Origin of the sequence: Planococcus antarcticus DSM 14505, from assembly GCF_001687565.2 — a bacterium.
GTDB classification, from domain to species: Bacteria; Bacillota; Bacilli; order Bacillales_A; family Planococcaceae; genus Planococcus; species Planococcus antarcticus.
This window is the reverse complement of sequence record NZ_CP016534.2, coordinates 1,427,572-1,542,914: the sequence shown is the minus strand read 5'-3', so window position 1 is coordinate 1,542,914 and position 115,343 is coordinate 1,427,572. Positions and strand designations below refer to the sequence as shown.

The window sequence follows — 115,343 nt, the reverse complement described above, 5'->3', positions numbered from 1 at the left end:
AGTGAAGTGATGTCCTTAAAACGGATTCCTGGTTTTGGCCAATCTTCAACAATAGTGATGTACTTCTTCAAATCCATATTTCTTCCTCCTTGGCAGACACTTTCGCATCGAACCACTCTTTTAAATCTTTATAAGATGCATACAAAAGCTTTTGCTCTAGGGCAATCTGCTGCTCGCGCTTCTTGTAAATCGGCGCTTCCGACAAATCCTGTTTGCTCGGCGATTGTGCAATCTCGGTAATGCCATTGTTAAGTGTAACAAAACCGAGTTCAAAAAACACCTGCAGCATGAAAAAGATTGATTCACGCCTCCAGCCTTTGTGTTTTGCCAGTTCGTCGCAATGTTTATTGAAATCGAAAGATCCACGTTTCTTGATGAAAGCGAACAACCATTTAAACTGTTCACGCGTCGGAATCTGCTCAAAATACTGCGAATCCTTGGCATGGAAATGGGCATAGATCCGCTTGGGCTTCAATTTCGCCAGCACGGCTGCTAATTGCTCTTCCGATTCCGGCAGGTCCAGCAGAACAAGATGATCTTTATTTCCTGGCACGTTATCCAACTGAGCAACTGTGCAGATCGACTGCGACAGGAATGACTGGAATAAAGCCGGTGTATCCTCGTTAAAAGCCAAGAAGACCTGGTTTTCTTGAGGAATCAGCTTCGACCAGCGCGACACTTGGCGAATGCCACGGATATCAAATAATTGCCATTGATCCGTACGGACATCCTCCACCATCAATTGCGGTTTTTTCCGACCGTTCCATTCATTGATCTGCAAATCTCCGATGACGTCGATTTTGACGTCCGGCGTCAACTCATCTCCGATTGGGCCGAGTCCGAAGCCAACAGCATCCAAAGATCCGACATGCTGCGTCAACTCCATTTTCAAGTGGTTTTGTGCTGCTCCGATTTTACGAATAGATGCCACTTTTACACCCTCAAGATAAAACTTTGGTTTGGCAAAACCCATACCAAAAGGCGCCAGCAACCGCATCGATTCGATGGCTGTGATATCAATTTCATCTAGACGGAGCGGGATGTCGATTTCAATGACCGGCAACAGGTCCTCTTCAGACAAGCTGGTTTCCGCTTGCTTATTGAGCCGTTCGCGTAAATCATCCACAACAGACGCCTCAAGCGTCATGCCGGCTGCCATTGGATGTCCGCCGAAATGAGGCAAAATGTCCCGGTTCTTGGCCAGCTCGTTATACAAATGAAATCCCTCAATGCTGCGGGCAGAGCCCTTCGCTTTGCCGGTTTCAGGGTTCAGCGACAGCACGATCGATGGACGATAAAATTTCTCTGTCAGTTTTGATGCGACGATGCCGACAACTCCAGGATTCCAGCCTTCCTGGGCCACCACAATCACGCGCGGCACACCGTTTGGATAGCGCTGCTCCACTTGCTGCATCGCTTCTTCTGAAATCTGCTTGACGATCGCTTGCCGCTCTTTATTTAAAACATCAAGTCCTGAAGCTAGTGAACGTGCTTCTGTTGGGTCTTCTGTTAAGAACATCTGGACAGCAGGATCGGCGTCTTGCAAACGGCCGATTGCATTAATACGTGGGCCAAACATAAAGCCGATGGTCTCTTCCGTAATGTCTTGCTGTTTGATACCTGCCACTTCGCATAATGCCGAGATTGCTGGACTCGGCGAATCGATTAGCGCAGCCAGACCTTCTTTAACAAACAGCCGGTTTTCGCCGTGGAGCGGGACGAGATCGGCAACAGTGCCGATCGCTGTCAGTTCAATCAAGTGATCCGGAATTTCTTCGTACAAAGCATGCGCCATTTTAAACGCTACACCCACTCCGGCAAGTTCACCGAAAGGATAATTCCCTTCTGGATGACGCGGATGAACAACCGCTAACGCATTTGGCAACTGATCACCGATATCGTGATGATCACTGATGATGACATCCATTCCTAAACTGTTGGCAAAATCGACTTGTTCCATGCCAGAAATGCCGTTATCAACAGTTACAATTAGTTTGGTTCCGTTATCGAATGCCTGCTGAAACAGTTCGCTATTCGGTCCGTATCCGTGCTTAAAGCGGTTCGGTATCATAAAGGACACATCGGCCCCTAAATCTTGCAATACAGTCATCATAACGGTGGTACTAGTGACACCGTATAGTGATAGGTAAGCTTTTGAAAGTCATCTCCAGCTTTTCCCCCACTTCACACCGTGCGTGAGATTTTCACCTCACACGGCGTTCCATCGAAAAATTTCAAAACTTTGTTCATCTACATAACTTAACAGAACTCACTTGTCGTTCGGATGTCTAATCGTCCAATTAGAGGTCGTTGTATTGGTCAGTACCACCTTGCAATCGCGGTACTTTATGATAACAATGAAGCGTCATCGGATTTAACAAATGCTCTGCATTTCTAAGATTGGACTTTTTAATATGTCTTACGATTTGTGAATTTGCCACAGACATCAACCCCTCTCTCAAGTGGTGATTCTTTTAGTCATAATCGAATCTGTGTCTGTTATGCATTTATAAGTCTTTGAAATTTCCGACTAGAGCCTGTCCCTCCACCACTTGTTATCATGGCTTCAAAGGTACTGCAGCTCCACTCTCACGAAAGGTAAATCAGTTTTAATAGGTGTTGCCCCTTTATATACCGAACTGTTTCATAGGTAGGTTAATACCTCCGCATCCTTCGCTTTCCACGTTCCGATTTCTTTATCCGTACATTTATCTTTAGGTTTCTCCTATGGTCCTGCATGCTTGAGCTTGCCTGTAACAAGCTATGGGTTTTCATAACGCCAGATTTTTACTCACCCACACATGCGATGGCATTGCCACCTGTCACATTTCTGTAACAACTACGTCTAGACCCGTACATTCAGAGATTCGTCAGTGCTTGTGCAGCACATTCTAACCATAGATACTTTATGGACTCCCGGCATATAGGACACACCATCCACCTCAGGACAGCTTTCGTATTAGGTACTTGCATAAGCTTTCTCTAATTTACGGTATCTCTCTGCCGACTTCACCGAGCTTCATACCTTCCTAAAATAACCTTAGAAGAGGCATGTCGGAGTATCAGAGTAGGCATTTCAAGGCGTTACCCCATCATTCCACCTATCAAGAAATCAGTTCTCCTGGGAATTCCCCTAGTGTCTAAGCTTTTTACTTAGAAACGTGTCGCACCCGCATCATAGTCGCCATAGACCACAATTTTTTCTTGCTTGTCGATAGCTTGGCGAATTCGCTCGACAGCCACATCCATATCTTTCATTAAATAAGGATCGTGTATGCCTTTGATATCCATTTCCATAAACGTACGAGCTGTTTCCGCAGTATCCAAACCACGTGTTACCAAAACTTTGGCTAATACAGATGAAATCTTTAATTCCTTCTGGATTTCTTCTACTGCCTGTTCATCCGGCGTCGTCAAATGCCATCTTTTTTTAGATTCAATCATCAGTATCACTTCCTCACCGATTCATTATACAGCAAAAAATCGCAGACAAAAACCTTTCGGCTGTTCTACCGAAAGGTTCATTTTTTCAGATTTCCTCTTTTGTTCGCTCTTCGCTGGTGACGATTTGAGCATCTGGCACCACACCGGCTTTCTGATACTCGCCGATTTCATTTTGCTGAGTTGCAATCAACGTTTCTTTGACTGCCATTTCTTTCTGTAAAGCTTTGATTTTACGCTGCATTTGGTAGTTGCGCATGATTGCTAGTACGCCGCTGAGTAAAAATCCGAGCAAAGCGGAAGCAAGGATAACCAGGATTAACGGCCATTCGGATTCACCGAATACGTAATTGACCGGCACTTCGTCAACATTAACAACGGCAAATACTGCAATAATTACTGCAAAGACAAGTCCAATTAAAAGTAGCCATTGTAATTTCATTGCGGATTCTCCTCTCAAAATAAAAAAATAGAACAAGGTCATTTTAACTATACCCTGTTCCATTTCAATTCTAAACTTATACGACAGGCTCGTCAGAACCCCATTTGTTTTCCTGTTCTTTTTTCTCGATGTCAATCGGGCCTTTCCTCTTCAGTTCGCCTTTTTTCAAGACCAGCCATACCTGGGCAGCGATAAAGATAGAAGAGTAAGTGCCGGCAATCAAACCGATCAATAAAGCGATAGAGAAGTTAGTGATCGATGGTGCGCCGAAGATCAATAGTGCAATGACCACCAGCAACACCGTCATCACTGTGTTAACAGAACGGCCGAGCGTTTGGCGAAGCGATATATTGACCACTTTTTCAAGCTGCTCTGTAGTGTCAATTTTCTTCATGCGCTTCATATTTTCACGAATTCGGTCAAATGTCACGATGGTGTCATTGATCGAATAACCAATAATGGTCAGTACAGCGGCGATAAAAGTAATATCTACTTCCAGCCGCAGCATGCTGAAAATGGCGACGATGAAGAATGCATCATGGACCAATGCAACAACTGAAGCCACACCCATTCGCCATTCAAAACGGAAAGCTACATAGATGATAATTCCAAGAGCGGCGATTGATAAGGCATACAACGCGTTTTTTGCCAATTCTTCACCTACCGTCGCAGACACTGTCGAAACGTTTGGTTCTGCACCAAACTCGTCGATAGTCACCGTTTTCAGGCTATTAATTTCTTCTTGACTAAATTCTTCATTAAAACGAGCTACTCCGATATTCGATTCGTCACCCGAGATGACAACATCATCTGTTTCAAAGCCTGCACCGTCAAGGAAGCTTTGTACTTCTTCTTTCGTCAAAGCTGCTTCTGAGGCAATTTCAACACGGGTACCACTCGAGAAGTCGATCCCTAAGTTCAAGCGGAATACGCCAAGAACGGCCATTCCTGTAACGATTAAAACAATCGAAGCCAAAAAGAATTTATTGCGGTTGCCCGCAAAATCAAAGCGGTCGAAGCGAGTCGTAAGATCTGTGATCTCCAAACCTTCTTCTTTTGTATGAATTGTTGATTTCTTTAATCCGAACAGTCCAGGTTTGTCGTCCAGTGCGCCACTATTGACCCATAGACCGAGTAACAGACGTGATCCCCAAACAGCTGTCAAGAAGCTGACCAGAATAGAGATAATCAGCAGTGTCGCAAATCCTTTTACTGAGCTTGTTCCGAAATAGAACAATACGATAGCTGCCAGCAATGTTGTGACGTTGGCGTCTATAATTGCCGAGAACGAAGAGCGTGCGCCCACTCGGAACGATTCTTTTATTGACTTGCCGACACGCATTTCTTCGCGAATCCGCTCATAAGTAATAATATTGGCATCTACTGCCATACCGACACCTAGCATAATTGCCGCGATTCCAGGCAATGTCAGAACGCCGCCGATCCATTGGAATACTAAAAGAATCAAGTAAACATAAGCCGATAAAGTTACGACCGCGACCATACCTGGTAAACGGTAATATACCAGCATGAATATAAGTACCAATGCAATACCCACCGCCGCTGCAACCATTGTTTGGTCGAGTGCTTGTTCACCAAATTGCGCACCGACAGAAGTCGAATAGATTTCTTCCAGGCTTACTGGCAATGCACCAGCATTCAAGATTCCGGCAAGATTCTGCGTTTCTTCCACAGTGAACGATCCAGAAATTTCAACAGACGGAGACGAAATACGCTGGCTGACACTTGGTGCCGAGACAAATTTCGGATCAGCCTTTAAGCGTTCTTCCGCAAATGAATCCACGCCTTCTTCAAAATCAAGCCAAATGACCAATACATTTTCAGGGACTGGCAATTGCGAAATAGTCTCTGTCACTTCTGCGAATTTCCCGGGATCATTTAATTCTAATGTAACAATTGGATTGCCGTTAGAATCGAATGTTCCAGTTGCGCCACCTTGCTTTAGATCATTTCCGGAAAGCAGCAGATTGTCCTCCGAATCACGGAATGTCAGATTTGCTTCGGTCGACAGCAATTCGCGCGCCGACGACTGATCTTCTACCCCTGCCAATTGAACACGGATGCGGTCTTCTCCTTCAATCTGGATGACCGGTTCGCTGACGCCGAGAACGTTAATTCGGTTCATCAACGCATCTGTCGTATCCGTTAACACATCTTCCGTAATTTCCTGGCCACCTTCAAGTGCTTCTACCTGATAAAGCACTTCAAAGCCGCCTTGCAAGTCTAATCCTAATTTAATGTCTTTTGCGATGGGTAAACTCGTAGTGCCAATGATTCCTATCAGTACAATGACCAGTAAGAAAAAGGCAACGATGCGACCTCTTGCTTTCATATGTAAATTTCCTCCTCGTAGTGTAAAACACAGCATTATCATTATGAAACAGCTGCTGAATACTGTCAAATTGGACTTGGTAAGTTGAAGAAAAATAGCTGTTTTTTTAGTTGACATGAGCTGAAGAAACCGCTTCAAGCGGACGCTTTCCTGCGGGCGAGCGCCAAGACTCCAAAGAGTGCCATGTAAACGATATGGAAAGAAATCCACTCGGGCTTCGTGCCTGAACTAGTTTGGCGCAAGTCCTTTGCAGTAAGTATACGCGACGTATTGTCACGCCAGGCTGCATCACTCACAGCCGGTAGACTAGAATGTAGAGTTGATTTGCCCCATATCTTCTATTTAGCTAGCAGAAAATGTATAGTTACTTCTTGCCTATCTAGTTTTTAGCACAGGAGCATTCAGTGGCTATGATACGGGCCTCTTTCCTGGCTCATAGCGTGAGCCAATGAGGGACCAGACATTCCTAGGACATCATTTGCGACGAGCTTGCGCAGGAGCAATCGTCTTTGCTCTACCCAAAGCGATTATAGAATTATGATTTTAATTGCTCTACTTAAATTATTTTTTCGGAGACGGCCGCAAGAGATGTTCGATATTCTCGAGTGTGCTGTCGGCGTTCCAGCGTGCTTTCTTTAACGCTTCTACTTGGTGGTAAGCTAGAAAATCGGAAGCGGTCATGTCCATAATGTCGTTGATCATTTCGTAAAGGTGCATCGTAGCTATATCTTTTTTCCGTCATTTTTTCTTGACACAAAATTCCCATAGATCCTCTTCTGTAAAGGTATCGTATTGAAAATGATGGAATTCGCTTTGTTTGCTTTGGAGCGCCGGCAAAACAAATTCGAATTGTTCTGGATAACTCGTCATGCGTGTACTCCTTTCCGCTACACTGTACCCATTGTACCTTGTAACTGAAAAATTTAGAATAAGGACATTATTTTTCATTAAAAAAACGCCTTCAAAATCGAAGGCGCGCTTTTACTTGGTTTAGATTGTCGCTTTTGCCGATTCCAATACACGTGCAATTGCCTGGCGTTCAAACTGCATACGAGTGCCATCAGCTACAGTGATGTAGATGGTTGCATCGTCAACTGCATCCACAAGGCCGTGCAATCCGCCGATTGTCACAATACGGTCGCCGCGTCTCAGTTCCGTCTGCATGTTCTTTGTTGCTTTTTGACGTTTTTGGGCAGGACGGATGATGAAAAACCACATTAGCAAGAACATTAATAGTAAAGGTGATAACGCAATTAAAGTTTCCATTATTCAATTTCCCCCTTTCACTTTCTCTATTCTCGTACAAACTCAGAAATTTTTAGCATTGGGTTTATTGAAACCGTAAGCTTCAAAAAATTCTTCGCGGAAATCTCCCAGGCGGTCTTCGCGAATCGCTTGTCGCACCTGTCCCATTAAGTTTAACAGAAATTGAAGGTTATGATAACTAGTAAGCCTAATTCCAAACGTTTCATCTGCGCGTATCAAGTGATGGACATAAGCACGCGAATAATTTGTGCATGTATAGCAGTCGCATTTGTCATCAATCGGACCGAAATCACGTTTGAAGGCAGCATTTTTGATATTCAATCGGCCGGTACTTGTCATTAACGTACCGTTGCGGGCAATGCGTGTCGGCAAGACACAATCGAACATATCAATGCCGCGAATTGCTCCGTCGATCAAGGAATCGGGTGAACCGACGCCCATCAAATAACGCGGTTTGTCGGCAGGCATCAGTGGCGTCGTGAATTCCAGCGCACGGTTCATGACGTCTTTTGGTTCGCCAACTGACAAACCGCCAATCGCGTAACCGGGGAAATCAAGCGACACAAGGTCCTGCGCACTTTGCTTTCGCAAGTCTTCAAACTCGCCGCCTTGGATAATGCCGAACAATCCTTGGTCCGCTTTGCGTTCGTGTGCTTCGAGGCAACGTTCCGCCCAGCGCGACGTGCGTTCCACACTCGATTTCATGTATTCATGTGTTGCAGGGAAAGGCGGGCATTCGTCAAAAGCCATCATGATATCAGAACCTAAGTCATTTTGGATGTGCATCGCTTTTTCCGGGCTCAAGAACAGTTTGTCGCCATTCATATGGTTGCGGAAATGGACGCCTTCTTCTTTGATGTTGCGGAATTCACTAAGTGAAAATACTTGAAATCCACCAGAATCCGTCAAAATCGGACGATCCCAGTTCATGAATTTATGAAGGCCGCCCGCTTCTTTAATCACGTCATTGCCGGGACGTAGCCATAAATGATAGGTATTGCTCAAGATAATACCAGCATTCATCGCTTTTAGTTCTTCAGGTGACATGGTCTTGACCGTCGCCTGTGTGCCGACGGGCATAAATGCCGGTGTTTCAAACGAACCGTGGGGTGTGTGGACGATGCCCAGGCGCGCACCGGTCTGCTTACAGGTCTTAATGTGCTCATACGTTACTGCTGGTGTCATTGGTGAGTCTCCTTTTTCTGTGGTTCAATGAACATCGCATCTCCAAAACTGAAAAAGCGGTAGCGTTCATCAACAGCTTGTTGATAGGCATTTAAAATATGATCGCGGTTTGACAACGCACTGACGAGCATGACCAAAGTCGATTTCGGCAAATGGAAATTGGTGATCAACCCATCGATGGCTTTGAATTTATAGCCCGGGAAAATGAAAATATCGGTCCAGCCGCTGTCTTCTTGCAGCTCGCCGTCAAATTTCTGGGCAACAGATTCCAAGGTGCGGGTCGACGTTGTCCCGACTGACACAATGCGGCCGCCCTGTTGTCTTGTTTGATTGATCAAATCGGCTGTTTCTTGGGTAATGCGGTAAAATTCCGAATGCATCTCATGGTCTTCAATCGAATCGACTGATACCGGACGGAATGTTCCCAGTCCGACGTGGAGCGTGATAAATGCAATATTAACACCTTTTTTACGGATTTCCTCCAATAGCTCATCGGTGAAATGAAGCCCAGCAGTCGGTGCCGCTGCACTTCCCCGCTCTTTAGCGAAAACGGTTTGATATCGATCTTGGTCTTCCAGCTTTTCGCGGATATAAGGCGGCAGGGGCATTTCACCCAATTGATCCAAAATCTCATAGAAAATGCCGTCGTAGATCATCTTGAAATGGCGTCCGCCGTGATCTAGGATGCCGGTGCATTCTGCACGCAACAAGCCTTCTCCAAAAGAAACGATTGTGCCAATTTTGACTTTCTTCGCCGGTTTGGCCAATGTCTCCCAAACACCGTCTTCAACTTGCTTTAGCAGCAACAATTCGATATTGGCGCCCGTGTCTTCTTTAACGCCCATTAAACGAGCAGGCAGCACGCGCGTATCGTTTAATACTAAAGTGTCGCCTTCGTGCAGATAATCCGTAATATCGCGGAAATGACGATGCGCGGTGTCTCCAGTCACTTTGTTCATGACCAATAGCCGGCTTGATGTACGATCAAGCAGTGGCGTTTGAGCAATCAATTCCTCAGGCAGTCTAAAATCATAATCTTGTATATTCAATGGTGTGTTTGATGTGTTTAATTTTGTCATTCAGGCATCTCCATTTTAAAGTGTTCGTAGGCAAGCTGCGTTACCGTGCGACCTCTTGGCGTGCGCTGGATAAAACCGATCTGCAGCAAATAAGGTTCATAGACGTCTTCAATCGTCGTCGACTCTTCCCCGATGCTTGCAGCGATCGTGTCCAGCCCAACCGGACCGCCTCGGAAACGTTCGATCATGCCCATCAATAGTTTATGGTCAATATGGTCAAGTCCAAGTGGATCGACTTGCAGCATCTCCAATGCCTGCTCTGCCATGTCCATTGTGATAGAGCCAGTTCCGCGCACTTGTGCATAATCACGAACGCGTTTCAGCAGACGATTGGCAATACGGGGGGTTCCACGAGAACGACGAGCAATTTCAACAGCGGCATTCGGATCGATGTCCGCTTCGAACAGTTTCGAACTGCGAACAACGATTTCCGTCAAAGCTTCTGTGTCGTAATAATCGAGCCGTGACAGGACGCCGAAACGGTCACGCAGCGGCGCAGATAGGGCGCCAGCACGCGTCGTTGCACCGATCAAAGTAAACGGCGGCAAATCAAGGCGGACAGATCGTGCTGTCGGTCCCTTGCCAACCACGATATCCAGACAGAAATCCTCCATTGCCGGATACAACACTTCTTCGATCGAGCGGTTCAAGCGGTGGATTTCATCAATGAACAACACATCACCAGGCTCTAATGACGACACGATGGCCGCCAAATCACCCGGGCGCTCGATGGCTGGCCCACTGGTCATTTTGACGTTGACTTCCATTTCATTGGCAATGACGGCAGCCAATGTCGTTTTCCCGAGTCCAGGAGGCCCATATAACAGCACATGGTCCAAACTTTCCTGGCGCATTTTTGCGGCTTGGATGAAAATCTGGAGATTATGCTTTACTTTTTGTTGGCCAATATACTGCGACAGCAATTGCGGACGCAGCGATTGCTCAAAGCGGTCATCAAACTCCGAAACCTCACCGTCTATGATGCGTTCTTCCATGCCATTCGCCTCCTTTCATCAATTTTGCTTAAGCAGCAGCTGCAAAGCTTTTTTCATAAATCCTTCTGTATCAAGATCCAGGTCTCGCAGTTGCGGTTTGACTTTGATGATTTCACGTTCTGAGTAACCCAATGCTCCAAGTGCCAGCATCGCTTCTTCCAGCTCTGACTGATCACTCGACAGCAGGGTATTGGTTTCTTCCGAACCGAAAGAATCGCCGAAAAACTCGGTCAGCTTGCCTTTCAAGTCTAAAATCATCTGGCGTGCCGTTTTCTTGCCGACTCCCGGGAATTTCACCAAATACGATTCATCTTCCCGCTCGATCGCTTCGATAACATGCTGCGGTTGTCCACTTGCTAAAATAGCTAATGCGCCTTTTGGACCGATGCCCGATACCGAAATTAGCTTGCGGAACAACTCCCGCTGCTCAAATGTAGGGAAACCGAACAGCAGCTGCGCATCTTCTCGGACATGGTGATGCAGGAATACCTGCAAATCCTCCGAACCGAATGAATACGGATTTGGCGCAAAAATTTGCCAGCCGATTCCTTGCTGTTCGATCACTAAATATTCCGGTGTTACGCGTGTAACCTTGCCTTTTATGTAATCGTACATGGACAGTCTCTCCTTTAATTCAACTTATTGATTATACCATATTTGGCTGCTTTAGACGAAATAAACCCGTTGTTGTGCGGCACATGATAAGATTAAGATAACGATCTGATAAGCGAGGGATCCACATGAAAAAACTACTCGGCGAACAGCGGCGCCAATTTCTGCTGGACAAAATAAAAACTTCTACACAGCCCTTAACCGGCAGCGAACTGGCTGCACTTGCGAATGTATCACGCCAAGTCATCGTCGGTGACATGACGCTGCTAAAAGCAAAAGGCGAGCCGATCATCGCCACGAGCCAAGGCTATTTGTTCCTAGCTGAGCGCATGACCGAACAAGCCAGCCGGCGCATTGCTTGCCGTCACCAGCCTGAAGACACCGAACGCGAATTAAAGCTGCTGGTGCAAGCTGGCGTTACCGTCAAAGACGTCTCGATTGAGCATCCCGTCTACGGGGAACTGACAGCCGGCATCCACGTCTCGAACGTCCAGGACGTCGAAGCCTTCATGAAGCGCGTCCGGGATACGGGAGCCAGCTACTTGTTGGAATTAACAGACGGCACGCATCTCCACACCATTACTGCTCCCGACAACACGACGCTTGAAAAAGCTGTCAACGTCATGCGGGACAATGGATTTTTATTGGAGGAAACTGAATAAGCTTTTGATCGAGTCCATGATTTCGCATTTTGTGGGATTGTGGGCTTTTTTATTGATTCAGGTGGATAGGTGTTGAGCTGAAGAGTTCGCTCCAGGCGGACGCTTTCCGGGGGGCACGGACTCTGCCGCTTCCTTCGTTTCACTCAGTCCAGTGGCTCCGTCTCGTGCTGATACCCCAGGAGTCGCCGCCTTCCGCTCTTTCTTTTAAAGGGCTTCGAACTACTTAAAGTTAATATAATGGAGAAAACCAATCGAGTTCTTAAAGAAGTAACATACCAATATACAGCTAGACTTAAAGAAACTAGCTTATACTCGCTGCTTCGGCCGCTTTGAGCATGGCTCACACCAGGAGCCATGCCCTTGGACGCGCTAGCGCTAAGATATTTAGTGAATTCGAAACGAGCCTATATTTTTTCGCCGCATTCATATAGGATATGGAACAAATCAGTGGAGACTCCCGCGGGATTTCGGCGCAAGCCCGCAGGAAAGCGGAACTGATTTGTGGAATATCAGCAGGCAAAGGTCATTAGCTCAACTTATATAACTAAATAATGATTTTTTGTCTACAAACATAAAAGCCCCGCAGCGTAATCGCTGCGGGGCTTCTTCATTTCTATTATTTATACGTATAATACGAACCAAGCGTTTTCACCGTGCAGCCCAGAGCCGCAAGTTCTTCAAACGCACCTCGCATCATGGCGTCTTTTTCATCTGCTAGCACATCGGCGATAAAAAAATAATCGCCGAGACCCGTCTTCAATGGACGCGACTCAATTTTGCTCAAGTTCAGCCGGCGCCATGCAAAAACGGACAGGATTTGGTGCAGAACACCCGAACGGTCATCGTCTGGCGGCGTGATCATCAACGTCGTTTTGATTTGATCGTCATGAGTCGGGTCTGTCAGCTTGTGATCGGATTTTGACAACACGAAAAAGCGTGTGTGGTTAAAATGAAAATCGTGGATATCGCGCTGCAGAATGTCCAGCCCGTATTTATGAGCAGAGAACTCATTGCCGATGGCCGCGATATTGCGCTCCGGCAATTCAGAGACCATTTTAGCCGCAGCAGCTGTTGAGCTGTATTGTTCTAAAGGTGTATTCTTATATGTATAAAAAAGGTATTTGTGGCATTGCGCCAATGCATGCGGATGCGAATAAATCGCTTCAAACGATTCCGCGTTGCGGTTATCAGGGTGTACCAACAAATGCTGTTCGATCGAAGATAACACTTCGGCCGTTACGTACAATTGCGCTTCGTGGAATAAATAATCCACTGTCAATGGAACAGATCCTTCCAACGCATTTTCCAGCGGCACGACAGCGTAGTCTACGCTGCCTTCTGCCACTGCTTCTATGCATTCAGGGATGGTTGTAAATGGCACCAAGGCACCTTCAGGGAAAACTTTTTTGGCCGCAAGGTGAGTAAATGACGCTTCCGGCCCTAAATATGAGATTCGTTTTTTATCAGCTTGTCCAGTCATTTACACATTCCTCCATTAAGATAATCCGCTTGATACCACATCAGCCGACTCGACGAAATCGAGCTTTTTCAGCTGTTGCAAAAATACGTCCAAATCCCCGTCCATCGCCGTTACATCCAGAGACAAAGTGACGTTCGCCCGTCCCTGTATTGGAATGGTCTGGTGGATGGTCAAAATATTGCAGCCGTTTTCGGCGACTGCCTGCAAAAGTGTCGCGAGCGTTCCAGAGCGGTCTTCTAATTGCAAGAAAACCGTCAAGATCCGTTCTTTGACAATCGAATGGAACGGAAATACAGCGTCTCGATATTTATAAAACGCAGAGCGCGAAAGACCTGTCTTATTGACCGCGTCCATGATGGAAATGCGATCATTCTGCAGCATTTTTTTCACTTCAAGCGTTTTTTGCATCGCTTCTGTCAACACGTCTTCACGCACTAAATAATACCGTTGTTCCGAAATATCCTTCATTCAAGCTACCTCCGCATCAATCCATAAATTCGAATTCGAATTCAAGCAAGCGAACTGTGTCGCCGTTTTCCGCTCCGCGTTCACGAAGAGCATCGTCAATTCCCATACCGCGCATTTGGCGGGCAAATCTGCGAATCGAATCTTCACGCGAGAAATCAGTCATCTTGAACATCCGTTCAATCGCATAACCGGTCAATACAAATGCTCCATCAGACTCACGCGTAATACTAAAGCCGTCGGCATCGGTTTCGTGTTTATACAAGACCGTGCTTTCTGAATCTTCTTCCGTATCATCAATCAATGGGAACTCTGAGGTCACTTCAATGACGTCGGCAATCGCGAACAATAAATTGTTCAAGCCTTTGCGCGACAATGCAGAGATTGGGAAAATACGGGCATCCTCAGGCAGCTTTTCACTGAATTTTGCTAGGTTCTCTTCAGAATCCGGCATATCCATTTTGTTCGCTACAATCAATTGCGGACGTTCTGTCAAACGCATATTGTATTGCTTTAATTCTTCGTTAATCGTGACATAATCTTCGTAAGGGTCGCGTCCTTCAAGACCGGACATATCAATGACGTGGATAATGACACGCGTCCGTTCAATGTGGCGCAGGAATTGATGGCCAAGGCCGATTCCTTCGTGTGCGCCTTCAATCAATCCTGGAAGATCGGCCATAACAAAGCTGCGCTGGTCTTCCGTTTCGACCATGCCGAGATTCGGAACGATCGTTGTGAAATGATATTCAGCGATTTTTGGTTTGGCAGCTGACACGACTGACAACAGCGTCGATTTCCCGACACTTGGGAATCCAACAAGTCCGGCATCTGCCAACACTTTCAATTCCAAGATGACATTGCGTTCAAAGCCTGGTTCGCCTTTTTCAGAAAGCTCCGGTGCAGGGTTTGCGGGTGTTGCGAAACGGGAATTCCCGCGTCCGCCGCGTCCGCCTTTAGCGATGACTGCAGTTTGGCCATGCTCTACCAAGTCGGCAATCGTTTCGCCTGAATCGACGTCTTTAACAACTGTGCCCGGTGGAACTTTGATCAATGTATCTTCGGCTTTGGCACCGTGTTTATTAGAACTCATGCCGTGTGTTCCGCGCTCTGCTTTAAAAATCCGCTTGTAACGGAAATCCATCAGCGTCCGCAATCCTTCTTCGACGATAAAGACGATATTTCCGCCTTTCCCGCCATCTCCGCCGGCAGGTCCGCCGTTCGGTACATATTTTTCGCGACGGAATGCAACCATGCCATCCCCGCCGTCGCCACCTCTAACATAAACTTTTACGTGATCGACAAACATATTATCCCTCCATCTGTGCACGAACAGCTATCATTGTGCTGTCTTCGCTGCACTCTTTTCGTACCGTAAATCCTGGTGCTTCCGATAGTTCCAAATTCAGCCAATTTCCCGGACATGTGATGTTCATTTCAAAAGATGCAGTAGTGGAAATCAACAAAATTGTGCCATGGAATGCCTGATATGAATCCAGGCGTTCTTTGGCCGTTTCCACAAAACTCTCCAGAAAACGCCGAAACGCCGCATCCAAATGCGAGGGCGCCTTAACCGCCAGACACTCTACATGAAAACAGCATTCAGGAAAGCGCCAATTTGCAGTCAACAGCCATTCCTCTGTCAGCGGCAGCCCAATGTCGGACAACCGGCTGGCATGCATAGCCGCTTCGGCATGCGAACGAATTATCACCTGTGCCTCTTGAAGACGGCCAAGATCCAAATTCAATTTGATCAATTGCAGTTCATTTAAATAATCATGGCGCGCATGCCGAAGCGATTGTGCCACTGTCATTGTTTTTTCCATAAGTCACGTCCCGATTCAACTTCTTATTCTAGTATACCAACAGTTTGCAGGAAATTCCTAAAATAATGTGTTCAGCTTGCCGCGCAGACTATCCCTATTATTTTCAAAAGAAAAAGGACTGCGAAAGCAGCCCTTTTCGTTTTGTATTAAGCTTCTTGTGCAACTGGATATACGCTAACTTTTTTCTTATCGCGTCCGTAACGTTCGAAACGTACAACTCCGTCGATTTTAGAGAAAAGTGTATCGTCTCCGCCGCGTCCAACGTTCTCACCCGGATAAATTTTAGTACCGCGTTGACGGTATAAAATCGAACCACCAGTAACTTCTTGGCCGTCTGCACGTTTTGCGCCAAGGCGTTTAGATTCTGAGTCACGTCCGTTTCTCGTTGAACCTACACCTTTTTTGGATGCAAAAAACTGAAGATCTAATCTTAACATTCTGTCCCACCTCCTAAGCTGTGAAGGTTATATTAATATATTCTTCATAGTCTTGTTCAATCGTTTTTAATGAAACAATCATTGCGCGTACCAGCAGTTGAACCTGCTCGTCCGTCTTATCATCCAGGTTCTGTGGAAAACTGACTTTTAAAAAGCCGCTGTTTGCCTGCTGAATGTCCGGTTCGATTCCCGTCAGCTCCATGATGGCGTTCACCGCTCCAAATGAGACAGCGGACGCTCCAGCACATACGAGGTCTTGCCCATGTTCAGCATAATCCGCATGGCCCGACATTTCAAAAGACGAAATGCGTTTTGACGTTTCTTTTACAGTTACTCGTATCATTCTTACAGGTTAATTGCATCGACAGTCAATTTTGTATATGGCTGACGGTGACCTTGTTTTTTATGGAAGTTCTTTTTAGCTTTGTATGTGAAGACTGTGATCTTTTTAGCGCGGCCGCTTTTTACAACTTTAGCCGTAACAGTAGCTCCTTTAACAAAAGGAACACCCACTTTAGTATCATCTCCGCCTACAAATAGAACTTTATCAAATGTAATAACATCACCAGCTTCTCCAGTCAATTTCTCAACATAGATTTCTTGGCCTGCTTCAACTTTGATTTGTTTTCCACCAGTTTCAATAATCGCGTACATATCCTTGCACCTCCTCTTAGATTAAGACTCGCCTATTCAGGTGACTCGCCGGAGCGAATTCTTAAAGCAACCTGATTCGAGCGGTTGTAGCACGGTGCGCTACAAACATAACATTAAAATAATACCACGGCAGAACTAGTCACGTCAATAGAGAATATCACGTTTCGAGAAATTGATCGGAGAGCTTGTTTGATTGTTTGTTGAGGTGCGGTTGTTTGGGTGTGAGGTGCGGTCTTTGGTGTTTGAGGTGCGGTTATCTGGGTGCGAGGTGCGGTCTTTGGTGTTTGAAGTGCGGTTACCGGCTCGTGAGGTGCGGTCAACGATATACTTGCCCGAAATAGTTCCGCAGCAGCTCCCGGTTCTCGACAATTTTCCGCTTGCCACGCACTTCGCTATGAAGAGCTGTCTTTTCCAGCAGCCGGTAGAGAATGTATTTATTTTTCACGCCGAGCAGTCGGTAAGCTACCCCCGTGTCGAGTTCATTTCCGAACAGTAGCGCATATTCCTGGAGCGTCACTTCGTGTGCATCCCGCGAATAAAATCCGCAAGCAGCACAGCTCCATTTGCGCTCTTGCCATTCCAACGAACAATTGCGGCAGGTCGGACAAGTCACGCCGAGGCGCAATGAATCCAAGGTGATGCGATGCCGCTCGAGCCAAGAACGGTTGGAATTGCGCGTCGGCAACCCCTGCAGTTTAAGAGTCAGTGCCGCTGCATCGAAAAGCTTCGAGCCCTGCGCCAAAAGTTCGAGATGAAAAGGCAGATAATCGAGCGACACGATAGGATAATGCTTGGGCGCTTCCACCACTTTCCCTGACCGGCTTGCAAGGACGATCACACCATGCACCGGGACGCCGAGAAATCCGCTGGCTGCACGCACTGCCCGGTGGAGCTGCGCTTCCGGATTGCGCATCCCTTCCCTGCGGCCCTCGATGATTCGGTGAAACTGGAAATTCACCGAATCAAAGTAAAACTCGCCGACCATATTTTTCACTTCCAACACACAAACAAATTCCGCATGAACCACTAACAGATCGATTTGTGCCGAGCCATCCTTATAAGGTATATGAACATCACTTAAGAAAATGGTTTGACCTGACAAATGCAGTTCTCTTTTCAATAAAGTAGCGGTCCGTTGCTCACCGCTCTCACCTGCTAACGAATTTTTCAGCTCAGACAAAACAGCTTGCTTTGATTCATGCGCTACAGGCAACCGTTCTGCTGCAACCATCCCTGCCAATAAAAAATCGTTCATTCTACACCTCCCCAAAGTTTTAAAAAAGCCCCCGCTTTAGAAGCGGAGGCTAGAATGATTTTATTTCGTGAAAACGGCTTTGATTTTTGTAAACAGGCTTGGTGGTGCTTTTTCCATACTCATCAATGGAACTGATTCCCCTAGCAGGCGGCGCGCAATATTGCGGTAGCCGAGTGCAGCAGGATTGGATGGGTCCATGACGATCGGTTCACCTTTGTTTGAGCTCGAGATGACGCGTTCATCGTCTGCAATAATGCCCAACAAGTCGATCGATAAATGAGTGGTGATTTCATTGATATCCAGCGCTTCTCCCGCTTTCATCAAATGCGGGCGGATGCGGTTGATAATTAGACGCGGTGCGTCGATGTTCTCTTCTAGCTCAAGCAAACCGATGATGCGGTCAGCGTCACGGACAGCCGAAATTTCCGGCGTCGTTACGACAATCGCATGATCAGCGCCAGCTACAGCATTTTTATAACCCTGCTCGATTCCGGCCGGGCAATCGATGATGACGAAATCATAGTCTTTCTTCAGTTCCGTCACCAATTCCTTCATCTGTTCCGGATTGACATCGTTTTTGTCGGCCGTTTGTGCAGCCGGCAACAAATACAGCATGTCTTCAAAACGCTTGTCTTTAACAAGTGCCTGGTGAACTTTACAGCGGCCTTCTAGCACGTCAATCAAATCATAGATGATGCGATTTTCCAGACCCAAGATGACGTCGAGGTTACGCAATCCGATGTCGGTGTCGATCAAGCATACTTTTTTCCCTTGAAGAGCCAATGCAGTGCCGAGGTTGGCGGTTGTCGTCGTTTTACCGACGCCTCCCTTGCCTGATGTAATTACGATAGCTTCTCCCACACTAGCTTCCTCCTTTAAACGTTGAAATTTGCGGACGGATAAACCGCAATTCCTGCAAACGGTCGATGATAATCGTGCCGTTTGTATGTAAATAAGCACATTCCATTTCCGGTTGCTCTGATAAACTGGACAATTCGTCCGTCATCGTTTCCAATTCGTCGTCGATCTTCAATTGCGTCGCTTCTAGCCACGATGCCGCGATGACTGCGTCGCGATTGCCTTTTGTTCCGGCATGCGCCGCGCCTTTTAGCCGGCCCAGCACGTAAACGCTGCCGCCTGCTTCTACGCGACCGTTGGGGTTGACATCACCGATGACGACCAGGTCGCCTTCAGCTTTGATGACCTGTCCGGACCTTACAATGCCGACGTAAGTTTCCGACTGGCGTTCGCGGATCATCTGATCGCTTTCTTCAACTGTCAGGATGTCGCTGGTGGTCGCTATGACATTCAAATGAGGATTGGTTGTGACCACTTCGCTCAGTTCTTGAATCTGGCTGTCGGTGCAATAGCGTTTATTCAGATGTACCGTCACTTCGGTATCACTGTCAAGCGCAGGATCCGACACCTTTTCTTTCAACTCGGCCAATAGATCCGTGTAAGCACATTGGTCATCGAGATACAGCACAAGTCCTTTATTTTTCCCTTTAATCGTAACGAGATTCTTCAAAAAATGTGTCACCTGCGCTTTCATTAATATAACCCTATTTTATTGTCACGTTCCGACAGCTGCGTAACCATCACCGACTTGAACACCCATCCGAGCATCACCAAAAAAATTGAATTGGCGACCATCGTCGGCCAAAGCCGGGTCAATAAAAATGTGCCAAGCGGCATTCCCGTCAATGAAATCAGCAGGAAAAACTGGTAAAGCAGAAATTCAAAAATTACCAATAAAGCGAGCGTCAACAGCGTCGCTGTCAACAAATTCCGAGGAATCCGTTTGAATACAAACGCTGCAGCCAGACAAATGGCTGGGTACAAAAAAGAATATAATCCAATAATATCAATGTAAAAGACATCATACAAGAGTCCGAAAAATAATCCATAGAACATGGCGTGTTTCACATCATAGTAAAGCGTTAGAAAAATCAGGAACATAATAAGGAAACGCGGCACGATGTAATTCAATTCTCCACCGATATTCAGCGGTGAAAAAAGACCGAAAACCGGTTCCATGAAAAACAGGACGAGGCAGATCAACGGAATGAGGAAACGGATCATGATTCATCGTCTCCTGTCATGCCATTGTCTTCACCGTCCACTTCTGGCATTACACGGTCAGCGATGATGACATGATCCAGTAAGGAAAAGTCGGCTGCTGGCTTGATATAGGCAAGTTTGGTTAACCCAAACTCATCAATGGTGATTTCCGTAATAGAGCCGATCAAAATGCCTTTTGGAAAAATGCCGCCGAGTCCACTTGACACGACCTGGTCGCCTTCCTTCAGCTCGATATCGGCGTCAATCCGCTTGAGCAAAAGCTCGCGACGCTCCGCATCATAGCCTTCGATTAGACCAAAAACGTCTTTATCTCCGCCAACGACCATCGCTGAGACGCGGTAATTCGGGTTCAGCGTGGAAATCAATTCGACAGTTGAAGTGGTCGGCGTTGTCAGTGTTACTTTGCCAATTAGGCCGCTGGCGGTCATGACGGCCATATTTGCTGCCACACCCTGGTTGGTACCGCGGTTCAAAATAATTTTTTCTTCCCATTGATCCGGATTCCGTGCGATAACGGTCGCTTGGATCGGGTTGTAATCGCGCAGGTCTTCTTCTTTTCCGACGATTGTTTTTAATTCCTCATTTTCAGAACGCAAGTCCTTGACTTCAGCCTGCACGCCTGCAAATTCTTCTAAGCGCGTTTTCAGATGTTGGTTTTCTTCAAATGTATTCAGCAATGAATCGACATTATCGAAAATTCCAGTGACAAAATGAGCAGGACGTGAAAATACCGACTGCCCGGCTCCGACAGCATCTTTTATGATTTGTTCCGGAAGCGATACATTGTCGCGATCGCGGAGCGAAAAAGAAATCAGTGCAACGAGCAGGATGACACCCAACAGCAGCAAAATCAGCCGCTTGTTTGTTAAAAGCTGTGGCATATCGCCATCCTCCTTATTTGATTGATAATTGGCGGCGGAATTGGTCCATATTCTCCAACGCTTTGCCTGTGCCGAGTGCCACACAGTCCAATGGATTGTCAGCAATGAACACGGGCATAGACGTTTCAGCTGAAATGACACGGTCGAGGTTCTTCAGCAAAGCGCCTCCACCAGTCAGAACGATTCCGTTTTCCATAACGTCTGCGCTTAACTCCGGCGGCGTCTGTTCGAGCGTCGCTTTGACGCCTGCTACAATCGCGGCGACCGATTCACTAAAGGCTTCTGCAATTTCCTCGGAAGTGATTTCCAGTGTTTTCGGGAACCCCGTCAACAAGTCGCGTCCGCGGATTTCCATGGTGATGCCCCGTTCAGACGGCTCCATGATGCGCGCAGAACCGATGCCGAGTTTCAGCGCTTCAGCTGTCCGTTCGCCAATCAACACATTATAGGTTTTTCGGATATACTGAGTAATTTCCATATCCAATGAGTCACCGGCAACACGGATCGATTCGCTTGAAACGATGCCGCCTAGTGAAATGACTGCTACTTCAGTCGTTCCGCCTCCAATATCGACGACCATACTGCCCATAGGTTCCCATACCGGCAAATCTGCTCCGATTGCTGCTGCGAAAGGCTCTTCGATCGTGAACGCTTCTCCCGCACCGGCTCCCCGAGCAGCATTCAAAACGGCACGCCGTTCGACCGAAGTGATGCCGTATGGGACACAGATCATGACCGTTCCACTTTTCCATTTACTGCCGACCGCTTTGGACGCCTCGACAAGATAATGCTTAATCATCGTCAAAGTCGTATCGTAATCGGCGATGACGCCGTCACGCATCGGACGAATAGCGATAATCGAGTTCGCTGTGCGCCCCATCATGTTTTTGGCCTGGCTGCCGACTGCTACGATATCGCCGGTCTTTTTATTTTTAACGACAACGGAAGGTTCGCGAAGAACAATTCCCTTGCCTTTAATATACACCAATGTATTTGCAGTACCTAAATCAATTCCAATATCTTTTAGACCAAATCCAAACACAGGTTTTCTTCCTTTCTGTAACAAGCCGGTATTCGGCAATTGCGTTGGCACAATACCACTCATTATAGACGAAAAGAAAAAAAATAAACAGTGCTACATGAACCCCTTTTCTTTCAGGGAAATGAATTGGTGGTCTCCAATGATGACGTGGTCGAGCAGTTCGATGCCGATGATACTGCCGGCTTCGACGAGCCTTTTTGTCACCTCGATGTCTTCCGGCGAAGGCGCTGGATTGCCCGAAGGATGATTATGGGCACAGACGATCGAAGCAGAGGAACGACGCACGGCTTCACGAAAAATTTCACGGGGATGAACGATAGAGGCGTTAAGGCTCCCGACAAAAATAGTTTGACGATGCATCACTTGGTTTTTGATATTGAGAAATAGCACAACAAAATGTTCTTGCTTAAGTGAAGTCATGTCAGCCATTAAATAGGAAGCAGCATCTTTCGGAGAACGGATGGTGAATTTCGTATCGGTTTGTTTCGAAGACAAACGGCGGCCCAGCTCAACGGCCGCAAGCAGCTGAACGGCTTTTGCCTGGCCGATGCCATTGATCGCCACCATCTCTTCGATGGTGGCGTTTTTCATTTCCTGAATTTGCTCGAAATGAGTCAGTACGCGGTTGGCTAAATGCAGCACCGACTCCTGTTTGCTTCCGGTGCGCAGCAAAATCGCAATCAACTCTTGATTGGACAAAGCTGCTGCCCCCTGATTCACTAAGCGTTCACGGGGACGGTCAGCGATATGGACGTCACGGATCATTAACGGTGCTTCCTTCAGCATCGCACACCGCTCCCTTCCAAGGAAATAAATCCAGCATTGTTGAGTTTCTGCGTCAATGCGGCAACTGGCAAGCCGACCACTGCGTTGTAATCACCTTGTATTTCTTTAACGAATAATCCAGAAAGTGTTTGAATGCCATAAGCTCCTGCTTTGTCATACGGATCTTCCGTATCGACATAAGCATCGATCCACGACTCTGGCAAATCAAAAAATGTTACTTTGACCGTTTCATAGAATGATAGCTCGCTGTCATCCTGCACAACCGTCACCGCAGTGACCACTTGATGCGTGCGGCCCGATAATTTTTGCAAATAGCTTTTTGCTTGTTCTTTATTTTTCGGTTTTAATAAAATCTCGTCGTCCAGTACAACGATTGTGTCAGAACCAATAACAACTGCCTCTTCGTGACCTATTGCTACTTCCTGTGCTTTTTGCGCAGCGCATGCTAGTACATAACCGAGTGCTGTTTGGAACTCCGCAGGATCGGGTTCGTCTTTGGTACTCGGGATAACGTCAAAATCTATACCGAGCATGCCAAGCAGTTCCTGGCGGCGCGGCGATTGCGAAGCTAAAATAATGGGGAAATCGGATGTGAATTTCATATATAGAATCTCTCCTTTTTTCAAGAATCATACCACTGCAAAAACACGTAAACAAATGGCAAGAAATGAATTTTGCTTAGTTAGAGAGGTTGAAAAATGAGATTTGGATGGGTTGATTTATATTAAACCCGGCGTATAGCTTTTTATAATTGTCATTTGCGATAAATGAGTTGATATTCTGCAAAATGGCTACGCTTTTGGGTCTTTAGGAAGTGGGTCATTCAACTGGTGCAACAGCACGTCGCGATTGCCAGTTGCCAAAAGCTCCTCAGCCGCTATGCTCCCTGCGGGGTCTCCCTCCGCCGAAAGAGTCGCAGCCATTTTGCTCCATATCTTTTGTTTAAACACACAGAACATATAGTAACATTCGATAGCAAGAAATGCCCGAGCGCCGCCGCGTCCGCGGGCTAAGCAAAGCAAGAAGACAGGTGCTCTTCCTGGCTTTTTGTGAAAGCTATGCCCAAAGGCCGAAGCGACATTCAGAAGAAGAACTACTTACTACAACACGCCCATTAACGATGACTTACATACAAAGCGCCTCGGCGATTTGCAAAAAACAAAAAAAGGATGAAGCCTTAGCTTCATCCCAGAAAATTCATATACCATGCGAGCAGCCCATCGCCCCAGAAATAAACGATGACGGCCGCGGCCGCAATCGATGGACCAAACGGAATTGGCGTTTTGCGTCCTTTTTTCGTGACACGCAGCTGAATAATGCCGACAATCGCTCCGATAAACGACGCGAAAAACAAAGTCATCAAGGTGCCTGCAGTACCGAGCACCAGCCCAATGACAAAGAACAGCTTGATATCGCCACCACCCATGCCGCCTTTGGAAACGACAGCGATTAAGAACAATAAGGAAAAGCCGACGACTGCGCCGAGCAAGCTATCCCACCACGGCTCAAGCGGAATCGCAATGCGCAAGCCGAGTAGCACCACTGCAAACGGCAAAAGCACTTTATCAGGAATCAACATATAGGCGATGTCTGACACCGTGATGATAACAAGCAGCGAAACAAACAGGATCGCCACGATGAGTTCCGGCGTAAAGCCGACTACCAAGTAAGACGTGACGAATAAAATCGCCGTAATCGCCTCCATCAATGGATAGACCCAATGAATCTTCGAGCCGCATGTCCGGCATTGGCCTCTTAGAAATAAATAAGAAAACACCGGTACTAAGTCAATTGCAGTTAGACGTCGTTCGCAGTTTGTGCAATGTGAAGGCGGATAAGCGATCGATTCTTTTTTCGGCACACGCAAGCCGACCACATTAAAGAACGACCCGAAGACGAGTCCGAACAACGAGAAGAAAATAGAATAAGTCAGTACCATAGAAACCCTCTTTGCTATAGTTTTTTTGTAAGTTTAATGAAATTCAAGAAATCACTCCAGATGGACGCTTTCCGCGGACGAAGCGCTGAGCCTCCTCGTCGCAAGCTCCTGCGGGGTCTCATCACTCCGTTCTTCCGCAGGAGTCGCCATCTTCCGTTCTTTCTTTAACCTGAATTATTCACCGATTTATTGATAAAGGCCCCAAAACCCGAGTTCATCGGCTTTTGGGGCCTTTGCTTATGCATGAAAAAAATGAAAAAAGAATCCGTTTCTGCTAAGGTTAAATCACCACAAAATAACCAACAGAAAGGATTCTTCTTATGGCTACATTACCGCAAATATCCCTTGATTTCAATCGTCAGATCAAATTATCAAATGATGGAGGTTCACTTTCCTCAGATACCGGCGCGTTCCTGTTCAAGGAATTCGACGTAAAGCTTGGCTTTTCGCAAACCGTGGCGAAGCATCTTCATTTGAAAGATACTCGTTCTCATTGGATCCATTCGAACGAAAAATTATTCGGCCAGAAAATCTACCAGATAATAGCGGGTTATGCGGAAGATGATGCTGCGGACCACCTGACGGACGATCCGATTTTCACTCAAGTTCTCGGACAAGGAGCGTTAGCTTCCCAACCCAGTCTATCTCGTTTTTGGCCACGTTTTAATCCGGAAGCGATGATTCAATTACAACAAGCCAACCAGGAACTGCTCGATAAAGTGCATCGGCACCGGAAAGCTGAAGCGATCATCTTCGATCTGGACTCGACACATGCCGATACCTACGGCAACCAGTGCGATGCGGCGTACAATGCCCATTACGGGACGGTCGGTTTCCATCCGTTGGTCGCTTTTGACGGGATCACCGGTGATTTCTTGAAAGCCCAGCTGCGCCCCGGCAATGTCTACACATCCAACGGAGTCGTGGATTTCATCCGGCCGCTGATTGAACATTATAATGAACAGTTTCCTGAGACGACGCCGTTCATCCGCGGGGACAGTGGGTTTGCCGTTCCGGCTTTGTATGAACTATGTGAAAAGGAATCGGTCTATTACGTCATCCGGCTCAAATCCAATGCCATCCTGCAATGTCTTGCGGAGGAATACCATCCATCTTCGACACCATCTGACAGCACAAAGACCGAATATCATGTTTCAGAAACAACCTATCAGGCGAAAAAATGGGATAAGCCCCGGAAAGTCGTCATCCAGTCCGCACGGCCTGCGGGTGAATTGTTCTTTACCCATACATTTTTTGTGACGAATTTCACGGACGTGTTCTCCCCGGAAGCCATTGTCCGCACCTATCAAAAAAGAGGAACCATGGAAAATTACATCAAAGAAGCTAAAAATGGGTTTGGATTTGATCGAATGAACAGCCATTCCTACCAAGTGAACGAAGCGAAAATGATGCTAAGCCTGTTGGCTTATAATTTAGTGAATTGGCTGCGCACATTAACGTTTCCGGAAGGGCAAAAGAAGATGCAGATCCAGACCATCCGGACACGACTGGTAAAAGTGGCCAGTAAGCTGGTGAAGTCAGGACGGTCTCTTTACTTCAAATTGTCTTCCAGTTTTGTCTACCAAGACTTCTTTTGGAAAATCCTCGCCCGGATTCAACAGCTGAAAATCGAATAGCTTCTCATTACTCCTTTTTTGAAATTTGGATCTCTGCCAAGGGAGTCGTCTGCCCAAAAACGCTCTTTTTAAATGAGTCGATGCAGAATTTCACGTAGATGAAATGAAAAAGAGGAAATATGCCTTAAAAAATTTCGACAATCAGTGAATTTCAGCTAAATTCCCGGATGAGCGACCAAGCGTGAATAATTCAGGTTTAAGATTATCAATTTAGAATTTTTTCACTCAACGCACCGAACACTTTGAATTGACTAATCAAAAACTCATTGGAGTCGAAGCGGTTCTACATCCCACACTTTTCATAAGAGATATGGAGCAAAACAACGGAGACTCCCGCAGGAAAGCGTAGTTGTTTTGCGGAATACTGGTTTTATTTGCGGAATAACCCAGCTTGTTTGCGGAATCCTGAGTTTGTTTGCGGGATATCATCGTTTGTTTGCGGAATAGATCTATTTGTTTGCAGAACGGTCTACAACTTGTGAAAAAAGAGCCGTTCAACCCAGCTCTACCAAAAAGAGAGAAATCACAATGATTTCTCTCTTTTGCTTATTCCTCGTCTAGAGCGGCGGCGTTTTCTTCGACATTGACTTCTACATCGATGTCGACATCTGGGTCCACTTCCAACTCTTCAGCCAAGTCCGTTCCGTCATTTTGCGGCAAAGGATTGATCTTGCCTGCCGGGGCAGGAGCGTCGATTTTCGGCAAGGTGTCTGCCAGTGCGATCAAGTCCGGGCGGAAATACGCCGAGAAGGTCAGGTTGACATCGATGGGTTCACCCACTTGGTCAGCTGAAGTGATTTCTTCGTTGGAACCGAAATCGACGGCTTCGACGATCATGATGCGTTCCATCGCTTCGACTTCTGTGATAAAAGTGGTGATTTCCTGGTAGTCGTCAGCTTTGATGGTGACGGTCGTCAGCACTTCCTGAAGGTTCTCAAGTCCTTCAACCGGCACCGGCATTTCAACCAGGCCTTCGGTAATGCCAATATTGTCGACCAGTGTATCCGAAATCAATTCTGCCTGTTCGATCTGCAGAACGATCTGCTCGGTCAAGGATTCAACAGAAACTTTCTGCTGCAAATCACTGGTGCTGATCTTTTCGCCTTCTGGCAATTCCTTCAGCTGCGCCTGCAGCGCAACCAATACATCGCGTTCAGAGCTCAAAGTTTGTTCTGCCTGTAGCCGCGATTCTTTTGCTGGTGCATACAGGGAGAAATAGGAATACGCAGCGAGCGCCAACAGGAAGATGACGGATAAGAAGATCAGGCCTTTTTCTTTTTGGCTTTTCGATAAGCTGCTCATTGGCCATCGCCCCCTGTTTCTGCTGGAGCGGTTTCAGCCGGTTCGACTGTGTCGGCAGGCGCTCTGGTTTCTGTATTGACTTCCACATCCACTTCTACGTCTTCCGCAGGTTCTTCCACAACTTCTTCTGCGGGTTCCTCGACGACAGCTTCGCCTTCTACGGGAACGGCGGTATCGTCTGTCGGAATGCGTTCGTCGATAAAGACTAACGTATAAGTTGCGATATAGCGTGGTGTCTCTTGAATAACCGTTTCTTGTTCGATAACCACGCCTTCTTCTGTTTCTACAGTCTCCATTTCATTTTGTGCCACACTGTCGAGCGTCGCCGACTCAATCAGTTCTGATGCTTTCAACTGTGCCAAATAATAAGCCGCTTCACGTGCCGTATCGAATTGGACCGACAAAATTGCCTGGTCCAGGCCGGTATAAGAAAAGCTGTCAAAAAAGCCGCGCGCCGGCAACATGGACACCAATCCTTCCAACAACGGAACGGTATCAAATTGATAACCCTCTGCCCAGTCGACAGTGGCTTTTAACTGCTGCTCTTCGTTCATGCCTTGCGCAGCTTCCAATTGTGCGCGGATACTAGCTTGTTCAGTGGCAACTTGCACGGATTGCGCTGCCAGAACCTGTTGTTCACTTTCATGCGATCCAGCTAGAAACGCCAAAACCGCCCAGACAATGACGGCTGCCAATAAAATCGAAATCGCCGCAATCAGAAAAGCGGGACGGTCCCGTTCTTTTTGCGGCAATAGGTTAATATCAACCAACATAAAACTTTACACCTCTTTCAGCGCGAGACCGATGGCCCGGTTAAAGCGTCTTGAAACATCTTTTCTGTCACCGCACGGAATAACATCGATGACGAGCGGCAGGACCGGAATTTGGAAGCGTGTTTCCAGGCTTTGCTGGAAGGTCTGCCAATCGTAAAACTCCCCATTGCAGATAATTTTCGTGATGCCGAGTTCCCCGCTGTTCATATTGTAGCGGTAGAAGTTCGCCAGTTTTTCGGCTTCGACTTCAATCGTCTCCATGACGGCGGAACGATCTGTCGAGAACGGATCTTCTACTTCCAAATCGACCGGTCGCATGAACATCGGAAAATGTTCATGAAAAATGGAAACGGTCATTTTTTCCGACTGCAAATCGAGAAGCATAATGTGCTCATCTTCTTGGAAATCGTGCTGCAAATGGGCTAAGCGGTATAGAGCGAGCGGTGTAATGTCCGCCACAACCGCTTTTAATTTCACTTGATCAAACACATCTTCATAAGACTGCATGACTGATTCTTTGGAAGCAATGATGATCGCTTCTGGCTGTTCTTCTTCCGGATGATACGGCACCACATCAAAGACGGGATCTTCAAAAGGCAAGTAAAGCGTCGAACCAATTTCAATAAAGAAATGACCTTTCAGTTCATCGGTTTCGACATCTTCGGGGTATGGTACTTTGCGGATAATAACGAATTCGTCAGGGGCGAGGAAGCGGACTGACTTCTTAGAGAGACCCCACTGATTGACAGCCTTATCGAGTACCGAGACCAGCGCTTCTGCATTGACGATTTTGCCTTCTTCGATGATGCCTGCCGGCAAAAGAATTTCTTCCGCACAGCTTAACTCAAGCGGCCAAGAAGATTTCAAATCAACATGACGAATCGCGTCTTCTTCTATTGTAATAGTAACGACGTGTGCTTTTCTCGATAAAAACGATAAGGCCATTTTTTCAGCTCCTAATAATATTTTAAGCTTTTGAATTAACCACCTGGGGTTTCAGGAATTGTTTTAGCAGCAGCATCCCCACTACCTTTTTGATCATCTGCATTAATAGTTTCTACAGTTGCATTTGAAAAAGCAATAGTTTTAGAACCTGAATACGTGATAGCAGCGTGCGTCAGTGCAACAGCCTCTCCACTAGCTTTGGTTACTTTATTTCCTCCAGCATCTTCTAATGTTCCTGCATTGTCTAAGTATCCAGCAGTTAAATCTTCAATACTGACCTCAATTTTATCAGGATTTTCTGCAAAATAAATATTTGCAGCACTTAAAGCATTCAAAGCATCCGACTTAACAGCACTATAACGACTGTTCTCAATAATATTCCCAATTGCTGGAATGGCAATCGCAGCAATAATCGCGATAATTACGATAACTGCCAAAAGCTCGATCAACGTCATACCTTTTTCGTTATTCAACTTCTTCTGTAAATATTTTTTCATTTCTTTTCCCCCTATTTTTTTACTTTTAAATACTACTTTGAGTACAGCTCAATTATAACAATAGGACCAGTTTTAGCAATAGCCTTTTCTTGTTTTTTTACAAAATATTTTAAATAAAAATTGCTGAACCACCTACAAATTATCTACATTTTGGAACATTTCAAACATCGGCATCATAATAGACAGAACTATAGTCCCAACTAATGCAGCAAGAAAGACGATCATCAATGGCTCAATCAACGCTTTCAACCGGTCGGTCTCGGCTTCGACTTCCTTTTCGTAAAATTCCGCTACTTTGCTGAGCATATGATCGAGTGAACCGGTTTGTTCTCCAATGGCGATCATGTGTGGAATGAGCGGCGGGAAGGCCCAGTGCTTGCGCATTGGTTCCGTCAACGAGCCGCCGCGTTCGAGTGAATCGCGTGACGCCAGGATGACTTTTGACATGACGGCGTTGCCGACGACTTTCTCGGTCATCGTCAAACATTGCAGGATCGGCACGGAACTGGAGAACAAGGAACTCAAAGTTCGGGTCAACCGGGCGAGTGCCGATTTCTGCAGGATCTTGCCGAAGATCGGAATCTTCAGCAGCATGGTGTCCAGGATCATATTGCCTCTTGGATCTTTGCGCATCAGCCAGATGACGGCGGCAATCGCAAATCCTCCGAGCAGCAGCAAATACCAATAGCCCATAACAAAGTCACTTGCGGCCATGACGATCTGCGTGATCATCGGCAGTTCGCCGCCAAAGCCTTCGAACATATCGGCAAACATCGGCACAATCGATGACAACAGGAAAATGACAACGCCGATTGCCAAAATACCGACGACAACCGGATAGGACATGGCCGATACCACTTTTTGTTTCGTCTGGTAGGCTTTATCGTAATGCGTCGCCAAGCTTTCCAGCGAGTCGTCGATGTTCCCGGACATCTCCCCCGCTTTTACCAGATTGATGGTCAAAGGCTCAAAAATTTTCGGGTATTTTGCCAGCGAATCGGACAAGGAATTTCCTTTTCGCAGTTCTTCGGCGATTTCCGACAAAGTTTTTCGCAGCGCTTTGGATTCCACTTGCTGAGACAAGATGTGGATCGAATCGACAATGGTCACCCCTGCTCTCATCAACGTCGAGAACTGGCGCAGGAACATGATAAACTGATCACGTTTGACCGGATTGCCGAAGGAAATGTCCTGTTGCAGCGCGGTGGTCGGTATTTCGCGGATGTCGATGACGCGGATGCCTTGATCGCGCAGCTTCTTCACCGCTTCCTGCCGGCTATTGGCGACAGCAATGCCGTTTCGAATCTTTTTGCGGTCGCGGCCTTCGTATTTGTAGCGGGCCACGTTATTCCGCTCCTTTCAAGTAAGGCTGCGCGATTTCACGCGTGATCTTGCCTTTTTTCAGCAGTTCTTGTACAGAGGTTTCCATCATATGCATGCCTGACGCCCGGTTGGTCAAAATAACGTTTGGGATTTGGTGGACTTTTTCGGAACGGATCAAGTTGGCGATGGCCGGATTGGAGATCATGATCTCGGTTGCGGCCACACGCCCCTTGCCGTCAGCGGTAGGTAGCAAGCGCTGGGAAATGACCGCTTTGATAATACCGCCAAGCTGTGTCCGGATCTGGGCGTGCTGTTCGTGCGGGAACACGTCGATGATCCGCTCGATGGTCGATGCGGCACTCGAAGTATGCAAGGTGCCCATAACCAAGTGACCGGTTTCAGCGGCAGTGATAGCGGTGGTGATCGTTTCCAGATCCCGCATCTCTCCGACCAGAATGACATCGGGATCTTGCCTGAGTGCGGCGCGCAGGCCGTTGGCGAACGAATTGGTATCAAAGCCGACTTCGCGCTGGTCGATGACCGAGGTGCCATGCTTATGCATATACTCGATCGGATCTTCGAGTGTGATAATGTGTTTGGTCATGTGTTCATTCATATAGCGGATCATGGCGGCAAGTGTTGTCGACTTACCAGAGCCGGTTGGACCGGTCACGAGGATCAGCCCTTGATGGGTATCGGCCAGCTTTTTCAAAGTATCTGGCATCTGCAGGTCGTCGATTGACGGGATTTTGGAAGGGATCGTCCGGAAGGCGTGCGAAATCGAGCCGCGCTGGTGGAATGAGTTGACCCGGTAACGCGCCACGCCTGCGATTGAGTAGGAATAATCCATCTCGCCTTTTTCAAGGAACGTGTCCCATAGCGATTCCGGCATCAACGCTTTGGCGATGGCCATGGTGTCTTCTGGCATCAGTTTTTTGTCGCCGAACTGGATCAAGGTGCCATTCATCCGGAAAATTGGCGGGATACCGGTGGTCATGTGGATATCGGAGACATTGCGTTCTTTGGCTTCGGTCAATACATGATCGATGAAAGTTGTAGTAGGCATAGGCTAATCTGTCATGGCAACGCGAAGTACTTCTTCCGTCGTTGTCATGCCCTCCTTTACTTTTATTAAACCGTCGTCGATGAGGAAGATGGTTTTATTCCGGACGGCGATTTCACGGATTTCCGCTGCGGTGCCGCCACGGTTGATGATGTCTTTAATGGCATCGTCGACGACCAGCACTTCATGGATCGCCATACGCCCTTTATAGCCGCTCATATTGCATTGCGGACAGCCTTTGCCGCGCGCGATGGTGCCGATCGAAATGCCGCGTTTGGCAAAAATCGCTTTTTCGCGCACAGTGGCTGGTTGAATTTCACGGCAGTCCCGGCAGACGCGGCGTATTAAACGCTGTGCCACAACGGCGTTCAGTGAAGCCGTCACCAGGAAAGGCTCGATGCCCATATCCATCAGGCGGGTGATCGAGGCGATTGAATCATTGGTGTGGATGGTGCTTAACACCAAATGACCAGTCAAGGAAGCCCGTATCGAAATATCAGCCGTTTCTTTGTCCCGGATTTCCCCGACCATGACGATGTCCGGATCCTGGCGCAAAATCGACCGGAGTCCAGCTGCAAACGTCAGTCCAACATTGGCATTTACCTGGATTTGATTGATGCCTTCTAGTTGGTACTCGACGGGGTCTTCAACGGTGATGATATTGACTTCTTCCGAGTTAAGTTTGTTCAGCGCCGCATACAGCGTCGATGATTTACCGGAACCGGTCGGACCGGATATAAGAATGATGCCATTCGGTTTGTCAATTTCGTGCAAAAATCGCTCCATGTTGATGTCATTAAAACCGAGTTTTGAAATATCGGTCAAGTTTTGGCTCAAGTCTAAAATCCGCATAACGATTTTTTCACCGAAAACCGTCGGTAAAGACGAGACGCGCAAATCGATCGCACGGAAGTCGACTGTGGTCTTAATCCGACCATCTTGCGGAATGCGGTTTTCGGTAATGTCCAAATTTGCCAGAATCTTGATGCGCGCCGTAATCATCTGCTGCATGGTCTTCGGCAAGACCCGCTCGGTACGCAGCGTTCCGTCAATCCGGTAACGCACAAGGATGCGATTTTCCTGTGGGTCAAAATGGACATCGCTGGCTTTTTGCGAAACGGCGTTTGACAGGATTTGATTGACGAGACGGACAATCGGCGCGTCCAGATCGTTCAATTCATTTTGCTGTTCTTCCGTAGCCTGCGGCAATTCCTCCAACAGCTCGTCATAGGATTCTTCGTCGTAGTATTTCGCAATGGTTTTGACGATATCTTCTTTGGAAGCGATGGTCGGCTCGATCTGGAAACCGGTCGTCAGCCGAAGGTCATCAATGGTGATGAAATCCGTCGGGTCGTTCATGGCAATAAACAGCCGGTCGCCTTCTGTCTTGAGTGGCACCACTAGTTTGCGCTTGGCAAATTCCTTGGGCACCACATTGAACAGCATCGGATCGAACGGATAACGGAACAGCGAAACATGAGGGATGCCGAGCTGGACTTCCAGCGTCTCGATCAATTGTTGCTCGGTGATGATGCCGCGCTGAAGCAAAGCGTCGCCCAGCTTTTGATCGGTCTCTTTGCCTTTTAGCGTTTCCTGCAATTCCGCTTGTGTCAATAATCCCTGTTCGACCAATATATCGCCTAACCTTCTTCTGACAATCGCCAATTCAACCTCTCCTCTCTTACACTTACTCGGTGATCCGTTTTCCGCCTTTATCGTAAACGGGTTTTTTATCTATATGCTCTTTACCTTCTGTTGGAGCTGTTGTTGCCGGTACATCGTGCACACCGTCTCCATCCTTATCGATAAAGCCAGGTTGGCCAACTGTCGGGACAGTAGTCGCCGGCATGCCGTCATGGATACCATCTCCATTAGCGTCAACAAATCCTGGCTGCCCGATTGTCGGGACTGTCGGCGTTACCGGTGCACCGTCATGGACACCATCGCCATTGGCATCGACAAATCCGGGTTGGCCGGATGTCGGCATTGTGGTTGGACCGTCGTGGATACCGTCGCCGTTCGTATCAACAAAGCCCGGTTGGCCAGCTATTGGCGTCGTAGTTGTCCCGTCATGGATGCCGTCGCCATTGGCATCGACAAATCCAGGTTCACCGGCAATCGGTACTGCGGCTTCTGTTGCCGCTGGCTGCGTCAGTGGATACACTTCAACGCGGTGGACGGGTGGATAGAAATCGTTCGATACCGTTTTGACTTCCACTGCCTCATCGCGATCTAAAATCGTCTGGATGACAGTGAGGCTTTTTCCGGACAATCCTTTTTCATCGACTTGATTGCCACTGGTCACAAACGCACTGTATTGTTTGATCAAACGTGGTTGGATATCCGTTTCTTCTGTAATGCCAGTCGCATAGGCATACAGGAATGGGTAGCCGCTTATAGATGCGTTCAGGTAATCGCTGCCGTTTGTCAGATTTAAAGTAAATGAACTGTCATTTGGATTCGTGAAAACAAGGTCGATCCCGAGCTGGCGGTTGATCGCCGCTTCCTGCCCCAGCGGAATCAAAGCCGGTACCTGTGAACCGATGCTACGCTCATCCACCAGGAAATTGGTCTGCAGCAATGCGCCGTAAATGGCTGAAGCAATTTGTGTCAGCTCGCCGTCGCTGATATCGGTCAGCGGAAGCTCCGTAATAAATTCAAGAAATGAAAACTGGGCTCCAGGTGCCAATTGAATGCCGTTCAAGGCATCAATGACCGTCGAACTGTCCAAGCTTGAAAAACTGGTCGGGAAGACCACATCCGCCACTTTTTCGCGGGTTAAGCTCAAGCTGTCGTCGCTGATTGCGACTTGCGTTTTTGTCTGCCCTTCCTGAAGCGCTGTTTCGAGCTTTGTATTGATGGCTTCGACATCCGCTTCAGCAAATGCGGCAACCGGGAAATTTTCGGCTAAAAACGATCGCGTCGTGTCGGCAGACAGCTGAAAGACAAAGCTGTTCTGCGAACCGTTCTCGGCATTTCTGACAGTTTCATCCAATAGGATTTTGGCGTTTTCCAGTGGATAGCTTTCTGTTGCATCCTGATAGGTAACATCGAGTTCAGCATCTGCACGCCACGTCTCCGACTGACCGGCAAACATCATTTTCGCCGATTCCACTTCCATATTGGAGACATCAGTCGTGCCGATATAGGTGTTATCGCCGAATTCCTCTGTCGGAAACAGCCAATTGTCAACTGCATAAGCGCCCGCATTGGCCGCTCCGAATACAAAAACCGCTATGCCGAATACGGCCGCAAAGGTCATTCCAAATAATTTGTTATCCACGGGTAATCTCCTCTTTCTCAGCATCAATCGACTGCATGCCGAACGGTTTTGGCTTATCAGTTGCTTCTGCAGCTACAGGCGTTTCTTCTTTTGTTGCCAAATAGGTTTTTGTTTTTTGCTGCTTGAGCTCGCGGCGTTCTTCCACCAGGCGCTGCTTTTCGTTTTGTTCTTTTTCAACCAGCTTCATGTAGATAACTGCTGCCAGAAATGACACACCGAGTAAAGCTAAAGCCACTAAATACCATGCGTAGCTCCCTTGCATCACAAGGGCGGTCGCCGCGGCGGCTAGTCCACCGCCGGCAATGGCCATCCGTTTAGCGAGCGGCACCGGTTTGAAAAGAAAATACGTAAGCGGCAAAACCACTGCCGCAAGAATAATGAAAATTAGTATGCGTATCATGTAAATCCTCCTGTTTTGTATCAGCCATCATTTAGTATTCAATCTCTAAATCGATTTCTGTGTCAATCGGATTCGGCACCGAAACGTCCAAGGGCAACGTGCTGGTGTTTTTCAGCACAACTCCGCAGTTTTCCAGGAATGTCGAGTAAGTGTCTTCCCGTTGAACGTAAAGATCGGTCATTTTATGTGTGACTCCGTTGATTTTAACGGTCCGATCCGCATTCGTGGAAGTCTTTAGTTCAAAGACCTTATTTGAATCAGTTGAAAAATAAGACAATGCCCCGCTTTCTGAAAACTCGATTTCCTGGGACAAGCGCTTTAGATCTGTGCTGTCAATCCGATCGATATCCAAGCAAAGTCTGGAATAATTGGAGATCTCGATGTGGTTTTTCCAGTCGATATTGGCGATTTTCGGATTTTCCATTGGCGTGTTATAGCCAAGAATAAGAAAATTGGTATAATACATGTTTTTAATATTGACGTTTACTGTCAGTTCTTTGACGATGATCGTTTGTTTGACCCCATTTTTCCCCAAGTTGATCAGGTTGTTGCCGGCATCCAATTTACCATTAATGATGAGATTAGCGTTGATGAGGTTGTTCATATTGTTGGATGCGGCAGCATCATTTTGCTGGACCACCAGGTTGATGCCTTCAAAGTTGAGATTGTTGCAGTTTTTATCGCAGACATAATCTTTAAAGTCATTGGTGTAAACGCGGAAATCAGCCGGATCGAGGCTTTTACTTTTTATCAGTTGAATAAAATCCTTTAAATCCTCTCCTGCTGCGGCCGCACATTCATAAGGGGCTATAGCCGTTTGATCAACGACGCTTTTCAATAAATCTGTGCAGGATCGGGTTGGCGGAACCAAAGTGAATATTTTTTCATAGGTCACATCTTCGTCTTGGGTGATGAGAATCGTGTCCACTTTGATTGATTCGTCCGTATTTAAGAAACTATGGGGTATGCTCACGAAAAAGGTGGCGACCAATTGTTTTAACATTTCTTCTGAAGTACCCTGGACCTCCATCTCGATTTCAATGGATGTCACTCTTTTATCCGATACAGATGGCAATGTTGTATCTTTTTGGTCTTTATTCAACTGGGTTGCGTTCATATCAAGAACCGAATAATCGATTTGTTCTGCAGAAAAAGGAACTGTTTTGACTCCTATCTGATCATTAAGCTCCTGGACTTTGGCCATGATGCGCTCAATATATAAAGCTTTCATGTCAGCGTCGATTTTTTCTTCCCACTGCAGCCGTTCAGCCTCGGTGTCACAAGCTGTCCCCAATGGATATTTGATGCAGTCTATCAGCGCGTTCAGTTTTAACTGCGTCTGATCGCTCATCTCCTGCTTCAGCATTTTCAGCTCCCGCTCGAAATCCGACGTAAAGTAGAGCGTCCCCATTTCCGCGGCTGCTACAGCATGGTTGGTGACATCGATGGTTTGTTCCTGTTTCGCATGGTTCATCGAGCCGGCAATAAAGGTTGCTGACATGCTTAAAAATAAAACTACGATCAGAAGTACAATGACCAACGCATAACCTTGCTGACTTTTGAGATACTTCATTTTCATGCCCCCTCTTGTATATGCCGGTAATGATTCGGGTCAGGACGGTATCTATGGAGATGGATGTTTTGCCCAGTGTCATTTTTAAATTGATCGGATTATGCTGCTCTTTCGGAAGGATGGTCAGTTCGGCAAAAACAGCACCGGTATACATCGTTCCGTTGATGGACGTGCCACTATAATCGTAGTTTTGGTCACTGACTCTTTCGTAAGAGCCGCAGCCTGTCTCAACAAAGCATGTTTTCAGCATAAGCTGTTCGTTTTCAAACTTGACCGAATAACTATCGCTTTGTCTATGGGCAGTTGATAACTTCGCGGTAATGAGATTGGCATTCTGTTGAATATGAGTTTTCGAGCTTTCCACCACGCTATGCTTAAAGCCGATCGACATGGCTGTCCAGGCAGCAGCAGCGATGACTGCCACCAAAACCAGTGCTGCAAGAAGTTCAATCATGGTGATTCCTTTTTCGCCGATTTCCATACTAATCAACTCTCTTTTCGACAAGGAACTTGATATATGAAAAAGTCTGACTGCTCACGCGGTTCCCGTCGTAAACCTTCAAATGGATCTTATGCAGCTGAGCCAAGCTCGGATCATTGCATTTCAAACTGGTTTCCTCTTCTTTCAGAAATGGCTGGCATTCCAAGTAAACATCTGCTTCGTAGCGGTAGCCGTCCACTTTTTCGTACCTGATATAATCAGCCGTTGGTGCAGTCTCAGCATAGCCCGATGCCGGCATCTTGAATGCCAGTACTGTTTTAAAATCTTCATAGATGGAAGGATCGATTATACTGCGCTTCCCGATCCATCCTGTCTGGCCTGAAATATTGACCATTTCCTGCCTGGCTAGGTTCATGGTGTCCAACTTCGTTTCTGTCTTGGCATTAAATACTGTCATTTGGGGGAAGATTGTCATGATTCCCACAAAAAAAATGCCAAGAATTACAATTGCAGCCAAAACTTCGACTAAGGTCAGACCCTCGTCATTTTTTTGCCTATACTTCTTCACATTATCCCACCTCTAAAACAATATTTATATTCCTATTTATTACTTATTTACATCTCTTTTTAATCAATTCTTATATAAGTACATTATTGCACTTATAATATCTTTCTGCACAGTCTTTTTTTGATGAATTTGTATTATTTTCAGAAAAATCCACAGGTATTTTATCAACCATAGGAAAAAAGACTACAGACGGGGGTTAACCCTTCTGTAGTCTTATTTTGAATAAGCCGCAACCTTATTCCGCCCAGCTTGCTTCGCACCAATAAACAATGCCCGGTCCGCATTGCGGATTAACGCCATGCCTTCATCACTGTCGTCAGGCGCGGTTGATACGCCGATGCTCATGGTGATGTGAACAGTCTGCTGTTGCCGCTCAGCAGCAAGATCGCTTTCAATCAGGAATTCATGTTTTTCGATGCGCTTGCGCAGATTTTCAGCCAGTAACATGGCCAGTTCCTTGCTGTAATCCGGCAACAGTATAACGAATTCTTCACCGCCATAGCGGGCGATTGTTCCTTCGTCGCCGATTTCTTCCTGGAGTATATCAGCCAGCTGAATGAGAATGTCATTGCCACTTTGGTGTCCGTAGCGGTCATTGATGCTTTTAAAATGATCAATGTCCATAATGACCAACGACAATTGATCTAATCTGCCTTCGTTCATTTCTTTAATGCAACTTTCCAAGCTTTCATCCAAGTAGCGGTAATTATACAATTTGGTTAACCCGCAGCGCTCGCTTTTGGCAATAATTTTTTGCATATAGCCGGCTTTTTCTATTGATACCGCAAAATAAGTACTGAGTATTTCTAAGATTTGCAGTTGATGCTTAGCGAAGGCGTATTTCTTTTTCGACGCTAATACCAGCACTCCTTCTGTTTTATTATTACGAGCAATTGGCGTGACCATAAGGCTTTGTGTGTCTGCTGGCAAATTTCCTGTTACTAAATCTTCCCAATCTGTTTTTTCATTGTAAATAAAAGACTCACCTGTCACAATCACTTTTCCTGCAACTCCCTTTGTATAAGAAACTGGTGAAATTTTATGAGACTCTAATTGATCGTTTTCATAGATACGCAAGAATTGCTGCAGTTCGTCACGGTAATCGATGACATAGGCATACTCGACTTTGAACATTTTTGCAACTTGAACGACAAATTGATCGAGCACTTCTTCAACTTCAAGACGGCTGGCAAGCTGGTGACCAATCACTCCCGCTTTTTTCAAATCGATATTGATTTGCTCCGAGTTGTTATACATCTTCATGACAGCGGTCATTGTTAAAAATGGAACTCCTAACAAAACTAGCGCTGCGATGCCAATATAGGCTTCGAACATATATAGTGCAATAGCATAAGGAAAAATTACCAGCATTAAAGCAAAATCCCAAATAGCATCGATCGAAAAGAACTTGCTGCGATTGCCTGTCGTATAATCATACAATTGATAAATAATCTGGTTACTGAAGACCAATACTACTTGGAAAATTAAGCCGAAGACGATCACATCGAACAGTTCCAAAGAGCCAATCTTCCCCCCAGCTGCCATATAGGCAAGTCCTGCAACTAATGATACCGAGAAAAACATGAGTGAATTAAAAGGAATACGAAGTGACTGTGCTTCATTCGTGCGGCTTCGGTAAAGCACAATTAGCATACTCAATTGAGAAACCAAGATTTCGATGAAAATGCCATACTTCAAGAACAGTGCCACCGTCACCCATTGTACCAAAAACGTCGAAGCACCATTGATATTCATCGGCATGAAGCTCATTAAAACAAAAAATAAGACATACGCCAATAAATTCCAGGGATCTGCTACAGATGGTGGGAAGAAATGATAGACAACTGCTAAGCCTGCTGGAACAATCAAGATCCACAAGCTCCAAAGAATCGTTTTGCGTGTAAATTTTTCGCCCATAACATCTTCCCTTTCTAAACAAACTAATTCCATTGCAAGGACATCACTATTTAGGATTGATAATGTTGAAAAAAAGAACGTCCAGAGTTTCGCAGGACTGCCAATAGATAAAGCGAACCCATGACTATAGTCTCTTCTTTCCCACCATATACAGGTAATATATCACACAAATTTGTAATTGTCTTTCTTTCGCTCCTGCTTTCGTCAAATAATTTTCGAGCTGGCAATGCGCGTTCATTGTCAAAGTCGATAAACGTGAAATGATCACTAACTGTTTCCAGTTGACGCAGGATGTACGCATAGTCCTTATCTCTAAAGATTCCCATGACAATATGGATTGGGCGTCCTGGAAATGTTGCCTTTATGGTTGCAACTAGTGCATCAACGCTTGCTTTGTTATGGGCACCGTCAAAGATGACACCCGGCAAGACTCTTTCAAAACGGTATGCTAGTGTAGCGGCTGACAGTCCATGCCGGGCTTTTTCTTCGTTAAACTCCAGTCCGAGTAGTTCTTTGGCAGCTTCAAGCGCCAAGCTGGCATTCTTTTGCTGATGGGCTCCCTTTAATTTCAAAGGTGCATCTGTAAGATAGTTTAGCTGGATCACTTCAGCGTGAAGCCGGTCTGCCGTTTCCTGGACAATGTCCATTGCCTCTTGCGGAAGTTCCCCAACGATGACCGGCTTCCATTTCTTAATGATTCCCGCTTTATGGTGCGTGATTTTGTCTATTGTATCTCCGAGGAAATGGGTATGATCAATGGAGATGGAAGGGATGATGGCAATTTTGGGATCGATGACATTGGTGCTATCAAGCGCTCCACCCATTCCCGCTTCAATAATGGCAAAATCGGGTGCTCGTTTTTGAAAAATGACAAATGCAGCTGCAGTTAATAGTTCGAAATCGGTTAATGGCGTTTTCACTAAGCTCAATTGTTGCATGGCCGACGCGAGCTCATCCGGACTAATTGGTTTTCCATCGATCTGGATTTGGTCATGGAGATCCTCTATGCAAGGTGAGTAGAAATTGCCGACACTGTGCTCATGCGCCTGAAGGATGGCTGATAAAAAAGCAGCCGTAGAGCCTTTGCCATTGGTTCCTGCCAGATGAATAAACTTACCGACGTGGTGCGGGTTTCCAAGCTCTTCTAGTGCCGCTTTGATGGCTCCTAGGCCAGGATGGATAGCTGAATCTGTATGTATATTCCATTTCGTTTTATATTGTTCAAGTCCGATTATCATATGAAGCCTCTTTTCCGCAGTAAACGTGATACACTTTTCTGAGTATGATTATAGCACGAAGGTGGAGTGGACATGACGAGTTGTTGGGTTATTTACAACGGAAGCTTAGTTTCCGATAAGTTTGCAGACCAAGCCAGGCTTGTCGCCGAAGCGGCAGAAAGAGCTGGCATTGCCGTAAAGATCTTGAAAAATTACGAAACAATGATGGATTTATCAGTCAATTTAAGTATACCCGATTTCGCAATATTATTGGATAAAGATATCTTACTTGGATATTTTTTGAAAAGTCGTGGTGTGCCGGTTTATAACGATCCTACTGTCATCGATTTATGCGACAACAAAGCCACACAATATGTCCAACTCGCCGCACAAGGCTTGCCGATGCCAAGGACCATTGTCGCGCCAAAAGTCTATCCGAATTTTTCTATTTTAGATTCCGGCTATTTTGAAAAAGTCATCGAGCGATTGGAGCTGCCGATGATCATCAAAGAAGGCCACGGTTCCTTCGGTATGAAAGTTTATTTGATCGAAACCGAAGAGCAGTTCTACGAAAAAGTCGACAGCCTGAGGGGCATCGATTTTGTGTTCCAGGAATTTATCGCTTCAAGCCGCGGCCGTGACATTCGCGTTAATATTGTGGGTGGCCAGATTGTTGCTGCCATGTACCGTTATTCCGAAACCGATTTCCGTGCCAACATCACCAATGGCGGCGTAGCTTCTCCTATAAAACTGACCCTCGCTCAAAAAGAAATGGCATTGGCTGCGGCTCATGCTGTGGATGCCACGTTTGCAGGAGTCGATTTGCTGTTCGGTGAAAACGATGAGCCGCTTGTTTGCGAAGTAAATGCTGCGGCTCATATCCGCAATATTTTAAACGTTACTGGCATCAATGTGGCTGACGCTATGATTGCTTATATATTGGAGGACTTACGATGAAACTTCTCTATGAAACAGTTGACGCAAGGCGCAATCTTGGATTTATAGGAGAACTGCAACATTTTGGAGATTTCGAGCTGATCGAGTGGGATGACTGGAGTGAAGGCGGACTCGGGTTGCTTGTGGATAAACTGGCCGGTGACACCGTTCTGTTCCGTGCACGACGCCCCGAAGTTGCCCGCCATTTGGAAGACCACGGCATTCGCCTAGTGAATCGTGCCGAAGTTAACCGCATTGCTAATGACAAATGGCAAAGCTATCAATTGTTTTTGCTGCTGGACGTTCCGACCCTCCCGACCTACCGGGAAGCAACGGAATTTCCGTGCATTGTCAAAACTACGAACGGCCACGGTGGATCTGAAGTCTGGCTTGTGGATGCCGCTGAAGAAATTCCAGATACCTCTTCCCCACTGATTTTTCAACCAGTCGTTCAGCACCAAGCGGACGTTCGCGCTTATGTGATTGGCACAGAAGTCGTTGGTGCTGTCAAACGCAGCTCTAGCGACTCTTTTAAAGCAAACTATTCTCTAGGCGGGAATATTGAAAAACTCATCCCCACTGCCGCCCAGGAAAAGGATATTATACGGATTGCCCGCGCCTTAACTAGCGACTATATCGGCATCGACTTCTTACTATTAGAAGACGGACGCCACCTTTTCAACGAAATCGAAGATCCTGTCGGTGCCCGGTCGTTTTACGAAACACACCAGGAAAATATCGCAAAATTGTTAGCGGAACATATGCGGAAACTAGAAAAACATGCACCTTTTCGACGAGAAGATCGGCCGAAGTGACAGTAAGCTTTCTATTCTTTCTTCAAGAAGAAATTTGGATACGATAGAAATGTAACGGCACCTCACGATGTAATTTACTTGTGATTATAAGAAGCCATATAAGTCGAACTATATAAGTTGAACGAATGATTCCGGCCAGTTAATGTTCCGCAAATCAGCTGCTGAGAGCTTGCGCCAAACGAACTCGGACTTACTACTCGAGTAGATTTCTTACTTTGTCGCTGTGCTGCTCCCGCGGAATTCTCTATTGGTTTGCTCCGTATCCTAGTGTTTAACCAGCACTACAGAATTTTTTTAGTAGCTGACAAATCCTTAGAAGAAAGAGCGGAAGGCGGCGACTTTCGCGGAATAGCGAGCCAGTCGAGACCCCGCAGGGAGCGCAGCGACTGAGGAGGCTTGGCACAATTTCTTCAGACTTGCTCCTCTTAAACAGTCCAAAAATGCTAATTCTTTACTTCAACTGATCTAATCTGTTTTTCTTCACCTTATCTAACCAAATTTTCTATACAGAAAAAGAGTTGTCCTTAGAAGTCAGGAATTAAGACTTCTTTAGACAACTCTTTTTTTCATCTTACAGATTCTGCAATTCTTCAATACGTTTTTCAACCGTTGCGTGTTTTTCTACGTAATCGGCTTGTTTCGCACGTTCTTCTGCAACAACAGCTTCCGGTGCTTTTGACACAAAACGCTCATTCGACAATTTGCCGCTGACGAGCTTGACTTCTTTTGCCCATTTTTCTAGTTCTTTGTTCAGGCGTGCAAGCTCTGCACCGATATCGATCAAGCCTTCAAGCGGCATGAACAGCTCTGCACCCGAGATAACCGCGGACATCGACTTTTCTGGAGCTTCGACGTTTTGGCCAATCGTCAAGGTTTCCGGGTTACAGAAACGTTCGATATACGCTGCGTTTGCATCTAACACCGCGTGAGTATTGGCGTCTTTTGCTGAAATAGTTAATGGCACTTTCTTGCTCATTGGAGACTGCACTTCTGAACGAATCGTTCGTACAGAACGGATAACGTCCATCAGCAGTTTCATGCTCGAAGACTGGCTTTGGTCCGTCAAAGATTCGTCTACTGTCGGCCACGCCGCAATGGTAATAGATTCGCCTTGATGCGGCAAGTTTTGCCAAATTTCTTCTGTGATAAACGGCATTAATGGATGCAACAGGCGCATCGTGTTGTCGAGTACATACGCAAGAACCGAACGCGTCATTTTCTTCGCGTCTTCATCTTCGCCATATAGTGGGAGTTTCGACATTTCGATATACCAGTCACAGAAATCATCCCAGATAAAGTTATAAAGCGAGCGTCCCACTTCACCAAATTCATAGCGTTCTGCCATTTCCGTTACCTGTTCGATGGTTTCATTCAAACGAGTCAAGATCCATGAATCGGCAACAGATTTCTTGCCAGTTAAATCGATTTGGTCATATGTCATGCCTTCCATATTCATCAATGCGAAACGGGAAGCATTCCAAATTTTGTTAGCAAAGTTCCAAACCGACTCGACTTTGTCGTTTGCGTAGCGAAGATCTTGCCCTGGAGACGATGCCGTTGCTAGGAAGTAGCGCAGTGAATCTGCTCCGTATTCAGAAATGACATCCATTGGATCGACGCCGTTGCCGAGTGATTTGGACATTTTGCGACCTTCTGCATCGCGTACAAGTCCGTGGATCAAGACGTCTTTGAACGGTTTTTCACCCGTGAATTCGAGTGCCTGGAAAATCATTCGTGAAACCCAGAAATTAATGATGTCGTAGCCTGTAACCAACACGTCAGTCGGGTAATAGCGGCTTAAATCATCGTTTTCTTCTGGCCAGCCAAGTGTCGAGAACGGCCATAAGGCAGATGAGAACCACGTATCTAATACGTCTTCGTCTTGCGTCCAGTTTTCAGCGTCAGCTGGTGCTTCGTGACCTACATAGATTTCATTTGTTTCGTTGTGGTACCAAGCTGGAATTTGATGCCCCCACCAAAGCTGGCGAGAAATACACCAGTCGCGGATGTTTTCCATCCAGTGCAAATAAGTTTTCTCGAAGCGATCCGGTACAAAATTAACACCCGCGTCGTTTTTTTGTGCTTCTACAGATGCTGCAGCAAGTGGCTTCATATCAACAAACCATTGTGTGGATAGATAAGGCTCAACCACTGCCCCGCTCCGCTCTGAGTGGCCTACTGAATGTAAATGCTCTTCGATTTTAAACAAAACATCCATGTCCTGCAGGTCTTTGACGATTTGCTTGCGGCATTCAAAACGATCAAGTCCTTCGTATTTGCCAGCGTTTTCGTTCATCGAACCGTTTTCATGCATAATCAGTACGCGTTCTAAGTTATGGCGATTGCCAATTTCAAAGTCATTCGGGTCGTGGGCAGGCGTAATTTTCACCGCGCCGCTTCCAAACTCCATGTCTACGTAATCGTCTGCCACAATTTCCATTTCACGGCCAATAATTGGCAAAATAACTTTTTTACCGATCAAATGCTGGTAACGCTCGTCTTTCGGGTGAACCGCTACTGCTGTATCGCCAAGCATTGTTTCGGGACGCGTTGTCGCGATTTCGATGTGGCCACTACCATCCGCAAGCGGGTAACGCATATGGTAAAACGCACCTTGTACGTCTTTGTAAATAACTTCAATATCAGAAATAGCTGTTTGGGTATTCGGATCCCAGTTGATAATGTATTTGCCGCGGTAAATCAGCTTTTTCTCATACAGTTTCACAAACACTTCACGCACCGCTTTTGACAAACCGTCATCCAATGTAAAACGCTCACGGGAATAATCTAGCCCAAGGCCCAGCTTCCCCCATTGCTCACGGATATGACCCGCGTATTGGTCTTTCCACTTCCATGATTCTTCAAGAAATGCCTCACGTCCCAAATCATATCGTGAACGCCCTTCTTCTTTCAGTTTACCTTCTACTTTCGCTTGCGTCGCGATGCCGGCGTGGTCCATTCCAGGAAGCCATAGCGCGTCAAAGCCTTGCATGCGTTTCATGCGTGTTAAAATGTCTTGCAATGTTGTGTCCCATGCATGCCCCAAATGAAGCTTGCCGGTAACGTTTGGCGGGGGAATCACAATAGTATAAGGTGTTTTACCGCTTTCTGGTTTGGCTTCAAAGAATTTGTTGTCGACCCACCAATCGTAACGCCCTTTTTCAATCGATTGCGGATCGTACTTAGTCGACATTTGTTCAGTCATTGGAATTCCTCCTTTAATTTCTGGCAGAACGCAAAAAACTCCCATCGTCTGTAAAGGACGAAGGAGTTTTTCGCGGTACCACCTTTATACACAGGTCCACTTGCACACCTGGCTCTCAAGTTTCATAACGGATGTTCAGTCCGGTTCCCGCTACTCGTTTCACGGCAACTGCTCCGAGGTGACATTCAATTATACGCTCATGAAAACCTCTCACCACTTGGTCTTCTCTCTGAAATGTACGCACAATCTACTATCCTCTTCAACGCATGAATATCTAATTACTCCCATTGTACTCAATATTCGGTTTTAGCGTCAAGTTTTTTTACAACGAACGCTACAATCGGCGATGCTACCAGCAGAATGAAAAAAAGCCGGAACAGCTGGAAGCCGGTAATAAGTGCCACGTCGCCTCCAACTGCCAGCGCTGTGATCGCCATTTCCGCAATGCCACCGGGCGCTGCGCTCAAGAAGAAGTCGAGGAATATGTATTCAGGCAGCCATTTTGCGAGTATAAACGCAATCAGCACGGTAAAGCTGATCAGCAGCACATTGTTCAGAACAATCGCAGCACCGAGTCGGAACGTCAGCTTATCGCCAATCCCTTCCATCTGCAAGCCGAGGTTCGCGCCGATAAAGACTTGCGCGATGGCAATGAGCCAGTATGGCATATCAATCAGGACATCGCCTGACACAGTTTGGAGAACGGCCATCGCCAAAATTGGCGCTAGCAGTTCAGCGGCCGGAAAGCCTATTCGTTTCATTCCGGCGTAAAGCGCCAATCCGATAATAAACGCCAGCAGGAATAGCATTGGTGAAAATGAAAAAATCCGTTGTTCCAGCTCTCCTACACCTCTGCCGTTCAGGAAAATCGTCAAGAACGGCACAATCGTCACGACCATGAAAATTCGAATGGTCTGCATCATCGTAACCACAGTGATGTTCGCAGAAGGAATCTCTTCGGCAATGACCACCATCTGCGCCAAGCCACCGGGAATTGAACCGATCAGGCTGGTCGCTAGGCTTTCATTGACCATGCGCTTAAACAGCAGCCCAAGTCCAATCGATAGCGCTACGACTGAAACTGTCATGAACGCCATATACGGCAAATCTACCACCATTAATAAAACCGCAGCTCGGGTAAATGATGAGCCTATCTGCACACCCAGCATCACCAGTCCTGCTGTCCGCAGAATTTTTGGCCAGTAAAGAGGCAGTTTTGTGAATTGATTGACCAACAGCAAGGCGAACATCGGCCCGAGCAGCCACGGCAGGAACATGCCAATTGCTTCAAAAACCGCTCCCGCTGCAGTCGCAATAATCGCAGTTACTATAAATGGCCTCACCAGTCATCCCCCCTTTTTCCAAGTGTTGTTATTTCTTTCTATGTTACACGAAATAACGAAGTGTGTTGGCAGTAGGATAGATTCTATAATCAGCCAAAGTCTCAAAAAACAAAAAAACTGAGGCACCTGGAAAATCCAGACGCCTCAGCGGTTATACTTCTTATTAACGTGCCAATTTAGCAAACACAGTATGGAATGCTTGCACGGTTTTTGCAATATGCTCTTCCGTATGGGCAGTCGATAGGAACATGCCTTCAAATTGGGACGGCGGCAAGTAGATGCCTTCTTCCGCCATCAAGCGGTAGTAATCCGCGAACAAATCTGTATCCGAAGTTTTCGCTGTTTCGAAATCGACGACGTCTTGGTTTGTAAAAAAGAAACCAATCATCGATCCTGCGCGGTTAACGGTATGCGGGATATTGTATTTCGTCGCGGCTTCACGGAATCCTTTTTCAAGCTGATCGCCGCGTTCAACGAACACATCATAGCTTTCTTCTGTCAAACGAGACAAAGTTTCAAAGCCTGCACGCATGGCAAGTGGATTTCCAGACAACGTACCTGCCTGGTAAATAGAACCGCTTGGCGCTACTTGCTGCATGATTTCACGCTTACCGCCGAATGCGCCAACTGGTAATCCCCCACCGATCACTTTGCCGAGGCAAGTCATGTCCGGTGTGACACCAAAATAGCCTTGCGCACAATTAAAGCCGACACGGAAACCGGTCATGACTTCATCAAAAATAAGAACTGTGCCGTTTTCATGCGTCAAATTGCGAAGCTCCATCAGGAAGCCTTCATTTGGTGGCACAACACCCATATTACCAGCAACAGGCTCTACAATGACTGCAGCCAACTCGTTTCCAAATTCTTGGAAAGCTAAACGAAGGCTTTCGAGGTCATTGAATGGGACAGTGATGGTGTTTTTAGCAACCGACTCTGGCACACCCGGTGAATCTGGTAATCCTAAAGTCGCGACGCCTGAACCCGCTTTGATCAGCAGACTGTCGCCATGACCGTGGTAACAGCCTGCGAATTTCAGGATCTTGTCGCGTCCCGTATAGCCACGCGCTACGCGCAATGCACTCATCGTTGCTTCTGTTCCGGATGAAACCATACGAACCATTTCAATTGATGGAACACGTTCCATGACCAATTTGGCCATCATGTTCTCAAGTTCAGTCGGTGCGCCGAATGAAGTTCCAAGCGCTGCTGTTTCCTGAATGGCTTTAACCACTTCCGGATGGGCATGGCCCAAAATCAGTGGTCCCCACGACAAGACATAATCAATATATGTATTGCCGTCAATGTCTGTGATCGTCGCTCCGCTGCCAGATTGCATGAAAATCGGCTCCATATTGACCGATTTAAAAGCGCGGACTGGGCTGTTGACACCGCCCGGCATTAATGTTTTTGCTTCAGTAAATGCTGTTAATGATTTTTCGTAGGTCATTTTTCCCCCTCCAACCAGCGTGCTGCATCTTTTGCGTGATAAGTCATGACGATATCCGCTCCAGCGCGCTTCATGCTCAATAAAGTTTCCAAAACGATTTTCTCTTCGTCGATCCAGCCGTTCGCTGCGGCTGCTTTGACCATGGCATATTCGCCTGACACATTATAAGCAACAATTGGAATATCAAAGTTATCGCGAACTTCACGAATAATATCCAAATAAGACAATGCCGGTTTAACAATCATGAAATCGGCGCCTTCTTGAACATCAGAAGTTGCTTCGCGCAACGCTTCCATACGGTTTGCTGGATCCATTTGATAAGTTTTACGGTCACCAAATTGCGGTGTGCTGTGTGCTGCTTCGCGGAAAGGCCCATAATAAGCGGATGAATACTTGACGCCATAAGACATGATCGGCGTATTTTCAAATCCAGCCTGGTCCAGTCCGTAGCGGATCGCAGCAACGAAACCATCCATCATATTTGATGGCGCGATAATGTCAGCGCCAGCTTTTGCCTGTGAAACAGCAGTGCGTGCCAATAGATCAAGTGATTCGTCGTTCAGGATGACGCCGTCCTCAATCACGCCGCAATGGCCATGATCGGTATATTGACATAGGCACGTATCAGCAATAACCACTAATTCAGGATGGCGTTTTTTTGCAAAACGAATCGCTTCCTGGGTAATGCCGTGGTCGTGATAGGCTTGCGTGCCAACTGCATCTTTTTCGTTTGGTACACCGAAAAGAATGACGGAAGGAATTCCAAGATCAACGACTTCATCTAGTTCTTCGCCCAATTTATCCATTGAAAAATGAAAAACGCCTGGCATTGAAGAAATTTCTGTTTTAATATTCTCGCCTTCGACAACAAAAATCGGATAAATAAAATCCTCTTTATGTAAGCTCGTTTCACGGACCATTGAACGGATATTGGCTGAACCGCGTAAACGTCGATGACGATTAAAATTTAATCTTTTCATTTCAACAAACTTCCTTTCGCTATTTCATTGATAACTTCTATATAAGTATATTTTTCAGGAGTAAAATCTACCGTTCCACCGCTTGCTAAAATGGCCTGTTTTGTAACGTGACCAATCGCAGCGGTGCGGATATTCGACCAGTCTCCTCCTGACTGCCGGTAAGCCGACACAGCAGAAGGACTGGCAAAAAGAATGATGATGTTTTCCAAAATTACCAGTTTTTCGGCATTTCCTTTATTCAGAATCGTATCGTAAACCGTCCATTCATCTACCTGCATTGGCATCGAGGCAATAGTGTTTTTCGCCAAGGAGCCTTTGATGAACAAGCATTTGGCTTTTCCGGCAATTGCCGGAAACTCTTGAATGAAATAATCGGCACTGAAAATCTGCGGAATAAAATCAAGCGTATAGCCATGCTGCTGCAGAACAGCAGCCGTCTGATCACCAACTGCCGCAATTTTTGCCTGAACGGTTTCATGAAACTGGCAAAACACCTGTGCACTGGTACGGCTCGTGAAAATCAGCCAGTCGTAGCCATTGAAATCAGGCTTTTCCGACTGGCGAATCGAAGTTGTGACGAGCGGCAGGTAAAGCGTCTCTGCTCCCAGTGATTGTGCATGGCGGACTGCTTCCACCGGTTCTCTAGAGCCTGTGAAAACGATGGTTTCGCCTTCAAGCAGTTGTTCCTTCTCAGACATTACTTTCAGCTTTGACGCGTTGAATCAGATCGTAGCCGCCTTGTGCGCTAATTTTCTCAGCTACTATGCGGCCAGCTTCGATTGGGTCGCGGCTAATGGATACTTCCTTGAACACTTGGTCTGCTTCTGGTGATGAAATCAGTCCCGTAAATGTAATCTCGCCATTGTTGACAGTTGCATAGCCTGCGATCGGCACTTGGCAGCTGCCATCCATGTCTTTGAGAAATTTACGTTCTGCGTTAACTGCCAATGCAGTGTTTTCATGGTCGAGTTTTGCTAACTCTGCTATAAGCTCTTTGTCGTCTTCACGGCATTCAATCCCTAATGCGCCTTGTCCGATAGCCGGCAAGCAATCATCAACTTCCATGAATTCCGTAACAAGATCATCTTTCCAGCCCATTCGTTTCAAACCGGCTGCAGCTAAAATGATAGCATCAAAATCACCCGCCTTTAATTTTGCAAGACGTGTATCGATATTGCCGCGGATCCACTGAATATCAAGGTCTGGACGTATTAATAGCAATTGTGAACTGCGGCGCAGGCTGCTTGTTCCGACAACCGCCCCAACTGGCAATTCCATCAATTTGACATGATCGTTCGCAATATACGCATCGCGCGGGTCTTCACGGTCAGGAATACAACCGATTGCAAGACCTTCAGGTAAGACAGACGGCATATCCTTCATGCTGTGAACAGCAAAATCGATTTCGCGGTCAAACAGAGCTTGTTCGATTTCTTTGACAAATAAGCCCTTGCCTCCCACTTTTGAAAGCATAACATCAACGATACGGTCACCTTTCGTAACAATTTCCTTGATTTCAAACTCAAATGGCGCTCCCGCCGCTTTTAATTTATCGATAAACTGGTTGGTTTGTGTCAACGCCAGCTTGCTTCTTCTAGATCCTACTACAATTTTTCTCAAATGAATCCTACCTTTCCTTAATACCAAAAATGAAATTCAGATAATCGGCTGCCTAAAAAGAAATTAATCAGCAGCAATAAAAATGCATACGTATGGGCCAGTGCATAATTCATGCCATTTAATGAGCCCTTGCGATGCCACCATAATATGAAGCTGTAAACCACCAGCAAGATAAACGATCCAACAATCTTCATGTCGAGTATTGAAAATTCTGCGAGCGAAATGTAAGCCCATTGCAGCCCCAGTACCAATGACACAAATAACAGCGAAATGCCGACGAGGATTGAAATCGTCATGAATTGCTGCGTTTGGCTAAGCGACGGCAGATTACTCCATTGCTTTGTCCATTTTTTCTGCTTCAGCAGCCTGTATAAAATCATGTGAAGCACTGAAAAAACCAACGACAGGGAAAAAGCAACATAGGACAAAATGGCGAAGCTGATATGGATGAACAACAATTCCGACACCAATGCTTCCCCGACGGGCGACCGTTCGATCTGGACCGGCGCAAACGTATGAATCGTCATAAAGATAAATCCGATGATATTAATAAAAAACACCGCAAAGTCAAAACGATAAAAAATCCTCAAGACAATCGACAGCGTCACCAGCAGCCAAGCATAGAAATAAATACCTTCAAACAAAGTCAATATCGGGAACCGCTGGGTCTCAAAAATATACAGCCCTAAAAATATGGTTTGCAATACCCAGACAATACCGAGTAAAGTCATAGCAATCCGGCTGGCTTTTTTCTCTTTATATAAGTAATCTATAAAATAAAAAACAAGGCTGACAGCATATAGAATAACCATAGCTTCGTGCAGCCTTGCCATTGTTATATCAGCCATTCTATTCCCCTTCGTTTCCATAGTTAAAAGCGTTCCGTCTCTACATTTTAACATATAGATTCGAAAACGCCTCTTTCAGAAAGCTTAAAATGAATATCCGGGAATTTCAGTTGGTGATTGCTGGGTTTGAAGAACGGCTTTATCCGTTTTCTGTTTTGGTGCTTTTGATTGTTTCTCGATTTCCTGTTCCACTTCATCTTCAATTCCGAAGATTTGCATGAACAATTCCAATTGCTCACGGGACTTAGGCGCTCCACCCATTTCCTTCGCCTGCAGAATTGGATCTCTCAGCAATTGATTGATGATTGACTTGGTGTGTTTGTTGAGAATTTTCTTTTCACGATCAGTCAAATCCGGCATTTTGTTTTCAATGCTTGCCATCGTCTCAGCCTGAATGCCAAGTGCTTTTTGGCGAAGCGCAGAAATCACCGGTACAACGCCAAGCGTCGTCAGCCAGTCGTTAAACTGAATAGCTTCCTGATCAATCATGGTCATGATTTCACCAGCTGCACGTTCACGCTCTGCCAAATTCGCCTCCACGATTCCCTGCATGTCATCGATGTCATACAAGAAGACATTCTGCAAATCACCGATACGCGGGTCCATATCACGCGGTACTGCAATGTCTACCATGAACAAAGGCTTGCCTTTGCGCAGCTTCTCTACAAACTGCATCAACTCAAGGTCGATGACGAAGTCTGCCGATCCCGTTGAAGAAATCAGGATATCCGCTTCGAGCAATGCGCATTGCAATTGATTTAGAGGTTTTGCATTGCCACCGAATTTATCTGCTAACAGTTCTGCTTTCTCAAATGTCCGGTTGATCACAGTTATACGGTTTGCTCCGCTGCCCTGCAAGTTTTTAATGGCCAGTTCGCCCATTTTACCGGCACCTAAAATTACGACGTGCTTGTTTTTAAGCGTGCCAAAAATCTTCTTGCCAAGTTCAACCGCTGCGTAAGAAACGGATACTGCATTCTCACCAATTGCTGTCTCGGAATGTGCTTTTTTCGCCAAGGTTACAGCTTGCTTGAATAATTGGTTAAAGACAGTACCTGTTGTGCCGTGCTGTTGGCCTGCAAGAAAACTGTTTTTCACTTGTCCCAAAATTTGCGTTTCGCCCAAAACCATCGAATCGATGCCGGCCGTTACACGGAATAAGTGTTCAATCGCTTCGTCCTGCTCATGGACAAATAAATACGGAGAAATCGCTTCTTGCGACAAACCGAAATAATCGGCGAGGAATTGCTTCACATAATACTTTCCTGTGTGAAGCTGGTCCACGACCGCATAAATTTCCGTTCGGTTACAAGTGGAAACGATGACGTTCTCCAATATGCTTTTTTGCTCTTTTAACGCCTGCATCGCCTGTGGCAAATCAGTTTCGATGAATGATAGCTTTTCACGTATCTCCACGGGTGCAGAGCGATAATTCACCCCAACTACTAGTGTGTGCATGGGTACAAAACACCTTTCACGTTCAATATTTCATATAAATTTAGTATACCACTTATCATCTTTAGTATGCCTTTAAAATTGTGAACAAGACATGAATATAACTCTTGTTTATAATTATTATAAACTAATATTAGCAAAGGCGTTTCGTGTCCACAAGTATAACGCTCTTAGTCGGAATTGCCTGTTAACTTAGGTGGTTTTTGAGGTGAAGAAATCGCTTTAGGCTTACAGGATGTGGGTCATGCAACTGTCGCGACAGTTACCGAGGACGTCGCTTGAGTCTCAAGGGAACAGTGCAGCGACACACAAGAAATCTACTCGGGTAAAAAGCCCGAGTTAGTTCAGCGCAAGCCCGCAAGAAAGCGTAGCTGGTTTGCGGAATATCCTATCAATCACAAAAATTTCTCTTCACAAAAAAACACAACCCGAAGGCTGCGCTTTGATTTTATTGCATTCTGCTTTCGATTTCTTGCCATGCTTCGTCTTTACCGAGTCCAGTTTCGGCTGAGAAGACGATCAGTGGATCGGTTTTATCCATATCCAATGTCGTGCGGACAATTTTCTTATGTTTGTCCCATTTGCCTTTTGGAATTTTATCCGCTTTCGTCGCGATGATGATGCACGGAATTTCAAAGTGCTTCATGAATTCATACATCGCGATATCGTCCTTGCTCGGCGGATGGCGCAAATCGACGATCTGGATGACTGCGCGAAGTGGCTCGCGGTCTGTAATGTACCGTTCAATCATCTTGCCCCATGCTTCACGTTCGCTCTTTGATACTTTGGCGTAACCATATCCAGGAACATCGACATAGAACAGTTTCTCTTCAATTTTGTAGAAGTTTAAAGTCTGTGTCTTGCCGGGTTTGGATGATATGCGGGCCATGCTTTTGCGGCCGATCATTTTATTGATGAAAGACGATTTGCCGACGTTTGACCGTCCAGCTAAAGCGAATTCCGGCAGGCCGTCTTCCGGATACTGATCCGGGCGGACGGCGCTGATTACGAGCTCTACATTATTAACTTTCATTCATTTTCTCCTTCCAAGGCAATTTCTAATGCCTCGTCTGCTTGAGAGACCAGTTTAAAGGTCAGCTCTTCGCGGATGGTTTCCGGGATATCTTCCAGGTCCCGCTCGTTATCAAGCGGCAGGATGATGGTCTTCAGGCCAGCTCGGTGGGCGCTCAAGGTTTTCTCTTTGATTCCACCAATTGGCAGCACACGGCCGCGAAGTGTAATTTCACCGGTCATCCCGACTTCACGGCGAATCGGGCGTTTGGTCAAAGCGGATACCAGTGCAGTTGCAATGGTAATCCCTGCTGAAGGGCCGTCTTTTGGAACAGCGCCTTCCGGAACATGGATGTGGATATCGTGCGACTCATGGAAATTCGGGTCGATTCCAAGAGACTCGGCACGCGCACGAACAAATGACAAAGCCGTCTGTGCGGATTCCTTCATGACGTCACCCAGTTTACCTGTCAATTGCAGTTTGCCTTTACCAGCAGACAAGGAAACTTCAATTTGAAGCGTGTCTCCCCCGACCGTCGTATAGGCAAGTCCTGTGGCAACACCGATCTGGTTTTCCGTCTCTGCCATACCGTAACGGAATTTGCGTTTTCCGAGATACGACTCGACTTCCACCGCTCCGACTGCCACCTCCTCTATTTCTTTCGAAATGATCTGTTTGGTCACTTTTCGGCAGATAGATGCGATTTGACGCTCCAGTCCACGGACACCAGCTTCACGCGTGTAGTAGCGGACGATATTGAGTAGCGCCTCGTCTTCGAACTTCAGCTGTTCTTTCGTTAATCCGTGTTCTTTCAGTTGTTTGGGCGCTAAATGATTTTTCGCGATCATCTGTTTTTCGACTTCTGTGTAACCAGCAATCGAAATGACTTCCATGCGGTCGCGTAATGGTCCAGGAATCGACCCCAGATCGTTAGCCGTCGCAATGAAAAGCACATTGGAAAGATTATAAGTTTCTTCAATATAATGATCACTGAACGAATTGTTCTGCTCCGGATCCAATACTTCCAGCATCGCAGAAGACGGATCGCCACGGAAATCATTCGACATCTTATCGATCTCATCCAATAGGAACACCGGATTCACAGTTCCTGCTTTTTTCATCCCTTGAATGATTCGGCCTGGCATCGCACCGACATAGGTCCGGCGATGGCCGCGAATTTCCGATTCGTCACGGACGCCGCCGAGTGAAACACGGACGAAATTACGGTCCAGTGATTCAGCAATCGATTTTGCCAGTGAAGTTTTTCCGACACCGGGAGGTCCTACCAAGCAAAGGATCGGGCCGCGCAAGGAGTTGGTCATCTGCTGAACAGCCAAATACTCCAAAACTCGCTCTTTGACACTTTCTAAGCCATCGTGATCGCGGTCCAATACTTCTTCAGCGTATTTGATATCCAAACGGTCATCTGTCGCTTCTGACCACGGAATCGTCACTAGCCACTCAATGTAATTGCGGATAATGCCACTTTCAGCAGCTGCAGAAGGTAGTTTTTCATAGCGATCAAGTTCTTTAAGCGCTACTTTTTGAGTGGATTCAGGCATCTTCGCATCTTCAATTCTTTTTTTCAAGTCGACCACTTCAGCCGATTTGCCATCTTTGTCGCCAAGTTCGGTTTGAATCGCTTTCATCTGCTCACGTAAGTAAAACTCTTTTTGTGTTTGCTCCATCGCTTTTTTCACACGAAGGTTGATCCGCTTTTCCAGATCCACTACTTCTTGTTCGCTATGCAAACGTGTGATCAGTAGCTCTAAACGCTTGCTGATGTCAAAGGTTTCCAGCACCTCCTGCTTAGCAGCCACTTTCATGGAAAGATGAGAAGCGACCATATCTGCCAATCGACCTGGCTCTTCAATATCCGCTACCGTATTAAATGTTTCTGTTGTAACTTTTTTAGAACTCTTGACATAATTCTCGAAATGCTCCAGCAACAAACGCATCAGTGCATCCTGTTCTGCATCTCTCTCCGTTTCATCCGGGAAAGATGTCACTTCGACAACAGTAAAATCATCAGCTTCTTCGTAATTCTTCAATTGCCCACGCTCTAAGCCTTCAACTAAGACTCGAATCGTGCCGTTCGGTAATTTGAGCATTTGTTTGACGTATGCTAAGGTACCAACCTTATGAAGATCGTCTTTCTCAGGCTGTTCGGTGCTCATATCTTTTTGAGTCGCCAAAAAGATGATTTTGTCCTCCAGCAATGCCTGTTCTAGCGCAGCCACTGATCGTTCGCGGCCGACGTCTATATGCAGCACCATCGTCGGGAATACAAGAAGTCCACGCAACGGTAATAATGGCACACGTTTTGTTGTTTTTTTCTTAGCCATTTGGGAAGTCACCTCCAGGAGTATTTTCAACATGAATCTGCAATACCTAGGCTCTTAGGGTCTTAAGTCAGCCCGATTTTGCGAAAAAAACGCCGCTTCGCCAGATCGTCTTATGCCTGTCGGAGCTACCGGTCGCTTTCGCTTTTCTAATAAAAAACAGGCTAACTCAGAACGTGCGGATGCGCACGATCAGAGTCAGCCCGTATCATCCTTTTTGATTGGTTCAACTATCACCCTGCGAGAATTTTCCGCCGGGTGAAGTTCCACTCATTATGCGGATGTTTTCTCATTTTTGTCTTTAACGTACTCTGAACCATCTTCCAGCATTAGTTTAGGCTGTACGCTATCGGCAACAGTTTCTTTTGTAATGATGCATTCAACAATATCTTCACGTGAAGGCAAGTCGAACATTACTTCAAGCATTGTGTTCTCGATAATTGAGCGTAATCCACGCGCGCCGGTTTTGCGTTCAATTGCTAATTTCGCAATTTCAACAAGTGCTTCAGGCTCAAATGTCAATTTGACGCCATCAAGTTCCATCATTTTTTGGTATTGCTTGATCAATGCATTTTTAGGCTCAGTTAAAATTTCAACCAACGCTTTTTCATCCAATTGTTCAAGGCTTGCCAATACAGGCAAACGACCGATAAATTCAGGAATCAAACCAAATTTCAATAGATCTTCAGGAATCAATTGGCTGAGCAATGACTTTTCGTCCAACTCTTCTTTGTTCGGATCTGCACCGAAACCAATGATTTTATTGCCAAGACGGCGTTTGATGATTTGATCCACTCCGTCAAAAGCGCCACCTACGATGAACAATACATTCGTCGTATCGATTTGGATAAATTCCTGATGAGGGTGCTTGCGTCCGCCTTGTGGGGGTACGCTTGCAGTTGTACCTTCCAAAATTTTCAAAAGGGCCTGCTGAACGCCTTCACCAGATACATCACGTGTAATCGATGCATTTTCGGATTTGCGTGCTACTTTATCGATTTCGTCGATATAGATGATGCCTTTTTCTGCACGGTCAACATCATAATCTGCAGCTTGGATTAACTTCAACAAGATGTTTTCTACGTCTTCACCGACATAACCAGCTTCCGTCAATGAAGTTGCGTCTGCAATGGCAAACGGCACATTCAGAATACGAGCCAAAGTTTGTGCGAGCAGAGTTTTCCCGCTTCCTGTTGGTCCAATCAAAACGATATTGGATTTCGATAGCTCAACATCATCAATTTTGCTGTTTGAATTAACGCGTTTGTAGTGATTATAAACTGCTACAGCCAATGATTTTTTCGCTTTTTCCTGGCCGATAACGTAACCATTTAGAATGTCTAAGATTTCTTTTGGCTTAGGCACTTCTTTGAATTCTACTGCTTCATCTGTACCAAGCTCTTCTTCTACGATTTCCGTACAAAGCTCAATACATTCGTCACAAATATACACACCTGGTCCTGCGACCAGTTTACGAACTTGCTCTTGTGGTTTGCCACAAAATGAACATTTTAAATGCTCTTTCTCGTCATTGAATTTGAACAATGTATTCACCCCTATTCAAGCCATTATCTTACAAGATTATCGTAATTGTAGCAACTAATTGGATTCACCGTCAATTTCTCGGATTCATCCTTACGAATTCGGTGTTCTATGTAGCGGAAAACAAGGTGCGTCTCCGCACCTTGTTTCGCCTATAACTTATGTCTTGCCTATGTGTTATTCAGAGATTTTAGCGTTGTCCACTAGAAACTCAACTGTGTTTTGCATACGGATATCATTTTCAAGCATTTCAGTGCCACCTAGAGCTGTTTTGATCTGCTCGATGTCCATGCTGAATTGACCAGCCATTTTTTCAAGCTCTTTGTCGATGTCTTCTGAAGTAACTTTCATATTTTCAGCTTCAGCAATTGCTTCGAGTGTCAATGAAACGCGTACGCGTGTTTCAGCATCACCGCGCATTTGCTCACGAAGTGCAGCTTCGTCTTGTCCTGAAAATTGGAAGTACAATTCAAGGTTCATGCCTTGTTGAGTCAAACGCTGTTCGAAATCACTCATCATACGGTCCATTTCTGAATCGATCATTGCACTAGGAATATCGATTTTTGCGTTTTCAGCAGCTTTTTGAACCAACTCATCGCGAAGTTTCGCGTCAGCAGCTGATTTTTTCTCAGCAACTAAGCTATCTTTCATCTTTGTACGAAGTGCGTCTAAGCTTTCAACTTCAGGATCGATTTCTTTAGCCAACTCATCGTTCAACTCTGGAAGTTCCTTGCCTTTAACTTCGCTTACTTTCACTTTAAATGTTGCAGCTTTTCCTGCAAGTTCAGCAGCGTGGTATTCTTCTGGGAAAGTGACTTCAACTTCTTTTTCTTCTCCAGTTTTTACGCCTACCAACTGCTCTTCAAAGCCTGGGATAAATGAGTTTGAACCGATTTCAAGGGAATATTCGTTTCCTTGTCCGCCTTCAAAAGCTTCTCCATCTACAAATCCTTCGAAATCGATAACTGCTGTATCGCCTTCAACGATTGCTTCGTCTTCTTTAACAGTCAACTCAGCCAAACGCTCTTGGTTTTCTTTCAACTGGTTTTCAATATCTTCGTCAGTTACTTCAGTATCAGGTTTTGATGCTTCAAGACCTTTGTATTCACCAAGCTCAGCAATCGGTTTTACAATAACTTTAGCTGTAAACACGAGCGGCTGGTTTTTTTCGATTGTTTCGATGTCGATTTCAGGGCGGTCAACTGGGTTGATCCCTGCTTCTTCAACTGCATTCGCGTAGGCATCAGGCAAGATGAAATCCAATGCGTCCTGATAAAGTGATTCAACGCCAAAACGTTTTTCGAACATTTGACGAGGCATTTTCCCTTTACGGAAACCTGGCACGTTAATTTCTTTTACCACTTTTTTAAACGCTTTATCAAGACCAGCGTTTACTTCTTCTGCAGGCACTTCAATTGTAAGAATCCCTGTGTTACCTTCTTCTTTTTCCCATTTTGCTGACATATTATAAGCCCTCCAAACATTTTCTAAAAAGTCATTTTACGTTTTCTACGATTTTTGACAACTACAATAGTATAGCACACATGCCGACAGGTTCAACTATTTCTACCCATTCCGCATTTCAAACCATAGTTCTGCCTGCTGAATCAGCTCCAACAGCTTTTCATCTTCATTGAAAGAGGAAAGTCCGGTGAACAGGCCCTCCGTATAATCCATGTACGCTTGGGCCACTTCTATTTCATCATAATCATCCCAGACGAACGGATATAATAAGTAGATATGGCGTTCGAACAGTTCTTTCACCAATTCAAGACGTGTCGGATCTTTCGCCAAGTCTTCTTCCATAATTGCCATGATCTTTTGAATCCGACTGTTGTTTACCGGGTCTGGCAGTTCACTAATATTGAATGTCCCTTTGTAATTGAATTTCTGGACATTTACTTCTGCTTCGATCTTTTCCTGATGCAGCATGAATAATATGTATGTCTTCGTCAACAAATCAGCTTCTTTGTGCTCAATGATCGCCAGCAACTTTTTTTTGAGAGCCTGGTAAGAAGTTGTCGGCAAATCTAAAATCAATTGCTCCTGCTCAGAAGGGTGCAGCGCCAGGAATGTATCGATCACATACATTGATGCATCGACTTTCTCGGTCGAGACGTTTGCTGCAATCCGTTCGTTCAAATCACGCAATTGCTGGAACTGTTCAAGCCGCTCTTCAGGCAAGACTTTTTCCTCTATTAAAAGCTCAATCATCTTTTCCGCTTCTTCAAATTCGCGGACCTGCATTAAAATACTTATGTATAGCTCCATCGTCTCCAAGTAATGGATCGGACCGATCTTCAATAGTTCTCGGCATACTTCCAGGGCTTCTTCAAACTCCCCTAGTTCATATAAACAATAAGTATAGCCACCCAAAGCAGCAGCGTGTTCTGGTTCGTAAGTCAGCACCTGGTACAAGCTGTCGCGTGCCTCATCGTTTTTCTCTTCTTTTAAAAAAGTCATTCCTTCTGAAAGCAAGCGGTCTACTGTCGTCGGAAAGACGATGACATTCCCCATGCGTTTCAAATCCCGGTATTTCTTTCGCATCCTACCACCTCTTTTGTGTTTCATCATCATATCATATTCCCTTTTAGCCGAAAATAAAAACCTTATGGCAGACTGAGCGACCTAAACTTACCATAAGGGTTTCTGTTCGTTGCTCAGCTCCATCATTTTTGGGATTAAAGACAAGCCGACGGCAAAGAGCACCAGTATCAGACTTATCGAATAAACCAAGGGCACATTATAGATTGCGGTAAACGGCAACGGCAATAAAACCAGCCAGTTGATGAGCGTCATGCGCTTCCGTAATGCGGACATCGCATCGATCCGCTGAATTTCCACGACGCCTTTATTGATTCTTTCCAGGTCCATTGGGTTACGCAGCATTCACATGTCGGCATAGAAACGCCTCCTTAGTTATATAGTACGTATTGAACGGATTATGGTTTCAGTGTTCTTTGAATCGTGTCGGGTTGAAGTTGAGTTAAAAGGTAGTAGATCGTGGGATCAGATGATTAGTTTTTTCGTTTCGCTCTGACCACTTTGGGCATGACTCCTGCGAGGAACCGGTGAATTGCGCCTGTTTCATTGCTCCGTCTAGCCAATGGACGCGCGAATTAATCGAAGTGAGAGCCTCAATGTAGAAACTATAAGTTGTTCTCAAAAATCTGTATATAGCTGAAACTTTTATAGATGGTTGAGATAGAAAATATTGTATTTATATAAGTTGAATTAAAGAAACAGCTTTTTCAACTCAATGAGGTAGGGAAACGAAGAAATCGCTCCAGACGGACGCTTTAGGCCCAAAGGATGTGGGTCATGCAACTGGCGCGACAGGACGTCGCGGTGCCAGTTGCCAAGGACGTCACCCCAGCCTCCTCATCGCAAGCTCCTGCGGGGTCTCTTGGATGTCGCTTCACTGCTCCAGCAGCAAAGTCATTGAACGAAGGGAGTTCGGGCAATGGCTTTGCGACGAAGCTAGCGCAGCGATGCAGGAGCACATCTTCGCCCTTCGCCGTCTTACACTCTTTCTTCTGAGCATCCTTGAGTAACTAATCATCCGGATACGGAGCAAACCAGCGGAGACTCCTATGAGAGTAGCGTAAGAATCCACTCGGACAGCCCGAGTTCGTTCGGCGCAAGCTCTTAGCAGCTGATTGGCAGAACATTAACAGCCCGGAATCATTCGTTCAACTTATATAAACGCAAAGAAACCTCTCCGCCGTTCAATGAACGGCGGAGAGGTTTCTTTTTGAATTATGTACATTCCTATAATGTCCCAGGAGGGATTCGAACCCCCGACCGACGCCTTAGAAGGGCGTTGCTCTATCCAGCTGAGCTACTGAGACCAAAGCTTTCTTAGAGTCCAGACAGTGGCACCTGCTGACGCGGGCAACTTCGCTTTTCTTTTGAAAGACAATTTTAATTATAGAAATGATTTATAGAAAAGTCAATGCTATTTTAAAAAAACAATAAAATTAATTGTTGGGTTTTATTTTTCTTCATTTAGCCATGCCGGCATGCTTTCGCTGAGCTTACGCAAAGCATTGCCGCGATGGGAAATTGATGCTTTTTCATGCGGTTCAAGTTCGGCCATCGCTTTTTCCTGTGCAGGCACGTAGAAGATTGGATCGTAGCCAAAACCGTTATCACCCCGGCGCTCGTGGAGAATGGCGCCTTCGCATGAACCCGAAAAGGTTTCAGTTTGCTGTCCAGGAGCTGAGATCGCCAATACGCATCTAAAACGGGCTGTACGCTCGCTGTCCGGCACGCTATTCAATTTTTCAAGCACTTTATCGATATTCGCGCTATCGCTCTTAGCAGCACCTGCATAGCGCGCTGAGTAGACACCCGGTTCGCCGTTCAATGCATCAATTTCCAATCCACTGTCGTCTGAAATTACCGGAATGCCGAGCGCTTTTGATACCGCTTCGGCTTTCAGGATGGCGTTCTCTTCAAACGTCACGCCTGTTTCTTCCACATCCATGTCCTGTGCTACGTCAAGTAGCGTCAGTACTTTATAGCCAAGAGGCGCTAACATCGTTTCAAAATCTTTGGCCTTGCCTTTGTTTTGAGTTGCAATTACTATTTTTTTCATCGTTCTGCTGGCACCTTTTCACCGACACGTGCAGACAGTTCGCCTAATGCGTCCCGTTGCATAGCAACCAGTTGGCTGATTCCAGCTTCTCCAAGGTCCATCAATTCATTGAGCTGAGCGCGCGTGAAGGTTGATTCTTCCCCAGTGCCCTGCAGCTCCACAAAATGTCCTGCGCCGGTCATAACAAGGTTCATGTCCACTTCTGCACTCGAATCCTCTACATAATTCAAATCAAGAATCGAGCCGTTTTCAGCGGTTACACCGACACTGGTTGCAGCAAGAAAATCCGTTACTGGAAATGCAGGCAACTCTAATTTACCAATGGCCATTGTCATGGCAATAAATGCGCCTGTGATCGATGCAGTACGCGTTCCACCATCTGCCTGGATAACATCGCAATCGATCCATAGCGTACGCTCACCCAACTTCTCTAGGTCAACCACAGCACGCAAGGCGCGGCCGATCAGTCGCTGGATTTCCATTGTGCGCCCGCCGATTTTTCCGGCTGAAGCCTCACGTCGGTTCCGGCTGTTAGTAGCACGCGGAAGCATCGAGTATTCTGCAGTGATCCAACCTTTGCCCTGTCCCCGCAGAAATCCTGGGACTCTGTCTTCAATGGTGGCGGTGCAGATCACTTTTGTCTGTCCGACTGTGATCAATACCGAGCCTTCCGGATGAATCAAGTAATCGACGTCCACAGTTACTGGACGTAGTTCATCGGTTTGTCTATTATCTATGCGTGTCATAAAAAATCCTCCTTGTATATGCTAAAATAGCTTACCATATTTCGCTGCTAACGACAAAAACCTGACAGCTATAAGCCATCAGGTTTTATGGAATCGAATAGAGTGGATAATCGGTTCATCAATCTCGAGCCATTTGCGAACGATAGAGCCGAAAATCTGCGTGGACCCCGACGTATAGAAATGATGCACCGGCGGCTGGCTCGATTCAGCGAACTGCTTTTTATAGCTCAGATAACGCTTGACGTCTTTAGCCGTTTCTTCTGCCGATGACAGTACGTTCACCGTGTCGCCAAGAACTTCTTCGATAAATCCCTGCAGCAAAGGGTAATGCGTGCAGCCCAAAATCGCCGTATCAAACCCTTCGTAAGCAATTGATGCTAATGTATCCTGGACGATCCGATGAGCAAACTCTCCCTCGTATTCATCACTCTCTACTAAAGGGACAAAACGTGGGCATGCCAACTGCACGACATGTGCAGAAGAAACAAGCGACAAAATTGCTTTTTCGTAGGCACCGCTTTGAACCGTTCCAAACGTTCCCAAAACGGCGATTTTTTTCGTTGTTGAAGATTTGATCGCGGCCCGTGCCCCTGGGAAAATAACTCCGATCACAGGAATCGGCAGCTTTTTCTGCAAAGAATACAGCGCAGCTGCTGTTGCGGTATTGCAGGCGATGACCAGCATTTTTATGTTTTTTTTCATCAGTGCTTTAGCCATTTGCCATGTATAAGTCCGAACTTCCGAAAGCGGACGCGGGCCATAAGGGCATCTGGCGTTATCACCGATATAGTAAATCTGCTCATTCGGCAATAGTTTCATGATTTCTTTTGCGACGGTAAGTCCACCGACTCCCGAATCAATTACTCCGATTGGCGCATTCAACGTCATCGCCTCTATCCTATTTCATGTTTGTGTGCAACTTCTCAAGCAAAGCTCCAAACTGCTCTGCTTCGTCTTTGGTAAAATCCGCTAGTACGGTCTTTAAATATTCCTGACGCTTCTGGATAACTTCTTCAATGACCCGTTCGCCTTCTTTCAACAATTTAATCCGCACGACACGACGATCCTGCTCTTCGCGGATGCGGACCACCAACTCGTTTTTCTCCATGCGGTCAACCAAATCGGTTGTGGTGCTGAACGCCAGATACATTTTGTTCGACAAATCGCCGATTGTCATGTCTCCATGTTCAAACAACCATTGCAACGCGACGAATTGAGGAGGTGTAATCGTGTAGGAATTTAAAATTTCCCGTCCCTTTTGCTTGATGATTCCGGAAATATAACGCAGTTCCTTCTCCATAAAGGCGATGCGTTCTAACTCATGGCTGATGCTTTGCTTGTCATCATTCATTACTAGTTACCACTCCTTGAAAACCTATCTTATTTCTATAGTGAAGGTTTTTTATTGATATAGCAAGAACTCACTTATTTTTTTGCAGTTGCCAATTGCTCTGAGCGTAGCATTTCGATATCTTGCTCTGTCCAAGGATAGCCTTTTCCAGTCTGTTTTGAAATCTGGACAATTGCCCCTCTGCCGGTAAAACAGGTTTCTGCTTTTTCGTTGACCGTCCAGTAATGGACATCGACGGAAGAAGTGCCGACCCGTGAAATTTTGACGTGAACGTCCAGTTTTTCATCAAAAAAGACTTGCTGGACAAAATCTACCTGCATATCGGCTACAACCGGAAACAGCTCACTGCCATCTTCTAGCCAGCGCTGCATCAGTCCCATCTCTTTCATAAACTCAATTCGTGCAAATTCAAAATAAGCAATCGGTACCGTATTATTGACATGACCAAACATATCGGTTTCAGAAAAACGGACTTGAACTGGGGCAGAAAAGAAAAATTCCTGCTTCCACTCCTCAAAATTTTCAATGTAATTTGCTTTCATGGTAACCTCCGATAAATTGATTTGATAAGGTGGATACTTTTTCTTTTCGCGTCGCTTTGGATAGAGCAAAGACCATTGCTCTTGCGCAAGTTCATCGTCAAGGAGATAGAAAAAATACAACTGTCTTCTAGCTTTACCTGGCCCTCGAGGACGACGACTCTAAAAAAAGTAACAGGTCATCGGGTTTCTGCATTTTCCCCGCTTATTTGATTTGCTTTCTAACAGCATGACAATTTAAAAGAAAGAGCGCAAGCCCACGGAAAGCGTCTGCCTGGAGCAATCCCTTCTTTAGTACCACTTACTTCAGTCAAACTCTACTTGTCTATTTCATTGTATTAGTATACCAAAAAAGATGCAGAAGAGCAGGCATTTTCAAAATTGGACAAATTAAAAACCCCGCCGCAACGGGGTTTTTTGTAAATACTAGTCAACCATTCTGTCGCTTCCGAAGAAGTTACGGAACATTTGAACAGTTGTATCGCGGTTCAATGCTGCGATCGAAGTTGTCAAAGGAATTCCTTTTGGACAAGATTCAACACAGTTTTGAGAGTTCCCGCAACCTGCTAATCCACCTTCATCCATGATTGCGTTCAAACGTGCATCGCGGTTCATAGCGCCCGTTGGATGAGCGTTCATCAAACGAACTTGTGAAAGTGCTGCAGGTCCGATGAAATCGGATTTATCGTTAACGTTCGGGCATGCTTCAAGACATACGCCGCAAGTCATGCATTTAGATAGTTCGTAAGCCCATTGGCGCTTGCGCTCAGGCATACGTGGTCCATCTCCAAGATCATGTGTACCATCGATTGGCACCCATGCTTTAACTTTCTTCAACGAGTCAAACATCCGGCTGCGGTCAATGACAAGGTCACGGACAACAGGGAATGTCTTCATCGGCTGAAGACGGATTGGCTGTTCTAATTGATCGACCAAAGCTGTACACGATTGACGCGCTTTGCCGTTGATAACCATTGAGCATGCGCCACAAACCTCTTCTAGACAGTTCATGTCCCAGTTTACAGGAGTGGTTTTTTTCCCTTCAATGTTGACAGGGTTACGTCGAATTTCCATCAATGCCGAAATGACATTCATGTTCATAACATATGGCAACTCGAACTTTTCCCAATACGAATCTTCATCCGTAGAGTTTCTGCGTTCGATTTCAAATATAACCGTTTTTGCTGCTTCACCCATGGTAAATTAGCTCCCTTCTATGATTATGCTTTTGCAGAATAATCACGTTTACGCGGTGGAATCAGCGATGTGTCGACTTCTTCATAATGGAAGATAGGTGCATCAAAGCCATTGAATTTCGCCATCGTCGTTTTCAGGTATTCCTCGTCATTACGTTCCGGGAAATCCGGTTTGTAATGCGCTCCGCGACTTTCGTTCCGGTTGAGTGCCCCGATCGTGATTGCTCGTGCTAAATGTAGCATATTTCGCAATTGACGTGTAAACATTGCGCCTTGGTTGCTCCAAAGCTGCGTATCGGTGATGCTGATATGGTTGAAACGTTCAAGAAGTTCTTGTATTTTTTTATCCGTCTTCTCTAAACGATCGTTATAGCGTACCACTGTAACATTGTCCGTCATCCATTCGCCCAATTCCTTATGGAGAACATAAGCGTTTTCTGTGCCGTCCAATGCCAAAATCTCTTCCCAAATGCGCTGTTCTTTTGCTTCATGCTGTTCGTAAATCGCTGAAGGAAGATCTTCCGCTAGTACATCAAGACCGTTTACGTATTCAAGAGCGTTAGGTCCTGCGACCATTCCGCCGTAAATTGCTGACAACAATGAGTTTGCACCCAGACGATTACCACCGTGCTGAGAATAATCACATTCACCCGCAGCCAAAACGCCAGGAATGCTTGTCATTTGATGATCATCAACCCATAGTCCACCCATTGAGTAATGGACAGCAGGGAAGATTTTCATTGGTACTTTACGGGGATCATCACCTGTGAATTTCTCATAGATCTCGATGATTCCACCGAGTTTGATGTCAAGTTCCTTAGGATCTTTATGTGAAAGATCAAGGTAGACCATGTTCTCGCCGTTAATACCGAGCTTCTGGTTAACGCAGACATCAAAGATTTCACGCGTTGCAATATCACGTGGAACCAGGTTTCCGTAAGCCGGATACTTTTCTTCAAGGAAATACCAAGGCTTGCCGTCTTTATACGTCCAAATGCGTCCGCCTTCTCCACGAGCCGACTCTGACATTAAGCGCAGTTTATCGTCTCCTGGAATCGCTGTCGGGTGAATTTGGATAAATTCGCCGTTCGCGTAGTATGCGCCTTGCTGATAGACGATAGAAGCCGCTGACCCTGTATTAATAACAGAGTTCGTCGATTTCCCGAAAATAATCCCTGGTCCGCCGGTTGCCATGATAACAGCATCTGCACGGAACGATTTAATTTCCATTGTCGTCATATTTTGAGCTGTAATTCCTTTGCTTACGCCCTGCTCGTCAAGAACAAGACCAAGGAATTCCCAACCTTCGTATTTTGTAATCAGTCCGCTTACTTCGTAGCGGCGGACTTGCTCATCCAATGCATATAATAATTGCTGCCCAGTTGTAGCTCCAGCAAATGCTGTTCTATGGTACATTGTTCCACCAAAACGACGGAAATCTAGAAGACCTTCCGGCGTACGGTTAAACATAACGCCCATACGATCGAACATACGGATAATTCCTGGTGCTGCATCCGCCATTGCTTTTACAGGGCGCTGATTCGCTAGAAAGTCGCCACCGTAAACCGTGTCGTCAAAGTGGATGTCCGGAGAATCCCCTTCACCCTTTGTATTAACCGCACCATTGATCCCACCTTGTGCACATACTGAGTGGGACCGTTTAACGGGAACGATTGAGAATAAATCGACCGGAGCGCCTGCCTCTGCAACTTTAATTGATGCCATTAAGCCGGCAAGGCCGCCACCGACGATAGAAATTTTGCCCTTTGCCATGTTAGTATTCACTCCTCTTTTAGTTCACCAATAATTGAGTCATTCTCAAACGAATGCAAACAATGCTCTGATACCAATAATCGATAATACAATAAATACTAGAAGTGTGAAATAAGTTGTATATCGCTGTGCTGTCGCGGATTGTGTAATTCCCCAAGTAACAAGGAAAGACCAAAGTCCATTTGCAAAGTGGAAAGTTGCTGCTAGAACACCAACGATGTAGAATGCCATCATCCAAGGATTATCCAGGATATTTGCCATCATGTTGAAATCAGCTTCAGCAGCTGCTCCGATTGCGACCTGGAATCTTGTTTCAAAGATGTGCCAAGCGATGAAGACTACCAGGAAGACTCCCGTATAGCGCTGTGCAACAAACAACATATTGCGCATATAGCTATAATGCCCAGGATTGTTCTTCGAAGTAAACGCTATGTATAGGCCATAGAACGCGTGGTACATAATCGGCAAGTAAATGACAAATATCTCCAGGAAAATAACGAATGGAAGATTCGCTAAAAAGTGAGATGCAGTATTAAATGCCTCTTCTCCTTGTGTAGCAAAATGGTTGACGATTAAGTGCTGTGTTAAGAATATGCCAATAGGAATAATTCCCAACAATGAGTGCAGCCTACGCATTAAAAATTCACGATTGTTATTCAAAATTTTACCCCCCTCAAAACATTAATTGGCAGCGTCCAGAGCAGGCAATATATTGCAAAAGCAACTGAAGCCGCACACCATCATGATACAATAATATGACATATTTATTGTACTCCCACCCTCTTGGAGCGTCAAGGCAACGAAACTCTTTTAAACAGATAGTTACCAAGCATTTAGAGGGTACGGGACGCCCTATCACTAGCAAAACACATTGGAATGTAACCGTTTTAATAGAATCTTACTAAAAAGCGATTCTCTAATTGAGAATCGCTTTTTATGTCTAAACTGTCCTATTCTACTGCCGCATGTATTATTGTAATATTGCCATTGAGAATTTGAACGTTTTGTGAATATTTTCACGAACCGTCATTTTAACTGTAGATGAGCATTCCTCAGCTTAGCTAAACTTCAGAAAGTCCGTACGCCTCGTGCAACGCATTTGCCGACTTGTTCATATCTACTTCCGGCACAACCACCGAAATTTTAATCTCTGAGGTACTGACCATTTTCACTTGAATCTCTTCACTTCTTAGTACATCGAACATCCGTGCCGCTACTCCAGGATTCGATACCATGCCAGAGCCGACAATCGACACTTTCGACAAACCTACTTCAACATTCAGCGACAAGAAGCCAATTTCTTCTTTGGCTTCTATCAAGACACGGCGTGTTTCTTCAAGGCTTTCCTGGCTGATGGAAAAAGACACGGATGGTGGAAATTCATCGCTAATGCTTTGGACGATAATGTCTACGTCTATCTGATGTTCAGCAAGCTTTGTAAAAATATTAGCCAAGGATCCGTTAAATGGCTTTTTATAGGTTACGGTTACACGTGCGATTCCTGTTTCAAACGCGACGCCTCTGACGATTAAGTTTTTCTCCACAGTGATCACCTCTTGTATGATTGTGCCAGGCTCATCTGAATAACTCGCTCTGACGGATAATGGAACATGATTGTTTTTTGCAAACTCGACCGCCCGTGGGTGCAAGACACCCGCACCCAAATTAGCGAGTTCCAGCATTTCATCATAAGAAATTTGTTGTAGCTTGCGAGCACCTGTGACATGTCGTGGATCGGATGTATAGACGCCGTTGACATCTGTGTAGATCTCACATTTCTCCGCTTTCAAAGCAGCGGCAAGCGCAACAGCCGTCGTATCGGATCCGCCCCTGCCAAGCGTTGTGATATTGCCAATTTTATCGACTCCTTGAAAGCCAGCAACAACGCAAAAATAGCCATTTTCTAGTACACGTTCAAGGCGCTCGGTATGGATCTTTTCGATACGGGCATTGCGCGGCACGGATTCAGTTTCAATTCCCGCCTGCCAGCCGGTAAAAGACAATGCTTCATGACCTAGCTTTTTAAAAGCCATTGCCAATAAAGAAATGGTGACTTGCTCCCCAGTTGCTAGTAACATATCCATTTCTCGCTTTGGTGGCTCTGAAGAAATTTCTCCTGCTAGTCCGAGCAGGGTGTCAGTCGTCTTGCCCATTGCCGAAACAACAATGACGACGCGTTTCCTCTGTTCTTTTTCACGAATGGCCCTCTTCGCTACACTAATGATTTTTTCTGGAGTCGCGACAGACGTCCCTCCAAACTTCATGACGATCGTTTTCATTCCATTCACTCCCACATTCAGTATGTGGCCCTCAAAATGGCTGACCATGATGCCTTAAAGACAACATAGCCAGACACAAAAAGAGGTGGTTTACCGCAACCGCGGCAAACCACCTCTTTTGTCATGCACGAAAAACGCCCATGTGAGATAGCCCTCCAGAGATTGACTCTGACAGCTCTGCACCTCTTAAATGCAGAACCAGCATGCGCTATAGCAGTTACAGGCACACTTCGGCGACCGCCCCTTTCACCATTCGTCTCAGATTCTGCAAATCTCCGAATGCTTACTATTGACGTTCGCACCTCTATCATCACTTTTCCAAGTGATCTAAATATTCTTTTACAATAACATGTTATGATTCGCTTGGCAATATATCCTCTGCAAAATATTGTTCAATGGTCAACGCCAGAGCTTTAGGCATGCCGGCCTGTTTGATTTCTTCTACTGAAGCTTCTTTGATTTTTTTGACAGATCCGAAATGCTTTAACAGCTGCTGTTTCCGCTTCGGCCCCACTCCTTCAAGTCCGTCAAGCGCCGATTGAATCGAGTTTTTGCCGCGCAGCTGACGATGGAAGGTTATAACAAAGCGGTGCACTTCATCCTGAATCCGCTGCAACAAGTAAAAAGCTTCACTGGTCCGCTTCAGCGGCACAATTTCAGCCGGAGACCCATATAGCAATTGAGAAGTTTGGTGTTTTGCGTCTTTTGCAAGACCGGCAATCGGAATTGATAATCCCAGTTCATCTTCAAGGATTTCACGCGCTGATTCCATCTGTCCTTTGCCGCCATCAATGACGATTAGGTCAGGCAAAGGCAAGCCATCTTTTAAGACACGCGAGTAACGCCGACGGATAACCTCACGCATTGCCGCATAATCATCAGGCTTGGAAGCATTCCGCGTTTTGTATTTACGGTAATCTTTTTTGGAAGGCTTGCCGTCAATGAACGTAATCATCGCAGACACTGCATCGGCTCCCTGAATGTGCGAGTTATCGAAAGCTTCGATGCGCAACGGTGTTTCGATGTTCATCGCTTCACCCAAGTCTGCACATGCTCCAATCGTCCGTTCTTCCTGCCGCTCCAATAACTGAAATTTTTCCTTAATGGCGATATCAGCATTTTTCTTTGCCAACGCCACCAGGTCCTTTTTCTTTCCGCGCTGTGGAACCAGCACACGCACCCCGAGCCACTCTTTCAGCATATCAGGGTCATCCGCTTCCGGTAGCAGAATTTCACTTGGTTTTACATGGTTGGCTTTTTCATAAAACTGACCGAGATAAGTTAAAAATTCCTCTTCCGGATCTCGGTACAGTGGAAACAGCGAGACGTCACGTTCTATTAATTTGCCTTGGCGCACAAAAAACACTTGCACGCACATCCAGCCTTTGTCGACTGCATAAGCAAAAACGTCACGGTTGGTAAAATCGTTCATCGCCATTTTCTGTTTTTCCATAACAGTCTCAATCATTGAGATTTGATCACGGTATTCCTTAGCCCGTTCAAATTCCAGGTTTTCGGATGCTTGCGACATCTTTTCGACCAATTGATGCTTTACTTCACGGAATCCGCCGTTAAGAAATTTTGTGATGCCGTCGATTAGTTCCTTATAAGTCTCTTTTTCAACCGGCTTAACACAAGGTGCCAGACATTGACCCAGGTGGTAATACAGGCAAACTCGGTCAGGCATCGTGTGACATTTTCGCAACGGATATAGACGGTCCAGTAATTTTTTTGTCTCTGCTGCAGCGTATGCATTCGGATAAGGGCCAAAATATTTTCCTTTATCTTTTTTGACCTGTCTGGTCGTAATCAGCTTCGGATGGCGCTCTCCTGTGATCTTCAGATATGGGTAGCTTTTATCATCCTTCAGCATAATGTTATATTTCGGATCGTATTTCTTGATCAAATTCAATTCGAGAATTAGCGCTTCTTTATCAGAAGACGTGACGATATACTCAAAATCCTCGATTTCATTGACCAAACGCTGTGTTTTTGTGTCGTGACTGCCCGTAAAATAAGAACGCACGCGGTTTTTGAGAACTTTCGCCTTTCCGACATAAATAACGGTATTTTGGCGATCTTTCATCAAATAACAACCTGGTTGATCAGGCAATATTGCCAGTTTGTGTTGAATCAATTCGTTAGCCATTTTTTATCTCACCCTATTAAAAAACCGGGTACCATCACTGGACCCGGTTAAGAATTATGCGTGTTTTTCAACCATTTCAGCTAATGCTTCTTTTGGTCTGAAACCAACCACTTTATCAACTGTCTCTCCGTCTTTTAGAAATAACAAAGTCGGAATTGACATAATGCCGTAATTTCCAGCAGTTTCCTGGTTTTGATCGACATCAACTTTTACGATTTTAACTTTATCGCTCATTTCAGCATCTAACTCTTCCAGCACTGGAGCGATCATTTTACATGGTCCGCACCAAGTTGCCCAAAAATCTACTAAAACGAGTCCTTCTGATACTTCTTGTGAAAAGTTCTGATCTGTACCGTGTACGATTGCCATGAATAATTCCTCCTTATGATTAAACCAAACTATATACAGAGTATAACATGCGTTAAAAACACTAGCCATTTTTTTGCCTACTCCCCAAGTACCCGTTAGGTAGTGGCGTTAAACGGATATTAGCATGCTTTTCGTTTCGGTGAACGCTCTCTCATCTTTAGTCAAGTAGCGTTTTTGTAGATGCTCAGGTGAAAAGAATAGGCAAGGAGCTTAAACTGGTGCTTTCCGTTTTGGCGCTCGCTTCCTGCGGGGTCTCAGTTGTTTCACTATTCCGCAGGAGTCGTCCTGCACTTCAAGCAACCGGCAAGATGAAAACAAAACGAGTCAAGACCTACTAAAAACTACAAATTAAAAACAGGCGAAGAAAATGTGTAATCTCTCTCCACCTGTTTAAGTTTAACAATTTAGCGATTAGACGTTTCTTACCATTACATTACTTTCTTAAATTCTTCTGTCAGCATTGGAATAACTTCGAACAAGTCTCCGACAATGCCGTAATCTGCTACTTTGAAGATGTTTGCCTCTGGATCTTTGTTGATCGCTACGATTACTTTCGAGTTGGACATACCAGCCATATGCTGGATTGCTCCAGAAATACCAGCTGCGATATACAGGTCAGGCGTTACGACTTTACCTGTCTGTCCGATTTGAAGAGAATAATCGCAATAATCCGCGTCACAAGCTCCACGGGATGCACCAACAGCACCGCCAAGAAGATTCGCCAATTCGTGCAATTGCTCGAATCCATCTGCACTCTTAACGCCACGTCCTCCGGCTACAATAACTTTCGCTTCAGAAAGATCGACGCCTTCAGCTGATTTGCGTACTACATTTTTGATGATCGTACGCAGATTCGTGATGTCTACCGACAACGAGCTAACATCGCCGGAACGTTCCTGTTTTTCGAGAGGCGCAATATTGTTCGCGCGCACAGTAATAAAATCGATGCCTTCTTTAAGTTTCACTTTTTCAAATGCTTTACCAGAGAAAATCGGACGGATGAAAACTGCATCAGCGCCTTCGCCTTCAATATCCGTTACATCCGAAATCAGTCCAGCCTGTAATTTAGAAGCGATTTTCGGTGCTAAGTCTTTACCAACTGCTGTATGGCCAAAGACAAGGCCTTCTGGGCTTTCCTGCTCAACAACTGCCATAAATGCCTGGCCATAGCCATCAGATGTGTATGATTTCAAGTGCGGATGCTCAACCGTTATAACACGGTCTGCACCATATGCGATCAATTCAGCGCCAAAATCAGCAACCGAATCCCCGAGTAAAACTCCTACTACTTCTCCGCCGCCAGAAATTTTCTTGGCAGCCGCAATTGCTTCAAATGAGACATTACGCAAAGAGCCTTCACGTGTTTCGCCTAAAACTAATACTTTTTTCGCCATGGTCTGCTTACCCCCTAAGTAGATGTGAAAAATATATGGTATGTTTATTCTCGTTTAGTTAATTGGAAGTGCCCAGCTCTTCGGGTCATAAGTCAACCCAGCTTTGCGGCAAAAATTGACCGCTTTGCTGATCTGTCTTATGCCTGTCAGAGCTGAACGGGCACCTTCGCTTTTCTTTGTCCAGGCTCCGGTGCCCAGCTCTTCGGGTCATAAGTCAACCCAGCTTTGCGGCAAAAATTGACCGCTTTGCTGGTCTGTCTTATGCCTGTCAGAGCTGAACGGGCACCTTCGCTTTTCTTTTTTAATCAGATAACTTTTGCTTCGTTGCGCAGTAGGCCAACCAGTTCTGTTACCTGGTTAGAGATGTCGCCTTCAAGAATACGACCAGCTGCTTTTTTCGGCGGCAGGTAAATTTCGATTGTTTCTGTTTTCGCCTCTACATCGTCTTCTTCGATATCCAAATCGTCCAATTCCAATTCTTCAAGCGGCTTTTTCTTCGCTTTCATGATTCCTGGAAGTGATGGGTAACGCGGCTCGTTTAAGCCCTGCTGAGCCGTTACAAGTAGCGGCAATGACGTTTCCAATTCTTCCGCATCTCCTTCGATATCACGGATGATTGTTACTTTTTCGCCTTCAATGCTCAAGCTAGTGATGGTCGTCACATAGTTGATGCCAAGTAAATCAGCAACTCGGGGTCCGACTTGTCCAGATCCACCGTCAATTGCAACGTTACCAGCTAAAATCAAATCAGCTTCTTTGTCTTTCAAATATTCAGCCAGTATGTACGCAGAAGTAAACTGGTCCATTTCTTCAATATCGTCTTCTGTATTAATCAATACAGCTTTGTCAGCACCCATTGCAAGCGCTGTGCGCAGCTGTTTCTCTGCTTCATCACTACCAATTGTGACGACTGTCACTTCGCCGCCGTGTGCATCACGAACAGTGATTGCTTCTTCAATTGCGTATTCATCGTAAGGATTGATGATGAATTCCGCTCCGTCCTCCTGGATTTGTCCTCCTGAAACGACGATTTTCTCTTCTGTGTCAAACGTACGTTTTACCAATACATAAATGTTCATGAACGTAAACCTCCCAAGTATTATTTCCCTTTAAATTGCGCTTCGCGTTTTTCCAAAAAAGCCTGGATTCCTTCTTTTGCATCTTCTGAAACAAAAACGGTTCCAAAAGATTGAGCTTCTGCATTTACGCCTTCATGATACGACGCATGCTTTGTGTACTGCAACATCTGAATCGCTGCTTTCACAGAAACTGGACTTTTTTTCGCAATCTTGCGGGCGATTGTAAGCGTTTCCGAAAGAAGGTCTTCTTCTGCATAGGCACGGTTAGCCAGGCCATAGTGCGCTGCTTCTGTACCGGAGATTGGATCACTCGTCAACAGCATTTCTGCCGCTTTCGCTGCGCCAACATATCTTGGTAAACGCTGCGTCCCAGCAAATCCGGGGATCAACCCTAATTGAAGCTCCGGTAACCCCAGTTTAGCATTTTCAGTGACAAATCGCATATGGCAACTCATTGCCAATTCCAATCCGCCGCCTAAAGCCGCTCCGTGAATCGCCGCGATAACAGGCTTGTGAAAGGTTTCCACTCGTTCAAAAACTTCCTGGCCGCTCGCTGACAATTTCGAAAATTCTTCTCCGGAAGATACTTTTGTGAATTCCTTGATGTCAGCTCCAGCAGAAAAGAACCTGCCTTCTCCATGCAAGACAATGACACGAACTTCTTCATCATTCTCTACCTGGTCCAACAATTCATCGACTTCTAAAATGAGTGAACGGGACAACGCATTTGCCGGTGGACGATTAATCGTCGCGACTGCTACCCCATCTTCTTTTTTCCAACTGATAAATTCCATCCAATGAGCCCCTCCTTTTAAGCCTGCATGCCTTTTAGCAGCAGACGCTGAACTTGTGGTGCAAGTTCGACCAAATCGTATTTATGGTCGTTCATGACCCACGTGGTTATGGTCTCATCCATTGTACCAAAAACCATCTGTCTGGCTAAACGAATATCCATTGTTCTATCAAATTCTCCATCTTCTATGCCTTTAACCAAAATCTCATCCATCAGCTTTAAATATTCTCGAAGCACATTATTGATCTTTAGCCGGATTTCATGATTTGACTGTCGCAATTCCAGTTGTGTGACAATAGCCAAGTGGGTGTCGCCGGCCAATAGCTCGAAATGACTTTCGATCATTAGCCCCATTTTGGTTGGCGCACTCAAATCACGCGAGATAATTTCTTCCAGCTTGCTAACGAAAACACCCATCTTTTCCTGGAACACAGAAATCAGAATGTCTTCCTTATTTTTGAAATACAAATAAATCGTTCCGTCTGCTACACCTGCCTGTTTGGCGATTTTTGAAACCTGCGCTTGATGATAGCCATTTTCGGCGATGACAATAACTGCCGCATCAATAATTTGCTTATACTTCGGTTTATCTTTTTTTACCACAATGTCACCACCCAAAAAAATACGAAAATATGAATGGCAATTCATTCATATTTTCATATTATAGTTTATTTTATAGAGTGTCAAGTTTTTATCCCACTTACGATGGAACCGCCTTGCTCTGCTTAGCAACCTCTTCATCTACCAGTGAACGGCGCAAAATTTTACCGACTGCTGTTTTTGGCAGTTCTTTCCGAAATTCATAAATGCGTGGTACTTTGAATGAAGCTAACTGTTCCCGGCAATGCGTATTGAGTTCTTCTTCTGTTACAGTATAGCCTTCTTTTAACACAATGTATGCTTTTACCGTTTCTCCGCGATACGGATCGGGTATACCGGCTACCACACATTCCTGAATGGCTTCATGTTCATAAAGCACTTCTTCGATTTCACGCGGGTAAATATTAAAGCCTCCTGCAATAATCATGTCTTTTTTGCGGTCTACGATAAAGAAATGACCTTCGTCATCCATATAGCCTAGGTCTCCAGTCAATAACCAGCCATCAACAATTGTTGCAGCGGTCTCTTCCGGCTTCTTCCAATAGCCTTTCATGACTTGTGGTCCTTTGACGGCAATTTCACCAATCTCACCGTTTGGAACTGTATCCATTGTGCCTGTCTGGAAAATCTTACAATCGGTGTCCGGATACGGCAAGCCGATCGATCCTTTGGTCCGTTCTCCCCATACCAGATTTGAATGAGTTACCGGTGAAGTTTCCGTCAATCCATAACCCTCGACCAATTTCCCGCCGGTTAGCTCTTCGAATTTCTCCTGAACTTCCGCCGGTAGCGGAGCTGAACCGCTCAGGCAAGCTTCAATAGAGGAAAGATCGTATTTTGCGATATTCGGATGATTCATCAAACCGATATACAAGGTTGGTGCACCTGGGAACAAAGTGGGCTTTTGCTTATTGATGGTCTTCAATGCCGTTTCTGGATCGAATTTCGGCAGCAGAACCATTTTATTTCCAAGCATCACGGATAAGATCAATACTGTCGTCAAGCCGTATACGTGGAATAATGGAATGATGCCCATAATCGTCTCTTCGCCTTTTTTACATTTGTACAGCCAGCTGTCACACATCGTGGCATTGGAGATGATGTTTTTATGCGTCAGCATAACGCCTTTCGGAGACCCTGTGGTGCCGCCTGTATATTGCAGCAAAGCCAAATCTTCCTCGAAATTGAAAGGTGTTTCCACAATGGTCGGTTGTGCCGATTTCATGATTTCGGTAAATAGGTGATTGATTCCTCTGTGCTCGACTTTGACAGTCATGCCGTATTGTTTTTTCTGGATAAACGGATAAACCAGATTTTTTGGGAAAGCTAGATAGTCTTTAATGCCAGTCACGATGACATTTTCTAAATCGGTTTCTTTTATTACTTTCGAAATCCTTGGGAACAGAATGTCCAGCGCAATAATGGCTCGTGCACCTGAATCCTTCATCTGATAGGAAATTTCACGCTCCGTATAAAGCGGATTGGTCATGACAACAACGCCGCCAGCATAGAGGATGCCGTAGAAACTGATAACTGCTTGAGGACAATTGGGCAGCATAATTGAAACCCTGTCACCTTTTTTGATGCCTAATTTTTGAAGATAATTAGCGAACTTCATGGACGATTGATACAATTCCTCATAAGAAAGTTCCTTCCCCATGAAATGGATCGCCACTTTTTGTGGGTACTTTTCATAGGCTTTTGTTAAATAATCCTGTACCGGCATGCTTGGATAAGTCAGCGTATGTGGTATTTCCGGTGGATAATGCGCAAGCCAGGGCTTTTCAGTCATTCTTTGTACCTCCTAATTTTTATTAGAATCGTGCGAATATTCCTATTTTTCATTATAGAGAAGAATGTGAACGCTTTCAAACTTTATTTACACAAGTTGCAGTTATTGTTTGAACTATGTACGTAGACCTTAAAAATCCCCCTGTTCCAAGCCGCTTCGGGCGTAGTTCTCGCAAGAGCATGGACGCGCCGGCATTGAGAAATTACTCAATTAACATGAACCTTCATTTCTTCACTACTAAACTAACAGATACGGAGCACAACAGTGGAGCGATATTAAGAAGATCCCGCGGAGAGCGACACAAGAACTGAACGCTTCCCCGTTTGGGTTCCTTGCTTCTTCTGTTTCTCTGTCACCCCATTAGAAAGAGTCCGCCTGCAGCGATTAGGTCAATCCCTGCTAGGTTTAAAAAGATGAGAGTAGCAATCCAAGCGAGTTCACCCTAGTTATTGAATTTACTCAAATAAAAAAAGCCAGCACATAGGCTGGCCGGCTCACTAGAAAATAAACAGGAAAATGATTCCCACAATCACGAAAAGCGCACAAAAAACAAATAAGATTTTAATTAAGTTTTCCACTACATCCAACTCCTATTGAATACTGGCTCCAATGACAAACGACAAACCGACAGAGATGACCATCGAAATTAGGCCGACCGAGCGGTTATCCTGTTCGATTTCGTCATCCACTTTAAACTTAGGCGTCAGGAACTCAAACAGAATATAAGCAAAAATTAGCAAGGTAAAACCGAATAATCCCCACCCAATCATTTCGAATAAGGAATTATGCTGTTCGATGGAAAAGCGAAAAATATTGGTGACGCCAAAAATCTTTCCGCCTGTTGCCATCGCTACCGATAGATTGCCTTTTTTGATTTGTTCCCAGTTATTATATGTCGTCACCATTTCGAAAATGACCATGGCGACGATTAAACACAATACTACCACACTAAAATAGCCGGCCGCCTCAACCAGTGGGTGTGTCCAAAATCCTGTTTCTGTCATGTCTTATACTCCTCTTCGGAAAATCACTTTAATTCGGCGACGGTAACACCAGAACCGCCTTCGCCTGCTTCACCAAAACGGTAGCTTTTCACACGCGGATGTTTTTTAAGGTATTGCTGGACGCCTTGGCGCAATGCGCCGGTACCTTTTCCATGAATGATCGACACTTGATGGTAATTTGATAATAACGCATCGTCCAGGTATTTTTCAACACGGGCAAGTGCATCTTCATACCGTTCACCACGCAAATCAAGCTCCATTTTCACATGACTATCTCGATCTTTCAACGTAGCCATCGTTCGAGTTTCTTTTTGCTTTTCCGGTTTTGTGTAGGACAGATCCGATTCAGGAAGCTTCATCTTCAAAATGCCAATTTGAACAATCCATTCATTTTTGGAGACTTTCTCGACCAATGTCCCTTTCTGTCCGAAGGAAATGACTTTGACTTCGTCGTTCGCCTTCAAGGGTTTTTCTGCATTGTCTTTTGCCGCTTTTTTCAGGATGCGATTTTGAGGCAAGGCATTTTCCAGGCGTTTTTTTGCATCGATCAACTCATGTTCTTTTACTGATGAACTTTGATTGAGCTGCATTTTGCGCAGATCTGATATGACGGCTTCTGCTTCCACCCGTGCCTGACCAACAATTTTCCGCGCCTTTTCTTTCGCTTTTTCTTCCAGTCGTTCTTTTTGCTGCTCGTATTCTTCCAGCTGTTTCGCCAACTCTTTTTTCAGCTGCTCCGATTCGGAAAGAATCTTTTTAGTTTGCTCCGCATCCTGTTCTGCTTCACGACGGCTCTTCTCGAGAGACGCAATCATCGAATCAACCGCTTTGCTATCGGTTCCGGTAAAGCTCTTAGCATGATTGATAATATGCTCCGGCAAACCAAGACGTTTGGAAATCTCGAAAGCATTGCTTCGGCCAGGCACGCCAATCAATAGGCGATACGTTGGACTCAATGTTTCCACATCAAATTCAACGCTGGCATTCGCCACGCCTGGACGGTTATAGCCATATGCTTTTAGTTCGGGATAATGCGTCGTTGCAATAACGCGCGCTCCTCTGCCATGGACTTCATCCAATAGCGAGATGGCCAGTGCTGCCCCTTCCTGAGGATCTGTACCCGCTCCCAATTCATCAAAAATCACCAATGAATTTTCATCGAATTTAGTCAGAATATCAACAATATTGACCATATGAGAAGAAAACGTACTGAGACTTTGCTCAATCGACTGTTCATCACCGATATCCGCAAAAATCTGATCGAATACCGACAATTCCGAGCCGTCGAGTGCAGGCACTGGCAAACCGGATTGAGCCATCAATGTCGATAATCCGACGGTCTTCAAGGTTACTGTCTTCCCGCCGGTATTGGGACCCGTGATGACGATGGCAGTAATGTCTCCACCAAACTCGATATCGTTCGGTACCACTTCATCTTTTGGAATCAACGGATGGCGTGCTTTCTGCAAATTGATATAACCCTCAGTATTCATTGTCGGCTTGGTTCCCTTATGGGCTGCACCGTATTTGGCCTTTGCCAAGATCAAATCAATTTCACCAAGCACTTCAACCAACAGGAAAAGTTCATGAGCCACTTCCTGTACTTGCGCTGACAGCATAAGCAGAATACGATCGATTTCCTCTTTTTCCTTCATTTTCAGACGGCGCACTTCATTGTTAGCCTGAACAACCACATCCGGTTCAATGAAAAGCGTCTGTCCTGAAGAGGACTGATCGTGCACAATACCGCCGTAATGGTTGCGGTATTCCTGTTTGACTGGGATCACAAAACGGTCATTTCGAATAGTCACAATCGAATCCGACAACATTTTTGAAGCATTTTTGCCGCGTACCAGGCTTTCGAGGCGCTCACGGACACGACTTTCCTGAGTCCGTAATTGCTGACGGATAGAACGCAATTCAGAGCTCGCGCTGTCCAACACGCCGCCATTATCATCAATACAAATATTGATGGCATGTTCAAGGACCGTCAGAATTGGCATCGATTCTTTTTTCTCCAAAAAATGCGGAATCTGAATCACCGCTTCTTCTTTGATGGTTTCAAAAAACTGGCGCAAAATGCGGCTCGCTCGGATGGTCGATGAGACCTCCATCAGCTCCATCGGGCTCAGGCTACCACCAATTTGCGCACGTCGTGCGTGGAGGCGGATGTCGAAAATACCACCCATCGGCACATTATTTTTGACACGCAAAACCTGTGCGCCTTCGTCCATCTGTTCCAATAGTCGATTAACTTCGTTAATATCCGTAGATGGCAAAAGCTTGTCTACATGTGCTTTTCCGAGTGATGAAGTGCAATACCGTGCCACTTCATCGCGGATTTTATAAAATTCAAGTGTCCTTAATGCGCGTTCTGCGATCATTTAAGAACCTCCTAACTTTGGATATGTGGTGAATTTTCTATACGTCGATATTCCGCAGAACAACTTTGCTTTCCACGGGCTCGCGCCCAAGCCTCATCAGTCGCTTTGCTCCTTGCGGGGTCTCGGCCGTCTCGCTATTTTGCAGGAGTCTCTGTTGTTCTGCTCCATATCTTAAAGTGTCTTGATCATTTGTTATTTCGACTTCTTAATAAACTCTTTGAATTTTTCAAGTGGCCATGTATTGACGACGGTGTCTTTTTTTAGCCATGCTTTTTGGGCATGCTTAACACCGGTTTCCATAACTTCTAAACCTTCAATAGCATGGGCGTCTGTGTTGATTGCAACCGGAACGCCTTTTTCTTGAGCCATAACGAGGTAAGGGACAGCTAGATCTAGGCGGTACGGACTGGCATTCAATTCAACAATTTTGCCGTATTCTTTCGCCCAATCCAGGATTTGCTCAACATTTGGATCATAACCGTCACGCTGACCGACGATTCTTCCAGTCGGATGCGCAATCATATGGACATTTGGATTTTTCATAGCTGTCAAAATACGTTCCATGATCTGTTCCTGCGGTTGCTGGAAACTTGAATGGATACTGGCAATGACAAAGTCCAGCTGACTCAGCATTTCATCGTCGAAATCCAAGCTAGCATCCGGCAAAATATCCATTTCCGTTCCAGAAAATACTTCAATCGCCGAGTATTGTTCGTTGGTTTCTCGGATCAAGGCATGCTGCTCCCTAAGCCGCTCAGGCGTCAAGCCGTTGGCAACTTTTAAATACTGTGAATGATCGGTGATGACCATGTATTGATAGGATTTCGCTACACAAGCGTCAATCATTTCCTTTAATGAATTGGCACCATCCGACCAAGTGGTGTGCATATGCAAGTCGCCTTTGATATCTTCGATTGTTACCAACTTAGGTAATTCTTCCAGGCGATCGAGTTCGCGTCCGTCTTCACGCACTGATGGAGGAATAAAAGGCAGGCCGAAATGAGCGAAAAAATCCGTTTCAGACGCAAAGGTTGTGACGGTTCCATCTTCTTGTTCTACACCATATTCACTAATTTTCTTGTGTTGTGATTTTGCTAGCTGGCGCATTTTGACATTATGGTCTTTTGATCCGGTAAAATGGTGCAACGCCGTAACAAACTCTTCAGGTGCCACCAAACGGAAATCCACATCAATGGGTTCCAGCACTTCAATAGTCACTGAAACTTTCGTGTCTCCTGATGCTATCGTTTCTTTCACGGGTAATGCTGCCAGCAATTGCTCTTTTACGAGCGCCGGTTCAGCCGTCGCGATGATAAAGTCTAAATCCTTGCTAGTTTCTTTGGTGCGCCGGAAACTTCCTGCTACAGAAAACTCAGTTACTTCAGCGATCGTAATCAAGACGTCTTCGATGAACGCTACGGTTTCTTCCGTTTTCCAGATTGGCTGGCGATCTGGTTTAGTTTCAAAGTCATTCAACTCTTTCAAGATTTTTTCCTCGGATTTCGGACCGAAGCCCGGAAGCTTCTGAATCTCCTGGTTTAAGCAGGCGGTCTTCAAGGCTTCCATCGAGTCAATGCCCAATTCCTTGTACAGCTTGGCGATTTTCTTGCCGCCCATTCCTTGAAGTTTCATCATTGGAACAAGACCTTTCGGCACTTCTTCCTGAAGCTCTTCTAGAACTGTGGACTTGCCGTCGTTGATCAGCTCAAGGATGACTTCGCCTGTCCCTTTGCCGATGCCTTTAAGCTTAGTGACATCCTCAATTTCAGCTAGGCTGCGCTGATCAAGCTCGAGTGCTTGTGCAGCTTTTCGAAATGCCGATACTTTAAAAGGGTTTTCCCCTTTGAGTTCCATATATAACGCAATTTTTTCAAGTGTTCTGATGATAATTTTCTTATTCATCAAAAGCCCTCCTCGTTTCGACTAAAAAAACTTCCCTCGTAAGAGAGAAGTTCCTACTAAATATAAATATACCACCATTCTTTTACTTTCTCAGAGAAATAAGGCGTATGCTCAAGCATAGTCTGGGCTATTCCTGAATTCTCCAACTGGTTCTGCACAACTTCCACAGGGAGCAGGGCGAACACATAGATAAAAATAAACAGTAATATGTAGGCTTCGACAAACCCTAAAACCGCTCCAAAAATTTTGCTGAAAAATCCAAGTACCGGCAAATATTTCAAAAAATCAAACATAGAAGCAATCAATTGCAAAGCAAACTTCACTACGAAGAAAATAAGGGCAAATGCCAATAATTGATAAAAAGTCTGATCTAGATCTAACTGGTCTACGACAAGCGTAAACTGGGAATTTTCGTTTATAGCCGGATAAGGAATCCATAGCACGAAGTATTCAGATAAGGGTTTAAAGTATTTATAGGCCACGACTAGTGCAATAACAAACCCGATCATATGAATCAACTGGACAACAAAGCCTCTTTTGGCGCCCACAATGATACCACCGATCAGTAAGATGATTAAAAGTATATCAAGCATTCACGTCAACCCTTCAGTTTTTTCAATTCATTTTCTAATTGTTCAACTTGCTCTTTCAGTTTAAGATAGTCATGTACCGCATTTGATGCAGTCAAAACGGCAAGCTTCGCCTGATCCAGTGATGGATTCAATGCATTGATCTCTCTCATCTTGCTGTCGACAATCGATGCAACGAGACGCATGTGGCCGGAAGTTTCGGTACCGACCATTTTATAGGTGTTGCCATAGATGTCAACGACCGTGTGAATTTTATGTTGCTCTGACAATGCAATATCCCCCTTTGGAATTCTATAGACCATCATACCATGAACACAAGCCGATTGTGAATCAAAGAAAGGTGACTTACTTATGTCTAACACAGTTCTAAAACTAACGGAAGAACATCTTCTCCAAGTAATTTCACATTACCAAAAAAACAAAATCCAAACCAAAAATCCCTACGCACGATTTAGTGCCAAACTGACCGATACGGTCGTCACCGTCTATACTTCTGGCAAAGTCATGTTTCAAGGCAACGGAGCAGACCGAGAAGCGGCAAAATGGGGAGTTGTCTCGGCTACTGAAAAGACGATCGCTACAAAAGGCGATAAACTGCCCGACGGATTCACCAAGCTCTCGGTCCTTGGATCTGACGAAACTGGCACCGGCGATTTTTTCGGTCCAATTACAGTAGCAGCGTGTTACGTACCAGCCGACAAAGTTGAACTTGCGCGTGAACTCGGCGTTAAAGATTCGAAACAATTGACCGATGACTGGATGCGCCAAGTTGCGCCCGACTTAAGAGCAGCATTCGCGCATAAAGTGCTCACCTTAAAAAACGATAAATATAATAAAGTCCAAGGCCAAGGCTGGTCACAAGGAAAAATCAAAGCCTTGTTGCATAACCAAGCACTTAAACACGTATTAGCGAACATCGCACCTAATAAACCAGACTTTATCTTGATCGACCAATTTGCTGAACGCGGCATCTACTATAAGCACATTAAAGACGAACCCGAAATCATTCGCGAAAACGTTTTGTTTTCTACGAAAGCGGAAGGCCTCCACGTTTCAGTTGCCTGCGCTTCTATCATCGCACGCGTTGCGTTTCTTGAGGAAATGGACCGGATGAGCTTGGAAGCTGGTGTTACTTTGCCTAAGGGTGCTGGGAAGATTGTTGATGAATCGGCTGCGAAAATTATATTGAAGCATGGTGAAGAGTATTTGAAAGGTTTGACGAAGGTGCATTTTGCGAATACGGAGAAGGCGAAAGGATTGGCTGAGAAACGTCAAAGATAAAAAACTGAAAGCCGTGGGCAAATTTGTTCACGGCTTTCTATTTTATCATTTCTTATGAACATATTATTTATAATTGATTAAAGGATCGTCCTCTAATTCCCAAAGTGTCGTTCCAGGATCGGTCGATGTTGTTGGTGTTGTTGGTGTTGTTGGTGTTGTTGGTGGTTGCTCGAATCCCCGGGTAGCACATGGTAAGTTATTTGCAATTGTAGCCCGGTTACCACTCATGGGTTCGAAAGGATTCGTTATTTTTGTAATTGCATTATTAGCTGACACTTTATATACGTCACCTCGAACATAAATATTCATCATTTTATTAGTTTTTGCTGGAATTTGAAAATCATTTGACAAAAAAATATTACCAAAAACATACATATCGTTATTTGAACTTGTACCTTCCAGTTTTTTCGGTAAATATGCATCTTTATATATAACCATATATAATTTATTCTTTGAACTTATGGCATTTTTGACGATCAGATTTTGTCCTACTGCTACACAAGCATGGTTTTGAACATCAATTTCGTCATTGACATACATGTTTTTATCCACTTTCAAAGTTGCACCATTACCTCCACCAACAATTAATTTATTTACAACTAAATTATCTAAAAAATGTAGACCATTTTGTTTCATAGTTATTGTGTTAACATCTGTAAATTTTGTTATGGTTTCATTTATATCTTTACACTTATTTTTCCCGCTGTCTTCACAGTTCTTATGCCAAACAGTTATTTTATCTCCATTTGTTACTGGTTTTGTAGGTACTGTCGGAGTTGGAGTTGAAGGGGGAGTTGTACCATTACCCGGTATTATAGAACCTTTGTTTTTAATAAAATAAGTTGCTGTAACAACTTTTTCAATCCCCAGTCCACCTTTACTTTTACTCGCCACCTTTACTTCCATGTTACCTATTAATTCAATGCATGAAATTCCTGATAAATTCTCCCCTCTCAAATCATATTTCGAAGTATTTTTGCTATCGGTGTTGATAGTTTGTAATAAAAGTTCTATTTTATTGCATTTTAAATTACTTTTATTAGTTAAAACACTTTTTTCTAACACGTTTTGATAATGTAGAAGTCCCATTTCAGCGAGATGACGTGCTTGTACTTGTTCTTCTTTTAAATTAAATTGTTTTGAAGCATTCATATTCATTGTAAGTAAACCTATTCCTAGAATAGTAAATAGAACTACGAGTAGCATAACTAGTAATAATGCGTACCCTCTTTGATTTTTTAAAACCCCCATATTACCCCTCCTTACCTGAGTTTACTAAACGTGGTATCGATCACATAAAACTGACCACTATCATCTGTGATAGTCATTTTAAAATTAGTATCGAATTTCGGATCAATTGTATATGGAGCATAATTATACGTGTACCCTTGTGAAATAGATTCTTCATCTAAAAACAGCGACTTAACACCATCTTCTTCTTTTACTATTAAATTAAATTGATGATTGTCTGACTTTAAATATTCATTCCGTATAACTTCAACTATTAAATTTGCCTCTTGTTGTAATTGTTGTTTTGTAGCGGTTTTAGTTGATGCCGTAGTTCCTGTAGATAAGACATTTACAATGACTGCAACGATAATTCCCACTATGGCTAGTGCAGCAAGTAACTCCACCAAAGTAATTCCGCTTTCATTCCTCATGGCTTTGCCTCAAAATACATTTCCGTTGTAAACTCTGGTTCATTTATTCCGGCACCAGCCGGGGACTTTACGGTAATCGTCGCTAATTTTAAACTTTCTGGACCAGCTTTGACGTTAATAACAATATCGTAGCCATCTTTTTTTAAAGTCGTGTTGCTTTGATAATTGCCAATCCTAACATCGGCTATAACATCCTCGGCTACTTGTACATTCGTCAGTTTCTCATAATTGTGAGCTGTAAACTTTGCCGACTGCGTAAAGAAACTCATCACACTGACGAGCACAATCGCCAAAATCACTACCGCTGCTAGTATCTCCACTAGCGACAATCCTTTTTCATTTTGAATGAGTCTCTTCATAAGAGTACCTCCCGCTATTCATATTAGATAAATACTATCATATTTCAGTTGTTTTGAATTAATAAAGTCCTATAATAAGTAATTTAATTGTATCTTCATACTTAACTAATCAAAAAAGGATGAATCCAATGGATTCATCCTTTTTTAGCATTACGATCAAATTTCTTTAACTTCTTAACTCTGCTCCAGCTTCTGTTAAAGCTGCTAATACTTTTTCATGTGTACGAATAACTTCTTCATCCGTTAATGTTTTTTCCGGATCAAAGTAAGTTAACGAGAAAGCCACTGATTTCTTGCCTGCTTCCATTTTATCGCCTTCGTAAAGGTCGAACACGCGGACGTCTTTCAACAGTTTGCCACCTGCATTGCGGATGACGTTTTCAATCGTTGCCGCTTCCACCACTTTAGAAAGAACTAACGCCACATCACGTGACATGGATGGGTAACGTGGTACTGGCGTGTAAACTAGTGCCTTCGTTGCTTTAGCCAACAATGCAGCCAAGTTCAACTCCATCACAACTGTAGTTTTTAAGTCGCGCGCTTTTTGTTCAGACGGATGCAACTGGCCGATCACGCCAATACGTTGACCGCCATGTATGATAAATGCCGTTCTTCCTGGGTGCAGATCATCCATTTGACCACGTTCGAAAGTCAATTCGACGCCAAGTTTATCGCTAAGACTTTCTACAATACCTTTCAAGACGAAAAAGTCGACTGGCTTTTTCTCACCTTGCCAGCTATGATCGAGCCAAAGACCCGTAATGGCAACAGCTAAATGTTCCTGCTCGTTCAATAGCTCGTCTTGACCTTTAAGAAAAACTGAACCCGTTTCATACAAAGCGACCGAATCCATTCTTCTCGCTGTGTTATACGTAACAGATTCCAATAAATGCGGCAACAAGCTTTGACGCAACAAACTACGCTCTTCGCTCATTGGCATTAAGAGACGAGTTGTTTCGGTTTCTTCTAAAGCAAATTGCTTTACTGATTTTGCAGAAGTTAATGAATACGTCGTCGCTTGCAATAATCCGGCACCTTCCATAAGTGAACGAACAATGCGACGTTTTGCCTGGTAAGGCGTCAAGCCACCTGGAGTCGTTTCAGCTTCTGGTAATGTCGCTGGAATTTCGTCGTAGCCATAAAGACGGGCGATTTCTTCGATCACATCTTCAGGAATTTGAATATCCTGGCGGCGCGTAGGCACTGATATGACCAGTTGGCCATTCGCTGCTTCTGTATTGAATTTCAAGCGGTTCAGAATGTCCCACATGTCTTCAAAGGAGATCTTCATACCGAGACGGCTATTGATAAAATCAGGAGAAACCTTAACAATTTTCTCTTCTTTATCCAATTCATCAAATATTACGGATCCTGCAAGCACTTCTCCTCCAGCAAGCTCGGACAATAATTGTGCCGCTCGTTCTGCCGCTGGAATGACGCGATTTGGATCTACGCCTTTTTCAAAACGCGAACTTGCATCACTGCGAAGACCGTGATCTTTTGAAGTTTGACGAACAGAACTCGATTCAAAATAAGCAGATTCGATGACAACAGTCGTCGTCGTTTCGCTTACTTCCGAGTTGGCTCCGCCCATAACCCCTGCAATCGCCACTGGTTTTTCACCATTGGTGATCAATAAATGACGGCCAGATAATTTACGCTCAGCTTCATCTAAAGTGGTAATCATTTCGCCTTCTTTGGCGTGGCGAACCGTAATATTCCCCGTTTCCAATAAATCATAGTCAAATGCGTGAAGCGGCTGGCCATATTCCATTAATACATAGTTCGTAATATCAACTACGTTATTATGTGGACGGACACCAGATGCCATTAGGCGTTGTTGCAACCACATAGGGGACTCTCGAACTTTAATGTTGCGAACAACTTTTGCGACATATAAAGGGTTGGCTTCAGGAGCATCGACTGACAACGTCAGCATCGAAGCTGCTGTTTCAGATGCTTCTGTATAGTTAATTTCTGGCAGTTTGACTTCTTCCGATAGAATAGCCCCTACTTCGTAAGCAACGCCAAGCATGCTCATCGCGTCTGCGCGGTTTGGTGTCAGTCCTAGTTCTAATACGGTGTCATCTAAATCGAAATTTGTAATGACGTCAGAACCGGTTTCTGCATCTTCTGGTAGCACATAAATGCCTTCAGCATATGCTTTTGGCACAAGCTTGCCTTCTATTCCGAGTTCTTGCAACGAACAAATCATGCCATGCGATTCTTCTCCACGAAGTTTCGCTTTTTTGATTTTGATGTCACCTGGAAGTTTAGCTTCAGGGCGTGCCACGATTACTTTTTGGCCTGCTGCTATATTCGGTGCGCCGCAAATGATTTGTGCCATTTCGTCACCAACATCCACTTGGCAAATGGATAGTTTATCGGCTTCTGGATGCTTAATGCAAGATTCAACAAACCCTACGACGACGTTTGTCATGCCTTGTGTGCGGTCGATGACTGCGTCTACTTCAATACCTGACCGCGTTATTTTTTCACCCAATTCAGCGGGTGGCAGTTGTTGTATATTTACATAGTCTTTTAACCATTTTATGGATACGAACATATTTTATTTCCTCCTTAAAGTTCTGTACGTTGGAATTGAGCTAAAAAGCGGACATCATTTGTATAAAAATGACGGATATCTTCGACGCCGTATTTTAACATGGCGATCCGTTCAGGACCCATACCGAAAGCGAATCCAGTCAAGCGTTTCGAGTCATAACCGGCCATTTCAAGAACATTCGGATGCACCATTCCAGCGCCTAGAATTTCAATCCAGCCTGTTTTTTTGCAGACATTGCACCCGCTGCCGCCGCATTTAAAGCACGAAATGTCCATTTCCACAGACGGTTCCGTAAACGGGAAAAAACTTGGACGAAGGCGAATTTCACGGTCATCCCCGAACATTTTCTTAGCAAATACAGAAAGTGTCCCCTTTAAGTCACTCATGCGAATGTCTTCTCCGATAACCAATCCTTCAATTTGCGTAAATTGATGCGAATGTGTCGCGTCGTCACTATCCCGGCGATACACTTTACCGGGACAAATAATTTTAATCGGCTCGCCGCCTTTTGCTTCCATTGTCCGCGCTTGAACCGGTGAAGTATGAGTGCGCAGCAAAATGTCTTCTGTTATATAGAAGGAATCTTGCATATCGCGAGCTGGATGACCTTTCGGCAAGTTCAACGCTTCAAAATTATAATAATCCTTTTCTACTTCCGGGCCTTCTACTACTTCGTAACCCATCGAAATGAACAAGTCTTCGATTTCTTCTACAACACGTGTTAATGGGTGCGCATTGCCTGTTTTGACAGGACGTCCCGGCAACGTGATGTCAATTGTCTCGCTTTGCAGCTTCGCATTGATCGCTTCTTCTTCTAAGATGACCATACGGCCTTCGAGTCGCGTTGTTACTTCTTCGCGTACTACGTTGACCAATGCTCCCATTTTCGGACGTTCTTCAGCCGGGAGTTTCCCCATGCCTTTCAATAAATCTGTAATGGGTCCTTTTTTACCTAAATAAGCGACACGAACGTCGTTTAGTTCTTTAACGGTCAACGCTGCGGCAATTTTTTCAAGAGCTTGTGTTTTCAATTCCTGTAATTGTGCTTCCATTTTTTCTCCTCCTTAGACAGTAAAAAGCCCCGTCCCTGAAAAGGGACGAGGCATTATTCGCGGTACCACCCTGGTTATTGCAAAATAGCAATCACTCATTTACATAACGGCTCTTCACCGGCCCATCTTTACAGCATTCCTGCTGGTCCCGTTAGGCAGCTCGCGGGGTGAACTTCTGAGGCGTTTACATATCCACACTTCCAGTCAAGGTGCAGAATCTCTGTGATGTAAGGGCGCAACATACTTTTCCCGTTCTTCGCTTTTACTTATTTACTTCCCTATTATACGAAAGTTCAAGGTTTTTATCAAACTTAGTTTTTCGGAACGAGGCTATACAAAAGAATGCCCGTAGCGACTGCGACATTCAGTGATTCTGCACTGCCATAAAGCGGGACCATCAAATTCTGATCTGTTTGCTGCAGCAGTACAGGGTCAACGCCGCTGCCTTCATTGCCGACAATCAAAGCAAATTGTTCATGTGTCTTTGCTTCATGAACTGGAGTTGAATCTTGAAGTGCCGTGCCGAAGATTTGGATGTCATTTGCTTTAGCCTGCTCGGTCCATTCGATCAATTCCCCTTTAACAACTGGAATCTGGAAATGCGAGCCTTGAGCCGATCGGATGGTTTTCGGATTGTATGGATCCGCACAGCCTTTGCCCAAAATAACCGCATCGATGCCGCTTGCGGATGCTGTACGAATCATCGTCCCGATGTTGCCAGGATCTTGAACAGCGTCGATCAGCAATAGCTTAGTCCATGTTTTTTGCTCATCTTCCGTAAACTCCGGTTGTGCACAATGCGCAAAAATCCCTTGCGTGTGTTCCGTTTCCGAAATTTCTTTTGCCACTCCTGCAGTAACAGAATAATGAGGAACGCCTTCAATATCCCAGTCTGCCGGAATATCTACGCCTTCGCGGACGATCAATGATTTGACGAGTTCTTTTTTACGTAAGGCCTCTTCCGTCAAATGAAAGCCTTCCACTAGGAATTCGACAAATTTATCGCGTTCTTTTCGTGTCGTTCCAAGCTTTTTCCAATGCTTGACGAGCGAGTTTTGATTGGATTCAATTCTTTTCATTACAGCTTCACGCCTTTATTTCAGAATAGCTCCAGTATAGCACACCGAAAAGCGCAGACGCCTAAAAGCAGAAGCTAACATAATGTCACGCCTTCTTGTCACAACGGTTAGCTGACCCGCATCCTGCAGGCTCTCGACAGGCATAAGACGCTCTGGCGAAGCGGCGTTCTTTACCGTATAGACTGAGTGGCTTGTAACCTTAGAAACTTGGCACTGGAGTTTAGGCAGGTTCAGGAGAATCAAACGAACTCCAACAAGATAGACATCACTTAACTACTTAAGCTGTAAAAAAATCAAAGCCCAGCGCCGTCAACACACCGAACGCAAGTGACCATAAAGCGATGCTGATGGTCAGCCAAACGGTCGTATTTTTTTTCGTTGCCCCTAGCGTCATTCCAATAAAGGCAGCGATATGCGTTCCAATTAAAATCGGTCCTAGTAATGCAAGTCCAGGCAAGCCGTATTTATTCCAGATCCGTTTGGCACGTTCGCTTTTTTTCGAAACAGTTTTGCCTTTCTCTTCTTGGCGTTTGTTGTACCAGATTTGGAAACGGTCAAAACCGACAATCAGTGCAAGCACAGTCAGCATATTGCCAACGAAAGCCACTACGATCACCCACAACGGTGACAAGCCCCAAACAATGCCAAGCGGAATCACTAATGCAATTTCGAACCACGGAATGGCAGCTCCCAGAAAAACTAAAAAGTATTCATAGATCATTCCTTTTCCTCCTTAAAATGTTTTCGTATTTCCAAATAGTAGATCACGTATTGGATAAACGCGACCAGTAGAATTGCTAGTACCGTGTAAATACGCGATAACGGTGAAAACATTGCAAATACAGCTAACATTGGCAAACTCCAAATCATAAAACTGTAAACTTTTTGAGATGCTTTTCGTGTAATATGCGTCATCCCTTCATCCTGCTCTAAGTATTCTGGTGGGCGGACTGCAAAGGGCGAGATTTTTTGTGTTGGATTCTTTTCGTTATGACGTCTCAATTGGACATAAAAAATAATCAGCATTAGGAAGTAAAGAAGGAGTGAACCGATAATAACAAACCCTGCGATTAGACCATATTCAACCGACATGCTTTGCTCAGTTTCTGTGTTGACAATATCTGTTACTGGTGAACTAACTCCGAATAAGAACATCCCCAGTACTAATATAAACCCCATCATCCACAACGGATATTTCATACGAAAATCATTCTTCATTGCCATCATCCTCCTCTAACCAAAATAGTTCGTTGACGTTAGTTTGTAGCACCTTTGCTAGCTTTAACGACAATGTAATTGAAGGTGAAAACTCTCCTTTTTCAATAAAAGCGATTGTTTGACGTGTGACATTCACTTGTTTTCCAAGATCACTTTGCGTAAAACCGTACCGAGCTCTTAGTTCTTTCACTCGATTCTTGAGCATCTGCTTCATCCTTCCTTATTTAATGTTCGGTTTATATAACATAATGTACACTTTACTTAACATTTAGTCAACTAAAGTTAACATTTATTTTTGTGAGTTGTGGTTGAATTCTTCGTTATTTTGCGGGAAATTGGAGTTCTTTTGTGCGCTAAGGCTCGTTTTTTGCGGGTTGTTGGAGTTTGTTTGCAGGAAAACGAAGGTTGTTTACGCAATCTGACCCTTTGTTTGCAAAACGCAAAAAAAGCTTCTCATCGGAGTGAAAAGCTAGCCTTTATTCTTCAATTGATAGGTCCGATTGCGCAAGTCGCCTTCAATTTCAAAATCGAAAGTCGTTAACAAGCGAGACACAACATACGGTGATTCGAGATTGCAAAATTGTCGAAGTTTCTTATTACTCAGCCGCTTGTGGACGAGTGAAAAATATTCTCGAATAGTATTTTCGAGCGCGAGTGGATCTATCGTTTCACACAACTCGCACATCCAACCGTATTTATACTTTCGTATCACACGATGGTTTTTGCAGTTATAACAAAAAATTCCCACTCGCAACTCGTTCGGTTCAATGGCGTATAACTGGCATAGAGGAAATCTTATATAAGGAGTTTGAGCTTTTTGAAAAAGTTTATCGATTTCCGATAAATTGGGGCGGGTGTTCTTTTCGGGGAAGTCCTGAAGTATATGGAATAAGTAATCGATCAGTTGGTAGGTTTTACAAACATGGATATTTTTCGGGTTGGTCATAAACTCACAATGTTTTGACGTAAATACAACTAGACCCTCGATCGGTAAATTGATTTTATGCTGTTTAAAGAATTTTGTTAAAAAGCGAATGTTTTTGTTTAATTGACTTGCAGGGTTTTCCATTACAGTTCGTGCGCCTTCTAAATCAGTTCTTGAGAATTCGCTTGTTTGATTATCAAAATAAAGCTGACCACTACTATTTTTTGATTCAATGAAAATGACTCCACGTTCTGTTAGCAATAAGACGTCCATTTGCACTTTCCAATCATCCGGTGACAAGCAAACATTCCGCAAAAAACGATAATTTTCTTCCGGACTAAATTCAATCAATTTCCGTTCGAGCCTGTCTTCTCCTCGCTTTCCAGCAGCGGTTCGATACAACTCGATTTGAAGGAATGGGCGTTTTGGATGAATCTCAGGTAACCGGTACAACAACCTTTCTAACAAATCAGTTTGTGACAGCAAAACGATTTCTTTTTTGCTCATAAAGCACTTTCAATCAGAATAAGTAGAGTATAGCATTTTACTTGTTCTTCTTAAAAGAGGAAAAACCATTAAGTGGATGCTTTTCGCTCGCGAAAAACGAAAAATCTTTTTTGTTTGCGGGACAAATAGGGTTGTTTGCGCAATTGGTCTTCTGTCAAGAAAGTGGACACAGAAAAACTGTTCTTTTTCTTCAAAAACCCTATCGCGCTCCGCTTGATCGGACAGCCATGAGAAGCGGTTCAAAAGCGAACCGCTTCTCATGGCTGTCAAACTGTCACGAAACCAATCGTTCTGATATCAGGGATGCGTATTTTTTTTCATAGTTTTCGGGTGACAAATAACCGAGTGTGGAGTGCCGTCTACGCAAATTATAGAAGTCATCGATGTAATGGCCGATTGCCTTTCGAGCGTCTTCCCGTGTTCGGAACCGGTGGCGGTAAATCAGCTCTTTCTTAATGGTGGCGTGAAACGATTCGATGCAGGCGTTATCGTACGGATCTCCCTTGCGGCTCATGCTGATTTGGAATTCGGCTTTTTTCAAGCACTTAATGTACTCATCGGAACAGTATTGAGAGCCGCGGTCAGAGTGATGGATTGGCTCACCAGTGGGATTTCGCAAGAGCAGCGCCTCTTGCAGCGCCCCAAGTGGCAGTTCGGTCTTCATCGTGACATCCAGACTCCACCCGATAATCTTGCGCGAGAATAGATCCATTACACTCGCCAGATACAACCATCCCTCTAGCGTCCAGATATACGTGATATCGGATACCCAGACCGTATTGGGCTTGTCGACATTAAAACGGCGCTCGAGAAGATTTGGGTAAACGAATTGGTGATGGTTGGAATCCGTCGTTGTCACGAATTGTTTTACTGGCAATGCACAGAGTCCTAGCTCTTTCATGTAACGACCCACGGTTCGTTCGCATATGGAATATCCCTGCGCCTTGAGATCTTCAAGAATGCGCGGGCTACCATAGGTGCCATAGCTCTCATGATACGATTGAGCAATTTTTTGGAGAAGTTCTTCCCGCAGAATCTGCCGTTCAGTCCGAGTATCTACGACCAGCTGAGTCCGCCATTTATAGTAGCCGCCTCTGGATACGCCAAGTAAATTACACATCATCAACACGTCGTATTCGTTCCGATGCTCCTGGATGAACGAAAAGATTACGTGCGGCTTTTCATGAAGACATGCATGGCCTTTTTTAAGATTTCTACTTCATCGTCACGCTCTTTCAGCCGGTTTTCTGTATCCCGCAGCTTCTTCTCCATCTCTGAGAAGGTGACCAGCGGCTCACCCGTTGGATTCGCTAAACGCTCTTGCTTTTCCCGATACTCTCTTGCCCATTGCCGCACCGTTGTGGCACTCACGCCGACTTCATAAGCCAGGTCCGTGGCTTTCCGTCCTTCTTTGATATGGAGCTTGGCGATATATTCCTTGTATTCGGTCGTTTTGTGTTTACCCATGTTTGACACGTCCTTTTTCTTGGTGGTTTCAGTATGTCGAAAACCGTTTGGTCGTGTCCACTTTTAAGTCTAAACCCACAATCTCGTGGTTTGTTTGCGCGAACGCTGTCTTTGTTTGCGCAATACACCACTTTATTTGCAAAATACAAAAAATCCCTTCGCCAAGGCGAAGGGATTCTCGATCTTATTCGAATGTGATGCGGGCTACTGTATCTTTGTCCAATTTTTTGATCACTTCGATGATTAATTTTACTGCATTTTCGTAATCGTCACGGTGCAAAATGCCCGCGTGCGAATGGATATAGCGCGTTGCTACTCCGATAGCAAGGGCAGGAACGCCATTTGCCGTCAAGTGGATAGATCCAGCATCTGTTCCTCCGCCAGCAATGGTTTCAAATTGGTACGGAATGCCTGCTTCTTCAGCAGTATCCACTACCAGTTCGCGCAAGCCGCGATGAGAAATCATCGATGCGTCGAACAATAGCAATTGCGGACCTTCACCCATTTTGCTGTTGGATTCCTTGCTGGTGACTCCTGGTGTATCGCCGGCAATTCCAACGTCCACTGCGAATCCGATATCAGGTTGGATTTGAGCGGTCGCTGTTTTCGCGCCGCGCAGTCCAATTTCTTCTTGAACTGTTCCGACTCCATAAACAACATTCGGATGGTCAACGCCTTTCAATCCTTTCAAGACGTCAATTGCAATGGCACAGCCGATTCGGTTATCCCAGGCTTTCGCCATCAGCAATTTTTCATTGTTCATCACGGTAAATTCAAAATATGGTGTGACCATGTCACCTGGAGTGACTCCCCATTCTTTTACTTCTTCAGGCGACGAGGCACCAATATCGATAAACATATCTTTGATTTCAACGGGCTTTTTGCGTGCTTCGGGTGATAAAATATGTGGTGGCTTTGAGCCAATCACGCCTGTGATTTCTTTGCCGCTGCGTGTAGTAATCGTCACACGCTGCGCCAGCATCACCTGTGACCACCAGCCGCCTACCGTTTGGAATTTCAAAAATCCTTTATCGTCGATTTGGGAAATCATGAATCCGACTTCATCCAAATGGCCTGCTACCATAATTTTAGGTCCGTCAGCCAGTCCTTCTTTTCGCGCGATTAAGCTACCCAGACCGTCTGTTTCAATCGAGTCGGCAAATGGTGCTATGTATTTTTTCATGACTTCACGCGATTGGCGCTCATTTCCTGGAATGCCATTAGCGTCCGTCAATTCTTTTAACATTAATTGTGTTTCATCCAACTTAGTCATTATTTCGACCCCCTAAATAATTTATTACTCACTTAGTATAATAGAAACCCGCCAAATTATCAAAACATTCTTTTATCAATACCCATCGTGCTGGCGGTCATAATTGGTTTTATTCTTTTGGATATAGGCTTCAAGCACTTCATCATAACTGAATTCCAATGCTGTAGCCAACCCGCCGTAGCAACTCCAAATCTCCATGAAGTTGGACATCGAATAGTTCTCAAGAAATTCCTGTATGGCTTTTTGCGTCGACAGAAATAGCTCTGTCATGCCTTTTCCTACAACGGGATCTGGCCAAACTTCTAGCGTATTCAAATCTTTCTCAATACCGAGCGACAATAGGAAGTGAATAGAGTCGACATACTCTTCCAGAATAACAGATCGTTCCGATGGGCCTTTCGTGCTCCAAAACTTGAAACAACGTGTTTCATTTGCTAGTTCTGCCAACTCCACTAATAGAGCCAATCCTTTTTTGCGGAAAACATCTTCAGTAATTTCCTGATTAGATTGGATAAAACGATCCAGTTCTGCCTGCATTTTGAACAATTCCTGCAATTTCATAATCATCTCTCCTTTAGTTAAAATAAATCTTGAAACTAAACGACTTCTCACTCGTATAGTTATTAGTAGGACTATGTAAATTAGGAGGTAATTCAAATGGCTTTTCTTATACGCCTCATTGTACTGATATTGATCATTTACTTGTTTTACCGATTGATCCGCTATATTGTAGATCCTAAAAGGAAATTGGATACCGCCCTTGAATCAGGAACTTACTATTTTTTGGATGATGTAAAAAATGTACAAAAAAACTTTTTTATCGCGCTTCGTGGCGTGCTTTTCGAAGGTGAGAAATACCTCGGAACAACTGGGAATTCTTTCGAAGTCGTCTCCATTTTCGTATGGGTAGAAAACCCCGATCAGTTGCAAGGCTTCACCAAGGAAGATTTCTACTTTCTTGAAAAGGAAATTTTGATGAATTATCCAGAAGCCCGCATCAACTGGAAAAATCCGATAGAACGCTTAATGAAGCAGGAAGAATGAGCTCAGCGCTCATCCATTAAAGTAATTTTGGAAGCTCCAAATAAGAAAAGCAAAATCGAGCATCGCTAATACTAGGAAGCCAATTCGGAAATTGGTATGTTTTGTTTTGTGGCGGAATGCCATCATGCCAAGATAAGCGCCAATGCCACCGCCAAAAATCGCCACTGTCCACAGGTTCTTTTCAGGAATCCGCTGTCCACGATGCTGCGCCTGGTGTTTGTCGACTTTCATCATAACAAAAGCCATTACGGTCAGAATTGCAAAATAACCAAAGATAATCAAAAACATAGGGTTTTCCTCCATAAAAAAAGACTGACGAATTCTCGTCAGTCTTTTTTATTGTTTCGCTAAACGCCTGAGCATTGCAGCTTTCTAGTTGTGTGATGTCTATGGCCTGCAATGAACGGTCACTTCCGCTTTTACTATCTAGCTGCAATGACCTGCTCCTCGGGTCATAAGCTGTTCTTCCTGTGCGGCAAAAGCGCCGCTTCGGAAGTTCATCTTATGCCTGTCGGAGCAAACCGGTCACTTCCGCTTTTATTACTATCTAGCTGCAGTGTCTAGACCCTCGGGACTTAAGTCAGCCCACCTGTGCGGCAAAAAGCGCCGCTTGTTGGTCCGTCTTAAGCCTGTCAGGTCTGAACAGACACTTCCGCTTTTATTACTTAGTTACTGCCTTTTTTGCTTGGTCAACCAATGCTGTGAATGCAGCTGCATCAGATACAGCGATTTCAGCTAGCATTTTGCGGTTGATGTCGATGCCTGCAACTTTTAATCCGTGCATAAGACGGCTGTATGAAATTTCGTTCATACGAGCTGCTGCGTTGATACGTGTGATCCAAAGTCTACGGAAATCACGTTTTTTGTTGCGGCGGTCACGGTAAGCATAGTTACCTGACTTCATCACCTGTTGATTTGCTACTTTGAAAAGGATGTGCTTTGCACCATAATAACCTTTTGCTAATTTAATGACCTTTTTACGACGCTGGCGCGTCACTGTTCCACCTTTTACGCGTGGCATATCACATTACCTCCTGCTGAATATATAAAATTCGATTTTTGTTCTTTTCTAGACTTTAGCGCTAAAATCCTCGGGGTCATAAACCAAAGTGGCTTTACGGCAGAAAGCGTCGCCTCACCTATTCGTCCTGTGCCCATCGAATTTACTCGAGCCTTTGTCATTTTCTTATTTCATGTTATAGATTAGTGATTTGATGCGCTTCAAGTCGCCTGAAGAAACAAGTTTCCCTTTGCGAAGTTTACGCTTTTGCTTAGTTGATTTGTTTGCAAATAAGTGGCTAGTGTGTGAGCTGTTACGTCTTACTTTACCAGTACCCGTTTTTTTGAAACGTTTTGACGCACCGCTATGGCTTTTCATTTTCGGCATTTCGAATTCCTCCTAAACAATGATCTCTTATTCTTTTTCGTTGACTGGTGCGAGCATCAAGAACATGCTGCGGCCATCCATTTTAGGGCGTTGTTCAACCGTAGCAACTTCTTTGCACGCTTCTGCGAAACGTTCAAGAACACGTTGTCCGATTTCTTTATGCGTAATCGCACGGCCTTTGAAACGAATAGAAGCTTTCACTTTGTCGCCTTTTTCAAGGAACTTGATTGCATTGCGAAGTTTCGTGTTGAAATCGTGATCGTCAATTGAAGGGCTTAAACGTACTTCTTTGACGACAATCACTTTCTGATTTTTACGGATTTCACGATCTTTCTTCTGTTGCTCAAACTTGAACTTACCGTGGTCCATGATACGAGCAACCGGCGGCTTAGCTTGAGGAGCCACAAGAACAAGATCCAAGTTGACACGAGCTGCAATTTCAAGTGCTTCGTTACGTGTTTTGATGCCAAGTTGTTCACCGTTTTGATCAATAACTCGCAACTCACGTGCACGAATACCTTCATTTACATTAATGTCTTTGCTAATAGTAATCCACCTCCGGATAGTGTCGCGAATAGCTTAAATGTGTGAACCGGCCGAACCGGTTTACAGGGTTCCGATCAAAACAAAAGCGGATGGACCACAGAGGTCCACCCGCAAATATGACAACACGCTTCTTTCTGCGTGTAAAAGTCAATCGTGTATACCTGCCAACAATCGGTCGATCAGGTGAGAAGCGGGTGCTCCTGCTTGCACATATAAGTATTCTATAACCTTATTCATAATATCACGTGCCTTTGGACCTGTCAAGACGTTTACCGAAGTTCGCTTTGAACCAGTTTCACAAAGTCTTCGAATGGCATGCTTTCCGATTTCTGTTCGCCGTATTTCCGGACATTGACAGAACCGTCTTCTAGTTCCCTATCACCGATGACGAGCATATATGGTACTTTTTGCATTTGCGCTTCACGAATCTTATAACCGAGCTTTTCATCGCGTTCATCGATATCCACACGGATCTTATAAGACTGCAATGTTTCCTGCAACTCTTTTGTGTAAATACTGTGGGCATCAAGTGATACCGGAATCAATTCCACTTGTACTGGTGCAAGCCATGTTGGGAAAGCCCCTTTGTATTCTTCAATCAGGAATGCAACAAAGCGCTCCATTGTCGAAACGACTCCCCGGTGAATGACGACCGGACGATGCTGTTTGCCGTCTTCGCCGATATACGACAAGTCAAAACGTTCCGGCAGAAGGAAGTCAAGCTGGACAGTCGACAAAGTCTCTTCTTTGCCGAGAGCTGTTTTTACTTGGACGTCTACTTTAGGTCCGTAAAATGCCGCTTCGCCTTCTACTTCTTCATAGTCAATTTCCATTTCATCCATCGCTTCTTTTAGCATGGCTTGTGCACGATTCCACATGGCGTCATCGTCAAAGTATTTTTCTTTGTCTGCTGGATCACGATAAGACAGACGGAATGAATAATTCTTGATGTCAAAATCTTTATAAACTTCAACAACCAGGTTGACGACACGTTTGAATTCTTCTTTAATCTGGTCTGGACGTACAAAGATGTGGGCGTCATTCAAAGTCATTCCGCGGACACGCTGCAGTCCGGATAAAGCACCTGACATTTCATAACGATGCATCAATCCAAGTTCTGCGATACGAATCGGCAATTGACGATAGGAATGAATGCCTTGTTTGAAAATCATCATGTGATGCGGACAGTTCATTGGACGCAATACCAATTCCTCGTTGTCCATTTTCATGACCGGGAACATATCATCTTGGTAATGGTCCCAGTGCCCGCTAGTCTTGTACAATTCCACGCTTCCCATAACAGGCGTATAAACGTGGTCATAGCCCAGACGCTCTTCTTTGTCGACAATATAACGTTCAATAATACGACGAATTGTAGCACCTTTCGGAAGCCACATCGGTAAACCTTGACCAACTTTCTGAGAATTCATGAATAAATTCAATTCTTTTCCGATTTTACGATGATCGCGTTCTTTCGCTTCTTCTAGCATTTCAAGATGCGCTTTCAAATCTTCTTTTTTGAAGAAAGCTGTTCCGTAGATGCGCTGAAGCATCTTGTTGTCGCTGTTGCCTCTCCAATACGCACCTGCAACACTTAATAATTTAAACTCTTTCAACTTTCCTGTTGACGGTACATGAACGCCTCTGCAAAGGTCAAAAAAATCACCTTGTTCATAAATGGAAACTTGGTCATCTTCAGGAATTGCTTCAAGAAGTTCCAGTTTATACGGATCTTCAATCGCCGCGAATCGTTTCTGTGCTTCTGCACGTGTGACGTCGTGGCGGATAATTTCTACGTTTTCATTGATGATTTTTTTCATTTCTTTTTCAATCAATGGCAAGTCTTCTGACGTAATTGCAGACTCTGTATCAATATCGTAATAAAAACCGTTTTCAATAACTGGACCAACCCCAAGCTTAGCGTCCGGATACATGCGTTTGATCGCTTGTGCCAACAAATGCGCAGTGCTGTGACGTAACACTTCTAGACCTTCATTGGATTCAGGTGTGACAATGGCGATATCTCCATCTTCTTGCAAAGGCGCACGTAAATCGACCAACTTGTCGCCTACTTTGCCAGCTAATGCTTTTTTTCTCAATCCTGGGCTAATTGATTGTGCAATTTCCTCAGTAGTTACGCCTTGTTCAAACTCTTTTACTGCTCCATCAGGGAATTTCAGTTGAATCATGTCTGCCATGCCAATCTCTCCTTTTAATTAGATCTGGTCAAAATGTCCATGCCACAGGGTCTGGATAGACATTCAATATTTTTCTTGTTTATACATGTATAGCAGAAACGATTCGGCCGGTGATACTCCACAAACCAACTCCGTTTTCCTGCGGGAGTCTCCGTTGGTTTGTTCCATATCTTAGCGATTAGTCATGAAAAGAACGGTCGGAACAAACGGCCGCTTCCGCTTTTCTTTGTCCAGCTTCAGCGGCCAGGTTCTCGGGTCATAAGCCAACCCGAATCCAGTTACAGCGCCTAGCTCTTCGGGATATAAGCCACTCTGGCTGTGCGGCTGAAATAACGCCACTTCGCCAGAGCGTCTTATACCTGTCAGAGCTGGACAGGCACTTTCACTTTTTATCCTGTGCGGCTGAAAAAACGCCGCTTCGCCAGTCTGTCTTATGCCTGTCGAACCTTGACGGCCGCTTCCGCTTTTCTTTTTTTCACAGAAAAAAGCCCCATCCCAAAAGGGACGAAGCTTTAGTTCGTGGTTCCACCCTTCTTCTATTCTAAACAGACAGGTCCGTTTAGAATGAAGCTCTGCATCGGCTAACGGGCCGGTACCGTCAGTTGCTACTAAGAAAACTGTTCACAGCTGCTGCTCGAAGGGGGTAAACGGAAAAGCGTTACTTAAGAAGCTCACAGCCTAGGCCTCTCTCTCTGAAAGTCGTAATTTCCGCTCATGTCCTTGTCAAGGCATGTAAAATCTTGGTTCGATTGTTATTACTATAAACCGAATTGTTCCAAAACGCAATAGTTCCAGCGTTTAATTTCGTCGGTTGCGTCCGTCGAGCTTGACCGAATTCGTTAACGCGCGGATTCGTTCCATAATTCGCGCAGCTTTCAAATCTTCTTTTTCGCCGCGCTGTGAGTAGGTCAAATGATATTCCAGTTCAGAGTAACTGAAGTTTGACGACATGAAGGTCGGCAGTTTTTCAGACATCCGGTAATGGAGAATCGTCCCCAGCACCTCGTCACGTGTCCAGCTCGACATCGCTTCTGCTCCAATGTCATCGAGCATTAAGACATCTGCTTTTTTGACGTAATCGACTTTTTCCTGCAGCGTTTGGTCACCGATGGCTTGTTTCATTTCTCGCATGAATTCAGGAACAAATACCAACACCGATTTGACATTTATTTCAGCCAGTTCGTTGGCTACAGCGCTCAGCAAATAGGACTTTCCGATGCCGAATTGTCCGTAGAGGTATAACCCTTTTTCCGGCAAGTTGTCAGGACCAGTCGCCTGATCCAGGAAGTCGCCAACAGCTCGGAACGCTTCCATGCGGCTGTCATCCAAATCAAATCCGTCTAGCGTCGCTTGCATTACTTCTTTTGGCATGTACATGCTGTGTATCAAAGACGAAGCATGTCGCTTATTGTCACTCGCTTCTTTTAAACGGCATTTGGTGTAGGAAATACCAACGGTTCCCCTCTCTAACACGAGGTTTGGTTCAAAGCCTTTCAAATGATTGATACAGACGTCTAAGCTAGGACACTTATTACAATCATGAGATTGATCGATATATTCGTATAACTTCCCGAGTCCTCTATCAATGGTAGCTGCATCGATTTCCTCTGCATGATCTTCCAAGAATTTTTGGACGCCTGCATGTGCCAGCACTTCTTTACGCATTTCTTTATAGCGCTCAGAAAAAGCAGGCGCATTGACTACACGTTTTAAGGTTTCGCTAATCGGTTCCATTTAACCACCTTTTCCTTTCTTCAGCGCAAGTTTCGCAAGAAGTTTTTGTTTTTCTACTTCCAAGCTTTCGTTTCTCGGCTCTGCTTTTGCGACAGGCATGTCGTCTTTTTTATGGAACCATTCCGGCAACTTTTCTTCACGCACCGGCTTCCGGTTTCCATTGCCTGTAAACGGCTTGGCCACTGCAGTTGGTGAGCCTTCCGACTTCCATTTCATATACTGGGTATGCTCGACACGCGCAATTTCCATTGCTTCTTTTGCAGTAGTGACGTTTTTACGCAGCCAATGCGAAGCGATTTTTTCCACGTAGGCTTTAGTTAGCTTCATATCGGTGCGCAGCAGGACATATTGAAGCAAGACGTTGACGACTGGCGGCTTCATCCCATGGGTAATGACCAATTGGTTGGCCAGTTCGACATCAGCAGGCAATGGTTCACTGCCGTTCGCAATATCCCGTAACACTTGAATAGGCGGAGCTGTTTCCAAATAGACAAGCAACTCATCTTGCTTCGTTTTTGGTGCTTCTTCTGTGAGCTTCGGAGTTTCTTTATGCACTTGAACAAGTTGGGGTGCTGTGGTGGAAACCGTGAACTTATAATATTCAGATGCTGATTTTTTCAAACCTTCAACTGTCAATTTATAATCGTCTTCGATTGCCAACAAGATGACTTTCTGCATTTCTAAAGGTCCCCAACCATAGAGGTAACCAAGTTTGGAGATAAAATCTTTGATGGTTGCAGTCAGCACTCGTTTCGGTACTAGCTGCTCAGAGAGCCCTTGGCGAAGCAACGCGAAATCGAATTCTGCATCGGCTTCGTAGGCTCCTTTTTTCCGTTCCTGCAGGTCCTCCTGTATTGGTGGGTATCCAGCCTTCGCATGGACCGGCTGAAAAATGTCGGTGAATGTCCGAGACACTTCTTCAAAATCTCTTGGAATTTCTGAGTGAATCAAAAAACGATTCCGGACTCTGCGATAGGACGGTTCACCGATTTTACTAAACAGAAACATCGACAATAAAGGGTCCATAAAAAAAGTTTTGGGATCCAGTGGTGGACATAATTCATAAATGAAGCAGCGGTTGCCATCGTCTTTCCGATAAGTTTTCAGCAAACCAATCGCTTCCAATTGAATCCTCGCTTCAAAAATTTTCGAAATAGGATTTCCCAATGTGTTCATCAATGTATAATGGGTCGCCTCATCACCAGATGCTTCCCCTTCAGCCCATAGCGTCAAGTAAAACGCGATAGCTTCTGCGCCGATCATCGGCTGGTAAAGCAACGTCAACAGCTGGCGATCGTAATTCGAAAATGGGTAAGGCAGACGGATTCGATAGGGATCAGCTGGCTGCAATTCTTTATAATACGCAGTCATAAGTCACCGCCTTAGTCGATTTTCTTGTCTTCCGGACTTTTGTTCAGCAAATCCTTTAGTTCGTCGATAAAAACAGTAATATCTTTAAATTGGCGATATACCGAAGCAAAGCGAACATAGGCCACTTCATCAATTGCTGCTAGACGGTTCATGACCAATTCTCCGACTTCTTCGGATTTCACTTCGGGGTTTCCTGCCCGGCGAAGGTCTTTCTCGATCGTAAAGACGACTTCTTCCAACGCTTCTAAAGATACCGGCCGCTTTTCACACGCACGAATCAAACCGCGCAGAACTTTTTCACGACTAAACTCTTCACGTGAGCCATCTTTTTTGACGACAATCAACGGCATCTCTTCCACTTTCTCAAAAGTGGTAAAGCGATATCCGCATGATTCACATTCTCTGCGCCTTCTAATTGATTTCATTTCATCTATTGGCCGTGAATCGACAACACGTGTGCCGTTATGTTGGCAAGCTGGACATTTCATTTTGACATCTCCCTAACTTCTCTATCTAGTGTATCTAGTATAACAAAAATTCTTTCGGAAAATAGAAAAAGCAGAGGATTTTATCCTCTGCTTACGTGTTTTTTGTTAAATGGATTATACTGTTACTGAAACTTTGGATTTCCCAGCACTGACTGGACCCATGCCGCGCGGCAATTCTACAAGCTCGCGTGACGTTGAACCTAGTGCTTCTGCGATATACTCCGCTGCAATTGTCGGATCTAAATCGCCACAAGTGTAAACATCTACACTCGCATAGCCGTGTTCCGGAAAACTGTGAATCGTTAAGTGAGATTCAGAAATGATCACAACTCCGCTGACACCTTGTGGGGCAAACTTGTGAAAAGCTACCTCTCTTACTTCAGCTCCGGATTTGAGTGCTGCATCAACAAAAGTTTGCTCGATAAAATCCATATCGTTTAATTTGTCAAAATCACACTGCCAAAGTTCTGCAATTACGTGACGTCCCATTGTTTCCAAGGTTCGTTTTCCCCCTTTGATATCATTTTGGTTTTTGCGCAAAATATTCAAAGTTGACTACCACGGGGGAAAGTTAGTCCAAAGAGGTCCTAACCCTTTAAGCAGTCATGTGAATAAAAAATCTTACGCTCCTAATTCCGAGATGCATGATGGAAATTCAGAAGTGGTAGCCATTTTTAACTACGATTCATAGTATAAAACGGATTTATTGTAAAAGCAATAATAATATCTTAATAATCTTGATTTTTTTAGTAAATTTCCCATAAAAAAACCGTCTTTCCATCTAAAAACGGAAAAACGGGATGATTCATTTTATTTGGATACCAATATTAGAGCGTTTGCGACTTTCTTCGTCAAATCGATAACACGTGCCGAATAGCCCCATTCATTGTCGTACCACGCGAGAACTTTCACTTTGCGCCCGCCAATTACCATTGTCGATAAGCCATCAACTATCGCAGATTGGGGATTACTATTGAAATCGACAGACACTAGAGGCTCCATCGTCAAGCTCAAGATCCCCTCAAGGCCATTTTCTGATGCTTCCTCGAATGCTTGATTAACTTCTGCTATCGTCACGTCTGACTTTAAATCGACAACTAGATCGACCAAGGAGACATTTGGTGTCGGAACCCGTAACGCCATGCCATGCAGCTTGCCTTGTAATTCCGGCATTACCGATGATAGCGCTTTCGCAGCACCCGTAGAAGTTGGGATGATGGATTGTGCACATGCACGTGCACGCCGAAGATCTTTGTGCGGATTATCCAAATTTTGCTGATCGTTCGTGTAGGAATGAATTGTCGTCATCAAACCATTTTCAATACCGAATTTATCATGCAGGACTTTTACGACAGGTGCCAAGCAATTCGTTGTACAGCTTGCGTTGGAAATGATGTCGTGCTTATCAATATCTAGTTTGTCATCGTTGACACCCATAACAATTGTAATATCTTCTTTTTTTCCAGGCGCCGTCAAAATTACTTTTTTAGCTCCAGCTTCCAGGTGCAGAGCGGCTTTTTCGCGAGAATTAAACTTTCCAGTTGCTTCGATGACAATATCAATGCCCATTTCTTTCCACGGCAGATTCAGTGGGTCTCGTTCACTTACCAATTGTACACGTTTCCCGTTAACAATTAAGGCATCTTCTTCTGAAGATACGTCACCAGCGAAGGTGCCGTGATTTGTGTCATACTTAATTAAATGCGCAAGGGTTTCAGCCGGATAAGTAGCATTGACTGCCGTAATTGTAACGTCATCCATCATTATCGCTTGTCTGAAAACCATACGGCCAATACGGCCAAATCCGTTAATTGCAATAGAAACTGTCATGTAAGAGTCCTCCGTTTATAATTAAGTTATACTCATATTTTTAATTTCTCATATAGTATAACACAATTAACTATTCAGAGAACCTTAAAAACAGCATATCTCTTTATTCTTTTTCAGGACTGGCATGCCAGTTGTCTAAGATCCGGTTTAACTGCCATTTCGTTTCATCTAGTGTTCCGTTGTTGTAGATGACGGCATCTGCACCATCTTCTTTTACAGACATCGGCAATTGGGAGGCGATACGTGCCTTGGCCTCTTTTTCGGTAAAACCATTCCGTTCTACAAGTCGAGCAAATTGGTTTTCTTCTGTAACACTGACGACTAAAATGTTATCCACCAAATGTTGAAGGCGGCTCTCGAATAATAACGGGATATCCATGATGATCGTCTTGAATCCCTGCGCCAGAAGCTCCTGCCGCTGCCGCAGCATTTCCTGGCGTATTGCAGGGTGGATAATGTCGTTTAGGATTTTCCTACTTGCTGGATCATTAAAAATGATTTCTCCTACTTTTGCACGATCCATTGTCCCGTCTTCTTTTATCACATCAGATCCAAATGCCTCCGTAATTTGCTCTAAGGTCTCTGAACTCGGTTCTACTACTAAGCGCGCCACTAGATCTGCATCAACGATCGGATAGCCCCAACTTTTCAGCATGCCGGATACCGTACTTTTCCCACTGGCAATACTGCCTGTTAATCCAATGATCATCATCCAACCTCATTTCTGGCAGCTCGGGCAATACATTGAAGCCCTTCCGCCGATTTTCAGGGTTTTTGTTGCAGTGCCGCAATCTGCACATTGTTTTTTTCCATACATGCCGAAACGGTTTTGCATGCTACCCGATTCACCGTTAATATTGCGGTAATCCGATATCGTACTGCCTCCTGCTTCTATGCTTTCCAGAAGAATGGCAACGACCGTCTCGAATAATTCCACTTTGCGCTTTTTACTGATGCGGCTAGCCGACCGCTTTGGATGAATCTTCATTTTAAAAAGTGCTTCGGTTGCATAAATATTGCCACAGCCAGAAATGACTTGGCCATCCATAATGACTTCTTTGATTGCCTTGTTCTTGTATTTGGAACTTTCCGCCCTCAATAGAAAATGTTCAAGTGCCACTGCCTCGAAAGGCTCTGGTGCCATCAGCAGCAAAGGCGGGAAATCCGCTTCTTCCTGCAAAACCCGCATCTCCCCGAATCTTCGGATATCAGAAAATGCCAATAGCTTACCATCGCTCAATGTCAATACGACATGTACGTGGCGTCGGAATTTGTCCTCTGGAATCGACTGAAGCTGGTCGATATAAAACCAAGCTCCAGACATCCCTAAATGATTGACCAATAAGAATTCATTGTCTTTTCGCAATGTAAAATAAATGTATTTACTGCGCCGCTCGACACGGATGATTTGTGCACCGACCAAGCTTTCGATAAACCGGTCAGCTTCCATCCGTTTGATGATCGCTTCCTTGCCATTTGTTTTCGACACGCGGATCGTATCTGAAACCGCTACTGCCTCAATCTTTTTTCCAACGGACACGGGGCGGATCTGTCGAACGACACCTTCCACTTCCGGAAGTTCAGGCATATTGTTGCCCTCCTGTCATTTCGTATCGTACCAGGTAGCGCCATGCGCGATGTCCACTTTTAATGGAACGATTAGCTTCACTGCGTTTTCCATCACTTCGGGAACCAATTCCATCAACTTATCCAATTCCTCTGGTGGCGCCTCGAAAATCAATTCATCGTGCACCTGCAGCAGCATTCTCGTCTGCATCTCTTCACGCTCTAGAGCTGCATCCATATCGATCATTGCTTTTTTTATGATGTCTGCTGCACTGCCTTGAATCGGTGTATTCATCGCTGTACGTTCTGCAAAGCTACGCAAATTAAAGTTAGAGCTCGTAATATCCGGTAAATAGCGTCTCCGGTTCATCAACGTCGTAACAAACCCATCACGCTTTGCATCTGAAACAATAGTCGTCATATAGCTTTTGACGCCAGGAAAGCTGGCAAAATAACGTTCAATAAAGTCCGCCGCTTCTTTACGAGGAATGTTCAGGTTTTGAGACAAACCATAATCACTGATGCCATAAACTACCCCAAAGTTAACAGCTTTAGCAGCTCGGCGCATGTCCCCAGTCACTTGTTTTTCAGGAACATGAAAAACATCACTGGCCGTTGTTGTATGAATATCACGGTCATCTTTAAAAGCTTGAACCAAACGCTCATCTTCTGACATATCTGCCAAAACACGCAATTCAATTTGTGAATAATCGGCAGCAACCATCACCCAGCCAGGTTCTGAAGGAACAAAGGCTTTACGGATTTTCCGTCCCTCTTCAAGACGCACCGGGATGTTTTGCAAGTTCGGATTGGTTGAACTAAGCCGGCCTGTTGTTGTCAGAGCCTGTTGGAAACGGGTATGGACTTTGCCATCCTCGTGAATTTCTTTTAATAAACCTTCTATATAAGTAGACAAAAGTTTGCCGAGCTGACGATACATTAGAATGTGAGAAATGATTTCGTGCTGCCCTTCCAATTTTTCAAGTACATCCGCTGCTGTCGAGTAGCCGGTTTTGGTTTTCTTTAAAGCTGGCAATCCTAGTTTTTCAAACAAGATGACACCTAATTGTTTAGGTGAATTGATATTAAACTCTTGTCCGGCAAGCCCATAAATATCCGATTCGATTTTCTCCAGTTTATGAGACAATTCCTTGCCCATTTCAGATAATTGATCACGGTCGACTTTGACGCCTAGTGACTCCATTTGCCCCAAAACGCTTGCCAATGGCAGCTCCAATTTATCGTATAAATCAAATTGCTCATTGTCTTCAAGTTTTTCCATGACCAACGGACGGACTTTCCAGATGGTGCGTGCTTTTCTGGCAATATGCTCGTTGAGGATCGACTCTTCCGGCACTTTCTTTTTAGCGCCTTTGCCGTAAATTTGCTCGTTTGTCGACACGTCCTTATAGCCGTATTCCTGGACGATGCTCGCCATATCCGTGTAAGTCAAAGATGGATTGACAATATAAGCACCCAACATCAAGTCGAAGTCGACACCTTTTAGTTCAATGCCGACGCGCAGAAATGCCGCAGTCGCCGCTTTGGAATCTGCCATGAATTTCTTTCTTGATGGATCTTTAAACCAAGTACGGAATTCCTCCGATTGCTCAGCGACTGCCATTGGAATTACATAGGTTGCCGTTTCAGTTGCTAAAGAAACCCCAAGCAAATCGCAACTATGATAATGTTCGTCGTACAGCTCCAGATGAACCGCCATCTCGTCTTTCAATATCGAGGGATTGATGCTTGTCAGCACTTCGAACGTCAATTCTTCTTTGACCGTTTCTTCTGCTGTATACTCCATTTTCTCTAATAAGGATTTAAACGCCAATTCATTCCATATTTTCACTAATTCGTCCTGGTCTGGACCTGCATAGCTCAATTCTTCAATCTTGATGTCGATCGGCGCATTGCGTTCGATCGTCGCCAGCTGCTTGCTGATGTAGGCGAGATTTTCATTGGCGACCAGTTTTTCTTTCATTTTGCCTTTTTGTTGCTCAATCGCTTCATAGACACCTTCGACAGAGCCGTGTGCTGCCAACAGCTTCAGCGCCGTTTTTTCACCGACTCCTGGCACGCCAGGAATGTTGTCGGAAGCATCGCCCATGAGACCTTTCATATCAATGATCTGATTGGGCGTCAAGCCGTATTTCTCCTTGATGTGCTCAACCGTATACTTCTCGATATCGGTGATGCCTTTCCGCGTGATATAAACCGTTGTTGAAGGCGAAGCCAGTTGCGTCAAATCTTTGTCTCCTGAAATGACCACGACTTCGTCACCTTCTCGCTCTGCTTCGAGACTCAAGGTTCCGATAATATCATCCGCCTCGTAATTGTCCAATTCGTAGCGTTTGATCCGGTAGGCATCGAGCAATTTTCTTAGGTAAGGAAATTGTTCCGACAACTCAGGCGGCGTCTTTTGCCGTCCACCTTTGTATTCACTGAAAGTTTCATGGCGGAAAGTTGTTTTTCCCGCATCAAAAGCCACAATCATATGCGTTGGCTTTTCTTCGTCCAGTATTTTTTGAAGCATCATGGTAAATCCGTATACAGCATTGGTGTGGATGCCGTTTTCATTGGTCAACAGTGGCAAGGCGAAAAACGCACGATACGCCAAGCTGTTGCCATCTAATAAAAGTATTTTCTTTGCCACAAAATTACCCCTTCCATAAAAAAGCCGTCATTCCTTTTATTTTACCACGTGGGCAAATAGAAGAGAAATGACGGCCATAGCCTTATTCGTAATTACCGGATAAGATATCCGCATAGGGTGAATCCGACGGTAGAATAATCACCGTGTCCTCGCCAATCGTTTTCTTATAGGATTCAAGCGAACGGTAGAGTTCATAGAATTCCGCATCTTTCGAGAACGACTCGTTATAAATTTTAGCAGCTTCCGATTCCCCTTCCGCCTGGATCAATGCAGCTTCCTTGCGGGCAGTGGCAATTACTTCCTGTGCTTCACGGTCAGCCTGCGCTTCCATTTCACGTTTTTTTGCATCTCCCTGGGACAGGTAATCCTGAGCCGTGGATTCACGTTCGGAAATCATCCGCGTATAGACGGATTGTTCATTTTCCTCCGGCAAATCCGTGCGCTTTATGCGGACATCCAGCACCTGGATGCCGTATTGGTCTTTCTCCAGTAATTCATTGACTTTCGCCGTGACATTATCGTTCAAGCTGCCGCGGGATGAATTTTCATCATTGATGATTTCATCGTAATTCAATTGTCCCAGCTCTGTCCGAACGACGGAATAAATGAACTCTTCCATCCGTGATTCAGCATTGACGATGGTCCCTGCATTCGAAATGAGATTTAACGGATTTACTACATGCCAGACGGCGTAATTGTCAATGATGATGCGTTTCTTATCTTTTGTGTTGATTTCCGCTTCTGAAACATCGTAGGTCATTTGGTAATTTGGCAAAGTCATGACACTTTGGATGAACGGAATCTTCATCTTAATGCCCGGCTCTTCCTGGATTTTTACCACTTCGCCGAATTGGCGGACGACGCGGTATTCATTTTCTTTTACAACATACACATTCGTCAGGACGATAAGCAAAAGAACAAATGCCACAACTAGACCCACAATCAGTTTCCAGTATTTCTTGAAATCGATGGGATCTCTCGGTTCTTTGTTCTTTTTTGGTCTTTCGTAAGGGTTGAATTTCTTCACTTCGTCTAAGGGTTTATTCGGTTCCATTAGTTGCTTCCCCCTTCTTCTCCTGCTGTTTCTTCTGCTTCAGCTGCTGGTGGGACGGCTGTTTGTAAACCATCCAACGGCAGGTATTTCATTGTGCCGCCTTCATCATTCATGATGTATAATTTGGCGTTCGGCAGGACCGATTCCAAAGTTTCCATGATGATCCGCTGT

At 45.0% G+C, this 115,343-nt stretch carries 111 protein-coding genes, 1 tRNA gene, 2 pseudogenes, 1 riboswitch and 4 other annotated features (2 of these 119 only partly in view); of the genes and pseudogenes, 7 read left to right on the top strand and 107 right to left on the bottom strand.

From position 1 onward, the window contains the following. The 12 genes and pseudogenes from BBH88_RS07715 to ruvA all read right to left on the bottom strand — a co-directional run. A protein-coding gene (locus BBH88_RS07715; RefSeq protein WP_065537018.1) for an adenine phosphoribosyltransferase crosses the window boundary here: on the bottom strand, window positions 1-77 show its 5' end (the start). 436 nt of this gene lie to the left of the window's left edge; only the first 77 of its 513 coding nucleotides appear in the window; it begins with the start codon at window positions 75-77; the stop codon falls past the left edge of the window. Next, on the bottom strand, window positions 68-739 hold the full coding sequence (locus BBH88_RS19795; protein WP_269148250.1) for a single-stranded-DNA-specific exonuclease C-terminal domain-containing protein: 672 nt from the start codon (window positions 737-739) through the stop codon (window positions 68-70). The genes BBH88_RS07715 and BBH88_RS19795 overlap by 10 nt, the downstream gene beginning before the upstream one ends. Next, window positions 737-2,122 (bottom strand): annotated as a pseudogene (gene recJ / locus BBH88_RS07710) (single-stranded-DNA-specific exonuclease RecJ); the annotation flags it as partial. The gene BBH88_RS19795 and the pseudogene recJ, both read right to left, overlap by 3 nt. A gap of 1,031 nt (window positions 2,123-3,153) precedes the next feature. Beyond that, on the bottom strand, window positions 3,154-3,444 hold the full coding sequence (locus tag BBH88_RS07705; RefSeq protein ID WP_006828750.1) for a hypothetical protein: 291 nt from the start codon (window positions 3,442-3,444) through the stop codon (window positions 3,154-3,156). Window positions 3,445-3,529: 85 nt separating this feature from the next. Further along, window positions 3,530-3,883: a LapA family protein gene (locus BBH88_RS07700; RefSeq protein WP_006828751.1), complete on the bottom strand. Its 354-nt coding sequence runs from the start codon at window positions 3,881-3,883 to the stop codon at window positions 3,530-3,532. Between the two features lie 76 nt (window positions 3,884-3,959). Beyond that, window positions 3,960-6,236 (bottom strand): protein translocase subunit SecDF, encoded by a 2,277-nt coding sequence (gene secDF / locus BBH88_RS07695; RefSeq protein WP_065537020.1) that lies wholly within the window; start codon window positions 6,234-6,236, stop codon window positions 3,960-3,962. 561 nt (window positions 6,237-6,797) lie between these two features. Further along, window positions 6,798-7,106 (bottom strand): annotated as a pseudogene (locus BBH88_RS07690) (post-transcriptional regulator). A 120-nt stretch (window positions 7,107-7,226) separates the two neighbouring features. Then, entirely contained in the window at window positions 7,227-7,502 is a 276-nt protein-coding gene (gene yajC / locus BBH88_RS07685) for a preprotein translocase subunit YajC (protein ID WP_006828754.1), read from the bottom strand. Window positions 7,503-7,544: 42 nt separating this feature from the next. Beyond that, window positions 7,545-8,687 carry a tRNA guanosine(34) transglycosylase Tgt gene (gene tgt, locus BBH88_RS07680; RefSeq protein ID WP_006828755.1) on the bottom strand — a complete coding sequence of 381 codons (1,143 nt, stop codon included), beginning with the start codon at window positions 8,685-8,687 and terminating at the stop codon, window positions 7,545-7,547. Continuing rightward, window positions 8,684-9,736: a tRNA preQ1(34) S-adenosylmethionine ribosyltransferase-isomerase QueA gene (queA, locus tag BBH88_RS07675; protein ID WP_065537390.1), complete on the bottom strand. Its 1,053-nt coding sequence runs from the start codon at window positions 9,734-9,736 to the stop codon at window positions 8,684-8,686. The genes tgt and queA overlap by 4 nt, the downstream gene beginning before the upstream one ends. A gap of 26 nt (window positions 9,737-9,762) precedes the next feature. Further along, window positions 9,763-10,761 carry a Holliday junction branch migration DNA helicase RuvB gene (gene ruvB, locus BBH88_RS07670; RefSeq protein ID WP_006828757.1) on the bottom strand — a complete coding sequence of 333 codons (999 nt, stop codon included), beginning with the start codon at window positions 10,759-10,761 and terminating at the stop codon, window positions 9,763-9,765. Window positions 10,762-10,779: 18 nt separating this feature from the next. Further along, complete coding sequence (gene ruvA / locus BBH88_RS07665; protein ID WP_006828758.1) at window positions 10,780-11,376, bottom strand: Holliday junction branch migration protein RuvA; 597 nt, start codon at window positions 11,374-11,376, stop codon at window positions 10,780-10,782. Window positions 11,377-11,501: 125 nt separating this feature from the next. Here ruvA and BBH88_RS07660 point away from each other — a divergent pair, with 125 nt between their 5' ends. Further along, window positions 11,502-12,035, top strand: coding sequence for a transcription repressor NadR (locus tag BBH88_RS07660; RefSeq protein ID WP_006828759.1), 534 nt, complete (start codon window positions 11,502-11,504; stop codon window positions 12,033-12,035). A gap of 616 nt (window positions 12,036-12,651) precedes the next feature. On the opposite strand, the gene pheA is transcribed toward BBH88_RS07660, so the two are convergent. The 16 genes from pheA to BBH88_RS07575 all read right to left on the bottom strand — a co-directional run bounded on the left by pheA (window position 12,652) and on the right by BBH88_RS07575 (window position 24,882). Further along, window positions 12,652-13,515, bottom strand: coding sequence for a prephenate dehydratase (gene pheA, locus BBH88_RS07655; protein ID WP_006828760.1), 864 nt, complete (start codon window positions 13,513-13,515; stop codon window positions 12,652-12,654). Window positions 13,516-13,530: 15 nt separating this feature from the next. Further along, window positions 13,531-13,983 carry an ACT domain-containing protein gene (locus BBH88_RS07650; RefSeq protein WP_006828761.1) on the bottom strand — a complete coding sequence of 151 codons (453 nt, stop codon included), beginning with the start codon at window positions 13,981-13,983 and terminating at the stop codon, window positions 13,531-13,533. 16 nt (window positions 13,984-13,999) lie between these two features. Continuing rightward, window positions 14,000-15,289, bottom strand: a complete 1,290-nt coding sequence (gene obgE / locus BBH88_RS07645) for a GTPase ObgE (RefSeq protein WP_065537021.1) — start codon at window positions 15,287-15,289, stop codon at window positions 14,000-14,002. Between the two features lies 1 nt (window position 15,290). After that, on the bottom strand, window positions 15,291-15,806 hold the full coding sequence (locus BBH88_RS07640; protein WP_065537022.1) for a Spo0B domain-containing protein: 516 nt from the start codon (window positions 15,804-15,806) through the stop codon (window positions 15,291-15,293). Window positions 15,807-15,952: 146 nt separating this feature from the next. Continuing rightward, window positions 15,953-16,243 carry a 50S ribosomal protein L27 gene (gene rpmA / locus BBH88_RS07635; protein ID WP_006828764.1) on the bottom strand — a complete coding sequence of 97 codons (291 nt, stop codon included), beginning with the start codon at window positions 16,241-16,243 and terminating at the stop codon, window positions 15,953-15,955. A gap of 13 nt (window positions 16,244-16,256) precedes the next feature. Next, a complete protein-coding gene (locus BBH88_RS07630) occupies window positions 16,257-16,586 on the bottom strand; it encodes a ribosomal-processing cysteine protease Prp (RefSeq protein ID WP_006828765.1) in 330 nt (109 codons plus the stop codon). 2 nt (window positions 16,587-16,588) lie between these two features. After that, the gene (rplU, locus tag BBH88_RS07625) at window positions 16,589-16,897 is read right to left on the bottom strand and encodes a 50S ribosomal protein L21 (RefSeq protein WP_006828766.1); all 309 of its coding nucleotides are present in this window, start codon (window positions 16,895-16,897) and stop codon (window positions 16,589-16,591) included. Window positions 16,898-16,911: 14 nt separating this feature from the next. Then, window positions 16,912-16,993: a sequence feature (ribosomal protein L21 leader region), on the bottom strand. 220 nt (window positions 16,994-17,213) lie between these two features. Next, a complete protein-coding gene (locus BBH88_RS07620; RefSeq protein ID WP_006828767.1) occupies window positions 17,214-18,152 on the bottom strand; it encodes a nuclease-related domain-containing protein in 939 nt (312 codons plus the stop codon). A gap of 60 nt (window positions 18,153-18,212) precedes the next feature. After that, window positions 18,213-19,013 carry a septum site-determining protein MinD gene (gene minD / locus BBH88_RS07615; RefSeq protein ID WP_006828768.1) on the bottom strand — a complete coding sequence of 267 codons (801 nt, stop codon included), beginning with the start codon at window positions 19,011-19,013 and terminating at the stop codon, window positions 18,213-18,215. A gap of 1 nt (window position 19,014) precedes the next feature. After that, window positions 19,015-19,704, bottom strand: a complete 690-nt coding sequence (gene minC / locus BBH88_RS07610; RefSeq protein WP_065537023.1) for a septum site-determining protein MinC — start codon at window positions 19,702-19,704, stop codon at window positions 19,015-19,017. Further along, window positions 19,704-20,234 (bottom strand): rod shape-determining protein MreD, encoded by a 531-nt coding sequence (gene mreD, locus BBH88_RS07605; RefSeq protein ID WP_006828770.1) that lies wholly within the window; start codon window positions 20,232-20,234, stop codon window positions 19,704-19,706. The genes minC and mreD overlap by 1 nt, the downstream gene beginning before the upstream one ends. Then, the gene (mreC, locus tag BBH88_RS07600) at window positions 20,231-21,115 is read right to left on the bottom strand and encodes a rod shape-determining protein MreC (RefSeq protein WP_006828771.1); all 885 of its coding nucleotides are present in this window, start codon (window positions 21,113-21,115) and stop codon (window positions 20,231-20,233) included. The genes mreD and mreC overlap by 4 nt, the downstream gene beginning before the upstream one ends. A 13-nt stretch (window positions 21,116-21,128) precedes the next feature. Then, complete coding sequence (locus BBH88_RS07595) at window positions 21,129-22,157, bottom strand: rod shape-determining protein (protein ID WP_065537024.1); 1,029 nt, start codon at window positions 22,155-22,157, stop codon at window positions 21,129-21,131. Between the two features lie 93 nt (window positions 22,158-22,250). Further along, window positions 22,251-22,943: a RadC family protein gene (gene radC, locus BBH88_RS07590; protein WP_065537025.1), complete on the bottom strand. Its 693-nt coding sequence runs from the start codon at window positions 22,941-22,943 to the stop codon at window positions 22,251-22,253. Further along, the gene (locus tag BBH88_RS07585; protein ID WP_006828774.1) at window positions 22,937-23,545 is read right to left on the bottom strand and encodes a Maf family protein; all 609 of its coding nucleotides are present in this window, start codon (window positions 23,543-23,545) and stop codon (window positions 22,937-22,939) included. Before BBH88_RS07585 ends, radC begins: the two co-directional genes overlap by 7 nt. Window positions 23,546-24,126: 581 nt before the next feature. Continuing rightward, a complete protein-coding gene (locus BBH88_RS07575) occupies window positions 24,127-24,882 on the bottom strand; it encodes a prepilin peptidase (protein ID WP_065537027.1) in 756 nt (251 codons plus the stop codon). 320 nt (window positions 24,883-25,202) lie between these two features. On the opposite strand from BBH88_RS07575, the gene BBH88_RS07570 reads away from it, so the two are divergent. Further along, entirely contained in the window at window positions 25,203-26,519 is a 1,317-nt protein-coding gene (locus tag BBH88_RS07570; RefSeq protein WP_065536202.1) for an IS1380 family transposase, read from the top strand. A gap of 546 nt (window positions 26,520-27,065) precedes the next feature. Here BBH88_RS07570 and BBH88_RS07565 read toward each other — a convergent pair. The 14 genes from BBH88_RS07565 to BBH88_RS07500 all read right to left on the bottom strand — a co-directional run bounded on the left by BBH88_RS07565 (window position 27,066) and on the right by BBH88_RS07500 (window position 41,843). Continuing rightward, window positions 27,066-27,821: a pilus assembly protein PilO gene (locus BBH88_RS07565; protein WP_065537028.1), complete on the bottom strand. Its 756-nt coding sequence runs from the start codon at window positions 27,819-27,821 to the stop codon at window positions 27,066-27,068. Next, window positions 27,818-28,594, bottom strand: coding sequence for a PilN domain-containing protein (locus tag BBH88_RS07560; protein WP_065537029.1), 777 nt, complete (start codon window positions 28,592-28,594; stop codon window positions 27,818-27,820). Before BBH88_RS07560 ends, BBH88_RS07565 begins: the two co-directional genes overlap by 4 nt. Before the next feature lie 6 nt (window positions 28,595-28,600). Beyond that, window positions 28,601-29,539, bottom strand: a complete 939-nt coding sequence (gene pilM, locus BBH88_RS07555) for a type IV pilus biogenesis protein PilM (RefSeq protein ID WP_065537030.1) — start codon at window positions 29,537-29,539, stop codon at window positions 28,601-28,603. A gap of 35 nt (window positions 29,540-29,574) precedes the next feature. Next, window positions 29,575-30,036 carry a prepilin-type N-terminal cleavage/methylation domain-containing protein gene (locus tag BBH88_RS07550; RefSeq protein ID WP_065537031.1) on the bottom strand — a complete coding sequence of 154 codons (462 nt, stop codon included), beginning with the start codon at window positions 30,034-30,036 and terminating at the stop codon, window positions 29,575-29,577. Between the two features lie 132 nt (window positions 30,037-30,168). Continuing rightward, window positions 30,169-31,380 carry a type II secretion system F family protein gene (locus BBH88_RS07545; protein WP_065537032.1) on the bottom strand — a complete coding sequence of 404 codons (1,212 nt, stop codon included), beginning with the start codon at window positions 31,378-31,380 and terminating at the stop codon, window positions 30,169-30,171. Between the two features lies 1 nt (window position 31,381). Then, window positions 31,382-32,425, bottom strand: a complete 1,044-nt coding sequence (locus BBH88_RS07540) for a type IV pilus twitching motility protein PilT (RefSeq protein WP_065537033.1) — start codon at window positions 32,423-32,425, stop codon at window positions 31,382-31,384. 3 nt (window positions 32,426-32,428) lie between these two features. Further along, the gene (locus BBH88_RS07535; protein WP_197684184.1) at window positions 32,429-34,087 is read right to left on the bottom strand and encodes a GspE/PulE family protein; all 1,659 of its coding nucleotides are present in this window, start codon (window positions 34,085-34,087) and stop codon (window positions 32,429-32,431) included. 22 nt (window positions 34,088-34,109) lie between these two features. Beyond that, a complete protein-coding gene (locus BBH88_RS07530; protein ID WP_065537034.1) occupies window positions 34,110-35,705 on the bottom strand; it encodes a VanW family protein in 1,596 nt (531 codons plus the stop codon). After that, entirely contained in the window at window positions 35,698-36,105 is a 408-nt protein-coding gene (locus tag BBH88_RS07525) for a hypothetical protein (RefSeq protein ID WP_065537035.1), read from the bottom strand. Before BBH88_RS07525 ends, BBH88_RS07530 begins: the two co-directional genes overlap by 8 nt. Before the next feature lie 31 nt (window positions 36,106-36,136). Beyond that, a complete protein-coding gene (locus tag BBH88_RS07520) occupies window positions 36,137-37,471 on the bottom strand; it encodes a hypothetical protein (RefSeq protein ID WP_071349151.1) in 1,335 nt (444 codons plus the stop codon). Beyond that, window positions 37,383-38,159, bottom strand: a complete 777-nt coding sequence (locus BBH88_RS07515) for a prepilin-type N-terminal cleavage/methylation domain-containing protein (RefSeq protein WP_071349150.1) — start codon at window positions 38,157-38,159, stop codon at window positions 37,383-37,385. The genes BBH88_RS07520 and BBH88_RS07515 overlap by 89 nt, the downstream gene beginning before the upstream one ends. Before the next feature lies 1 nt (window position 38,160). Beyond that, window positions 38,161-38,688, bottom strand: coding sequence for a type IV pilus modification PilV family protein (locus BBH88_RS07510; protein WP_065537037.1), 528 nt, complete (start codon window positions 38,686-38,688; stop codon window positions 38,161-38,163). 213 nt (window positions 38,689-38,901) lie between these two features. Further along, entirely contained in the window at window positions 38,902-40,605 is a 1,704-nt protein-coding gene (locus BBH88_RS07505; protein ID WP_169823200.1) for a sensor domain-containing diguanylate cyclase, read from the bottom strand. 50 nt (window positions 40,606-40,655) lie between these two features. After that, window positions 40,656-41,843, bottom strand: a complete 1,188-nt coding sequence (locus BBH88_RS07500) for a bifunctional folylpolyglutamate synthase/dihydrofolate synthase (protein ID WP_065537038.1) — start codon at window positions 41,841-41,843, stop codon at window positions 40,656-40,658. Between the two features lie 72 nt (window positions 41,844-41,915). On the opposite strand from BBH88_RS07500, the gene BBH88_RS07495 reads away from it, so the two are divergent. Both BBH88_RS07495 and BBH88_RS07490 read left to right on the top strand, forming a co-directional pair. After that, window positions 41,916-42,779: an ATP-grasp domain-containing protein gene (locus BBH88_RS07495; RefSeq protein WP_065537039.1), complete on the top strand. Its 864-nt coding sequence runs from the start codon at window positions 41,916-41,918 to the stop codon at window positions 42,777-42,779. Further along, window positions 42,776-43,573: an ATP-grasp domain-containing protein gene (locus BBH88_RS07490; protein WP_065537040.1), complete on the top strand. Its 798-nt coding sequence runs from the start codon at window positions 42,776-42,778 to the stop codon at window positions 43,571-43,573. Before BBH88_RS07495 ends, BBH88_RS07490 begins: the two co-directional genes overlap by 4 nt. Window positions 43,574-44,144: 571 nt before the next feature. On the opposite strand, the gene BBH88_RS07485 is transcribed toward BBH88_RS07490, so the two are convergent. From BBH88_RS07485 to zapA, 36 genes are all read right to left on the bottom strand, one after another. After that, window positions 44,145-46,778, bottom strand: a complete 2,634-nt coding sequence (locus tag BBH88_RS07485) for a valine--tRNA ligase (protein WP_065537041.1) — start codon at window positions 46,776-46,778, stop codon at window positions 44,145-44,147. A 50-nt stretch (window positions 46,779-46,828) separates the two neighbouring features. Continuing rightward, window positions 46,829-47,050, bottom strand: a binding site (T-box leader). A 21-nt stretch (window positions 47,051-47,071) separates the two neighbouring features. Next, window positions 47,072-48,121, bottom strand: coding sequence for an AbrB family transcriptional regulator (locus BBH88_RS07480; RefSeq protein ID WP_065537042.1), 1,050 nt, complete (start codon window positions 48,119-48,121; stop codon window positions 47,072-47,074). 163 nt (window positions 48,122-48,284) lie between these two features. Beyond that, complete coding sequence (gene hemL, locus BBH88_RS07475) at window positions 48,285-49,571, bottom strand: glutamate-1-semialdehyde 2,1-aminomutase (protein WP_065537043.1); 1,287 nt, start codon at window positions 49,569-49,571, stop codon at window positions 48,285-48,287. Next, complete coding sequence (gene hemB, locus BBH88_RS07470; protein ID WP_006830957.1) at window positions 49,568-50,551, bottom strand: porphobilinogen synthase; 984 nt, start codon at window positions 50,549-50,551, stop codon at window positions 49,568-49,570. The genes hemL and hemB overlap by 4 nt, the downstream gene beginning before the upstream one ends. Further along, window positions 50,548-51,249, bottom strand: coding sequence for a uroporphyrinogen-III synthase (locus BBH88_RS07465; protein WP_006830958.1), 702 nt, complete (start codon window positions 51,247-51,249; stop codon window positions 50,548-50,550). The genes hemB and BBH88_RS07465 overlap by 4 nt, the downstream gene beginning before the upstream one ends. After that, on the bottom strand, window positions 51,242-52,171 hold the full coding sequence (gene hemC, locus BBH88_RS07460; RefSeq protein ID WP_065537044.1) for a hydroxymethylbilane synthase: 930 nt from the start codon (window positions 52,169-52,171) through the stop codon (window positions 51,242-51,244). The genes BBH88_RS07465 and hemC overlap by 8 nt, the downstream gene beginning before the upstream one ends. A 17-nt stretch (window positions 52,172-52,188) precedes the next feature. Beyond that, on the bottom strand, window positions 52,189-53,019 hold the full coding sequence (gene ccsA / locus BBH88_RS07455; protein ID WP_006830960.1) for a cytochrome c biogenesis protein CcsA: 831 nt from the start codon (window positions 53,017-53,019) through the stop codon (window positions 52,189-52,191). Window positions 53,020-53,103: 84 nt separating this feature from the next. Continuing rightward, window positions 53,104-54,477 (bottom strand): glutamyl-tRNA reductase, encoded by a 1,374-nt coding sequence (hemA, locus tag BBH88_RS07450; RefSeq protein WP_065537045.1) that lies wholly within the window; start codon window positions 54,475-54,477, stop codon window positions 53,104-53,106. 445 nt (window positions 54,478-54,922) lie between these two features. Next, complete coding sequence (gene yihA / locus BBH88_RS07445) at window positions 54,923-55,507, bottom strand: ribosome biogenesis GTP-binding protein YihA/YsxC (protein ID WP_006830962.1); 585 nt, start codon at window positions 55,505-55,507, stop codon at window positions 54,923-54,925. Next, window positions 55,504-57,831 carry an endopeptidase La gene (lon, locus tag BBH88_RS07440; RefSeq protein ID WP_065537046.1) on the bottom strand — a complete coding sequence of 776 codons (2,328 nt, stop codon included), beginning with the start codon at window positions 57,829-57,831 and terminating at the stop codon, window positions 55,504-55,506. Before lon ends, yihA begins: the two co-directional genes overlap by 4 nt. Window positions 57,832-58,101: 270 nt before the next feature. Then, window positions 58,102-59,373, bottom strand: coding sequence for an ATP-dependent protease ATP-binding subunit ClpX (gene clpX, locus BBH88_RS07435; protein WP_006830964.1), 1,272 nt, complete (start codon window positions 59,371-59,373; stop codon window positions 58,102-58,104). Window positions 59,374-59,547: 174 nt separating this feature from the next. Continuing rightward, the gene (gene tig / locus BBH88_RS07430; protein WP_065537047.1) at window positions 59,548-60,834 is read right to left on the bottom strand and encodes a trigger factor; all 1,287 of its coding nucleotides are present in this window, start codon (window positions 60,832-60,834) and stop codon (window positions 59,548-59,550) included. Window positions 60,835-60,936: 102 nt separating this feature from the next. Continuing rightward, entirely contained in the window at window positions 60,937-61,917 is a 981-nt protein-coding gene (locus BBH88_RS07425) for a tetratricopeptide repeat protein (protein WP_065537048.1), read from the bottom strand. Between the two features lie 87 nt (window positions 61,918-62,004). After that, window positions 62,005-62,244 carry a hypothetical protein gene (locus BBH88_RS07420; RefSeq protein ID WP_154669137.1) on the bottom strand — a complete coding sequence of 80 codons (240 nt, stop codon included), beginning with the start codon at window positions 62,242-62,244 and terminating at the stop codon, window positions 62,005-62,007. Between the two features lie 903 nt (window positions 62,245-63,147). Next, window positions 63,148-63,221: transfer RNA gene (locus BBH88_RS07415), tRNA-Arg, on the bottom strand. A 143-nt stretch (window positions 63,222-63,364) separates the two neighbouring features. After that, window positions 63,365-63,970: an XTP/dITP diphosphatase gene (locus BBH88_RS07410; protein WP_065537050.1), complete on the bottom strand. Its 606-nt coding sequence runs from the start codon at window positions 63,968-63,970 to the stop codon at window positions 63,365-63,367. Then, window positions 63,967-64,716, bottom strand: a complete 750-nt coding sequence (gene rph, locus BBH88_RS07405; RefSeq protein WP_006830969.1) for a ribonuclease PH — start codon at window positions 64,714-64,716, stop codon at window positions 63,967-63,969. The genes BBH88_RS07410 and rph overlap by 4 nt, the downstream gene beginning before the upstream one ends. Before the next feature lie 78 nt (window positions 64,717-64,794). Next, window positions 64,795-65,598 carry a glutamate racemase gene (racE, locus tag BBH88_RS07400; RefSeq protein WP_065537393.1) on the bottom strand — a complete coding sequence of 268 codons (804 nt, stop codon included), beginning with the start codon at window positions 65,596-65,598 and terminating at the stop codon, window positions 64,795-64,797. A 16-nt stretch (window positions 65,599-65,614) separates the two neighbouring features. After that, entirely contained in the window at window positions 65,615-66,067 is a 453-nt protein-coding gene (locus BBH88_RS07395; protein WP_006830971.1) for a MarR family winged helix-turn-helix transcriptional regulator, read from the bottom strand. Between the two features lie 74 nt (window positions 66,068-66,141). Continuing rightward, window positions 66,142-66,609, bottom strand: coding sequence for an acyl-CoA thioesterase (locus BBH88_RS07390; RefSeq protein ID WP_065537394.1), 468 nt, complete (start codon window positions 66,607-66,609; stop codon window positions 66,142-66,144). A gap of 423 nt (window positions 66,610-67,032) precedes the next feature. Beyond that, window positions 67,033-67,803 carry a succinate dehydrogenase iron-sulfur subunit gene (gene sdhB / locus BBH88_RS07385; RefSeq protein WP_006830973.1) on the bottom strand — a complete coding sequence of 257 codons (771 nt, stop codon included), beginning with the start codon at window positions 67,801-67,803 and terminating at the stop codon, window positions 67,033-67,035. 23 nt (window positions 67,804-67,826) lie between these two features. Continuing rightward, complete coding sequence (gene sdhA, locus BBH88_RS07380) at window positions 67,827-69,575, bottom strand: succinate dehydrogenase flavoprotein subunit (protein WP_006830974.1); 1,749 nt, start codon at window positions 69,573-69,575, stop codon at window positions 67,827-67,829. Window positions 69,576-69,620: 45 nt separating this feature from the next. Next, window positions 69,621-70,235, bottom strand: a complete 615-nt coding sequence (locus BBH88_RS07375; RefSeq protein WP_006830975.1) for a succinate dehydrogenase cytochrome b558 subunit — start codon at window positions 70,233-70,235, stop codon at window positions 69,621-69,623. A gap of 401 nt (window positions 70,236-70,636) precedes the next feature. Next, complete coding sequence (locus BBH88_RS07370; RefSeq protein WP_006830976.1) at window positions 70,637-71,854, bottom strand: aspartate kinase; 1,218 nt, start codon at window positions 71,852-71,854, stop codon at window positions 70,637-70,639. A 140-nt stretch (window positions 71,855-71,994) separates the two neighbouring features. Then, window positions 71,995-72,169: riboswitch (Lysine riboswitch) on the bottom strand. Window positions 72,170-72,206: 37 nt separating this feature from the next. Beyond that, window positions 72,207-74,003, bottom strand: coding sequence for an excinuclease ABC subunit UvrC (uvrC, locus tag BBH88_RS07365; protein WP_065537051.1), 1,797 nt, complete (start codon window positions 74,001-74,003; stop codon window positions 72,207-72,209). Window positions 74,004-74,057: 54 nt separating this feature from the next. After that, window positions 74,058-74,372, bottom strand: a complete 315-nt coding sequence (gene trxA, locus BBH88_RS07360; RefSeq protein WP_006830978.1) for a thioredoxin — start codon at window positions 74,370-74,372, stop codon at window positions 74,058-74,060. Window positions 74,373-74,800: 428 nt separating this feature from the next. Further along, a complete protein-coding gene (locus tag BBH88_RS07355) occupies window positions 74,801-75,766 on the bottom strand; it encodes an electron transfer flavoprotein subunit alpha/FixB family protein (RefSeq protein ID WP_006830979.1) in 966 nt (321 codons plus the stop codon). 305 nt (window positions 75,767-76,071) lie between these two features. Then, window positions 76,072-76,845, bottom strand: coding sequence for an electron transfer flavoprotein subunit beta/FixA family protein (locus BBH88_RS07350; RefSeq protein ID WP_006830980.1), 774 nt, complete (start codon window positions 76,843-76,845; stop codon window positions 76,072-76,074). 20 nt (window positions 76,846-76,865) lie between these two features. Then, window positions 76,866-77,639 (bottom strand): enoyl-CoA hydratase, encoded by a 774-nt coding sequence (locus tag BBH88_RS07345; RefSeq protein WP_006830981.1) that lies wholly within the window; start codon window positions 77,637-77,639, stop codon window positions 76,866-76,868. Between the two features lie 17 nt (window positions 77,640-77,656). Continuing rightward, complete coding sequence (locus tag BBH88_RS07340; RefSeq protein WP_065537052.1) at window positions 77,657-78,286, bottom strand: fatty acid metabolism transcriptional regulator FadR; 630 nt, start codon at window positions 78,284-78,286, stop codon at window positions 77,657-77,659. A gap of 52 nt (window positions 78,287-78,338) precedes the next feature. Continuing rightward, the gene (locus BBH88_RS07335; protein WP_006830983.1) at window positions 78,339-80,030 is read right to left on the bottom strand and encodes a long-chain-fatty-acid--CoA ligase; all 1,692 of its coding nucleotides are present in this window, start codon (window positions 80,028-80,030) and stop codon (window positions 78,339-78,341) included. Window positions 80,031-80,620: 590 nt separating this feature from the next. After that, window positions 80,621-81,034: a DUF350 domain-containing protein gene (locus BBH88_RS07330; protein WP_006830984.1), complete on the bottom strand. Its 414-nt coding sequence runs from the start codon at window positions 81,032-81,034 to the stop codon at window positions 80,621-80,623. Window positions 81,035-81,057: 23 nt separating this feature from the next. Next, on the bottom strand, window positions 81,058-83,418 hold the full coding sequence (locus BBH88_RS07325) for an endonuclease MutS2 (RefSeq protein ID WP_006830985.1): 2,361 nt from the start codon (window positions 83,416-83,418) through the stop codon (window positions 81,058-81,060). A gap of 192 nt (window positions 83,419-83,610) precedes the next feature. Then, window positions 83,611-85,320, bottom strand: a complete 1,710-nt coding sequence (polX, locus tag BBH88_RS07320) for a DNA polymerase/3'-5' exonuclease PolX (protein ID WP_006830986.1) — start codon at window positions 85,318-85,320, stop codon at window positions 83,611-83,613. 56 nt (window positions 85,321-85,376) lie between these two features. Continuing rightward, window positions 85,377-85,913 (bottom strand): CvpA family protein, encoded by a 537-nt coding sequence (locus tag BBH88_RS07315; RefSeq protein ID WP_006830987.1) that lies wholly within the window; start codon window positions 85,911-85,913, stop codon window positions 85,377-85,379. A 5-nt stretch (window positions 85,914-85,918) separates the two neighbouring features. Further along, a complete protein-coding gene (gene zapA, locus BBH88_RS07310) occupies window positions 85,919-86,179 on the bottom strand; it encodes a cell division protein ZapA (RefSeq protein WP_065537053.1) in 261 nt (86 codons plus the stop codon). Between the two features lie 82 nt (window positions 86,180-86,261). Here zapA and rnhC point away from each other — a divergent pair, with 82 nt between their 5' ends. Then, entirely contained in the window at window positions 86,262-87,191 is a 930-nt protein-coding gene (gene rnhC, locus BBH88_RS07305) for a ribonuclease HIII (RefSeq protein ID WP_006830989.1), read from the top strand. A 63-nt stretch (window positions 87,192-87,254) separates the two neighbouring features. Here the strand turns inward: rnhC and BBH88_RS07300 are convergent, their stop codons facing one another. From BBH88_RS07300 to BBH88_RS07245, 12 genes are all read right to left on the bottom strand, one after another. Then, the gene (locus tag BBH88_RS07300; RefSeq protein ID WP_006830990.1) at window positions 87,255-88,442 is read right to left on the bottom strand and encodes a hypothetical protein; all 1,188 of its coding nucleotides are present in this window, start codon (window positions 88,440-88,442) and stop codon (window positions 87,255-87,257) included. 11 nt (window positions 88,443-88,453) lie between these two features. Further along, the gene (locus BBH88_RS07295; RefSeq protein ID WP_006830991.1) at window positions 88,454-88,852 is read right to left on the bottom strand and encodes a prepilin-type N-terminal cleavage/methylation domain-containing protein; all 399 of its coding nucleotides are present in this window, start codon (window positions 88,850-88,852) and stop codon (window positions 88,454-88,456) included. Continuing rightward, window positions 88,849-89,211: a type IV pilus modification PilV family protein gene (locus BBH88_RS18815; RefSeq protein ID WP_006830992.1), complete on the bottom strand. Its 363-nt coding sequence runs from the start codon at window positions 89,209-89,211 to the stop codon at window positions 88,849-88,851. The genes BBH88_RS07295 and BBH88_RS18815 overlap by 4 nt, the downstream gene beginning before the upstream one ends. A 166-nt stretch (window positions 89,212-89,377) precedes the next feature. Continuing rightward, on the bottom strand, window positions 89,378-91,777 hold the full coding sequence (pheT, locus tag BBH88_RS07285; protein WP_065537054.1) for a phenylalanine--tRNA ligase subunit beta: 2,400 nt from the start codon (window positions 91,775-91,777) through the stop codon (window positions 89,378-89,380). A 14-nt stretch (window positions 91,778-91,791) separates the two neighbouring features. Beyond that, entirely contained in the window at window positions 91,792-92,829 is a 1,038-nt protein-coding gene (gene pheS, locus BBH88_RS07280) for a phenylalanine--tRNA ligase subunit alpha (protein WP_006830994.1), read from the bottom strand. A gap of 38 nt (window positions 92,830-92,867) precedes the next feature. Beyond that, window positions 92,868-93,095, bottom strand: a binding site (T-box leader). A gap of 45 nt (window positions 93,096-93,140) precedes the next feature. Beyond that, window positions 93,141-93,908 (bottom strand): TrmH family RNA methyltransferase, encoded by a 768-nt coding sequence (locus tag BBH88_RS07275; RefSeq protein ID WP_006830995.1) that lies wholly within the window; start codon window positions 93,906-93,908, stop codon window positions 93,141-93,143. 277 nt (window positions 93,909-94,185) lie between these two features. Continuing rightward, window positions 94,186-94,629 carry a small multi-drug export protein gene (locus tag BBH88_RS07270; protein ID WP_006830996.1) on the bottom strand — a complete coding sequence of 148 codons (444 nt, stop codon included), beginning with the start codon at window positions 94,627-94,629 and terminating at the stop codon, window positions 94,186-94,188. Then, window positions 94,626-95,126: a DUF3169 family protein gene (locus BBH88_RS07265; protein WP_006830997.1), complete on the bottom strand. Its 501-nt coding sequence runs from the start codon at window positions 95,124-95,126 to the stop codon at window positions 94,626-94,628. The genes BBH88_RS07270 and BBH88_RS07265 overlap by 4 nt, the downstream gene beginning before the upstream one ends. Beyond that, a complete protein-coding gene (locus BBH88_RS07260) occupies window positions 95,116-95,331 on the bottom strand; it encodes a helix-turn-helix transcriptional regulator (protein ID WP_006830998.1) in 216 nt (71 codons plus the stop codon). Before BBH88_RS07260 ends, BBH88_RS07265 begins: the two co-directional genes overlap by 11 nt. Before the next feature lie 264 nt (window positions 95,332-95,595). Further along, on the bottom strand, window positions 95,596-96,558 hold the full coding sequence (locus BBH88_RS07255) for a nuclease-related domain-containing protein (protein ID WP_006830999.1): 963 nt from the start codon (window positions 96,556-96,558) through the stop codon (window positions 95,596-95,598). Between the two features lie 274 nt (window positions 96,559-96,832). Beyond that, window positions 96,833-97,714, bottom strand: a complete 882-nt coding sequence (locus tag BBH88_RS07250; RefSeq protein WP_238323475.1) for an IS3 family transposase — start codon at window positions 97,712-97,714, stop codon at window positions 96,833-96,835. A gap of 11 nt (window positions 97,715-97,725) precedes the next feature. Continuing rightward, entirely contained in the window at window positions 97,726-98,025 is a 300-nt protein-coding gene (locus tag BBH88_RS07245) for a transposase (protein ID WP_006830420.1), read from the bottom strand. A gap of 33 nt (window positions 98,026-98,058) precedes the next feature. Between BBH88_RS07245 and BBH88_RS19170 the strand changes: the two genes are divergently transcribed. Next, window positions 98,059-98,223, top strand: a complete 165-nt coding sequence (locus BBH88_RS19170; RefSeq protein WP_154669135.1) for a hypothetical protein — start codon at window positions 98,059-98,061, stop codon at window positions 98,221-98,223. On the opposite strand, the gene BBH88_RS07240 is transcribed toward BBH88_RS19170, so the two are convergent. Next, window positions 98,210-99,298, bottom strand: a complete 1,089-nt coding sequence (locus BBH88_RS07240) for a M42 family metallopeptidase (protein ID WP_006831000.1) — start codon at window positions 99,296-99,298, stop codon at window positions 98,210-98,212. The two genes, BBH88_RS19170 and BBH88_RS07240, sit on opposite strands and share 14 nt — an antisense overlap. Before the next feature lie 75 nt (window positions 99,299-99,373). Next, window positions 99,374-99,859, bottom strand: a complete 486-nt coding sequence (locus BBH88_RS07235) for a dUTP diphosphatase (RefSeq protein ID WP_006831001.1) — start codon at window positions 99,857-99,859, stop codon at window positions 99,374-99,376. Window positions 99,860-99,955: 96 nt separating this feature from the next. Between BBH88_RS07235 and BBH88_RS07230 the strand changes: the two genes are divergently transcribed. Then, window positions 99,956-100,342: a hypothetical protein gene (locus BBH88_RS07230; RefSeq protein WP_006831002.1), complete on the top strand. Its 387-nt coding sequence runs from the start codon at window positions 99,956-99,958 to the stop codon at window positions 100,340-100,342. A 9-nt stretch (window positions 100,343-100,351) separates the two neighbouring features. On the opposite strand, the gene BBH88_RS07225 is transcribed toward BBH88_RS07230, so the two are convergent. The 15 genes from BBH88_RS07225 to hflK form a co-directional block, all read right to left on the bottom strand. Further along, complete coding sequence (locus BBH88_RS07225; RefSeq protein ID WP_006831003.1) at window positions 100,352-100,630, bottom strand: DUF1294 domain-containing protein; 279 nt, start codon at window positions 100,628-100,630, stop codon at window positions 100,352-100,354. A gap of 373 nt (window positions 100,631-101,003) precedes the next feature. Continuing rightward, window positions 101,004-101,363 (bottom strand): 50S ribosomal protein L20, encoded by a 360-nt coding sequence (rplT, locus tag BBH88_RS07220; RefSeq protein WP_006831130.1) that lies wholly within the window; start codon window positions 101,361-101,363, stop codon window positions 101,004-101,006. A 165-nt stretch (window positions 101,364-101,528) separates the two neighbouring features. Continuing rightward, window positions 101,529-101,729, bottom strand: a complete 201-nt coding sequence (rpmI, locus tag BBH88_RS07215) for a 50S ribosomal protein L35 (RefSeq protein WP_006831131.1) — start codon at window positions 101,727-101,729, stop codon at window positions 101,529-101,531. A gap of 27 nt (window positions 101,730-101,756) precedes the next feature. Beyond that, entirely contained in the window at window positions 101,757-102,263 is a 507-nt protein-coding gene (gene infC / locus BBH88_RS07210) for a translation initiation factor IF-3 (RefSeq protein WP_040852855.1), read from the bottom strand. 83 nt (window positions 102,264-102,346) lie between these two features. After that, window positions 102,347-102,487 (bottom strand) — a sequence feature (ribosomal protein L20 leader region). 57 nt (window positions 102,488-102,544) lie between these two features. Then, on the bottom strand, window positions 102,545-104,473 hold the full coding sequence (gene thrS / locus BBH88_RS07205; protein WP_006831133.1) for a threonine--tRNA ligase: 1,929 nt from the start codon (window positions 104,471-104,473) through the stop codon (window positions 102,545-102,547). A 798-nt stretch (window positions 104,474-105,271) separates the two neighbouring features. After that, the gene (gene dnaI, locus BBH88_RS07200; protein WP_006831134.1) at window positions 105,272-106,207 is read right to left on the bottom strand and encodes a primosomal protein DnaI; all 936 of its coding nucleotides are present in this window, start codon (window positions 106,205-106,207) and stop codon (window positions 105,272-105,274) included. Next, window positions 106,208-107,578, bottom strand: coding sequence for a replication initiation and membrane attachment family protein (locus BBH88_RS07195; protein WP_006831135.1), 1,371 nt, complete (start codon window positions 107,576-107,578; stop codon window positions 106,208-106,210). Window positions 107,579-107,589: 11 nt separating this feature from the next. Further along, on the bottom strand, window positions 107,590-108,066 hold the full coding sequence (gene nrdR / locus BBH88_RS07190; protein ID WP_006831136.1) for a transcriptional regulator NrdR: 477 nt from the start codon (window positions 108,064-108,066) through the stop codon (window positions 107,590-107,592). Between the two features lie 114 nt (window positions 108,067-108,180). Continuing rightward, window positions 108,181-108,564, bottom strand: coding sequence for an adenosylmethionine decarboxylase (gene speD, locus BBH88_RS07185; RefSeq protein ID WP_006831137.1), 384 nt, complete (start codon window positions 108,562-108,564; stop codon window positions 108,181-108,183). Between the two features lie 312 nt (window positions 108,565-108,876). Then, window positions 108,877-109,896, bottom strand: coding sequence for a glyceraldehyde-3-phosphate dehydrogenase (locus BBH88_RS07180; protein ID WP_006831138.1), 1,020 nt, complete (start codon window positions 109,894-109,896; stop codon window positions 108,877-108,879). Window positions 109,897-109,999: 103 nt separating this feature from the next. Beyond that, a complete protein-coding gene (gene coaE / locus BBH88_RS07175) occupies window positions 110,000-110,605 on the bottom strand; it encodes a dephospho-CoA kinase (protein ID WP_006831139.1) in 606 nt (201 codons plus the stop codon). 9 nt (window positions 110,606-110,614) lie between these two features. Further along, window positions 110,615-111,484, bottom strand: a complete 870-nt coding sequence (mutM, locus tag BBH88_RS07170) for a bifunctional DNA-formamidopyrimidine glycosylase/DNA-(apurinic or apyrimidinic site) lyase (protein WP_006831140.1) — start codon at window positions 111,482-111,484, stop codon at window positions 110,615-110,617. Window positions 111,485-111,499: 15 nt separating this feature from the next. Then, window positions 111,500-114,118 (bottom strand): DNA polymerase I, encoded by a 2,619-nt coding sequence (gene polA / locus BBH88_RS07165; RefSeq protein WP_006831141.1) that lies wholly within the window; start codon window positions 114,116-114,118, stop codon window positions 111,500-111,502. 82 nt (window positions 114,119-114,200) lie between these two features. Next, window positions 114,201-115,172 (bottom strand): protease modulator HflC, encoded by a 972-nt coding sequence (gene hflC, locus BBH88_RS07160; protein WP_006831142.1) that lies wholly within the window; start codon window positions 115,170-115,172, stop codon window positions 114,201-114,203. After that, a protein-coding gene (hflK, locus tag BBH88_RS07155; RefSeq protein WP_006831143.1) for an FtsH protease activity modulator HflK crosses the window boundary here: on the bottom strand, window positions 115,172-115,343 show its 3' end. 809 nt of this gene lie beyond the right edge of the window; the window shows 172 of its 981 coding nt (coding positions 810-981); its start codon lies beyond the right edge, outside the window; its stop codon occupies window positions 115,172-115,174. The genes hflC and hflK overlap by 1 nt, the downstream gene beginning before the upstream one ends.

Coding starts and splice junctions, on each gene's coding strand:
- BBH88_RS07395 (WP_006830971.1), bottom strand. CDS start 66,067: ATGAATGATGACAAGCAAAGCATCAGCCATGAGTTAGAACGCATCGCC.
- BBH88_RS07500 (WP_065537038.1), bottom strand. CDS start 41,843: ATGATAATCGGACTTGAACAATATAAAACGAAATGGAATATACATACA.
- BBH88_RS07330 (WP_006830984.1), bottom strand. CDS start 81,034: ATGACAGAAACAGGATTTTGGACACACCCACTGGTTGAGGCGGCCGGC.
- sdhB (WP_006830973.1), bottom strand. CDS start 67,803: ATGGGTGAAGCAGCAAAAACGGTTATATTTGAAATCGAACGCAGAAAC.
- BBH88_RS07235 (WP_006831001.1), bottom strand. CDS start 99,859: ATGAAATTGCAGGAATTGTTCAAAATGCAGGCAGAACTGGATCGTTTT.
- BBH88_RS07355 (WP_006830979.1), bottom strand. CDS start 75,766: ATGGCGAAAAAAGTATTAGTTTTAGGCGAAACACGTGAAGGCTCTTTG.
- BBH88_RS07335 (WP_006830983.1), bottom strand. CDS start 80,030: ATGACTGAAAAGCCCTGGCTTGCGCATTATCCACCGGAAATACCACAT.
- BBH88_RS07180 (WP_006831138.1), bottom strand. CDS start 109,896: ATGACAGTTTCTATTGCAATTAACGGATTTGGCCGTATTGGCCGTATG.
- mreC (WP_006828771.1), bottom strand. CDS start 21,115: ATGCCACAGCTTTTAACAAACAAGCGGCTGATTTTGCTGCTGTTGGGT.
- BBH88_RS07550 (WP_065537031.1), bottom strand. CDS start 30,036: ATGAAAAAATATTTACAGAAGAAGTTGAATAACGAAAAAGGTATGACG.
- BBH88_RS07265 (WP_006830997.1), bottom strand. CDS start 95,126: ATGAAGAATGATTTTCGTATGAAATATCCGTTGTGGATGATGGGGTTT.
- rpmA (WP_006828764.1), bottom strand. CDS start 16,243: ATGTTAAGATTAGATCTTCAGTTTTTTGCATCCAAAAAAGGTGTAGGT.
- obgE (WP_065537021.1), bottom strand. CDS start 15,289: ATGTTTGTCGATCACGTAAAAGTTTATGTTAGAGGTGGCGACGGCGGG.
- BBH88_RS07300 (WP_006830990.1), bottom strand. CDS start 88,442: ATGGGGGTTTTAAAAAATCAAAGAGGGTACGCATTATTACTAGTTATG.
- BBH88_RS07370 (WP_006830976.1), bottom strand. CDS start 71,854: ATGAAAACGATCGTCATGAAGTTTGGAGGGACGTCTGTCGCGACTCCA.
- BBH88_RS07195 (WP_006831135.1), bottom strand. CDS start 107,578: ATGACTGCGTATTATAAAGAATTGCAGCCAGCTGATCCCTATCGAATC.
- BBH88_RS07565 (WP_065537028.1), bottom strand. CDS start 27,821: ATGAGCAGCTTATCGAAAAGCCAAAAAGAAAAAGGCCTGATCTTCTTA.
- BBH88_RS07245 (WP_006830420.1), bottom strand. CDS start 98,025: ATGGGTAAACACAAAACGACCGAATACAAGGAATATATCGCCAAGCTC.
- dnaI (WP_006831134.1), bottom strand. CDS start 106,207: ATGGAACCGATTAGCGAAACCTTAAAACGTGTAGTCAATGCGCCTGCT.
- uvrC (WP_065537051.1), bottom strand. CDS start 74,003: ATGGCTAACGAATTGATTCAACACAAACTGGCAATATTGCCTGATCAA.
- pilM (WP_065537030.1), bottom strand. CDS start 29,539: ATGGCCTTATCGTTTTTATCGAGAAAAGCACACGTCGTTACTATTACA.
- thrS (WP_006831133.1), bottom strand. CDS start 104,473: ATGGCAGACATGATTCAACTGAAATTCCCTGATGGAGCAGTAAAAGAG.
- BBH88_RS07660 (WP_006828759.1), top strand. CDS start 11,502: ATGAAAAAACTACTCGGCGAACAGCGGCGCCAATTTCTGCTGGACAAA.
- nrdR (WP_006831136.1), bottom strand. CDS start 108,066: ATGAAATGTCCAGCTTGCCAACATAACGGCACACGTGTTGTCGATTCA.
- BBH88_RS07410 (WP_065537050.1), bottom strand. CDS start 63,970: ATGAAAAAAATAGTAATTGCAACTCAAAACAAAGGCAAGGCCAAAGAT.
- mutM (WP_006831140.1), bottom strand. CDS start 111,484: ATGCCTGAACTTCCGGAAGTGGAAGGTGTCGTTCGACAGATCCGCCCC.
- BBH88_RS07315 (WP_006830987.1), bottom strand. CDS start 85,913: ATGCTTGATATACTTTTAATCATCTTACTGATCGGTGGTATCATTGTG.
- rpmI (WP_006831131.1), bottom strand. CDS start 101,729: ATGCCGAAAATGAAAAGCCATAGCGGTGCGTCAAAACGTTTCAAAAAA.
- BBH88_RS07495 (WP_065537039.1), top strand. CDS start 41,916: ATGACGAGTTGTTGGGTTATTTACAACGGAAGCTTAGTTTCCGATAAG.
- polX (WP_006830986.1), bottom strand. CDS start 85,320: ATGAATAAGAAAATTATCATCAGAACACTTGAAAAAATTGCGTTATAT.
- lon (WP_065537046.1), bottom strand. CDS start 57,831: ATGGCTAAGAAAAAAACAACAAAACGTGTGCCATTATTACCGTTGCGT.
- BBH88_RS07260 (WP_006830998.1), bottom strand. CDS start 95,331: ATGCTCAAGAATCGAGTGAAAGAACTAAGAGCTCGGTACGGTTTTACG.
- coaE (WP_006831139.1), bottom strand. CDS start 110,605: ATGATCATTGGATTAACAGGCAGTATTGCCAGTGGGAAAAGTACGGTA.
- BBH88_RS07465 (WP_006830958.1), bottom strand. CDS start 51,249: ATGTCTGAGAAGGAACAACTGCTTGAAGGCGAAACCATCGTTTTCACA.
- ruvB (WP_006828757.1), bottom strand. CDS start 10,761: ATGGAAGAACGCATCATAGACGGTGAGGTTTCGGAGTTTGATGACCGC.
- BBH88_RS07705 (WP_006828750.1), bottom strand. CDS start 3,444: ATGATTGAATCTAAAAAAAGATGGCATTTGACGACGCCGGATGAACAG.
- tgt (WP_006828755.1), bottom strand. CDS start 8,687: ATGACACCAGCAGTAACGTATGAGCACATTAAGACCTGTAAGCAGACC.
- BBH88_RS19795 (WP_269148250.1), bottom strand. CDS start 739: ATGGTGGAGGATGTCCGTACGGATCAATGGCAATTATTTGATATCCGT.
- trxA (WP_006830978.1), bottom strand. CDS start 74,372: ATGGCAATCGTACACGGTACAGATCAGAACTTTTCACAAGAAGTATCA.
- BBH88_RS19170 (WP_154669135.1), top strand. CDS start 98,059: ATGTCGAAAACCGTTTGGTCGTGTCCACTTTTAAGTCTAAACCCACAA.
- BBH88_RS07515 (WP_071349150.1), bottom strand. CDS start 38,159: ATGGAAATCGGCGAAAAAGGAATCACCATGATTGAACTTCTTGCAGCA.
- yihA (WP_006830962.1), bottom strand. CDS start 55,507: ATGAAAGTTAATAATGTAGAGCTCGTAATCAGCGCCGTCCGCCCGGAT.
- BBH88_RS07505 (WP_169823200.1), bottom strand. CDS start 40,605: ATGGGCGAAAAATTTACACGCAAAACGATTCTTTGGAGCTTGTGGATC.
- BBH88_RS07560 (WP_065537029.1), bottom strand. CDS start 28,594: ATGTTGGTTGATATTAACCTATTGCCGCAAAAAGAACGGGACCGTCCC.
- BBH88_RS07390 (WP_065537394.1), bottom strand. CDS start 66,609: ATGAAAGCAAATTACATTGAAAATTTTGAGGAGTGGAAGCAGGAATTT.
- BBH88_RS07420 (WP_154669137.1), bottom strand. CDS start 62,244: ATGGACCTGGAAAGAATCAATAAAGGCGTCGTGGAAATTCAGCGGATC.
- BBH88_RS07630 (WP_006828765.1), bottom strand. CDS start 16,586: ATGATACGAGTAACTGTAAAAGAAACGTCAAAACGCATTTCGTCTTTT.
- hemL (WP_065537043.1), bottom strand. CDS start 49,571: ATGACCTACGAAAAATCATTAACAGCATTTACTGAAGCAAAAACATTA.
- rplT (WP_006831130.1), bottom strand. CDS start 101,363: ATGCCACGCGTAAAAGGTGGAACAGTGACGCGCCAGCGTCGTAAAAAG.
- BBH88_RS07700 (WP_006828751.1), bottom strand. CDS start 3,883: ATGAAATTACAATGGCTACTTTTAATTGGACTTGTCTTTGCAGTAATT.
- BBH88_RS07295 (WP_006830991.1), bottom strand. CDS start 88,852: ATGAGGAATGAAAGCGGAATTACTTTGGTGGAGTTACTTGCTGCACTA.
- BBH88_RS07275 (WP_006830995.1), bottom strand. CDS start 93,908: ATGAAAAGAATTGAATCCAATCAAAACTCGCTCGTCAAGCATTGGAAA.
- ruvA (WP_006828758.1), bottom strand. CDS start 11,376: ATGTACGATTACATAAAAGGCAAGGTTACACGCGTAACACCGGAATAT.
- tig (WP_065537047.1), bottom strand. CDS start 60,834: ATGTCAGCAAAATGGGAAAAAGAAGAAGGTAACACAGGGATTCTTACA.
- BBH88_RS07425 (WP_065537048.1), bottom strand. CDS start 61,917: ATGCGAAAGAAATACCGGGATTTGAAACGCATGGGGAATGTCATCGTC.
- BBH88_RS07650 (WP_006828761.1), bottom strand. CDS start 13,983: ATGAAGGATATTTCGGAACAACGGTATTATTTAGTGCGTGAAGACGTG.
- BBH88_RS07490 (WP_065537040.1), top strand. CDS start 42,776: ATGAAACTTCTCTATGAAACAGTTGACGCAAGGCGCAATCTTGGATTT.
- pheA (WP_006828760.1), bottom strand. CDS start 13,515: ATGACTGGACAAGCTGATAAAAAACGAATCTCATATTTAGGGCCGGAA.
- BBH88_RS07485 (WP_065537041.1), bottom strand. CDS start 46,778: ATGACTGAACAAATGTCGACTAAGTACGATCCGCAATCGATTGAAAAA.
- BBH88_RS07640 (WP_065537022.1), bottom strand. CDS start 15,806: ATGGAAAAAACAATGACAGTGGCACAATCGCTTCGGCATGCGCGCCAT.
- BBH88_RS07525 (WP_065537035.1), bottom strand. CDS start 36,105: ATGATACGCATACTAATTTTCATTATTCTTGCGGCAGTGGTTTTGCCG.
- BBH88_RS07620 (WP_006828767.1), bottom strand. CDS start 18,152: ATGAACGATTTTTTATTGGCAGGGATGGTTGCAGCAGAACGGTTGCCT.
- BBH88_RS18815 (WP_006830992.1), bottom strand. CDS start 89,211: ATGAAGAGACTCATTCAAAATGAAAAAGGATTGTCGCTAGTGGAGATA.
- BBH88_RS07350 (WP_006830980.1), bottom strand. CDS start 76,845: ATGAACATTTATGTATTGGTAAAACGTACGTTTGACACAGAAGAGAAA.
- BBH88_RS07570 (WP_065536202.1), top strand. CDS start 25,203: ATGGCTACATTACCGCAAATATCCCTTGATTTCAATCGTCAGATCAAA.
- BBH88_RS07240 (WP_006831000.1), bottom strand. CDS start 99,298: ATGACTAAGTTGGATGAAACACAATTAATGTTAAAAGAATTGACGGAC.
- yajC (WP_006828754.1), bottom strand. CDS start 7,502: ATGGAAACTTTAATTGCGTTATCACCTTTACTATTAATGTTCTTGCTA.
- BBH88_RS07270 (WP_006830996.1), bottom strand. CDS start 94,629: ATGATCTATGAATACTTTTTAGTTTTTCTGGGAGCTGCCATTCCGTGG.
- ccsA (WP_006830960.1), bottom strand. CDS start 53,019: ATGGCTGATATAACAATGGCAAGGCTGCACGAAGCTATGGTTATTCTA.
- BBH88_RS07255 (WP_006830999.1), bottom strand. CDS start 96,558: ATGAGCAAAAAAGAAATCGTTTTGCTGTCACAAACTGATTTGTTAGAA.
- mreD (WP_006828770.1), bottom strand. CDS start 20,234: ATGATCCGTTTCCTCATTCCGTTGATCTGCCTCGTCCTGTTTTTCATG.
- rplU (WP_006828766.1), bottom strand. CDS start 16,897: ATGTACGCGATTATTGAAACTGGTGGAAAACAAATCAAAGTTGAAGCA.
- sdhA (WP_006830974.1), bottom strand. CDS start 69,575: ATGGCAAAGGGCAAAATTTCTATCGTCGGTGGCGGCCTTGCCGGCTTA.
- pheS (WP_006830994.1), bottom strand. CDS start 92,829: ATGGAAGCACAATTACAGGAATTGAAAACACAAGCTCTTGAAAAAATT.
- BBH88_RS07225 (WP_006831003.1), bottom strand. CDS start 100,630: ATGTTTTTGATTATCTTTGGTTATTTTGCAATTCTGACCGTAATGGCT.
- BBH88_RS07340 (WP_065537052.1), bottom strand. CDS start 78,286: ATGAATTGCCATTCATATTTTCGTATTTTTTTGGGTGGTGACATTGTG.
- BBH88_RS07230 (WP_006831002.1), top strand. CDS start 99,956: ATGGCTTTTCTTATACGCCTCATTGTACTGATATTGATCATTTACTTG.
- BBH88_RS07575 (WP_065537027.1), bottom strand. CDS start 24,882: ATGGTACTGACTTATTCTATTTTCTTCTCGTTGTTCGGACTCGTCTTC.
- secDF (WP_065537020.1), bottom strand. CDS start 6,236: ATGAAAGCAAGAGGTCGCATCGTTGCCTTTTTCTTACTGGTCATTGTA.
- hemA (WP_065537045.1), bottom strand. CDS start 54,477: ATGCACACACTAGTAGTTGGGGTGAATTATCGCTCTGCACCCGTGGAG.
- BBH88_RS07345 (WP_006830981.1), bottom strand. CDS start 77,639: ATGGAATTTATCAGTTGGAAAAAAGAAGATGGGGTAGCAGTCGCGACG.
- hemB (WP_006830957.1), bottom strand. CDS start 50,551: ATGAAAAGATTAAATTTTAATCGTCATCGACGTTTACGCGGTTCAGCC.
- rnhC (WP_006830989.1), top strand. CDS start 86,262: ATGTCTAACACAGTTCTAAAACTAACGGAAGAACATCTTCTCCAAGTA.
- BBH88_RS07585 (WP_006828774.1), bottom strand. CDS start 23,545: ATGAAATTCACATCCGATTTCCCCATTATTTTAGCTTCGCAATCGCCG.
- radC (WP_065537025.1), bottom strand. CDS start 22,943: ATGCTGAAGGAAGCACCGTTAATGATCCGTGACGTCCATATCGCTGAC.
- BBH88_RS07540 (WP_065537033.1), bottom strand. CDS start 32,425: ATGCCTACTACAACTTTCATCGATCATGTATTGACCGAAGCCAAAGAA.
- pheT (WP_065537054.1), bottom strand. CDS start 91,777: ATGTTCGTATCCATAAAATGGTTAAAAGACTATGTAAATATACAACAA.
- minC (WP_065537023.1), bottom strand. CDS start 19,704: ATGAAAGCGCAGGTGACACATTTTTTGAAGAATCTCGTTACGATTAAA.
- hflC (WP_006831142.1), bottom strand. CDS start 115,172: ATGGAACCGAATAAACCCTTAGACGAAGTGAAGAAATTCAACCCTTAC.
- BBH88_RS07325 (WP_006830985.1), bottom strand. CDS start 83,418: ATGATCGCAGAACGCGCATTAAGGACACTTGAATTTTATAAAATCCGC.
- BBH88_RS07520 (WP_071349151.1), bottom strand. CDS start 37,471: ATGCTGAAGCAGGAGATGAGCGATCAGACGCAGTTAAAACTGAACGCG.
- rph (WP_006830969.1), bottom strand. CDS start 64,716: ATGACACGCATAGATAATAGACAAACCGATGAACTACGTCCAGTAACT.